This window comes from Nonomuraea sp. NPDC049141, assembly GCF_040648415.1.
Lineage (GTDB): Bacteria > Actinomycetota > Actinomycetes > Streptosporangiales > Streptosporangiaceae > Nonomuraea.
The window spans coordinates 286577-401919 of record NZ_JBEZDR010000007.1; the positions used below are offsets into that span (position 1 = coordinate 286577).

Here is a 115343-nt window from a genome sequence, read left to right on the forward strand (position 1 = left end):
GCTCATCGGCGTCGACCGGTCGTACCTGTGGAACACGACCTCGGACGCAGGCGTGGGACCACCCTTCGGCCGGGGGCTGGGCGCGCCAGGGCAGCAGTCGGCCTGGTTCAGTCCGGGGGGCGGGCTGCTGTTCGCCGCGGCCCGCCAGTCGGGCGAGCGCTGGGCCTGGAACCTGCGGACCGGCCGGGCCGCGTTCGTCGGTCAGTATGTGGTGGTGGGGCCGCGTGACAGGGTGGCGCTGGTGTTCGCGGGGCCGCGTTCGGAGGTCGTACGTCTGTCCACGGGCGCCCGCACTCGGGCGCCGTGGCTGGACAGGATGCCGTGGGAGTACGCGGTTTTCAGCCCCGAGGGTGAGCGGGTGGCGATCGCCGAGGAGACCGGGGTGCAGGTGTACGCGCTGAACGGCGTGCCCGTGCTCCCCGCGCGACTCCGGCCGTCACCCGGTCACCTCCGCTTCAGTACGGACGGTCAACTGCTGGCCAGCACGGACACCGACCGCGTCCGGGTCTGGCGCGTCGCGGACGGCACCCGCCTCACGGACCGCCAGGTGCCGCCCACCGGCACCGACCGACCCGCCCAGGCCGCCCTCGCCCCGGACGGGCGCTGGCTCCGCGTACTGGCCGACCACGGCACGGTCCTCACCATCGATCTCGCCCACGCGACACCACCACCCGACCCGGCCCGCGCGGCGGCGTCGATCTGCGGCCGGTACGGCGGGCTGTCACAGCCGGACTGGAACAGGTACCTGTCCGAGGTGCCGTATCGACCGGTGTGCTGAGCTTGGGGGTCCCGCGAAGCACGGACACGCCCACCACCGCACGAGTTCCACGAAACATGGGTAAGCCCACCACGTCGCAAGTCCCACGAAGCACGCAAACGGTCCCGCAACCTCGTAAGTCCCTCGAAACGCTCGGACAGGCCTGCAACCTAGTAAGTCCCGCGAAAGGCGCAGACAGACTCGCCACCTCGCAGACGCAAAACACGGACAGACCCGCAGGCCCCCTGCCACAGCCGCCCTATGGCACCACCTGCAAACGCCCGACTCCAGCCGCCCTATGGCGCCACCCCAGCCGCCCGACCCCAGCCGCCCTATGGCGCCAACTCAGCCGCCCGACCCCAGCATCCCTCGCAGGAACTCCCGTACGGCCTCCCGCAAATCGTCGAGAGAGGGCGCATCACCTGCCCCCGCGATGGAATCGAACATGATGCCCTCGCCGAACGCCACCAACTGCCGCCCATGCCGCACCGGATCCGGCGACCCGAGCGCGGCCAGGAACCCGACGACAGGATCGCGGAAGCGCCGCCCCGCCGCGTCGTAGATCTTGCGCAGCTCGGGCCGCCTGGTCGCCTCCAGCGCCAGCTCGTACCGGGCCAGAGTGCGCCTACGATCGGCAAGCTGAACGTGAAGCGCCTCAGCCACCAGCCCCGGCAAATCGGACTCCAGAATCGCTTCAGCCGCCGCCCCGTCATACGAACCGGGCTCCGCGAGCGAACCAGCCGCCGCGCCCGACGGACCAGACTCCCGGAACGCATCGGTCGGCCAGGCCGACGGACCAGACTCCGCAAGCGAACCAGCCGCCCCACCCGACGGACCAGACTCCCGGTACGCGTTGGACGGCCGGGCCGGAGCGTTCGAGCCCTGGAACGCGTCGGACGGCCGGGCCGGGGTGGTTGATCCCTGGAACCGATAGACCGAAGCCAATGCCTGTTCTTCCAGGTCCGTGAGGCGGGAAAGCGTCAGTTCCAGAAGGGCCGCGCGGGTGCGGGCCAGGTTGGAGGTCGATCCGGGTGGGAGGTCAGCGGCCTCGTCGACGGCTCGATGGGTGAGCCCGCGCATGCCACGCTCCGCCAGCAGGGTGATAGCCGCGTCCGCGACGGCCTCAGAGCGCTTCACGAACGTCAAGACTACACCGGTAGTGCCATCGAACTACAGGCGTAGTATGGTCAAACTACAGGCGTAGTTAGGGAGGCGGGCATGGCTAGAGCCGTAGTGATCGGTGGCGGCATCGGCGGGCTGACCGCGGGGATCGCGTTACGTCGCAAGGGCTGGGACGTGATCGTGCTCGAATGCGCCCCCAAGCTGGAGCCGGTCGGGTCCGGCGTGGCGGTCGCCGCCAACGCGTTGAAGGCACTCGACGTGATCGGCCTGGGCGACCGCGTGCGCAAGCTGTCCAGGATCCAGGGTCAGGTGGGCGTACGACATCAGAACGGGCGCTGGCTGACGCACACCACCGAGGACAAGGCGCAGAAGCTGTACGGCGACTCGGTCGTCATCCTGCTCCGCGCCGACCTCGTGGATGTGCTCGTGGAGGGTCTGGGCCATGAGCACCTGCGTTTGAACACCGCCGTCACCGGCGTGGACGCCGACAGGGGCATCGTACGTACTGGAGACGGTGACATGGAGGCCGATCTGATCGTGGCCGCCGACGGCATCCACTCGGCGACGCGGGCCGCGCTGTTCCCCGAGCACCCCGGTCCCGTGTACTCGGGGGTCACCGCCTGGCGGGGGCTCGTGCCCGCGCTCGGCCGGGAGTTCCAGAGCACGGAGACGTGGGGCAAGGGCCTGTTGTTCGGGGCTCATCAGATGACGGACGAACTCGTCTACTACTACGCGACCGACCTGTCACCCGCCGGTGCCGTACACGCGGACGAGCGCGAGGAGTTGTTGCGCAGGTTCGGCGGCTGGCACGATCCGATCCCGGCGTTGATCCGCAGGTCGGACAACGCGCGGATCCTGCGCAACGACCTCTACTACTTCGACACCCCGCTGCCCGCCATGCACCGAGGCCGGGTGGCGCTCATCGGGGACGCGGCCCACCCCATGACCCCGAACCTCGGCCAGGGCGCCTGCCAGGCCATCGAGGACGCCATCATCCTCGCCCTCGCCGCCAACGGGGAACTCACGGTCGATGGCGAACTCCGGTCCCGAGGTGATCTCCACGCGGGTACGGCTTCCCTCGGTGGCCGCCTCCTGGGTGAGGATCGCGCAGGCGGGGACCGGTCAGATGGGGACGGCCTCGGCGGCCGCGCCAATACGGCTCCCGGCCTCCCCCACGGAAATCCGTCACGCGCGGACCTCCCAGCCAGGGACATCCCCTACGACCGCATCAACACGGGCCCGAACCTCACAGGCACGAGACCCGCCGGCGCAAACCTGTCAGGTGCCGACCTCCCGGACAGGGACAGCCTCGGCGACTGCATCAATGCGGATCCGGCCCTCCCAGGCGCGGGACTGTCTGGCAGGACTCTGGCTGGTGGGACCCCGGCAGATGGAGGTCCGGCTGCCGGGGGCCCAGCAGGTGCAGGTCCAGCGGCCGGCACTCCGGCAGATGAAGGTCCAGCAGTCGGAGGCCCAGCAGGTGCAGGTCCGGCGGCCGGCACTCCGGCAGATGGAGGTCCAGCAGCCGGAGGCCCAGCAGGTGCGGGTCCAGCGGCCGGGACTTCGGCAGATGGAGGTCCAGCAGCCGGGGGCCTGGCAGTCGGGGGTCCGGCAGGTGTGTGGCTGGCGGGTGGGACCGTCGACGTGAGAGACCGGCTCGCTGCCTATACGGCTGCGCGGCTGGAGCGGACCGCAGGCGTGGTGCGCATGGCGATGACCCTCTGCAAGATGACCAAGCTGCGCAACCCGGTGGCCGTCGCACTCAGGAACGCGGGGGTGGCGGTGGCCTCGCGGCTCACACCAGATCTGATGTTGCGGTCAATGAACGAGATTCTCGGGTGGCGTCCACCGGCACAGGATGGGAGTGATCAGGGGACAACCGGCTGAGTGTGATCGTTCCGCCGATGGTCAGCATGGCCGCCAGCACAGCGGGGATCGCGGTGGAGGGATTGGTGGGGAGAGGTTCGCCGAGGAGGATCGCGCCCGCGAGTACCGAGGTGATCGGGTCCATGACCTGCACGCCCGCGTACGCGACACCGAAGTAACCCACCGCGTACGAGCGTTGCAGCAGCACGACCGCGCAGACCAGCAACACGGGCACGGCGAGTGTGAACCAGTGCAACAGCCGGCCCCAGTCCCCCTGCATGCCACCCCCGACCGCCCGGACGAACGTCGACACGCTCGCGGTCACGGCGCCGGCTCCCACGGACAGGACGAGGGCCTTGCCGGGTCCGCGCAGTCTGTTGGCGATCAGTTCGGCGGCGAGGACGATCACGCCGATCACGCCGATGAACCCGATCGCGGCCCCGTCGCCGAGTTTCGGCGTCACGTTGTGCGTCGGGAGCAGCACCATGAGCCAGAGCAACCCGACGGCCACCGCGATGGAGCCTAGTATTTCCGCTTTGTACGGGCGGCGGCCGTACATCAGCGCGGCCAGCGGCACGGCGAACACCAGAGTGGCCACGCTGATCGGCTGTACGGCGACCAGCGGCGCGAGGCTCAGCGCCACGGCGTGCAGGCACGCGCCGGTGAAGCCGATGACGCCGCCGATCCACCAGCGAGGGCGCCTCACCAGTCTGAGGGAGGCGCCCTCCGCCACGGCTTCGAACTGTTGCAGCGCGGCACCGAACGCGTATCCGAGCGCCCCCGCCAGCGCGATCACGAGGCCGACCCAGGTCATCGTCGCCCACGCAGGGACATGGATCCTTCCAAGAGCATTGCACCAGCTTATGAGGGAAGCTAAGTGCTGCAATCATCCTTTAGGCCAAACATCCCTCTCATCACGGACGTACCTGCCGTACCGGCACGGTCTTCCGCAAGACAGGTCAGGACGGCTCAGGACAGACGCAGAACACGTGCCCCTCCGGATCCTGCAGCACGATCCACCCGACCTTCTCCTCCGTCACGCCGGGCTGGAACGCGGGCTTGGTGGCCCCCAGCGCAATGTACTGCTCCACAGCCCGCTCCACATCCGGCACCCGGAAGTCGAGATGGAACTGCTTGTCCGCGCTGGGCCACTCCACCGGCTTGCGGTCGGGGACGCGGCCGAAGTAGATGTTCGTCGTGCCGTCGCCCACCGCGGCGTACTCGTCCTCCGAGTACTGGATGTCCAGCCCGGTCACCTGGTGCCAGAACTCGGCCATCCTCTTGGGCTCCGCGCAGTCGATGGTGACGGCCAGGAGCTTCGCGTTCGTTGTCATGGTTCGAGGGTGACAGGCATACCTGCCACCCTCTGTCAGGTACGGCTAGCCGCGACGTGTGGCGGATGTCACCCGCTTGAGGATCCTGTCCCACTCCGTGCCGAACGGGTTGTCCTGCACCAGATAGGTCCAGGTCGCGGTGGGGCGCTTGAGGTCGGGCTCCGGCGCCTCGAACGACTCCATCGAGCGGCGTTCGACCTCCGTCAGCAGCGCCTTGTACTCCGCCACGGCCTCCCGGTGGAACTCGTCGATCGGGCTCATCCGGCCGAGCGCCCGCAGGTGGATGCCTTCGCGCAGGTCGGTCAGGAACGCCAGGTGCTCGGTCCAGCAGCGGTCGATCGCGTGCAGCACGATCTGCCTGGCCGTCTCGTCGCGGGTGTCCTCCGGCAGCGCCGCCCAGCGTTCGGGGTCGGCCTCGGCCAGCGCCTTGGCCGCCGAGTCGCTGTGCAGGACCTTGTCGCGCCACTCCAGGATGAGCTCGCGCTGGTGCTCCAGCAGGCGGGTGTAGCGCCAGGTGTTGCGGTGGATCTCCAGGTTCACGCCCTCGGCGACCCGCTGGGCATGGCCCACGAGGTAGGCGCCGCGGCGGTGGCGTACCAGGCCGTCGGCGTCGGCCGCGGGCGGCCGCTCGTCGGGGACGAACTGGGTGATGAGGTCATCCTGCATGCTGACGAAGAACACCGAACCGCCGGGATCGCCCTGACGGCCCGCCCGCCCGCGCAGCTGGTCGTCGAGGCGGCTGCTCGCGTGGCGGCCCGAGCCGATCACGTACAGGCCGCCCAGTTCGGCGACGCCCTCGCCGAGGCGGATGTCGGTGCCGCGTCCCGCCATCTGCGTGGAGACGGTGATGGCGTCGCGCTCGCCGGCCTTGGCGATGATCGCGGCCTCTTCCGCGTCGTTCTTGGCGTTGAGTACGACGGGCTCCATGCCGCGCCGCTGCAGGAGCTTGGCCAGGTTCTCCGACTCGGCCACGTCGAGCGTGCCGATGAGGATGGGCCGGCCGGTGGCGTGCGCCTCCTGGATCTCCTCGACCAGCGCCGCGTCCTTGTCCGGAACGGTCGGATAGATACGGTCCGGCGCGTCCTGCCGGACACACGGCCGGTTGGGCGGGATCACCGCGACCTTGAGCCCGTAGAACTCGCCGAGCTGCTCGCTGACCGCGACCGCCGTGCCGGTCATGCCGGAAATCTGCGGATAACGCTTGATCAGGCCCTGAACGGTGATCGAGTCGAGGATCTCGCCCTTCTCGCTGGGCGGCAGCGTCTCCTTGGCCTCCACGGCCGCCTGCAGGCCGTCGGGCCAGCGCTGGAGTACGGCCACCCGGCCGCGCGACGGGTTGATCAGCTGGACCTTGCCGTCACGCACGATGTAGTCGACGTCGCGGGTGAGCAGGGCGTGGGCGTGCAGGGCCAGGTTCAGCTCGATCAGCGTGCCGGGCTCGTTCTCGTCGTACAGCTCGACGTCCAGCATGCCCTCGACGCTGTCGGCGCCCTTGGTCGTCAGGTAGACGTTGCGCGCCTGGTCGTCGATCTCGTAGTGATAGCCCCGGATCAGCTGCCTGACCAGCGCCGCCATCTCGGGCACCGCGCTGCCCTCGTCGGCCGCCCCCGCCATGACCAGCGGCACCCGTGCCTCGTCCACGAGCACCGAGTCGGCCTCGTCGACCAGCGCCACCTCGGGCGCGGGCACGATGATCTCCGCCGCGTCGGTACGCAGCCGGTCGCGCAGCACGTCGAAGCCCATCTCGCTGACAGGTCCGTACGTGACGTCCTTCGCATAGGCCGCGCGCCGCTCGTCGGGTGTGGAGTTCTGGTCGATCCAGCCCACCGTGACACCCATCGCCTCGTAGAACGGCGCCATCCACTCGGCGTCGCGCCTGGCCAGGTAGTCGTTGACGGACATCACGTGCACCCGCTTGCCCTGCAGCGCGTACCCGGCCGCGGCCATCGCCCCCGACAGCGTCTTGCCCTCACCGGTCGCCATCTCGGCGATCTGCCCGTCGAGGAGGGCGAGCGTGCCCAGAAGCTGCACGTCGTACGGCCTGAGCCCGAGCGTCCTGTCGGCGGCCTCCCGCGCTACAGCACAGAACTCGGCCAGATCATCCATTTTCGGCTCGGGCAGCTCCTCAAGCGCGCCAATGCGTTCGGCCCGTCCGGCCGCCGCCTTGACGATCTTTTTGTACGGGCTGAGGTTCACCCCGCCCGGACGATCCAGGAGGTTTCTCACTATTCCGGAAATCGACGCCACAATCCCTCCAACGCATGCTTTGTCAGCGCCGTTCCCATTTAGTGTCAAGTGCGCTCAATCGGGGAGCGGAGCGACGGTACGGCAAGCATCGCCGTACCGGACCCTAACTCATAGGACGGCCGCAATCGCCACCCCGCTCCGCGACCGCTAATCCTTGCCGGTCATACGCCCTGCTTGTACGGCCAGCACCACCACGGCCGCCAGCAACAACGCGCACCCGCACCATGCCAGGGGCGCGAGACGCTCCCCGAACAACACCACCCCGAGCACCGCCGCGCCGACGGCTTCGCCGAGCGAGATGATCGAGACGGTCGTGGCGTTGAGCGCGGTCAGGGCTCGGAAGAACAGCGCGTAGGCGAGTGCGGTCGGCACCGCGCCGAGATAGATCAGCAGGGCGACAGGAGTCACCCCGGCTTCCGGCAGCACCCCGCCGGCCAAGGCGAACGGAGCGAGGCAGACGGCCGCGACGGCGAACCCGCCCATGGCCGTGCGCTGGGGGTCGTCGTGGTGGCGGCGCGAGTAGAGGGTCACGGCGGCGTACCCGGCCGCGGACACCAGAGCCAGCGCGATCCCGGCCGGCCGGGCGCCACCGACGTCCCCGTCCTCGGCGGAGACGGCGCTCTCGCCGGTGAGGAGGAACAGCCCGCCCAGCGCTGTGGCCAGCGCGGCGAGGGCGGCGCGGCCCAGGTGCTCCCGCAGGAGGAACCGGCTCCCCAGAGCGGTGAACACCGGCGTGGCGCCCATCGTGACCACCGTGGCGATGGCCACACCGGACTGCGCGATCGCGCCGAAGTAGGCGGTCTGATAGACGGCCATCCCGACACCGACGACCAGGACCCGCCGGTTGGCCCGACCCGCCAGAGAACCCCGCCCCCTGCGGACCCGGCCCAGCGGAGAACGCCGCCCCCCGCCGACCCGGCCCGGCAGAGAACGCCGACGCCGTCCCCCGCCGACATCGCTCGGCAGTGAACCCCGACGCTGTCCTGCGGCGACCCGGCCCGGCAGAAACCCCCGACCCCGTCTCACGACGACACCACCAAAGAGAAGGCTCCGACGCCACCACCCCGATCGGACGACATCCGATGTGAGGCCGTCAGGAGTTGCTGTGGGCCGGATGGTGGTGGACGTGAGAGGGACAGCGGCCGACCTCAGACGGGTGGCTGCTGCCGCCCGGCGGGTGGTGGTCGACGTCGTGCGGGTGGCGGCCGACACAGGGCGGACCGTGGCCGACGCAGGGCCGGTCGTGGCAGACCCGGGACGGACGGTGGACGTCGGGTGGGTGAGCACCGACCTCAGGCAGGCGGCGGCGTACAAAAAGACAGCGCCCAGCAGGTAGCGCCAGAACGAGACGTCGACGGGATTGAGCCCGCCCGACTGGAAGAGCAGGGACCCGGCGGCGCCGCCGGTGCCCCAGGCGGTCGCGGCGACGGACACGTAGAAGGTGCCCCGCCGCGCGGAGACGTGCGACATGACTGATCTCTCCGGATGGAGTGGTGGGAAAGGGCCCGGAAGGCGGGCAGCAGCCACTCCCAGACCTGGTCAGATCCGGAAAAATCGGGAAAAGCCGCCCGCTACTCGGCGGGCGGAGGGGAACAGATCAGTCGATGCGGCACGACGACCACCCTAGCGCCGACGAACCACCAAATTCACCCACGTTTCCAGCGCAAGGAACTCAGGCGGCTTTGCGCGCCACGCCGCCCAGCAGCAGCTCTTCCCAGGTGGCCAACGGCCCAGGCAACCGCTCGTCAGGCCGCCACTCCGGAAAGTGCACCACCCCGGGCTCCTCCAGCACCAGCCCGTCGAAGAAGCGCTCGATCTCCGCCCGCGGCCGGAAGTACCCCGTCCCCATCGTCACGTGCAGCATGGCCTCCAGCGCCTGCGCCTGCGGGCTCACCGAGGCCAGCATGTTGGACGCCGCCAGGTAACTCCCGGGCGGCAGCGCGGCCATGTAGCGCTTGACCAGCCCGTGCGGGTCTTCCTTGTCGGAGAACAGGTGCAGCAGCCCGATCGCCATCAGCCCGACGGGCTGCGAGAAGTCGATGAGCCGCGCCACCCTCGGATGCCGCAGCACCGCCTCCGCGTCCCTGGCGTCCTCGGTGATCGCCATCGCGTGCTCGTTCCCGTTCAGGATCGCCCGGGCGTGCGGCTCGACCATGGGATCGCAGTCGACGTACACCACCCGTACGTTCGGGTCGGCGAACTGGGCGACCTCGTGGGTGTTCTCGATCGTCGGCAGCCCGGCGCCCAGGTCGATGATCTGCCGGATCCCGGCCTCGCGGACCAGGAAGTCGACGACCCGGCCGATGAAGGCCCGGTTGCACCAGACGAGGTTCACCACTTCGGGCACGGCCTCTTTCAGGCGGCGGGCGATGGCCCGGTCCACGGCGAAGTTCTCGGTGCCGCCCAGGAGCGCGTCGTGCACGCGGGCGACACTCGCCGTGGTGCTGTCCACGCCGGGAGGCGCCCACTCGGACCCGAGACTCACCTGTCCCCCTTCTTCTGTGACGCGGATGTTATCCGCTACCTGGCCATTCCGAAACCTCAGACCAGCACCGCCGGCTGCCGCCGGGGAGTCATCAGGCGCTTGAGCGCGGGCGCCAGCGGGCGTTCGACGAAACGGTGCACCGCGTACGCCGCCGCGCACATCACCGCGATGAGCCCGAAGAGCAGAACGTACTTGTCGACCGCCCCGCCGATCCGCTCGAACACGATGAAACCGACGTGCGCGTGCAGCAGATACAGCGGGTACGTGAGCGCGCCCGCGGTCGCCAGCCACGGCATGGCCAGCGGCGCCGTCACCCGGAGCGCGACCAGCGTCATGACCCCGAAGAGCGCCATGACCACCAGGGCGATGACCACGGGGTTGTACTCGACCGCATAGCGCTCCCCCACCGCCGTCGCGTAGCCGATGGCGCGGTAGACGGCGTTGCCCAGGCAGAGCGGCACCAGCACCAGCATCTGCTTGCTGGGCCCGAACCTGTAGACCATGAACAGCGCCATCCCCGCGATGAAGTAGTGGGCGAACTCCGACTGCACCACCAGGTCGATCATCGGCGGCAGCACCCCCGCCTCGACCGCGAGCGTCAGCCCCAGCCACGCCCACAGCCCCGCCAGCACCCTCCCCTGGGTCATCCCGATCCAGGCGAACACCAGAATGAGCAGGTAGAACCGCATCTCCGCCCACAGCGTCCAGTAGACGACGTCGACGTTCGCCACGTCCGGCACCGCCTGGAACATCGTGAGGTTGGCCAGCACCTGCCCGAAAGAGACGGAGAAGACCCCGGCCCCCAGCGTCACCGTGACCAGCGTGGTGACGGCGATGCCCACCCAGTACGCCGGATAGAGCCGGATCGCCCTCGACACCGCGAACTCGCGCGGGCTCCTGCCCCACGCGCTCATCAGCACCACGAATCCGCTGATCATGAAGAACAGGTCCACACCCAGGTAGCCGTACTTGGACCAGACGCTCTCGGCCTGGAAGGCGACCGGGCTGTGACCACCGGCCCACCCAGAGAACGTGTAGTGAAAGAACACCACGCAGAGCGCCGCCAGCAACCGGAGCCCGTCGAGTTCATACAGCCTGTTCCGCATGGATCTGTCCTCCTTTGTTATGAGGAGGGTGACCCAGCCGACTTGACGCCCCATTGAAGGCCGCTATACGAGAGCGCGGTGTTTAGCGGAAACAGAGCGGGTAGCGGGATGCCTGCCCGAGAAAGACGAAAGACCGAGAGAGGATGAGCGATGGAGCTCTGGAACTATCAGCCTGACGTCTACGACCGCGGACAGACCCTGGACCTCGTGGGTTACCACGTCCAGGCGACGGACGGGAAGATCGGGTCCGTCGATGAGGCCACGTACGAGGTCGGCGAGAGCTACATCATCGTCGACACCGGACCGTGGATCTTCGGCAAGAAGGTCATGCTCCCCGCGAAGGTCGTCACACGTATCGACCCGCAGGAGCGCAACGTCCACGTCTCGCGTACCAAGGCCGAGATCAAGGACGCGCCCGAGTTCGACGAGGGCAAGTTCAAGGAGCCCGAGTACAGGACGCGGCTGGGTGACTACTACGGCCGCTTCCCGCACTAAGCTCCCCGCACGAATCGAGAGCCGCGCCCCGACCGGGGCGCGGCTCTCGGCGTACGGAGCGGGGATCAGGGCCAGTGCGGGTCACCGTCGGCCCGCACCGGTGCTTCCAGTACGGCCAGACGTTCGAGCAGCGTGAGGAACGTGGTCGCGTACGGCGATCCGGCCACCACGGCGGCCACCCGGGGCCAGTTGACCTGCTCGCGCAGGGCCCGCACCTGGGGCAGCAGCGCTCCGTAGTCGCAGGCGTGCTCCGACAGCGGCAGCAGCCAGGAGATCACCAGGTCGGTCGCCTCCAGCACCGGCACGATGACCGCCGAGGCCGTCATCGGCTCGGCCCGGTCGAGCAGTTCGTCAGTGATCGACTGGTCGGACACCCGGAAGATCAGATCGACCAGCCGGTCCTCGTCGTACGCCTTGACCAGCCAGTCCTCGGGCGGTTTGGCGGTCGTGAAGCCGATCCCCCGCAGGGCCTCCAGCGCGGCCGGCACGTCGTGCTCGGTCAGCACGAAGTCGACGTCGTGCAACGAGGGAGCCGCGCCTCGCGCGTAGGCGGCGCACCCGCCCGCCAGGGCGAACTTCACCCCGGCGTCCTTCATTCCCGAGCTCGCGCGCTTGAGTGTGTCGAGGATGGCATCGGTGACCGCATGACTATGGCTGCCCATGTGCTCCGGCTACCCGCACGATCGCCGAGTAGACCCTGAGGCCGGGAGTAGAGCCGGAGGCGGAGGGCGGCAGGCACGTTAAAGGCCGATCGGTGAGGGCAGAGGCGGCTCATGGCTACTTTGCTCTGGATCATCGCCGTAATACTCGTCATCTCCGGGATCTACGTGATCCTGGCCCGGCGCGACCTCCTCTGGGGAATCGTCCTCATCGTTCTCGGCTTCCTGGTGGGTCCCGGCGGGGTCAGCATCTTCAATGTGTAAGGGGCTCGACGCCCCGATCACCGTCCACTCCACTGGGCCGGTCTCCGAGTTCGGCCCAGTGGACCTTCTAGTTTTTGCTGAAATATCGCAACGTATGCACCTCTTTCCCGTCCTCTGGTAGGGAATGGGAAGGATGTGAGCAATTACCCGCCGTTCGGCGGCCGCTACGACTGTGGCGCGGCGGCCGCCGGGATTCGCGAACTGCTGACGCGGCTGCGTCGCCGAATGCGTAACGAGGCGATCGTCGACGAGGCAACGGCCCGGCTGGCGACGCGGCTGAACATCAGGCCCGCGGAAGCGGCCGACCAGCTCTCCCGCATGGCCCAGGACAGTGGGCTCGCGCTGGTCGAGATCGCCAGGGGGATCGACAAGCCGCCCGATCGGCCGGCCGAGCCGCCGGTGCTGCCCGACTGGATCACCGGGGTCCTGGAAACCGTGCACATCTCGGCCTGTTTCCTCACGCCCGTCCGCGACGCCACGGGCCGCGTCGTGGACTTCCTGATCGCGGCGGCCAACCAGCACGCCGGCGACGTGGCCGGGCGGACGGCCGCGGAGCTGCGCGGGCGCCGGCTCATCGAGACCAGCCCCGGCGCGGCCGGCTCGGGGCTGTTCGACGACTTCCTGAACGTCTTCGAGACCGGTGAGACGCTGTATCGGGGCCCGCTCGAGTTCGTCGAGGTGCGGCACCACCAGCTCTGGCCGGCCACGATGAGCGTCCGCGCGGTGCGCATCGAGGGCGGGCTGCTGGTCACCTGGTGCGCGCTCGACGACGAGGAAGTGCTGGTCGCCGGCTGGGAGCGAGCGCAACGGCTGGCCGAGCTGGGCTGGGGCGAGTGGAACCTGGCCACCCAGCAGACGCTGTGGACGCCGCAGATGTACGAGATGTTCGGCAGGGAGCGCGGCGAAGGGCCGATGCCCCTTGAGGACCTGCCTCTCGTGGTGGTGCCGGACGACCTGCCCGTCGTGGACGACCAGTTGCGCACGCTCCTGGAGCACAGCGAGGCGGTCGAGACCGAGTTCCGCATCCAGCACCGGCACGGGCTGCGGCACCTCAGCGTGGTCAGTGAGCCGGTGCTCGACACCGAGGGGCTGCCCGTCAAGGTGCGCTTCCTCGTCCAGGACGTGACCAAGAACCGCCGCCGGGAGCGGGCCCTGGCCGTGGCCCACGCGCAGGCCTCCCTGCAGCGGGAGCGGGCCGAGGAGGAGCACCGCATCGCCGTGCAGCTCCAGAACACGATCCTGCCGGTACGCCGGGGACTGATGCAGCTGCCCGGCCTGTCCATCGGGGTGCGCTATCTGCCCAGCGAGGAGCTGGCCCGGCTGGGCGGCGACTGGTTCAAGGCCCGTTCCATCCCCAACGGCAGGGTACTGCTGGGCATCGGCGACGCCATGGGCCACGGGCTGGCCGCGGCGAGCCTCATGCTGCAGATGCGCTCGGCACTGGTCGGCCTGGCCTACACGCAGGCGCCCGCCAACCAGCTCACCACCTGGCTGAACGACCTGCTCGTCCACTCCAACAACGGCGTGACCGTGACCGGCACCGCGATCATCGGCCACTTCGACCCCGCGGACCGCACGCTGACCTGGACGAACGCCGGCCATCCGCCGCCGCTCCTGATCAGGCACGGCCAGGCCGAGCTGCTCGAAGGAGTGCCCGGCACCATGCTGGGCGCCTTCGAGAAAGCCGAGTACGGCCTGGCGACGACGCAACTGGAAGCCGACGACGTCCTGGTGCTCTACACCGACGGCGTCATCGAACGGCGTGGCCAGGATCTCGACGCCGGGATCGCCGCCCTGACCCAGGCCGCGGGCCAGTGCGGCTGCGCCGATCCGGAGAAGGTGATCGACTGCGTGCTGGCACACCTGGACGGGCGGGGCACCGACGACGACGTCTGCATCGCCGCCGCCCGGGTCCTGTAGCCGATCAGTCGCAGTCGTCGATGCAGTAGACGCCGTAGGCTCTGCCGAGCACCGGCAGGGCCACGTTGCGCACCCTGATCCCGCCCGGCGTCATGCCCTTCTCGGTGCCCTTGTGCGCGTGCCCGTGCAGGAACAGGTCGGCCCCGGCGGTGTCGACCGCCTCGGCCAGCAGGTAGCTGCCGAGAAACGGGTAGATCTCGGGCGGCTCACCCTCCAGCGTCTCCTTGATCGGCGAGTAGTGCGACAGCACCACGCGGTGGTCGGCCTGGACCTCCTTCAGCGCCACCTTCCACGCCTCGGCGATGTAGCGGGTGTGCGCCACGAAGTTCTTGATCTCCCGCTCGCCGAACTCACTCGCGCTCTTGCCCGCGAACCCGCCGCCGAAGCCCTTGCCGCCGACCACGCCCAGCTTCGTCTCGCCGCACTGGAGCACGGCGCCGTCGTCGTCGAGCACGGTGACCCCGGCGTCGCGCAACTCCCCGGCGATCTCGTACTGCAGGTCGGAGTGGTAGTCATGGTTGCCGAGCACGGCCACGACGGTCACGGGCAGGTCCCGGAACTCGTCGGCCACCACCCGGCCCTCCTCCAGCGTGCCGTGGCGGGTCAGGTCGCCCGCCAGCATCAGCACGTCGGCGCGCTCCTCGATGCCCTCCAGGTGCTTCCGGTACCAGCCCTTCAGGTCCTCGCCCAGGTGGATGTCGCCTACTGCCGCTATGCGGAGGTCAGTCAAGGTGCTCATCCTCTCCGGGCTCGGTGATGTCGACGACCCTGATCTCGTTGTGCAGGTGCAGGGCCGGCGCGGTCTCATGGGCCACCGCCCCGAGCCGCTCACGCTGTTCGGCCCCCTCCACCTGGCCGCGCAGGAACAGCTGATCGCCTCTGATGTCGACGCGGATGCCGAGCTCGTGCGTGCGCGCGTCCTCCGCCAGCGCTCGCTGGACCCGGGCCGCGACGTACTGCGGAGCTTCCATCGCAGATTCCTCCTTCTCCGAGGCCGCTACCCGCGGCGTTAAGTGGCAAACGGCGGGGGCAGGTGAGCGGCATGCCAGAGAACAACAACGACGATTGGGAAGAGAGCCAGGACGAGCGATCCCACGCGATGGTTCCCGCGACACCGCGCGACGTGGCGCACATCAGGGTGGGCTCCTTCCTGCTGATGTTCCTGTTCGCGTTCGCGGTGCTCGGCGTCATCGCCAGGGCCCCGGTGATGACCGGCATCGCCGTCGTGGCGGCGATCGCCGTGGTCATCGACATGGTGCTGGCCGTCCGGCGACAGCATCGCGGTACTTCAGGAGAGGCGGGTTGACCTTCATGGCGCCACAGAGTGCCGAGAATCTCATGACCAAGACGGACATCACCGACGACCTGCGCGGACGCGTGGTCGTGGTGACGGGCGCGAGCGGCGGGGTGGGGCGCGCGGTGGTACGCGAGCTCGGCGCGAAGGGCGCCAAGGTCGCGCTGATCGCCCGCGGGACGACCGGCCTGGGCGCCGCGGCCGTGGACGTCGGCGCCGCCGGCGGGAGCGGGCAGGTCTATGAGGCGGACGTGGCCGACTATGACCAGCTACGGGAGGCGGCCGAACGCGTCGAGGCGGAGATCGGCCCGATCGACGTGTGGATCAACGTGGCGTTCTCCTCGGTGTTCGCCCGGTTCACCGACATCTCCCCTGCGGAGTTCGAACGGACGACCCAGGTCACCTACCTTGGCTACGTCTGGGGGACCAAGGTGGCCCTTGAGCTGATGCGTCCCCGCAACCGGGGCGTCATCGTACAGACCGGCTCGGCCCTGTCGTACCGGGCGATCCCCCTGCAGTCCGCGTACTGCGGGGCCAAGCACGCGATCAAGGGCTTCTCCGAGTCGGTACGCGTCGAGCTGATGGCGGAGCACAGCAACATCAAGATCACCATGGTGCAACTGCCCGCGGTGAACACACCCCAGTTCGACTGGGTGCTCAGCAAGCTGCGCCGCCACCCGCAGCCGGTGCCGCCGATCTACCAGCCCGAGGTGGCGGCCCACGGCATCGTGTACGCCGCCGAGCACCCGGAACGCAAGGAGTACTGGGTCGGCGTCACGACCGCGGCCACCCTGCTCGCGCAGCGGATCGCGCCCGCCCTGGTGGACCGCTATCTGGCGCGGACCGGCGTGGACTCCCAGCAGACGGACGAGAAGCCGCGCAGCGGTGTGGCCAACCTCTGGGAACCCGCGGACGAAGACCTTGACTACGGCGCGCACGGCGGCTTCGACGAGCGCTCGAAGGCCCGCAGCCCACAGCTCTGGATGTCACAGCACCGGCGCATGGTGCTGTTCGGCCTGGCCGCCGCCGCGACGGCGACCGGCCTCGCGGCCTTCCGCCGGGCCAGAACCTGAGGAAGCCCCGGGCCGGGCAGCGTTAAGCACCCCAGAAGGGGTAGGCGGCGGGGCAACTACGAGGAGGACCTGATGTCCGAACGCGATCTGCGTTTCCTGTCCGAACTCGCCGCCCAGCTACGTGTGGACTCCGTACGCAGCTCGGCCGCCGCCGGGTCCGGCCACCCGACCTCGTCGATGTCGGCGGCCGACCTGATGGCCGTCCTGTTCGCCTGCCACCTGCGCTATGACTTCAAGGCTCCGGACAACCCCGGCAACGACCACCTGATCTTCTCCAAGGGTCACGCCTCGCCGCTGCTCTACTCGCTGTACAAGGCCGCGGGCGCGATCAGCGACGAGGAGCTGCTGTCGTTCAGGAAGCGGGGCAGCCGGCTGGAGGGCCATCCGACGCCCGACTTGCCGTGGGTGGACGTGGCCACGGGCTCGCTCGGCCAAGGGCTGCCCGTCGGGGTGGGAGTGGCGACGGCCGGTCGGCTGGAGCGCCTGCCGTACCGGGTGTGGGTGCTCTGCGGTGACAGCGAGCTGGCCGAGGGATCCATCTGGGAAGCCGCCGAGCACGCGGGGACCGAGGGGCTGGCGAACCTGACACTGATCGTGGACGTCAACCGGCTGGGCCAGCGCGGCCCGACCAGGCACGGCTGGGACACCGGCGCGTATGCCCGCAGGTTCGGCGCGTTCGGGTGGCACACGATCGAGATCGACGGCCACGATCCAGGGCAGATCGACTTCGCCCTGAACGACGCCTGCAACACGCGCCGGCGGCCGACCGCGATCCTCGCCAAGACCCGCAAGGGCGAGGGCGTCCTGGAGGTGGAGAACCGCGAGGGCGCCCACGGCAAGCCGCTCAAGGACCCGGACAAGGCCATCAGCGAGCTGGGCGGCGTGCGGGACCTGCGGGTCGAGGTGCTCCCGCCCGAGCCCACCGGCGAGCCGTACCGCTTCCACGACGGCGAACTGACGCTGCCCGCGTACAAGGCCGGCGACAAGGTGGCCACCCGGACCGGGTTCGGCGCGGCGCTCCTCGCCGTGGGCGCGGCCCGCGGCGAGGTGGTCGTGGTCGACGGCGAGGTGGCCGACTCCACCAAGGCCGGGGAGTTCGCCAAGGAGTTCCCTGAGCGCTTCGTCGAGTGCTACATCGCCGAGCAGCAGCTGGTCGCGATGGCGGTCGGCCTGCAGGTGCGGGACTGGATCCCGTACGCCGCCACTTTCGCGGCCTTCCTCACCAGGGCGTACGACTTCATCAGGATGGCCGGGGTGAGCCGGGCGTCGATCAGGCTGGTCGGCTCGCACGCCGGCGTGTCGATCGGCGAGGACGGCCCCTCGCAGATGGGGCTGGAGGACCTCGCCATGATGCGCACGGTGTACGGCAGCACCGTGCTCTACCCCTGTGACGCCAACCAGACCGCCGCGCTGACCGCCGCGATGGCCGACATCTCCGGGGTGTCGTACCTGCGCACCACCCGTGGCGACACACCGGTGATCTACCAGCCGGGCGAGCGCTTCCCCGTGGGCGGCTCGTGTGTGCTGCGGCAGTCGGCGGAGGACCGGGCCACGATCGTGGCGGCCGGGGTGACCGTGCACGAGGCGCTGGCCGCGGCCGACGAGCTGGGCCGGGAGGGCATCCAGGTGGGCGTGCTCGACATGTACTCGATCAAGCCGATCGACACGGCCACGCTGACCGAGGCGGCCACCACCACGGGCACCCTCATCACGGTGGAGGACCACCGGCCGGAGGGCGGGCTGGGCGACGCCGTGCTCGACGCCGTCGGCGAGCTCGGGCCGCGCGTGGTGAAGCTGGCCGTCCGGGACCTGCCCGGATCGGCGACACCGGAGGAACAGCTGGCAGACGCCCGCATAGACCGCCACGCGATAGCCGAGGCGGTCAAGCGGGTGCTGTGAGGGGTCGGGGTCAGCCGCGGGCCTTGGCGGTGGCCCGCCGGTTGGCCTTCTTGATGGCGTCCACGAGCTCCTGCTTGGTCATCCTGGACCGGCCCCGCACGTCGAGCTTGGCGGCCACGCCCATCAGGTGCTCCTTGCTCGCGTTCGCGTTGACGCCCTCGGCCGTCCGGCCGGACCGGTCCGTGGCGCCCTTGTCGGACGGCCCCTTCTTGGACTTCGGCTCCCAGTGGTCGCCGACCTTCTCGAAGGTGTGCTTCAACGCGGAGAAGGCCGTCATATGAGCGCGGCGGCCCTCCCCGTACGTCTGGACGGCGGAGTCATGCGCCTTCATCCACGTGTCCCGCGCCTTCTTCGGTGAGCGGCGGATGGTCGACGGCAGCTCCTCGCCGGCTGGCATGTCGATCACCTCCTACGACTGTGTCGTTATGGGGGTCGGTTACGGGGGTGCGTCTACAGAGGCGGCTCGTCGTAGCGGCGGCCGCGCTCCTCGTACACCGTGGTCCGGCGAGCCTCAGGCTCCTCGTAGACCTCGTGACGGTGAACCGGCTCGTCGATCGGGGCCACGGCCCTGCGGGTCATGCTGATCCGGTAGATCCCGAACAGCAGCCCCGCCACACCCCCGAGCATGAGGATGACGCCGACCACGTTGATGTCGAGTCCGGCGAGATCGAATTCGACGGCCCAGGTCAGGATCGCGCCGAGCATGATGAGGATGATGCTTCCGGCGATGGTCATAATTACCTCCTTGACAAGATGAACCTCTATCCCCAGGTCGGAAAACAAACCAGTCGGCTCGGCCAGGCTGATGGACCCCGCCACGATGGCCATGAGTCGCCTGCTCAGCGTCACGCCGCCGAATTGAGTTTGCCGTGGCTGATCAGGGTTGATAGTCAGGGGGAATGTTCGCTGACAAGCCCACCCTCCAGGGCGACCGAGTGACGCTGCGCCCGGTCGGCCCCGAATACGCAGACGACCTGTTCGAGCTGGTCACCGACCCCGAAGTGCGGCGGCTGACCGGCTCGCACGGTGAGTTCGACCGGGAGGCCAGCCGCCACTGGTACGCGACGAGGAGTCAGCACGCCGACCGCCTCGATCTGGCGATCATCGCGAACGGCGGGTTCGTGGGCGAGATCGTGCTCAACGAGCTCGACGAGGGCAACCGCGCGTGCAGCATGCGCATCGCGCTGATCGGCGCGCGCGCGTTCGGCAAGGGCTACGGCACGGAGGCCATCGACCTGCTGCTCCGCCACGCCTTCACCACGACGCGGCTGCACCGGATCAGCCTGGAGGTCTTCGCCTTCAACGACCGCGCCAGGCACGTCTACAAGAAGGCCGGATTCGTCGAGGAGGGCGTGCAGCGCGACGCGCTGCTCTGGGACGGCGAGTGGCACGACGCCATCACCATGTCGGTGCTGCGACCGGAGTGGCGGCCACGACACGGAAGCCTGACATAATGATCATGACGCACGGGTCCTCCGTGGCGCGCGGGGGACCTGTGACGTCTTGCAACCAAATCACGATTTCGTGCATCTAAGCAGCAGTGACGATGCGCTTGGTGCCCGGTGACCCCGAGAGACTTGGCGGCTACTGGCTGGCCGGGCGGCTCGGCGCGGGCGGCCGCGGCGTGGTCTACGACGCCTACAACGACGAAGGCCGCCGGTTCGCGATCAAGGTGCCGCGCGGTGAGGTCACCAGGCAGCTCGCCGAGGCCGTCGGCCTGGTGAAGCCGCGCTATCTGGCCCGGGTGGTCGGCGTCGGGCTGGACAGCGAGAGTCCGTACATCGTCAGTGAGTTCGCCGACGGGCCCGATCTGCGGCAGGCGGTGGCCGTTCATGGGCCGTACGCGGGCGACGAGCTGCGCGCGCTGGCGACCGCGCTGGCGACCGCGCTCAGCACCTTGCACGAGGCGGGCATCGCGCACCGCGACCTGAAGCCCGAGAACGTCCTGCTGGCCCCGGACGGGCCGCGAGTGATCGACTACGGCATGGCGGCCGGTGGCCCGTTCGGTGGGCGGCGCACCTACCTGGCGCCCGAGGTGCTCACCGGGCAGCGGGCCGGGGCGGCGGCCGACGTGTTCGCCTGGGGCGCGGTCGTGCTCTACGCGGCCACCGGCCGCGACCCGTTCCAGGGCGAGAGCCTCGGCGGGATCATGCACCGGCTGCTGACCGTCGACCCGGACCTGGGCGATCTGCCGCCGCCGCTGCGCGACCTGGCCGGACGCGCCCTGGCCAAGAACCCGGCCGACCGTCCTTCCGCCGCGGAGCTGCTGGTCGGCGGCTCTACTGAGCTGCGCCCGCCCAGCGGGATGACCGGGCCGCGCTCGCTGGGCGAGGTGGCCGAGGAGGCGTACGCCTCACTCACCCCGGCACAGCAGGGCGAGCTGCCCGGCCTGCTGCTGCGCCTGCTCGACGGCGAGGAGGTCAAGGACAACGGCGACGAAGGCGGCGTGCTGACCCGCCTGGTGGCCGCCGGCCTGCTGGTACGGCTCAGCGTCCGGGTCGAGCCCACCACGACCGAGGTGGGCAAGCTGGTGGCGATCAGCGACGACCGGGTCGCCCCGGCCAGCGCCGCGCTCTTCCGCGCCTGGCCACGCCTACGCGCCTGGGCGGCCAAGGACTCGGCGGCCCGGAAGCACGCAGGCGGCTCCCCCACCCGGCGATCAGACGGCTCCCCTGCCCAGCGACCGGACCTCGCGCCGGTCCGCGCCGTACAGAAGAATCCCGCCGTCGCTTCCCGCGAAGACGGCGAGCCCAGCCCCGACCTCACCTCGATGTACATCATCCACCGCGCCATGCTGGCCGACCTGCGGCGGCTCACCGAGCTGCTGGCCCGGCCCGCCGAGCTCAGCGAGGCCAGGAGCAGGGCGGTGCGCCGCTACGCGGCCTCGCTGCTGACCGAGGTCGACCATCATCACACCGACGAGGCCGACCTCCTGTGGCCGGTCATCGAGCGCGCCGCGGGCCAGGCCGTCGATCTGACCCCCTACACCGACGGCCACCAGGCGCTCGGCCCGCTGCTGGACCGCTGCCGCGCCGCGCTGACCGGCGACCTGGACGCGCTAGGCCGGGAGCTGGGCGAGCTGTTGGGATTCCTCGACGAGCACATCGCCGAGGAGGAGTCCGAGCTGTTCCCGATCGTCTTGCGGTTCGTCCCGTTCGACGCTTTTGCGCGGGTGGAGAAGCAGGTCGCCAAGCGGGCCACGCTGCGCGAGCTGACCTTCATCGCGCCATGGCTGCTCCGCCACGCCACGCCGGAGGAGGCCGCGCGGCTGCTCAAGGGGGCGGGCCGGCCGCTGCGCCTGGTGGCGGCCGCCACCAGGCCGGGCTACACCCGGCGCGAACGCCAGATCTTCGGCTAGCCACCCCCTACTCTCGAAGATCGCTGAGCCGACCGATCAGCGCGGTACGCGAGGTGATGCCGAGCTTGGTGTAGATGTGGCTCAGGTGGTACTCGACCGTCTTGACGCTGAGCACCAGCTTCCGCGCGGCCTGCCGGTTCGTCAGCCCACGGCTGATCAGCACCGCCACGGTGTGCTCCTGCGGGGTCAGCCCGAGCCGCGCCGTGTCCCGCGCGCGCGGCGCCGACCGGCCGCTCGCGGCCAGCTCCAGACCGCACTGCTCCAGGTACGGCAGCGCGCCCAGCCTGGAGAGCGTGACCTGGGCCGCCTCCAGTTGCTCGGCCGCGGCGGCCCGGCGCCCCCTGCGCCGCAGGAACGTACCGTAGGCGAGCTGGATCCTGGCCTCCTCGAACGGCATGTCGAGCTTGGCCGAGTGTTCGAGCGCGGTCTGGAACGCGGACTCGGCCTCGGCCGAAGCGTGCCTGGCGGCCTGCAGCGCGGCCCTGGCACGGGCGGTGGCGGCCAGCGCGCTGCGCCGCTCCTGGTCCATCGCCTGCCGCTCCCACCGCCCGAGCACGTTCTCGGCCTCGTCCGGGTCGCCGGCGTTGACCAGCGCGTCGGCCAGGAGCCCCGGCCAGAACGCCATCGCCGGTTCGCAGGGCAGGTGCGTCCTGGTCAGCGGGGTGAGCGCGGCGATCACCGCTTCGTGGTCGCCGCGGGCCGTGGCGGCCAGGCCGTCGGCGCTGGCCGTACTGACCTGGGCGATGAGGTTGTCCGGGTGGCCGGCGGCGCGGGCGGCGCGTACGTGGGCGGTGGCGCGGTCCCACTCGCCGCGGGCGGCGGGCACCAGCGCGGCCACGGCGTGCGCGTAGGCGGCCAGCCAGAGCTGGCCGAAGTCGTCGGCGGCCAGCGCGCCGGACTCGGCGTGCAGGACAGCCTCGTCCCACCGCCCGAGCCGGTAGTCCACCTGGGCCAGCGCGGTCTCCACCAGCAGCTGGAAGGCCGCGGAGCGGCCGTTGCCCACGGCCAGCGCGCCGGCCAGGTCCTCGTGCGCGCCTGAGAGATCATCGCTCCACAGGCGCAGCATGCCCCGGCCGAGCAGCGCGTCGAGCTCGCCGGAGTCGCTCTGCGCGGCGGCGGGCAGATTGCCGGAGCGCGCCAGCCCCTCCTCCACGCGACCGGCCAGTCCCAGCCCGACGAGCTCGGCGAACCGCACCAGGTCCCCGTCGGCCTGCTCGGCCCAGCGCACCGCGTCGGCGCCGCGCCCGCCCGCGAGCGCGGCCATGGCCTGCCGGCCGGCGATCCCGGCCGCCAGGCCGCACTGCCGCTTGGCGTGCGGCCAGGCGGTGTCGAGGTGCCTGCCCGCCTCGTCGAGCCGCCCGTTGACCAGCGCCACGGACCCGAGCGCGTAGTCGCGCACCCCGGGATCGGCCGCGGGCGCCACCTGCGCGGCCAGCTCGGCCGCCTCACCCGGCCGGCCGGCCGCGACCAGCGCCTCCACGGCCTCCGCGATGAGCCGGTCCCGCTCGCTCCCCTCCTGGGTGAGCTGTACGGCCCGCGCCAGGCAGCCGCAGGCGTTCGACCAGAGCCCGGCCGCGGCCTGGCTGCGCCCGATCTCGGCCACCTCGCCCACCAGCGCGTCGTCCACCCGGTCGGCGGCCGAGAGCCGGTGGTGCAGCCGGTGCACCACGTCGGCGACGAGGTCGGCGGCCAGCAGGTGCAGCCGGCGCCGGGTGGCCGGGCCGAGATCGTCGTAGATGGCGGCCCTGACCAGCGGATTGGGGAAGCCGAGCGACACCCCGGCGCCGGTGCGCCACTCGACGAGCAGGCCGACGGCGACCGCCTGTTCGAGGGCGGGGAGCGGCTCGTCCAGCTCGGCCATCCGGGCCACCAGGTGCAGCGGGGCCGAGGTGCCGAGCACGGCGGCCGCGGTGACCAGCCGCTGGGCCGGCTTGCCGCACTCGGCCAGCCGGCCGCGTACCAGGGCGGTGTAGGAACGGGGTGCGGGCAGCGGGGCGTCCACGTCGGCCAGGGTCTCCGGGCGTACCTGCTGGAGCAGCGCGCGGACGTGCAGCGGTACGCCCTTGGTGTGCCGGTGCAGCCGCTCGGCCGCCTGGGGCGTCAGGCGCACCGGGCCGAGCCGCCCGCTCAGCGCCTGCACCTCTCGCACGCTCAGCCCGCCGAGCGGCAGGCGGAGCGCGGAGCCGCCGCGCAGCAGCCGGCGCAGACCGTCGGGCAGCCGGGGATGGTCGCTCTCCCTGACGATGACGATGGCGAGCACCCGGTCGTTACGCAGCCTGCGCAGCGCGAACGTCAGCGCCTGCAGCGACAGCAGGTCCGCCCAGCCACCACCGTCGACCACCATGACGACCGGGGCCACGCGCTGGAGCTGCCGGAGTAGGTCGAGCAGCGCCGTGCCGACCACCAGCGGGTCGGGGTGCTCGGGCTCGCCCATGGACGGCAACTGGGCCAGCGGCTCCGGTACGGGCTGCGCCTGGGCACCGAGCTGGCCCAGCACGCCGTACGGCAGTTCGGCCTCGCTCTCCTCTCCACTCACATCCAGCACCAGCGCTCTTTCGACGTTGGCGAGGAACTCGTGCACCAGCGCGGTCTTGCCTATCCCCGCAGGTCCCTCCACCACCACCAGGCCGGACCGGCTCTCGAAGGCGCGGCCGAGCTGGGCGTGGAGCACCGCCAGCTCTCGGCCTCGGCCGACGAACTGCTCGTCGCGGGAGCGCTCTGGTCCGGTGAGTACGGCGCGGGCTGTCATGGACTCACCCCCAGACCAACTCATGGTGAGCCTTAGGCCGCCAAGCGTCTAGTCACTGTTTGGCCTGAGTCGCCCGATTCGATCCCTAGGGAAGAGCCCCGGGGTTATCCCCAGGGCGTTCCCGGATGTCCGAAGTGACCACCGTTCATAGCGTCCAACGAGGACGAATGCCGCCAAAGACGTCGGGAGATGACATGCCGTCCTACATCGCTGAGGAGCAGCGGGGAACCGAAGCACGGATGCTCAACGTGCTCCTTCCCACCATCCTCCAGAACCTCCAGCTGATCCATCCGGCCGCCAACCAGTTCGGCGCGCCCCCGATGACGGTCTGGCCCGTCGTGGAACAGCGGAACCTCACGCAGCCGCAGCAAGGCCCCTCGTTCCCCATCCCGTCGCAGCTGGCGATGGACCGGTCGTTCATGGATCTCGTCTCCGTGGCCGTACCGACCGTACAGGCGCTCATGCCGCCGCTCGTGGAGCAGCTGCTCTCGTTCGGGCCGCCCAAGCCGGACATCGACCAGAACGAGGAGGACCGCTTCCTCCAGTTCGCGCCGCAGCTCGTCGGCACGCTCGCGCCGATCGTCGTACAGCTCCTGCCGGGCCTGCTGCAGAACATGGCCGGCCACCGCGGCGAGCAGCCGGTGCGCGTCACCGACCGGGAGCTCAACCAGCGCTTCTTCGGGCCGATCACGCAGGCCGTACTGCCCGCTGTCGTGTCCGCGCTGCCCGAACTGCTCGCCATCGTGCACGGCGACCAGCGCTCGCCCGTCCGATACGAGCGGATGCCCGGCCACGGCCTCTTCCAGCTGATCCGCATCAGCAGGAACGAGCTGCTCAACGGCCACCGGATGCACGACGGCGACGTGATCTACCTGACCGAGACGCCGGCGCCGCCCGGCACCACCGAGGTCCGCGTCAGCACCGCCCCCCACGGCCTGTGGTGGAAGGGCGTGCAGGTCACCGACGACAGCGATCGGCAGATCTGCTTCGTCGAGACCGGCGGCGCCGACCATGCCGGCTTCGACTCCAGGTCCGTCCAGCAGGGCGGCTGCGTCGTGCTGTGGAAGGCCAAGATGTTCGGCGTCCACACCCCGATGTACGTCATCCCGATCGGCGATCTGTCGCCCGACGCCAAGTGCTTCACCTTCCACTGGGCAGCCGGCTGATGGCCGAGACCCCGCTGCGGCTCGGCAGCGGAGGAGAAGAGGTCCGGCGGCTCCAGGAGCTGCTGCGCAGCCGCGGCTACCGCATCCAGGCCGACGGCTACTTCGGCGGCTCGACCTACGGCGCGGTGCTCGGCTTCCAGCAGCGCCATCGGATCCCCGCCGACGGCATCGCGGGTGCCGCCACCTGGCGGGCGCTCGGGGAGACCCGGAGCGACCCCGCCGATCGGGAGAGCACGCCACAGGGCCCGGCCCCGTGGACGTTCATGGTCTACCTGGCGGGCAACAACAGCCTGTCCGACGCGGCCGGCCGGGATCTTGAGGAGTTGCGCGCCCTCTCGTCGTACAACGGCGTGCGGGTCACCGCCTTCGTCAAGCGCCACGGCATCCAGGGCCGGGCCCAGCACATGGAGCTCAGCCCTGGAGGCACGCAGGACGTGGTCGAGGAGCTCGCTCCCCCGGTCGACCCCGGCCATCCGCAGACGCTCGTCGACTTCGCCCGCTGGACCGCCAGGCGCGCGCCCGCCGAGCGCTACGCGCTGGTGATCTGGAACCACGGCGGCGGCTGGGGCCCGGACGACCTGAACCAGCTCTACACGCAGGCCAGGGGACGGGCCGTGCGGCACGACGTCGAGCAGGGCTACATCCGGCGGGTGCCCCGCGCCGCCCCGGCCGAAGGCGAGCCGTCGTTCTCCGAGCTGACCCGGCTGACCGAGACGCCCGAGATCAGCAAGTGCGTGTTCTCCACGTCCCTGCGCCGGCTCCTGACCCTGCCCACCGGCCACGCCCGGGCCATCTCCAGTGACGACGGCACCCTGCACTCGATGGACACCATCGAGCTGTACAACGTGCTGCGGCAGCTGCACACCGACCTGGGCCGGCCGATCGACCTGCTGGGCATGGACGCCTGCCTGATGAGCAGTCTGGAGGTGTGCTACCAGATCCGCGAGCACGTCGGCGTCGTGGTGGGCTCGGAGGAGAGGGAGCCCAACGAGGGCTGGCCGTACACGGAGATCCTCACCACGCTCGCGGCCAACCCGCGGATGGACGCCAGGGACCTCGGCCGGACCGTCGTCGAGGAGTACCTGCGGTCCTACCGGGCCAGTCCGACGACCGTCACGCAGTGCGCGGTGGACGCGACGCGGATCGAGGAGTTCATGCGGGAGTTCGAGACCCTCGCCGAGTCCCTGCGCGGGCAGGTGCGGGCCAACCGGTCGGTCGTGGACAGCGTGCAGTCGGTCGCCACCCGGTTCCACACCGACCGGTCGCTGATCGACCTGCGTACGCTCTGCCTGGCACTGATCGCCGACACCCGGACGGACCCCACGCTGGCCTCCGTCGCGGACAAGATGATCGCCCTGCACAACCCGGGCGGTTTCATCATCCACGAGGACCGGCAGGGCGCCAAGGTGGAGGACTGCGGCGGCCTCAGCGCGTACTTCCCGATGGAGCGGACAATCTCCCCGTACTACGCGGACCTGCAGATCGCCCGGGACACCGAATGGGACAGGTTCCTCAAGGAATACGCCGACGCTCGGGGTATCGGCGGGAGGCGACCGCACCGACCATGATCCGGCGACGGTGCCGGTGACATTGGGGCTATCGCGGCCAGGGACCGGCCGCGATGGCCCCTACCTTGTGTCGCATGGACCCCCTTCTCAGCCGCCGGGCCCTCAACCGGGCCACTCTCGACCGTCAGTTGCTGCTCCGCCGTACGGACCTGCCCGTGCTCGACGTCGTCGAGCGCCTCGGCGGGCTCCAGGCGCAGACCCCCCACACCTGGTACACCGGCCTGTGGAACCGTGTCGAGGGCTTCCAGGCCAGGACCGCCTCCGACCTCCTGGCCTCGCGGGCGCTCGTCCGCATCGCGTTGCAGCGCTCGACCATCCACCTGGTGAGCGCGCGTGACTGCCTGGCCATGCGGCCGCTGGTGCAGGTCGTCACCGAGCGGATGACCAGGAGCACCTTCGGTAAACGCCTGCGGGGGGTGGACCTCGACGAGCTCGCCACGGCCGGCCGGGCGCTGCTCGAAGCCCAGCCGATGACCTTCGCTCAGCTCGGGAAGGCCCTGGCCGAGCGGTGGCCGGGCAACGACCCGCACGCGCTGGGGCAGGGAGTGCGGTGGCTGGTGCCGCTGGTGCAGGTGCCGCCCCGCGGGCTGTGGGGCCAGGCCGGGCCGGTCGCGCACACCAGCGCCGAATCGTGGCTCGGACTGTCGGTGCCCCCGATGACAGCGGCCGAGCTGGTGGTGCGCTACCTCACGGCGTTCGGGCCGGCCTCGGTCATGGACGTGCAGACCTGGTCGGGGCTGACCCGGCTGGGCGAGGTGGTGGAGTCCATGGACCTGGTCCGGTTCCGCGACGAGTCGGGCCGGCTGCTGTACGACCTGCCGGACGCGGTCCGGCCCGACGCGGACACGCCGGCACCGGTGCGGCTGATGTACGACTTCGACAACCTCTTCCTGTCGCACGCCGACCGGTCGAGGGTCATCACCGAGGCGGCGACCGCCGCGCTGAGCGGCTTCACAGGCACCAACGTGGTGCCGCGCATCATCCTGGTCGACGGGTTCCCGATGGGCGACTGGACGGTGAGCCGGGCCAAGGGCACCTCGACGCTCGGCATCCACCGGTGGCGGCCGATCTCCGGTCTCGACGCGGTGATCGAGGAGGGAACCCGGCTGCTGGAGTTCCTGGCGCCGGACGACCGGCACGACCTCGCCGTCTTCGACCACCCGTCCAGGACCTGAGAGCAGTGGGATACGCTGCGCCGGTCCGCCCGCACTGTCCGGAAGGCTGAGAAAGTCCCATGAGCGATCTGGTGACCTTCGGTGAGACGATGGCGCTGTTCGCGGCCCGCCGCACCGGTCCGCTGCGTTTCGCCCGCGACTTCGACCTGGGTGTCGGCGGCGCCGAGTCGAACGTCGCCATCGGCGTCACCCGCCTGGGCCACAGCGCCACCTGGATCAGCCGGGTCGGGGCCGACGAGTTCGGCGAGCTGATCCGCTTCACGCTCCAGGGCGAGGGCGTCGACGTCCGGGCCATCACCGACCCGGACGCGCCGACCGGGCTGATGATCAAGGGCCGGCGGACGGCCGACCTCGTCGACGTCCGCTACTACCGGGCGAAGAGCGCCGCCTCCAGGATCACGCCCGGCGACCTCGATCCCGCGCTCATCGAGACCGCCCGGGTGCTGCACGTCTCCGCGATCACGCCGGCTCTGTCGGCGTCCGCCCGCGAGACCGTACGGCACGCGATCGCCGTGGCCCGTGCGGCCGGGGTGTTCGTGTCGCTGGACATCAACTACCGCCGGGCGCTGTGGACGCCCGAGGAGGCCGGCGCCTGGCTGCGCGAGACCGTCGGCGACGTGGACGTGCTGTTCGCGACCGTGCCGGAGGGCCGGCTGATCGCTGACGTCGCAGATGCCGCCGACCTGGCCAAGGCGCTGGCCTCGCTCGGTCCCGGGCACGTGCTGGTCAAGTCGGGTGCCGAGGGGGCGCTGGAGTTCTCCGGCGGCTCGGTGCGGCAGGCTCGGCCGTACCAGGTGACGGAGGTCGACCCGGTGGGCGCCGGGGACGCGTTCGCGGCCGGGTGGCTCGCCGACTGGCTGGCCGGCGCGGACGCCGAGCAGCGGCTGCGCACGGCGTGCGCGGCAGGGGCGTTCGCGGTGACCTCGCAGGGCGACTGGGAGAGCCTGCCCAGCCGCTCCGACCTGAACCTCCTCCAGCGCCCCGCCGACGGCGTCAGCCGCTAGCCGCCCCGGCACGGCCAGGCCCGCGCCGGTCTGGCACCTGACCGGCGCGGACGTCGAGCCCCCGCCGGTCGGTCACTTGATCGGTGTGACGTCGAGTCGGCCCTGGTCGCACACGCGGTCGACGGTGAACGGGATCTCCGTGTGCGCCCGCTCGTCCGGCGGGATGATCATCAGCCGGGCCGCGCCGGGACAGGTGGTCTCGGTGCCGGTCTCGACGACGGTCCAGTGGAGGGTCGCGCGGGCGCTGCCGCCGGGCCTGAGCGTCACCTTCGGCTTCGCTCCCGGCGTCCGGCGGACGCGGGTCCGCAGGGCGTCACCCTGCTTGTCGAACATCACCAGCCCCGGATAGCCCTGCAGCGTGCACGCGGCCCGCGACCGGTTGGTGAACACCAGCGGCGCGTTGCGGTTGCCCGCCCCGGCGTCCACCCTGCCCAGCCGCACCTGGAGCTGCGGCGCGGAGCAGCGCCCCGGGGCAGCGGCCTGCCGCGCGGTCTCCTGCGCCAACGCGGGGGCGGCGCCGCCGGCCAGCAGCAGCCCGCCCACGAGTACGGCAATCCTGAACGTCATCATGTGTGCTTCGACGCGTGAAACACACCAAGAGTTCTCCGCCGAACCTTTTGGCACTCGCGCCGGTATTGCCGCTGCCCGACCAGTCTCCACAGGACCCGGGCGGCCATCGGCATCAGGGCGAGAAACGCCTCCCGCTCCCACGGGGTGGCATCCTCCAGCAGCGCGCCGAGCTGGATCAGCAGCCGATCCTTGGGCAGCTGCGCGCGGGCGTACTCCGACAGCGTGTCCCACTCGGCCTTGGTCAGGTGCTCGGCGACGAGTGGCAGGATGCGCTCCTCCTCCTGGTCAAGGTGGACGAGCAGTTCCTCGTGCAGGTCGAGCAGCGTGTCGGCGAGCCGGTCCCGGCGGTCTTCGTCGGCCTCGGCGCGCCAGGCGGGCAGCAGCTCCTCCAGCTCCGAGATGTGCCCGGCGACGCGCTCGTGCTGCTCCTCCATCGTGCGGATGAGCTCGCTCTCCAGCCGCACCCGGCCGAGCAGCACCGGCCAGAGCAGCTTGTCCTCGGCCTCATGGTGGTGGTGCAGGCCGGTCAGCATCTCGCTCAGGTACGCGGCCAGCGTGCCGGACCGTTCGGTGTCGCCGGGGGCCACCTGCCGGATGAGCTCGGGGGCCAGCCTGAACTCGCGGCGGAACACGCGGTGGACGACCACCATCTCCCAGATGGCAGGACTGTTGTCATTATTCACGATGACAGGATGCGGGGCGCCGATTGCCAAATGATTGACCGCTGATCCAAGCCGTAGCATGTGCTTCATGAACCGCGGCCTGGGAGAGCTCGAGTCCACCATCATGGACAGGATGTGGTCCTACCGCAGGCCCGCCTCCGTCCGGGAGGTGCTCGAAGATCTGCGCGGAGAGCGGGAGATCGCCTACACCACGGTGATGACCGTGATGGACAAGCTCCACACCAAGGGCCTGCTCAAACGCAAGCCCGTCGGCCGTGCGTACGTCTACGAGCCGATCGCCTCCAAGGAGGCCTACACGGCCGACCTGATGCGCCGCGCCCTGGCCGGCAGCGGCAACCAGGCCGCCACGCTCGTGCACTTCCTCGAACGCCTCACCCCGGAGGAGGCCACCGCGCTGGAGGCGGCGCTGCAGGTCTTCCCGCCCAAGGACCGGCGCGCGTAGGGCCTGCCGGAACGTTACAGCAGGCCCGCGGTGGCCAGGTGCTTGCCGATGCGAGCGGTCTCCTCATCGTTCAGCGGGACCTGCGGCAGCGCGGTGGCCGGGTGGTCGATGACGCCGCGCAGGTGCAGCGCGGCCTTGAAGGCGCCGAGTCCCGACGAGCTCCCGCCCATCCGGTCGCCGCCGACCGTGACGATCTCGAACAGCCGTACCAGCCGCTCCTGCTCCAGCCGGGCCGCCTCCCAGTCACCCTGCCGAGCCGCCTGATAGAGCCGGACGTACCCGTGGGGATCCACATTGCCCAGGCCGGGCACCACGCCGTCGGCGCCCATCCACAGGGCGGAGTCCACCGTCACCTCGGACCCGGTCAGCACGCTGAACGGCGCCTCGCGGCCGAGGATCACCTGCCGCAGGCCGCCGTCGTCCCCGCTGGAATCCTTGACCCCGGCCAGCACCCCTTCGGCGGCGAGCCCCAGCAGGAGTTCGGCGGTCAACTTGGTGTGTACGGCAACCGGCAGATCATAGGCATAGACCGGCAATCCACTCTCAGCACTGATGGTCCGGAAATGGGTGCGGATCTCGGTGGGATGGGTGCGCGTGTAGAACGGCGCCGTCGCCACCAGCCCCGACACCCCGGCCTCGACCGCGACCCGCACGTGTTCGAGCACCCGCGGCGTCGTCATGTCGATCACCCCCGCCAGCACCGGCACCCGCCCGCCCACATGGCCGACCACGGTGTCGAGCACCACCCGGCGCTGGGCGTCGGGCAGGTAGGCCACCTCCGACGACGACCCGAGCACGAACAGCCCGTCCACCCCACCCTCGAGCAGGTGGTCGATCAGCCGGATCAGCGACGCGGCGTCCACCTGACGGTCGGGGGTCATCGGGGTGCATACCGGGGGGATCACACCGGTCAGCTTCGTCATACGCGCTCCTGGATCAGTTCGAGGTCGGTGGCTCCCGCCGCCACCGGGTGGTGGCAGTGGTAGAGGTGGTCGGCGTCGCTCCGCGCCGCGGGCCAGGCGGCGCCGCACTCCTCGTCGGCCCGCCAGCACCGGGTGCGGAACGGGCAACCGCTCGGCGGCCTGGTGGCCGAGGGCACGACGCCGACCAGCGGGATCGGGTTGATCGGCGAGATCAGCCCCGGCGTGGCGGAGAACAGCGCCCGCGTGTAGGGGTGCCGGGCGTTCAGGGGTACGGCGTGCGCGGGGGTCTGCTCGACGATCCTGCCCAGGTACATCGTCACCACCCGGTCGCTCATCCGCCGGACGGTCTGGATGTCGTGCGAGACGAACACCAGCGCCAGCCCGAGCCGCTCCTTCAGATCGAGCAGCAGGTTGAGTATCTGCGCCCGCACCGAGACGTCAAGGGCGCTGGTCGGCTCGTCGGCGATGAGCAGGTCGGGTTCGAGGGCGAGCGCCCTGGCGATGGCCACGCGCTGCCGCTGCCCGCCGGAGAGCTGGCCCGGCAGCAGATCCGCCGCGCCGGCGGGCAGGCCGACGAGGTCGAGGAGCTCGCGCACGCGGGCGTCCCGCTCGGCCGGGGTGCCGCGGCCGTGCACGTTGAGCGGGTCGCGGAGCACCTGCCTGATCGGCAGCCGCCGGTTGAGCGCCGTGGACGGGTCCTGAAATATCATCCCGACGCTCGACCCGATCATGCCCCGCCGCTCGGCGTCCTTGAGCGCCCACAGGTCCTTGCCGCGGAAGGTCACGGTGCCCGACGTCGGCCGTTGCAGCGCCACCAGCACCTTGGCGAGTGTGGACTTGCCGCAGCCCGACTCCCCTACGACGCCGACCGTCTCGCCGGCGCTGATCGTGAGGTTCGCCGCGGTCAGCGCGTGGACGCGGTCCCGCGAGAACAGCCCGCCCGAGCGGGCCTTGTGCACGACATGAACGTCCTTGAGCTCAAGCACGCTGATCACTCCCCACGAGGACGACAGCGGGATGGTGACACGCCACGGCGTGCTGCCGGGCGTCCCCCTCCAGCTCCGGTACGTCGGTACGGCACACGTCCGTCACCATCGGGCACCGGTCGGCGAAGCGGCAGCCGGCCGGGAAGTCCGCCGGCGCGGGCACCACACCGGGGATCTGGGTGAGCCGCTCGGCCCCCGACTCCAGCGACAGCACGGAGCCGAGCAGCCCGCGGGCGTAGTGGTGGGCGGGCGCGCCGACCAGCGTCGCCGTGGCGCCGGTCTCCACGATCTGCCCGCCGTACATGACGACCACGCGGTCGGTGACGTCGGCGATCAGCGCGAGGTCGTGGGAGACGAGGATCAGCGCGAACCCGAGCTCCTCGCGCAGCTTCAGCAGCAGCTCGATGACCTGCGCCTGGACGGTCACGTCGAGCGCGGTGGTGGGCTCGTCGGCGACGATCAGCTTGGGCTCGCGCGACAGCGCCATCGCGATCAGCACCCGCTGCCGCTGCCCGCCGGACAGCTCGTGCGGGTAGGAGGACAGGGTACGGCGGGCGTCCAGGCCGACCAGTTCGAGCAGTTCGGCCGGTGACCGGCGGCCACCGCGGCGGGTGACCTGTTTGAGCTGGGACTTGATGGTCATGGCCGGGTTCAGCGACGAGAGCGCGTCCTGGTAGATCATCGCCATCTCGTGGCCGAGCAGGCGGCGGCGGGCGCGGCGCGGCAGCGCGAGGAGTTCCTGCTGGTCGAAGCGGACGTGGCCGCTGACGCGGGCGTCGCGGGGCTGCAGGCCCATGATGGTCAGCGCGGTCAGCGACTTGCCGCAGCCGGACTCGCCGACCAGCCCGAGCACCTCGCCCGGCCGTACCTCGAAGGCGATGCCGTCGACGATGTCCACACCCTCGGTGAAGCCGATCCGCAGCCGCTCCACCGAGAGGATCGGCGGGCCCGAGGGCAGCGGGCGGGCCCGTTCGGCCAGTCTGCGGGCGGCCTCGGCCAGTCCCGGCAGCTCGACGAGCTCGCCGGAGCCCGGCCGGGCCGCCTCGAACGCGTCGTCCTTCTTGATCGCTGCCTTGCGGGCTGTGGGCGCGGCCCAGGCGTCGGAGATGCCTTCGGACAGGATGTTCAGGGCGAGCACGGTGATCAGGATGAGCAGGCCGGGGAAGACCGTGGCCCACCAGCCGCCGAGGAGCACCATGTTCTTGCCGTCGGCGATGACGCTGCCCCACGACGGGTTCGGCGGGCGTACGCCGGCGCCGATGAACGACAGCGACGCCTCGAAGACGATCGCGTCGGCCACCATCACCGTGCAGAACACCAGCACCGGCGCCGCGCAGTTGATGGCGATGTGCCGGAGCAGGATGTGCGGGGTGCGGGCGCCGATGATCCGCTCGGCCGCGACGTAGTCCTCGCCGTACTGGGCGATCACGTTGGCCCGCACGACCCGGGCCACCGACGGCATGTACAGGAAGGCCATCGCCATCACCAGCACCGGGATGCTGCCGCCGAACACCGCCACCAGCACGGCGGCCAGCGCGATGCCGGGGAAGGCCATGATCACGTCGAGCAGGCGCATGATCGTCTCGTCGACGGCCCGGCGGGAGGTGGCCGCGGCGGCGCCGATGACGGCCCCCACGACCAAGGCCAGGCCGGTCGCGCCGAGGCCGATGATCAGCGACCAGCGCGCGCCGTACAGGAGTCTGGAAAGGATGTCGCGGTTGGCGCTGTCCAGTCCCATCCAGTGACTCGCGGACGGGCCGCCGCCGGCGGCCTCCTGGAAGAGCGGCGAGTGCGGCGCGATCAGTGGCGCGAGCAGCGCGGCCAGTACGACCACGGCGACGACGCCCACGGCGACCCACGACATCGGCCGCAGCCGTTTGAAGGCGACGCCCGGCTTGGACAGGCGTTCCGTCAGTCCACGTCTCATCAGGCGGCGCTCCTGAGCCTGGGGTTGACCAGCAGGTACAGGACGTCGACCAGCAGGTTGACGACCATGAAGCCGATCGCGACGGTCAGCACGACGCCCTGCACGACCGCGGGGTCACCGTCGCGCACCGCGTTGATCATGAGCTGACCCATGCCCGGCAGGCCGTAGATCTGCTCGATGACCACCGCGCCGCCGATCAGGTAGCCGATGCGCAGGCCGAGCACGGTCAGCGGGTTGATCAGCGCGTTACGCAGCACGTTGCGGCCCACCACCACGATCGGCGGCAGCCCGCTGCCGATCGCGGTGCGTACGTAGTCGCGGTCGAGCTCCTCGACCATGGACGTACGGATGATCCTGGTGAGCTGGGCCGCGACCGGCAGCGACAGCGACAGGGCGGGCAGCGTCATCGAGCGCAGCCAGCCGCTCGTCGAGTCGGCCGGATTGATGTAGCCGCCGGTCGGGAACAGGCCCTGCCCCACGGCCAGCCACTGGATCATCAGCAGCGCCAGCCAGAACGCCGGAGCCGCCACCCCGACCAGCGAGACGATGCGGATCACCTGGTCGGGCCAGCGGTCACGGAACAGCGCCCCGGTGACACCGAAGATCAGCGCCAGCACGACCGCGATGAGCAGGCCGAGCAGCGTGAGCTGGAGGGTCAGCGGCAGCGCGGTCGTGACCGATTCGAGCACCGGCTTCTTGGTGAGCACGCTGGTGCCCAGGTCGCCCCTGGCCAGGTCGCCGATGAAGCGCAGGTAGCGCAGCGGCAGCGGGTCGAGCAGACCGTTCTCGACCTGGAACTGGTGGATCTGCTCGGGGGTCGGGTTCGCGCCCTGGAAGTAGGCGTACTCCGGCTTGCTGTTGGAGAAGCGCATCACGATGAACACGAACGCGGCGACCCCGAGCACCAGCGGGACCAGGACGAGAATCCGCCGGAGGAGCATTCTGGCGATGACCACCATGTCAGGTGCGCTTGGCCTGGAGCAGGTTGATGCCCGGGTAAGCCTGCGCGCGGATGCCGGACAACTTCTTGGGGTCCCAGGCGGTCATCAGCTCGGTGTGGACGACGGGGTAGAGGACCGCCTGCTCGGCGATGAGATCCAGATATTTCTGGACCTTAGCGGCTTTAGCCGCCTTGTCGGGCTCTTTGGTGGCCTCGTCCATCTGCGTGAACAGGGACTTGGCGTCCTTGCTCTCGCCCCAGTGGCTGTACTTCATCCACAGGCCGCCGGGCACGAAGTTGTAGCGCAGGATCAGGTCGGAGTCCATGCCGAACTGGTTGGGGTTCGAGGCCGCCGCGACCACCTGGTAGTCCTGGAACTGGTCCATCTTGGCGAACAGCGCGGCCGTGTCCTGCGGCTCCAGCGTCGTCTTGACGCCGATCGCCTCCCAGGAGGCGGCGATGGTCGGCAGGCAGTCGGCGATCCAGCTCACGTTGACGGCCATCAGGTTGATCGTCAGGTTGGTCACGCCCGCCTCTTTGAGCAGGGCCTTGGCCTTCTCCTGGTCGAAGTCGTAGACGACCGAGGCCCGCTTGTGGTCGGGGTGGCCCTCGTTGAGGAAGGAGCTGGAGGCGGTGCCGTGCCCCTTGAGGGCCACGTCGATCAGCTTCTTCTTGTCGATCGCGTAGTGCAGCGCCTGCCGTACGCGGACGTCGTCGAACGGCTTGGCGCCGGTGTTGAACATCAGGAACATGTGGTTCATGCCCGCGCCGCCCTCGACGGTCAGCCCCTGCTGCTTGAGCTGCTCGACGTTGGCGTACGGGATGTTGTCGGCGATCTGCGCCTCGGCCGAGCCGCCGGAGATCTTCGCGACGCGGGCCGCCGCGTCCACGATCGTCAGCCAGTTCATCTTCTTGGCGGACGCCGGACGCGGGCCGTTGTAGTCGGCGAACGCCTCGAAGGTGGTGTTGCTCTTGGGGTTGTGCGCCGTCTGCTTGTACGGCCCCGAGCCGACGGCCTTGCCGGTCTTGGCCGCGTCCCAGGCGCCGGCCTGGCTGAAGACGTGCTTGGGCATGATCTTGGCGATGGTCAGCCGGGGCGCCGCGTCGGGGAAGGCGAACTTGAAGACCAGCTCGACGTTCTTGTCGTCGATCTTCTTCACTTCCTGGAGCCAGGACTTGAAGAAGTTGCCGGTCAGCACGTTCGCCTGCGGGTCGAGGATGCGCTCGAAGGTGAAGACCACGTCGTCGGCGGTCACCGGCTGGCCGTCGTGCCACTTCGCGCCGTCGCGGAGGGTGAACTTCCACGAGGTGGCGTTCAGGTCCGCAGGCAGCGCGGTCGCCAGGGCCGGGAACGGCTCGCGGGTGATCGGATCGGTGTCGAGCAGGCCCTCGTACACGTGCTGGATGCCGGCCATCGCGAAGGCCGAGGCCGTCTGCGTCGGATCCCAGCTCTGGTCGTTGCCATAGCCGATGACCGCGGTGATCAGGTCTTTGTTGGATCCGGCGCCGACCGAACCGGTCGAGGCCGGCCCGCCCGAGCAGGCGGTCAGGGTGGACGCGATGAACGCCGCCGCACCCGTTGCCCCGCTGTAGCGCAGGAAGTCACGGCGGCTGAACTCAGAGCTCACGGATGCCTCCTGGAACTGGAACGTAGGACGTCCCATGTCCTATGTTGTGCGTAGGGTGGACGCTATGGGCCGGGCCCGGTTGAGGTCAACAGGAGATTTCCGGAATGTTACCTAAGCGCATACTTAGAAGGGATCATTCATGACCACTGTCCCGCGCTCGCGGCCAAGCCGAGCCGTCGAGGCCCAGGAGGGCGTCAAAGAGCTCATCCTCCAGCGCGGGCTCATGGCGGGTGATCCGCTGCCCACCGAATCCGAGCTCATGGAAGAGCTCCAGGTCAGCCGCAACTCCGTCCGGGAGGCGCTCAAGGCGCTGCAGGCGGTCGGGATCGTCGACATCCGCCACGGCTTCGGCATGTTCGTGGGCCGGATGTCCCTGGCCGGGCTGGTCGACGAGCTGGCCTTCCACAGCCGCATCACCCTCCAGGACGGCAAGAACCACCTCTCCCACCTCACCGAGATCCGCGAGATCCTGGAGGCCGGCTTGGTCCAGCGGCTCATCGACCTGGGCCCGGAGGCCGACCTGACGCCGGTCGCCGACGTGATGGCGCGCATGGAGAGCGAGGCGCTGGTCGGCGACGTGTCACCGGAGACGGACCGGCTCTTCCACGACCTGCTCTACCGGCCGCTCGGCAACCCCCTGGTCAGCCAGCTGCTCGGGGCGTTCTGGGACGTGTACCACCAGTTGCGCGACCGGCTCGGCGCACCGGACGAGCCGCCGGCGGACGTGGCGAAGCGGCACCGGGACATCTACGCGGCCGTTCAGGCCGGGGACAAGAGCGCGGCGGTCGCGGCGGTCTTCGCCCACTTCGACGGCGTCCGCAACCGCCTGGCCCGCCTGCCCACCCGCTTGTCCTGACCGGCCTCTACTCGAACGCCCGATAGTCGTCCCGCCATTCGGCGAACCAGCGGTCGAACCACGGTGACGCCGCCGCCAGCGGCACGACGTGCGCCACCGTCTCCCGGTGGTATCGCCGCTGGAACTCCACCGGCATCCGGTGCAGCTCCTGGACGTTGCTCACCCGGTCGGCCAGCTTGACCAGCACGGCCTGCCGCGGCGCCCCCGCCAGCGCCCGCAGGTAGGCCGCCTTCACCGCCGCTTTGTCCTGCCCGGGGGCCACGCCGGGCTTGGTCACCCACCCGACCAGCTCGGCGACGTGCTCCCCGAACCGCTCGGCGATCTCCGCGCGCGTGCACGGGGTGTCCTCGACCACGTCGTGCAGCACGATCGCCACCAGTACGTCGGGATCGCGCACCTGCGCCCCGATCACCGCGATCTCCAGCGCCTCCAGCAGATGCTCCACGTACGGCACACCGGTCGGCCGCCGCTGATCACCGTGCTGCCGAACGGCGAAGGCCACGGCCCTTTCCAGCACCTCGACCGTCTCCTCCGGCAGCGCCACGGCGAGTGGCCGCGCGGCGTCCTGCCAGGACTTCCAGTTCGTGAAGACCTCAGTCACGCTCCAGATGCTAGTGGACATAGATAGTTTGACGTCTTACTATCCGATGGTGCTTCTTTACGCCCCAAGATAGTTCGACATCGAATCAAATTTGGGAGTGACATGCGTACCCTGATCCATAACGTCCGTGTCTTCGACGGTGAGCGGACCATCCCCCGTGCCGACGTGCTGATCGACGGCGACCGCATCGGCGAGCCGGGCGGCCCCGCCGACATCGAGCTCGACGGCACCGGCAAGACCCTGCTCCCCGGCCTGATCGACGCGCACGCGCACGCCTTCGACGGAGACCTCGCCGAGGCGCTGCGGTTCGGCGTCACCACCGAGCTCGACCTGAACAACCTGCCGCCCCTCCTGGCCGAGCAGCGCCGGCTGGCCGCCGACCGCGACGACGTCGCCGACCTGCGCAGCTCCAGCGTCATCGCCACCGCGCCCGGCGGGCATCCGACCCAGATCATGACCCCCGACGTGCTGAAGATGCTGGGCACGGACGCCACGATCGACACCGTCGCGGACTCCGGCCAGGCCAAGGCGTTCGTCGAGGCCCGGCTGGCGGAGGGCGCCGACTACCTGAAGATCGCGGTCGACGACGGCGCCTCGGGCGGGACGCGACTGCCCGTGCTCAGCCCGGAACTGGCCGCCGTCCTGGTCGAAGCGGCGCACGCCGCCGGGATCAAGGCCATCGCGCACACGGTCACCGCCCGGGAGGCGATGATCGCCCTGGACGTGGGTGCCGACGGGCTGGCGCACCTCTACGCCGACACCGATCCCGCCGGGGCCGAGGAGATGGCCGCCCGGATCGCCGCGTACGACGCGTTCGTCATCAGCACGATCACGTACATGGAGGCCGTCACCGGCGATCCCGGCGGCACGGAGCTCCTGCGTGACCCGCGGGTCGCGGACCGGATGTCGGAGCGGTCGAAGGCCACCCTCAACCGGGAGTTCAGCGACATCCCCCTGCACTCCCAAGGCGTGACGAACGCCTCACACGCGGCCCTGGCCCTCTTCCGCGCCGGAGTGCCGCTGCTGGCGGGCACCGACTGCACCCCCTTCGGGCCGCCGCACGGCGCCGGCCTGCACCACGAGCTGTTGCTGCTGACCGAGGCCGGGCTGACGCCGGCGGAGGCGCTCGCGGCGGCCACCAGCCTCCCGGCCCGCCACTTCGGGCTCTCCGACCGGGGCAGGATCGCCCCGGGCCTCCGCGCCGACCTGCTGCTCGTCGGCGGCGACCCGACCCGGAACATCACCGACACCCGCGCCATCGCCGACATCTGGCGACGCGGCGTACGACAGACCCACACCCCGGCCTGACCCGACCGAACCGAGTCGGCCGACCCGGTCGAGCGGGCCGATCGCCCGGCTACTTCGCGCGTTTGGCGATCAGGAGCTCCAGACCGTCGAAGATGCGATTCAGCCCGAAGTCGAGCGCGTCGTCCTGGGCGGACCCGGCGGCGGCGGACGCGACGGCGGTCGTGAGGGCGGGGAACCGCTCGCCGTGCCGCTCCAGCAGCTCGGCCAGAACCGAGATCAGCTCCCCCTCGGTGCTGCCCGCCCGCACCCCCGCCGGCGTCACCGTGGTCAGCACCTGCTGCGCCAGGTTGCGAACGTGACCCGTCACGAGGACGACCGCGTCCAGCTGCTCGGCCCCGTCGAGCCCGGTCGGGGCGAGCGCCTCGACGGCGCACTCCAGCCAGCCGAGCTCGTTGGGGCCGACCGGCCGCTGACCCACGGTGACCTGGAGCAGCCAAGGGTGCTGCCGGAGGACCTCCCAGAACCGCCGCGCCCACTCCCCCAGCTTGGCCCGCCAGTCCCCCCCGCCCAGGGCGGACGGCTCCCCCAGAGCCGTGTCGATCATGAAGGCGATCAGCTCGGTCTTGCCGGGAAAGTAGCGGTACAGCGACATCTTCGTGAAGTCGAGGTCGGCGGCGACCCGTTGCATGGAGACCATCGCGAGCCCTTCGGCGTCGGCGATGCCGATGGCCGCCCGCGCGATGCGCTCGGGGCTGAGCGCGGGCTTGGGCCCCCGGGTCGGCCGGCCGACCGCCCCCCAGAGCAGCTCCAGGGCGCTCGCCTGATCCTTGGACCCGAACTCGCCGTCCTTCTTCGCCGCCATCTGAGCTCCCCTTCGCATTGCGCCGCCCTGAAACTGCGTCTATCGTACACCGAGTGTCCGTCGGACACAGTTATCGAAAGGCGCTCCCCCATGCCCATCTCCAACGCCCGAAAGTGGGGCACGCTGGTCATCGCCTGCCTTGTCGCGGTGATCCCCAACATCGACATGACCGCCCTCAACCTGGCCATCCCCAACCTCAACCGCGACCTGCACCCCTCGGCCACCCAGATCCTGTGGATCGCCGACGCGTACGGCTTCGCCCTGGCCGCCCTGCTGGTCACGATGGGCGGGATCGGCGACCGCATCGGCCACAAGAGGCTGCTGCTCATCGGCACCGTGGGGTTCGCCGCCGCCTCCGCGCTGACCGCGTTCACCCCGAACGCGGAGCTGCTGATCGCGGCACGGGCGCTGCTCGGCGTCGCGGGGGCCACGCTCATGCCGTCCGCGCTGTCCCTCATCCGCCGCGTGTTCACCGAGCCGAAGGAGCGTACGTCGGCGATCGGGATCTTCAGCGCGGCCGGCGGGCTCGCGGTCGGGCTCGGCCCGGTGCTCGGCGGCGCGCTGCTGACGCACTTTTGGTGGGGCTCGGTGTTCCTGATCAACGTGCCGATCATGGCCGTCGCCTTCGTCGCCGGGCTCGTCGTGCTGCCCGAGGCGCACGGCCCCCGGCCCGGCCGTCTCGACCTGCTCAGCGTGCCGCTGTCCGCCGTCGGCGTGCTGGGCATCGTGTACGGGGTCAAGGAGGCCGCCCTGTACGGCCTCACCGAGGCGCACGTCGTCATCTCCGTCGTCGTCGGCGTCGCCGGGCTGGTCCTGTTCCTGGTGCGGCAGGGCAGGGCGGCGGACCCGCTCATCGACATCAGCCTGTTCAGGCGGGCCGCGTTCACCGGTTCGATCAGCACGAACCTCTTCGCGATGTTCGCCCTGGTCGCCCAGTCGCTGATCTTCTCCCAGTACTTCCAGCTCGTCCTCGGCTGGACGCCGCTGACCTCGGGCCTGGCCGGGCTGCCCGCCGCCCTGGCCTCGATGGTCGGCGGGGGCGTGCTCGCGCCCGTCCTGATCAACGCGCTCGGCCGGGCCCGCGCCGTCGCCACCGGCCTGATCGTCGCCGCGGTGACCTACGCACTGTTCCTGCTGGCCGGCGTGGAGTCGAACTACCTGGTGCTGCTGATCCCGATGATCCTTTCCGGCGGCGCCATGGGCCTGGCCCTGACCATCACCGGTGACACGGTGCTGGCCTCGGTGCCGAAGGAACGTTCCGGAGCCGCCTCGGCGATCTCCGAGACCGCCACCGAGCTCGGCGGCGCGCTGGGCATGGCCGTACTGGGCAGCATCCTCAACGCCGTCTACCGCCACACCCTCGTACCGCCCGCCGGGCTCACCGCCGGCGCGCGGAGCGCGGCCGGCGACTCTCTCGGCGCGGCGATGCAGGTCGCCACCAAGCTGCCCGGAACGCTCGCGGGTCAGCTCACCACGGCCGCCAGGGAGGCCTTCGTGAACGGCATGCACGTCGCCCTGCTCGGCAGCGCCGGCTTCGCCACCTTGGTGGCGGTCGCCGCCCTCATCACTCTGCGCCACGTGCCCAAGGTCATCGACGACCACGAACCGGCCGTCGCCACCCACTGACCTCGTACAGAACAGGAATCTCCCATGGAATTGTCCCGCCGGAACGCGCTCGCGGTCGGAGTGGCCGGTGCCTTGGGGCTGGGCCGCACCTCCCCCGCCCGCACGTCCCCCACCCACACGGACAGTGGCGGCGCGGCCATCGCGCTGACCCGCGTCACGGTGATCGACGCCACCGGCGCCCGCCCACGGCCGGACATGACGGTGATCGTCAGGAACGGCCGGATCGCCGCCCTCGGCCACGACGTCGCGGTCCCCGCGGATCTCCAGCGCGGAGCAGGGACGTCGGGAGGTGCGCAAGGCCAAGCGCGCAGGAGCCGACTTCATCAAGGTCTACAGCAGGCTGGACCGCGAGAGCTTCCTCGCCATCGCCGATGAGGCCCGCAGGCTGCGTCTGCCCGTCTGCGGTCATGCGGCGGACGCCGTCCCCATCGTCGAGGCCGCCCGGGCGGGGCAGCGCAGCTTCGAGCACTTCTTCCCGGCGCTGTTCGGTGTCTCCGGCAAGGAGAGCGAAGTACGCCGGCTGATCGACGCCATCAAGATCCAGGGCAAGGGCACCGGGGTCCACGACTGGTTCGCCGCGATCCACCCGGCGGACTGGCTCGCCTGCACCACGTACGACCCGCACCGCGCCGCCGACGTCTACGCCCAGCTGAAGGAGAGCGGCGCCGCCATGACGCCCACCCTGGTCATGCACCGCGTCACGGACCTGCCCGACGACGTCGTCGCCGACAAGGAGCGGCTTCGCTACCTGCCGCCGGGTACCGAAGAGTCGTGGAAGGCCGACCTGGCGGAGATCTTCACCAAGGGGCGTACCCCCGCGCAGGCCGCCCAGCACCGCGAGATCTACCGGCACCGGCTACGCATACTCAATGACATGCACCGCGCCGGCGTGCCGATCCTGGCGGGCACCGACGCGCCCGTCATGTACCTGAACCCGGGCTTCGCCCTACACGACGAGCTGGCCCAGCTGGTGGCGGCCGGTTTCACCCCGATGGCGGCCCTGCAGGCGGCCACCCGGGATCCGGCCCGCCACCTCGGCCTGCAGGACTCGCTGGGCACCATCCGCAAAGGCCACCTCGCCGACCTGGTGGTGCTGAACGCCAACCCGCTCGACGACATCCGCAACACCCTGCGCATCCATTCGGTGATGACCCGGGGCCGCTACCTCTCGGCAGCCGACCGCGACCGCTTGCTGGCGAGCATCGAGGCCGCCGCCAAGACCTGATGTCCGTCCGGGACGCGCTCGCCGCGTCTTCGTCCCCGGAGTGGCGCTTCGTACCCCGAGTAAATCCACGAGCGCCCGCGCAGGTCGATAATCGCTGGCATGTGGTTCGGGGTCCTGGGCGCGGTGGAGGTGCGGTCCGACGACGGCGGGCTGATCAGCGTCGGCGGCCCGCGCGTACGTTCCCTGCTGGCGATGCTGCTGCTGGACGCGGGCCAGGAGGTGAGCGTGCGGCTGCTCGTCGAGGGCCTGTACGGCCGGAGCGATTCCGCGCACGCGCTGCAGACCCAGGTGTCGCGACTGCGCCGCGGACTCCGGGCGGCGGGTGGCGAGCTGGTCGAGTTCGGTCCCGCCGGTTATCGGCTGGCGGTCGATCCCGAGGACGTCGACGTTCACCGGTTCGAGCGGCTCGCCGCCGAGGGACGGCGGGCGCTCGCGGCCGGGGATCACGTCAAGGCCGCGCCGTTGACGCGGTCGGCCCTGAACCTGTGGCGGGGACCGGCGTTGGACGACGTCATGACCGCGCCCTTCGCCGAGCCGCAGGCCGCCCGCCTGGAGGAGTTGCGGATCGCCGTGCTCGAAGACCACATCGAGGCGCGGCTGGGCCTGGGTGAGCACCATCACCTGGTGGCGGAGCTGCCGGGGATCATGGCCGCGCATCCGTTGCGGGAACGCCTGCGCGGGCAGCTCATGCGCGCGCTGTACGGAAGCGGTCGCCAGGCCGAGGCGCTCGAAGTGTACGAGGACGCCCGGCGGACCCTGGCCGGCGAGCTCGGCGTCGACCCTTCCCCGGAGCTGCAGAACGTCCACCTCGCGGTGCTCCGCGCCGAACGCACGCTCGCCGAGGTTCCACGAGCCGGGGTCCCCGCTCAGCTCACCAGTTTCGTGGGGCGCGGGGAGGATCTCGGACGGGTCGGCGAGCTGCTCAAAAGGGGCCGGCTGGTCACGCTCACGGGGCCGGGCGGAGTCGGGAAGACCCGGCTGGCGATCGAGGCGGCGGCGCGGGAGCCGGGAGAGGTCCGCTTCGTCGACCTGGCCCCGGTCTCCGACGTCCCGCAAGCCCTGATCGGCGCGCTGGGCCTGCGGGAAGCCGGGCTGGTGCCGTCGCTGTCCGGCCCGCTCGACGCCATCGACCGACTGGTCTCGGGGTTGGCCGGGCGGCGGCTGCTGCTCATCCTGGACAACTGCGAGCACGTCCTGGACGCGGTCGCCCGGCTCGCCCGCCACCTGCTGGCCGCCTGCAGTGGCCTGCGGATCCTGGTCACCAGCCGGGAGCGGCTCGATGTCACCGGTGAGACGCTGTGCCCGGTCGCGCCCCTCGCGGTCCCGCCGCCCGAAGCCGCGGCCTCGGACGGGTTCGGGCTTCCGGCGGTGCGGCTGTTCGCCGACCGGGCCGCGGCCGTCCGTCCCGGTTTCGCGGTCGGCGACGCCAACATCTCCCTGGTTCTCCACGTCTGCCGGACGCTCGACGGGCTGCCGCTGGCGATCGAGCTGGCCGCCGCCCGGCTGCGTTCGCTGACACTCGACGACGTCGCGGTACGGCTCGACGACCGGTTCGCGCTGCTGTCCCGCGGCGATCGTACGGCGGCGCCCCGTCATCAGACCCTCCGCTCGGTCGTGGCCTGGAGCTGGGACCTGCTGAGCCGGGACGAGCAGGCGCTGGCGGCGCGGCTGACGGTGTTCAACGACGGCGCCACCCTCCACGCGGCCTCGCGGGTCTGCGGGCTGCCGGATGCCGAGGTCGTCGAACGGCTGGCCGACCTCGTCGACAAATCCCTGGTCGAGACCGCCGACGGGCGCTACCGCATGCTGGAGACGGTCCGCGAGTTCTGCGCCGAACGGCTCGCGGGCACCGGGGAGGGCGAGCGGCTGCGGGCGGCGCACGCGGCGTACTTCCTCGACCTGGCCAGGACCGCCGAACCCCACCTGCGCGGCCCGGACCAGCTGCACTGGCTGGCCAGGCTCGACGCCGAGCGCGGCAATCTCGACGCCGCGCTGCGCTGGGCCGTACGCGCCGACCCACTGCTCGCCGTCCAGCTGATCACCGCCCTGTCGTGGCACGGGCAACTGCGGGGGCTGAGCGGCGGCCGCGGCCCGATGGCCGCCGAACTCCTCAAGATGATCGGCCCCGAGCCGTCCGCCGGCCAGGAGGAGGAGTACGTCCTGTGCCTCGCGCACGCGGCGGCGTCGAGCGACGGCTACGACCGCGAACTACGCCTGTGGCTGGACCGCCTGCCGTCGGCCCCGACCGCGGCCGGGCCGCGATACCCGTTCCTGGCCGTGCTCCGGCTCATGGTGCTCGGACCTCGCCGGGACGAGGTGTTCGGGGCCGATCCGTGGTCCCGGGCCTTCGCCCGGTTGGCCGCGGGCACCAGAGGACTGCTCGACGGAGATCCGGCAGAGGCGGAGCGGGCGTTCCGCGCGGCGCTCGGCGGCTTCCGCGCGGTCGGCGACCGCTGGGGAATCGCGACGGCGCTGGACAACCTGGCCTGGCTCAGCGGCCTGCAAGGGGACGAAGCGGCTTTCGTACCGCTGATGGCAGAGGCCCTCGACCTGGCGGGCCAGTTGGGCGCGGTGGAGGACATGACGCGGATGCTCGTCAGGAACGCCGACGCGCTGGCCACGGCCGGCCGGCCCACCGCCGCGCGGCAGGACTACGAGCGCGCCGCCGAACTCGCCCGCGGCACCGGCCTGCCCGAGGCGCAGGCCGACGCGCAGCGAGGGCTCGCCGACCTCGCGCGCCTGGACGGCGATCTCGCCCGCGCCCGCGAGCTGTACGGGCTGGCCATGGACGGATGCGAACGGGAGTCGATGAGCACCCGATGGACGCGGTGGCAGGTTCTCATCGGCCTGAGCCGGATCGCCCAGAGCGAGAACGACGCCCGCCTGGCGCAGTCCTACTGCCACCAGGCCCTCATCGCCGCACTCGTTCACGGGAACCTGCCGGCCGCGACCATCGCGGCGGAAGGCATGGCCGCGGCCTTTCTCGGTCCGCCGCAAGCGTGACTGCCAGCGGTTGGTAAGCGTTCGGTGAGCGGCCGCCTCGAGGGTTGGGGGCACACACCGATCACTGACTGACTGGAGTTCACCATGCCGAACCTCACCGGAAAGACCGCCCTGGTCACGGGCGCATCGCGGGGCATGGGCCGCGCCATCGCCCAGCGCCTGGCCGCCGACGGCGCGCGGGTGGCCGTCCACTACGCCACCAGCGTCGAAGCGGCCAAGGAGACCGTGTCCGCGATCGAACAGGCCGGCGGCAGCGCCTTCGCGGTCCAGGCCGAGTTCGGCGTGCCGGGCGACGTGGACGCGCTCGTGACGGGCCTGGGCGGGCAGCCGCTGGACATCCTGGTCAACAACGCGGCCTGCGGGAACCTGGACACGCTGTTCGCCGGCTCGATCGACCGGCTGACGCCGCAGCAGTTCGACGAGGTCTTCGCGATCAACGTGAAGGCGCCCTTCTTCCTCGTCCAGGCCGTACTGCCGCTGCTGCGCGACGGCGGGCGCATCATCAACATCTCCTCGCTGTCCGCCCGCATCGCGCTGTCCACCCAGATCGCCTACGCGATGAGCAAGGGCGCCGTGGAGATCATGACCCGGACCCTGGCCAACAGCCTCGGCGCGCGCGGCATCACGGTGAACGCGGTGGCCCCGGGCGCGACCGACACCAACGTGAACGGCGTCCTGCACGCCCCGGAGACCAGGGCCGCCATAACCTCGGGCACCGCACTCGGCCGGATCGGCCGACCGGCCGACATCGCCGACGCCGTCGCCTTCCTCGCCTCGGACGACGCCCGCTGGATCACCGCGAACGTCCTGGACGCCACCGGCGGCATGTTCCTCGGCCCGCTCGGATAATTGAAGAAGCCCCAGCTCACATACATGAGCTGGGGCTTCCTTGTCGGTGCGCCGCCAGGGACTCGAACCCCGGACCCGCTGATTAAGAGTCAGCTGCTCTAACCAACTGAGCTAGCGGCGCCCGCAACAGATGTAACTGTAGCAGCCGCCGCGCACCCCCCAGAACATCATCCGAGCCGCTCTCCCAGCGCCTCGTAGGCCCCCAGAACCAGCTCCCAGAACCGCTTCACGTCCAGCGACTTCGCCACCAAGGCGTTGGGCCGTCCGTCACGGAGTTTGAAGTCGGTGACGGTCATCCCCGACGTGTACCGGCCGGCCGTCTCCACGTTCACCCGTGCCGGTACGCAGGTGAACAGCGAAGGGTCGATCACGTACGCCACGGCGCACGCGTCATGGATGGCCGGGCCGTCGTCCGCCGTGACCTGGCCGTAGAACTGCGCGGCGGGCACCAGGAGCTCGGACAGCCGGCCGAGCGGGCGCATCCGGTCCAGGAGTTCGCTGGTCACCATGGCCGTGAGCGTCACGTCGAGGCCGAGCATCTTCACCGTCCAGCCGGCGTCGAAGGCGATCGCGGCCGCCTCCGGGTCGGCCAGCATGTTGAACTCCGCCGCGGGATTGGTGTTGCCGCGGGTGAAGGAGCCGCCCATGATCACGAAGTCGCGGGCCCACTCCACGACGCGTGGCTCCCGGCGTACGGCCAGCGCGATGTTGGTCAGTGGGCCGATGGCGACCAGCGTGATCTCGCCCGGGGCGGCCCGCAGCGTCTCCACGATGAAGTCCACCGCGTGGCCGTCGGAAACGGGGCGGGTGGCCGGTGGGAGGACGGCGTCACCCAGGCCGGACAGGCCGTGGACGTCGGCGGCGCGGACCGTGTGGCGCACCAGCGCGCCCGCGCTGCCTGGAACGACCGGAACGTTCCCGAGGTCGAGGAACTCCCTGAGCGCCAGCGCGTTGGCCGTGGTCAGCGCGAGGTCGACGTTGCCGCCGACCGTGGTGATGCCGACCAGCTCCAGGGCCGGGGTGCCCGCTACCAGCGCCAGGGCGAGCGCGTCGTCGATGCCGGGATCGCAGTCAATGAGGACCTTTGTCACAGAACCGAACAATACGCATGAATCGGGGCCGGACAGTCCCCCAACTGTCCGGCCCCGACCGAGGGCGGTCCAGGCCAGCGATTTCCCCCAAAAACGCCGGCGGTCCCGCACTGCGAACAGCGGTCCCCCTCCGCGTCCGCTTCGGTAAAAGTCTGCAAGTCAGTCGCAGGACTCTTGACCTGCCTCGACACTACCGAGGCGAATGCAACGAACGTGCCATAGCGGGGTCGAATGTCCGCCTAATCCGGCTAAGGGATCTCCAAACGGACCTCCGTCCCTTCCTGGAGGGAGCGGCTGACCGTGCAGTACTTCGCGTGCACCCGCTCGGCCACCGCCCGGAAGACCTCATCCGCCTGCTCGGACGGGACTTCGACGTCATAGGTCACCGTGACGGGACCCAGCAGGTTCGGCTCGATCTTCTCCGATCCGACGGTCATCGCCAGGCGGATCAGCCTTTGCCCGCGCTTGGCGGTCAGCGGCTCCACCGTCACGATGTTGCACCCGCCCACCGCCGCGAGCAGCAGCTCGACGGGCGTGAAGGCGCCATCCTCGTCGCCGCCGCCGATCCGCACCTCCGCGCCACGGGCGTTCGTGGCCCGGAAGCCGCCGTCTTCGGTCCGCTCAACACGTACGTTAGCCATGTTTCAGACACTACTCAGACGCCTCTCATGTTCGGCGCGCATCGTCTATCCCATGGCTAGCGAGGCAAAGGCGAATCAGCCTCTCATCGTGTTCTGGTGTGGTGTCGCGGTCGCCGAGTTCGGTGCGATCCAGCCGGGGTTCGGGTACCCGTGGCGTCCTTCCGCGTGGGCCGTCGCCGGGTTGTTGGTGGCGCTCGGGCTGCTGTCGGTCAAGGCGCCGGAGCTCCTCCGGTCGGAGCAGGCCAGACGGCGCCTGCGCCTGGCCGGGTACGTGGTGGGCACGGTGCTGGTGACACACCAGCTCAGCTCCACCGCGTACGTGACCACCGCGAGCCGCGCCGGCTCCCTCCTCCTGTACGGCATCGCGGCCGTGATGGCCGTCTGGCACCACGCCGTACGGGCCACGACCAGGGGCTCCCTGCTCATCGTCGCCGATCTCGAACCCGCCGGGCTGCGCGACCTGCTCGCCACCCACACGGGCGACACGGTGACCGTCTACCGGACCGACCGGGTGACGGACGAGCTACGCGAGCTGGAGGCCGAGCACGGCCTGGTGGTCGTCGCCGGTCAGGAACACGACCCCCGGGCCAAGGAACGGCTCAGCGCCTCGGGGCTGAGCCGTCAGGTGCCCGACATCGCCGAACGCACGGTGATCGTCGCCGGCCCGCGACCCTTCAAGCGGTACGTCCGGGGCGCTCTCACGCGCCTGTCCGTACCGAAGGCGCAGGTCAAGACAACCAACTTCAAACGTAAGCCATTGGTTTAACAAGGCATTACGCGCGCCGTGGGACGGTTGCTGCGAACAAGGAGGCAAGGTGACGACTTTCCCCGGAAGCGCCCGTGTCGAGATGGTCATGGGCATACCCGTCAGCGTGGATATCCGTACGGCCCTGCCGCGGCGAGAGCTGGCTCCCGTACTCGACGACGCCTTCGCCTGGCTGCGCTGGGTGGACGAGACGTTCAACCCCGCCAGGGAGGACAGCCAGATCAGCCGGCTGAACCGCGGCGGGACCATCAGACAGATCCCGGAGCTCATCGAGGTGCTGCACCGCTGCGACGAGCTCAGCGAGGCCACCGGCGGCTGGTTCGAATCCCGGATCAACGGCGTCATCGACACCTCGGGCTACATCAAGGGCTGGGCGCTCGAACGGCTCTCCCGCGCGCTGGCCAGTGCGGGTGCCGTCGATCATCGCATCACCGCCGGCGGGGACATCAGGGTGCGCGGCTCGGCCGCCCCCGGCAAGCGCTGGCACATCGGCGTCCGTGACCCGCGCACCGGCCTGGTACGCAAAGTCGTCTTCACCCACGACATGGGCATCGCCACCTCGGGCGGCGCGAACGTCGTCGACCCGCGCACCGGCGTCAAGCAGGACAAGCTCGGCTCGGTCACCGTACTCGGCCCCGACCTGGGCGCCGCCGACGCCTACGCCACCGCGATGTACGCCATGGGCCCGGTGCTGGCCAGGCGCTTCGCCATGGACCTCGCGGAGGCCGAGCACTACCAGACCATGATCATCAGCCGTGACGGGCAGGAGATCAGCACGCCCGGCTTCGCCCACTACGGCAGCACCGAAACCCAGCTGGCGGGCTGAGGCGCGGGTCAGGCGTCGGGATGTTTGCTCAGGTATTCGAGGTAGACCGGTCGCAGCGCCTCGCCGAGCTCACCTTCTCCCGCCGCGAGGGCATCGCTGAGCAGTGCGGACACCCGGCTGAGGTCGTTGGCGGTCTCTGTGTCGTGACCGCTGGCGGCCTCCGCCGCCGGGATCACCCTCAGCAGGTTCCACAGGAAACCCAGATCACCGTGGCGTACGGCATAGCTGACGGCACGGTCATGCAATTCGCTGGCCGACAGCGATTCGAAACCCTCGGACTCCATCTCGCTCCCCTCCCCCGCACGTCTCTGCCCATCGTTGCCCATCGATAACGCGTATCACAGTGCGTGGCCGGAATGCACATATCCGGTCATCACGGTGAGCCCCTATCGGAGCACCGATGGGTAATGGGAGGATCAACCAGCGTGAGATTCATCATCAGAACCCTGGCGGCCGCGGTCGCCCTCTGGGTCGCCATCCAGTTCATCGATGGCATCCAGATCACCGGCCCCCAGAACACCCCCACCTACTGGGGCACTCTGCTCGTCGTCGCCCTGATCTTCGGCCTCATCAACGCCATCGTGAAGCCGATCGTCAAGGGGCTCGGCTGTGCCCTGATCGTGCTGACGCTGGGGCTGTTCCTCCTCGTCATCAACGCGGCCATGCTGCTGCTGACGAGCTGGATCTCCGGCCAGCTCGACATCCCCTTCCATGTCAGCAACTTCTATCCGGCCGCCTTCTGGGGCGCGATCATCATCAGCGTGGTCAGCTGGCTGCTCGGCCTGTTCATCCCCGACAACGATTGAGCTCGATGGAACTCGACGGTGCCGGTCTGACCTGCGCGCAGGTCCACGCGGTGGCGTACGGCGCGGCCCGGGTCACGATCTCCTCACTGGATCGGGCCCGGGCGGCGTGGGGAGCGGCCCAGGAGCTGACCGGGCCCATCTACGGGCAGAGCACCGGAGTCGGGGCCAACAAGGACGTGGGTGTGGAGGGGGGCGGGCTCGACCTGCTGCGCAGCCACGCGGGCGGGGCGGGGCCACTCGTCGCGCCCGAGCGGGCCAGGGCGATGCTGGTGGTACGCCTCAACCAGCTGCTGGCGGGCGGCTCGGGCGTCGATCCGGGCGTGCTGCCGGTGCTGGCGGGGGCGATCAACGACGGCTTCACTCCCCCGATCCGCACCTACGGCGCCATCGGCACCGGCGATCTGGCCGCTCTCGCCACCACCGCGCTGTGCCTGCTGGGAGAGCTGTCCTGGCAGGGGCCGACGGCGAACGCGCCCCGATATCCGCTGGCGTCCGGGGACGCGGCGCCGTTCCTCAGCTCCGGCGCCGCGACGCTGGCCGACGCCGCCATCGCCGTACACCGGCTGCGCGTCCTGCTGGAGGCCGCCGTCGACGTGGCGGCGTTCAGCTTCGTCGCGGTGTCCGCCTCGGCCGAGCCGGTGGCCGCCGTCGTACAGGAGGCCCGGCCGCACCCCGGCCAGGCCGCCGCGGCCGCCCGCCTGCGCGGGCTGCTCGCGCGGGAGTTCGCCGCCCGCATCCAGGACCCGTACGGCTACCGCGCCTTCGCCCAGGTGCACGGTGCCGCGCTGGACGCGCTCGACCGCGCCGAGCGGGTCGTCGAGACCGACCTGAACGCCGCCGCCGAGAACCCGCTCATCGCCGACTCGCTGGCCTGGCACAACGGCAACTTCCACTCGGCCCCGGTCGCGCTGGCGCTCGACGCGCTGCGCGCGGCGCTGGTGCCGACGGCCCAGCTCAGCACGGCCCGGCTGGCCACGCTCATGGAGCCCGCCTACACGGGGCGGCTACCGTTCCTGGCGGCGCGGCCGGGCGGGTCGGGGGCGATGATCCTGGAGTACGTGGCCCAGGACGCGCTGGCCGAGCTACGCCACCTCGCGAACCCGGTCACGGCCGGGACCGCCGTCATCTCCCGGGGGACCGAGGACCACGCGGGCTTCGCGACGCAGGCCGCGCGCTACGCGCTGCGCTGCGTGGAGCCACTGGAGATCGTGCTCGCCTGCGAGCGCCTGGCCGCCACCAGAGCACCCAATGTCCCCGACCGTCCCCTCTCGGATGATCTGGACGCCGCACGTGCGCTGATCTCCAACAATTTCCTTCTTGTACGGCAAGCCGTGGGCACCCGCCACCCGCCGCACAGGGCCGAGGGCCTCCAGGAGGACGGCCGCTGACCCGCACGGGGATCCCACCGTGACGGCCCGCCGAAAAGCCCGGCCCTACTTCGGCGCCTTGCCCACCGAACCGCGTTCGCGGAGCGTCGGCTGTTGCACGACCCGGCGGCGCCGCGTCCCCCCGTCGGCCGCCGCCGACATGAGGCGGACGGCCGCCCGCACGATGCCGTCGATGTCCCAGTCCACCGTCGTCAGTCCGGGCGTGAGCAGCCCCGACATCGGGTGGTTGTCGTAGCCCATGACCGAGACGTCGCCCGGGATCGACAGTCCCAGCTCGGCCGCCGCCGCGTAGACGCCATAGGCGATCGAGTCGGCGAAGCAGAACACCGCGCTCGGCCGGTCGGCCTCCAGGATGCGGTGGGCCGCCTCGGTGGCCGCCGCCAGGCCGTGGGACGCGGTGGTCACCACGACGTCGAGACCGAGGCGGTCGGCTTCGGAGGTGACGAGCACGTCGGCCGGACGGTCGGGGGTGCTGGTCAAGGTGGGCGTCAGCACGGTGATCCGCCGGTGGCCCATGGCGTGGAGATGTTCGAGGGCGAGGCTGACGCCGCGGCGGTTGTCGAAGACCACTTCTCCGGCGGTGCCGGCGAGTGAGTCGCCGATCGCCACCACCGGCAGCGACTCGCACAGATCCGCCCAGAACGACGCCGCCGGATCGACGGGCTGCACGATCATGCCGTCGACCCGCTGGTCGCGCAGTTGCTGGGCGAGGGCCCGCTCGCGGGCCGGGTCACCGACCGCGTCGAGGATCAGCGCGTAACGGTCCTTCTCCCGCAGGCCCCTGCTGATGCCGACGGCCAGCGACTGCTGCCAGAGGTCTTCGAGGGAACCGCAGAGCAGCCCGATCATGTTGGTGCGTCCGCTGGCCAGAGCCCTGGCGATGGGGTCGGCCTCGTAGCCCAGCTCGGCCGCGGCGGCGCGCACCCGCTCCATGGTCTCCTCCGAGACCTGCATGCCACGCAGCGCGTAGGACACAGCGGCCGGCGACAGCCCGGTCGCCTGGGCCACTTCCCGGATTGTCGCTCTCTTCCGTGGCATTAAGCCAGCCTATTGCGTGCCACCGACAGAAGCTCGCATGCCGAAGGGACCGCTGGCGTGGTTCATCCAGATCCGGGGGCTAGCGGCCTGCCGTTGACATTTGTCTTGTGAAGCGGTTCACTGAACCGTATCACTGAATCGCTTCACAAGCTCGAATCGCCAGCGTGATAGGTTTACCTGCAATACTAGTAGGAAATAGAGGGAGGTGTGGCCGTGAGCATCGACATTCATCAGCATCTGTGGACCCGTTCGTTCGTCGAAGCGCTCCGCGGCCGGACCGTCCCTCCGTACCTGGACGGCTGGACGTTGTTCCTCGACGGCGAACCGCCCTACGAGGTCGACCCGGCCGACCACGAGAACCGGGACGTCACCGGGCTGGAGCTGGCCCTGGTCTCGCTGTCCAGCCCGCTGGGCATCGAGTTCCTGCCTCCGGAGGAGGCGTGGCCGCTGCTCGACGCCTATCACGAGGGCGCGCTCGCGCTGCCCGCGCCGTTCGGCGCGTGGGCCTCGACCTGCCACAGCGAGCCCGACCCCGAGCGCCTGGCCAAGGACCTCGACCGCGGGTTCGCCGGGCTGCAGATCCCGGCGACCGCCCTGCCCGACGACCGCCTGCTGGACGTGCTCACGGAGCGGGACCTGCCGCTGTTCATCCATCCGGGCCCGGCCGCGCCCGCGCCGCCCGGCACACCGTCCTGGTGGCCCGCGCTGGTGCCGTACGTCCAGCAGATGCACGCGTCCTGGCACTACTTCCACGCGGTCGTCAGGCCGCGCCACCCCCGGCTGCGCGTGTGCTTCGCGCTGCTGGCCGGGCTGGCCCCGCTCCACTCGGAGCGACTGATCGCGAGGGGCGGCACGGGCCGCGGCCTGGTGGACCCCGGCTGCTTCGTGGAGACCTCCTCGTACGGCCCGCGCGCGATCGACGCGATCGTCCGCGAGCTCGGCGTCGACGTCGTCGTCAACGGCTCCGACGCCCCCTATGCCACCGCACCCGACCCGGGCCTCGGCGAGGCAGCCGCCCACGCCATCCGGGTCACCAATCCCCGTCGTCTACTCAGCCGAAAGGAGACCCGTAAGTGAGCGAGCAAATCCTCGAACACACCGGCACGAATCAAACCCAGGACGGGGGTGCCTGTGCTCGGCTCCCGGAGCGCACACTGGACCGGCGCGAACTGCGCGAGCTGGTGAACGAGCTGGCCGCCAACCCGGCCGAGTGGCGGGAGCAGGTGGAGTTCCCCGCCGACGGCGGCCGGCACTACGCCTCGCTCTACCGTGACGCGTACGTCGACGTCTGGCTCCTGTGCTGGCGGCCCGAGGACGACACGGGCTGGCACGACCACGACATCTCCTCCGGCGCGGTCCACGTGGTGCAGGGCGCGCTGGCCGAATGCAACCCGCGCATCGGCGGCGAACACCTGGAGACCGTGGTGACGGAGGGCCAGTCGTTCTCGTTCGGCCCGGACCACATCCACCGGCTCAACGGCGCCATGGACAACAGCGTCTCGATCCACGCCTACTCGCCGCCGCTGTGGCGGCTGGGCCAGTACTCCATCGACGACACCGGCGTCATGCGCCGCGTCTCGGTCAGCTACGCCGACGAACTGCGTCCCATGGACGACGCCGCAGTGGCCTAGGAACGGTGTAGTGAAGGCCTGAGCACGCAGCAGCTCGCGCAGGGCTCCACATCGGGCAGCGCGATCCACAAGCAGCAGGTCCGGCGGAAGTAGCCGTCGTCGGCGGGCTCGATCAGCCCGTCGACCGGCTTGCCGATCTCGGCCAGCAGCGCCATGTAGTCACCCGCCACGAACTGCGTCAACGGGTGGGCGAACGCCTCCGCGGTCGAACCCCAGAGCGTCCGCTCACCCACCTTGACCATCCGGCTGATCACCCGGACCAGCGGCTCCTGCGACTCGGCCAGCGCCTGCCTGATCGGCGCGACGCCGGACCCCCAGCTCACGCGCGTGGCCGCGATCGTCACGCCCGCCCCCGACACCTTGAAGTACGTGTCGGCCAGCCGCATGGTCGGCACCCGCCCGTCGAGCGCCCAGCCGAGCGCCATCGGCATCGTGTGCCAGTAACCGTAGGTCTTCCAGAACAGCGCCGCGCCGACGTGCCGAGGGGCCTTCCAGCGCGCCGCCGTCTCGTCGACCAGCTCCCCCAGCAGTGTGTACGGCGGGCGCAGCAGCTCCGAGGCGGCCGTCCAGGTCTCGTCGGGCTCGATGACCAGGCCCGGTTCGACCCCGATCACCCCGCCGCGCCCGTCGGCCAGCCGCTGGAGCGCCTCGGTCAGCACGTGAGTCCCTCCACTACAGGTAAGCCTTACCCAACGTAGCAGGGCGCCCGGCGAACCAGCCGGCCAGCAGCTGCGCCCCCAGCACGCCGAGCCCCGCCAGCAGGGGCACCGTCCACCCGCCGGACACCTGCCTGAGCAGCCCGAACAGCACCGGCCCCAACGCGGCAACCGCGTACCCCACCGACTGCGCGACCGACGAGAGCGCGGTCACCGACGCCGGGTCGGGCGCACGCAGCGCGATCAGCAGCAGCGCCAGCGCGAACGAGGCGCCCTGCCCGATACCGAGCACGACCATCCACAGCCACGGCGCGGCGACCGGGGCCAGCAGCATGCCGAGGTATCCGGCCACGGTCATCAGCCCGGCCCCCATGACGAACGGCACCTGTGACGGCCGCCGCCCGGCCAGGATCGGCACGGCGAGCGTGGCGCCCACCTGGACCAGGTTCGTCACGCTGAGCAGGTAGCCGCCCTGGTCGGCGGGGAGCCCGGCGTCGTGGAAGATCGTCGGCAGCCAGGCCAGCATCACGTAGAAGGTGAACGACTGCAGGCCCATCAACGCGGTCACGTACCAGGTCACCCGGCTGCGCAGCACCATCCTGAACGGCCGTGGCCCGTTCTGCGGCCCCGCCTGCCCGCGCAGCGCCTGCGGAAGCCATAGCAGGGCGGCCAGCAGCGCGGGTACGGCCATCAGCGCCGAGACGCCGCGCCAGCCGTAGCCCGTGGCGTGCTCGATGGGGATCACCAGCGCCGAGGCGGTCGCGGCGCCGCCCACGATCGCGGAGCTGTAGACGCCGGTCATCAGGTTGACCCGGTCGGGGAAGTACTGCTTGGTGATGCCGGGCATGGCCACGTTCATCACGGCGATGGCGATGGCCGCGATCGCCGAACCCGCGTACAGGGTGGGGACGCCGTCGAGGCCGCGCAGCACCACGCCGGCGGCCAGCACGAGGAGCCCGGCGAGTAGCGTACGGTCCAGTCCGATCCGGCGCGCGAGCAGCGGCGCGATCGGCCCGAACACGCCCAGGCAGACCACCATGACCGTGGTGATCCCGCCACCGCCGGCGGGCGTGAGGCCGACGTCCTTCATGATCTCGTCGAGGAGCGGGGAGATGCCGGCGATCGCGGGCCGCAGGTTCAGCGCGGCCAGCACGAACCCGGCGACGAGCAGTGCGGATCTCAGGGACATAGAACCCCTACTCTCGCATAACGCTCTGACAACGTTGTCTGGCCGTCCTACTTGGGAAAGGATCCAAGAGTGAGACCGACGATGAAGGACGTCGCCTTGGCCGCCGGCGTGGCGCTCAAGACGGTCTCGCGCGTCGTGAACGGCGAGCCGGGCGTCAATCCGGCGACGGCCGAACGGGTGCGCGAGGCCATCGAGCGGCTGGGCTACAGCCGCAACGAGAGCGCGAGAGTGCTGCGCAGGGGCCGCACCGCGACCGTCGGGCTGGTCATCGAGGACGTCGCCGACCCGTTCTACGCGGGGCTGAGCCGGGCGGTCGAGGACGTGGCCATTGTCGAGGGCTGCCTGCTGCTGAGCGGCTCGTCCGGCGAGAAGCCGGCCAGGGAGCGCGAGCTGGTGCGGACGTTCTGCGCCCGCCGGGTCGACGGGCTGATCGTGGTGCCCGCCGGCGACGACCACTCCTACCTGCGGCCCGAGCTCGACGCCGGGACGCCCGCGGTGTTCGCGGACCGGCCGCCCGGGCCCGGGCTGGACGTCGACACCGTGCTCAGCGACAACGCGGGCGGCGCCACGGAGGCCATCGGCCACCTCCTGGCGCACGGCCACCGCCGGATCGCCATGCTCGGCGACCATCCGTCGATCTTCACCGCAGCCGAGCGGCTGGCGGGCTACCGCTCGGCCCTCGGCCAGCTCTTCGATCCCCGGCTGGTGGCGATGCGTGCCCCCACGCTTGAGACGGTCCGCACGGACCTGGAGCGCATGCTGGCACTCGACTCGCCGCCGACCGCCCTGTTCACCGGCAACGGCCGGCTCACCATCACCGCGTTGCGCGCGCTCGGCGGGCGGCGGATGGGGCTGATCGGGTTCGACGACTTCGAACTGGCCGACCTGCTGACGCCCGGGGTGACGGTGGTGGCACAGGACCCGGCCGGGATGGGACGGGTGGCCGCCGAACTGCTCTTCCGCCGCCTGGCCGGGGACGGCGGGCCGTCGGAGCACGTCCAGCTGCCGGTGCGCCTCATCCCCCGGGGCTCGGGCGAACTGTCTCCGTAACCTCTGGGGCGACATCCGGACGAACGTCTCCCGCGAAAGGGCGGACGTCTCCGGCAGAGACGGGGCCGGTGTCCGGACGTAGTACGCCGGACAGGGCCAGGGCGACGAGGATGCCCGCGAGGCCCGCCGCGGCGATGGCCGGTCCCGGGCCGATCGCCTCGCCCAGGGCGCCGATCGCCGCCGCGCCGATCGCCTGTCCGGTCATCAGCCCGGCCGACAGCAGCCCGAACGCCTGCCCGCGCACCTCCTCCGGCACCGACTCGACGAAACGCCGCTGCAGCCCGAGCTGGTAGGACAGCCCAGCGGCGGCCACGGCGGCGATCACCGCGGCCCACGCCACGCCGGGCGCCGCCAGGAAGGCCAGCCACGGCAGCCCGATCAGCACCGCCAGCGGCAGCGACAACCGCTCCCTGAGCGCCGGAGCCGCGAACCGCCCCACACTGAACTCGCCGACCGCCATCCCACCCGCCGCCAACGCCAGCACCACCCCCGCCTGCCCCCGCCCACTCAGGTAGGGCACGATCATCGCTTCGGCCCCCGCCAGGCACATACTCGGCAACCAACTGGCCAGCAGCAGCCCCCGCACCCGCCGATCGACCAGCAGCAACCGATTCACCCGCAACGTCACCCGCACAGCTCCACCACGCACGACCGCACTCCCGACCGCGTCCGGAACGGCCGTGTCGTACGGGGGCGCGCCGTCCGAGGACGCGCCGTCCGAGGACGTGTCACGAGCCGCCGTAACACGCCCAGCCGCGTCCGGGGCGGCCGTCCCGTGCGTAGCCGCGCCACGGGCGGGCCGGTACGGCAGGCCGTACCGCAGCACCACGGCGGCCACCGCCGAGAGCGCCGCCGTGACCGCCAGTGCCCCGCGCGGCCCCGCCATCGCCAGGAAGGCGCCCCCGACCGCGAGCCCCGCGATCTGGGCGCTCGCCGACGTGACCCCCATCAGCGACCGGGCCAGCACGAACGCGTCCCCAGGCAGCACGTCAGGCAGCAACGCACTCCGCGCCGCCTGGAACACCGGCGCGAACAACCCTGTCACCAGCACCAGCCCGAGCATCACCGGCACCGGCAACCCGGCGAAGGCCAGCAGCAGGCAGACCACCACCCTGACCAGCTCCCCCACGACCATCACCGCCCGAGGCGGCAGCCGGTCGGCCAGGGAGAGCAGGAACATCCCGCCCACGATGTACGGCAGCCAGCCGGCCATGTACGCCGCGGCCGAGAGCCCGGGCGACCCCGTCTCCGTGTACACCAGCACCGACAGCGCCAGCATCTTGATCGAGTCACCGGTGATCAGCAGCGCGAAGCTGCCGAACAGCACCCGGAACTCCCGCACCGCGAACACCTGCCCGAAGGTGGCTCCACGCTCCGTCAACCCGCACCCCCACGTTGAAAGGGCGATCCCGGAGGGAGGTCTCGGGACCGCCGGACACGATGCTGCGGGAGCACTCCCGGCGGAAGCGACACTTTCGGATATAAACGAAAGGTGTTCAGGATCGAGGTCACTCCGCAGGACATAGTGGCCAGCCGGTTCGCCATCTCGCCGCTGATCGAGACCATGCACGCGCAGTGGGTGATAGAAGGCCGCACCGCGGCGGGCGCGCATCGGCGCTGGGCCGACAAGTGGCGCGAACCGTACAAGAAGCTGGTCGGCCGCCATCCGGCACTGCGCGCCCTGGCGGCGATCACCGGCAACAAGGGCAGCGACAACGTCGACTTCATCGCCCCGCCGCCCGCCGGGATGAGCGTGCCGTTCGAGACCGAGCTGGCCGCCATGCGCACCACCCCGGTCGGACAGGCGCACGCGGAGATCGCCACCGCCCTGGCCGGTCGGCCGCCCGTGCCGGAGTGGACCAGGGCACTGCTGCTCGGCCCCGACGTCGTCCAGGTGCTGGCCGACGCCTACGAGGCGCTGTGGACGGAGATCCTGTCCAAGGACTGGCCGCGCTTCCAGGCGATCCTGGAACGCGACGTGGTGCAGCGGGCGGGCCGGCTGGCGGCGTACGGCTGGGCGGCGGCGCTCGACGACCTGAGCGAGCAGGTCCGGTGGCACGGCGACGGGTACATCGAGGTCCGGATGGGCAAGGGCGAGGAGCGGCATCGGCTGGGCGGCAAGGGGCTGCTGTTCCTGCCGTCGGTGTTCGTGCCGGGCGTGGGCGCCTACCTGGAGGACGCCTGGCCGTACGCGCTCACGTACCCGGCCCGTGGCACGGGCGCCGAGCCGCCCGCGACAGCCACGGGCCTGGCGGTGCTGATCGGCCGCACCCGCGCCCGCATCCTCATCGAGCTCGCCGTGCCCGCCACCACCACCCACCTCGCCGCCCTGCTCGGACACAGCCTCGGCACCACCGGTGGCCACCTGGCCGCCCTGCGCGGCACCGGCCTCATCGCGGGCACCCGTACCGGCCGCACCGTCCTGTACGCCCGCACCCCGCTCGGTGACGCACTCGTCGGCGGCACCTTGTGATGCTCTCCGCAAACCCCGCGCTGGTCACCGGCAACCTGTGACTCTCTCCGCAAACCCCTACCATCCTGTACGGCAGGCACGGGAAGACCCATCCGCCGCCGCGCGCGGGCGACATTCCAGGGTTACGCTCACCGGCCGTGCCACCACCCCGCCGTGACGCGCGCACGGTCACCGGCTACGTTCCCACCCCCGGCCGGAGTCCAAGCGCCTCAAGAAGGCGACCCAAGCGACGGCAGAAGGCGGCCCGAGCGACGGCAGGCCGATGAGGGTCTGACGACGCGGCCCGATTGGCCGCACGAACCCCAACCGCGGCGCGGCCCCATCGGTGGGACGGCGAGTCGCTGAGCGGTTGCCCCCAGGCGATTTTTGTTCGGCAGGCTTGATAGCCGTCCAGGCGGAGGGCGCGGAGGTATAGTCACATCCGTCCAGCACAAGTGTTCAGGCCGAGGGAGTGCGCGCATGAAGGCCGCCGAGGACGCGCCGGAGGCGCAGGCCCGTTTCCCGCACGATCTGATGTACGCGGCGGCGTCGCAGTACTACCTCGATGACGCCACCCAAGCCGACATCGCCAAACGGCTGGGCGTCAGCAGGGCGACCGTGAGCCGGCTGCTCACCGAGGCCCGCAGGCAGGGCATCGTCGAGATCAGGGTGCACCGGCCCGCCACCCTCGAGGAGGGCCCCCTGGCCGCTGAGGTGGCCGAGGCGCTCCAGCTGAAGCGCGTGCATCTGGTCCCCAAGGTCAGCGGCCCGGCACTGGGGCCCTGGCTGGCCCCCGGGCTGGCCCGCGCCCTGGCCGGGGTCGGGCTGGAGTCGGGCGACGTGGTGCTGGTCTCGTCCGGCAGCACGGTCTACGAGTGCGCGCGCGAGGGCCTCGGGCAGTTCCCCGGCGTCACGATCGCGCCGGCCGTGGGCGGCCAGGAGGAGCCGCAGCCGTGGTTCCAGACCAACGAGACCACCCGCATCCTGGCCGAACGCGTCGGCGGCGTGCCCAGTTACCTCTACGCGCCCGCCCTGCCGGGGCCCGAACTGTTCTACTCTCTCCAGCACGAGCCGTCGGTGCGCAAGGTCATGGACCTGTGGGCGCACGCCAAGTGCGCCATCGTCGGCGTCGGCTCCGCGCCGCTGATGCGGCAGGTCGTGCCCGCGTTCATGCCGCGCGACGCGGAGAGCCTGCGCGAGGCCGTGGGCGACGTCTGCATGCGGGTGTACAACCGCGCCGGGGAGCCGGTCTCCTACCCGGGCAGCGAGCGCCTGGTGGCCCCCGGCCTGCACCAACTACGCAGCATCCCGACGTCGATCGCGGTCGCGGTGGGCGCCGAGAAGGTGCTGTCCATCATCGCGGGCGCCCGGGGCGGCTACTTCAACCAGCTGGTCACCGACGTCCTGACCGCCGAAGGGCTTCTCGCGGCGGCCCGGCGTTCCTAACCGAACACCAGACGAACGACAGACGTCCAGTTCTTGACCAAAACCAGGCAAACGCCCTGAACATTTTTGCTGGACAATTATTCTGAACTCGCGCTAGCGTGAGCCGCACCACAGGACGTGACCGGTTGTGAGTGACATGTCTCCCGTGGTGTTTCGGGGGAGCGACGCGATCAGCGAGTCCGTGAGGACGTAGCGAGTGAGGAAAGAACCCGTGAAGAGAGTTCAGATGCGGACCTCCGCGTTCGCCGCGGTTGTCGTCATCGCAGGGTCGGCGCTGGCCGCCTGCGGCTCCGGTTCCACCGGCGGAGACAGCGGCTCCAGCACCAGCAACAGCGGAGGCGGCGCGGAGAACGCCAAGGTGGCCTTCCTCATGCCCGACCTCGCCTCCACCAGGTACGAGCTGGCCGACAAGCCGCTCTTCGAGGCCAAGATGAAGCAGCTCTGCCCGAGCTGCACGGTCATCTACCAGAACGCCGACTCCGACGCCGCCAAGCAGCAGCAACAGGCCAACTCGGCGATGGCCCAGGGCGTCAAGGCCATCGTGATCGACCCGGTCGACTCGGCCGCCGCGGCCACGATCGTCAAGACGGCGCAGTCGCAGCAGATCCCGGTCATCGCCTACGACCGGCCGGTCCCGGCCACGCCCGCCGACTACTACATCTCGTTCGACAACGAGAAGATCGGCAACATGATCGCCCAGTCCCTGGTCGACCACCTCAAGAAGGAGAACGCCAAGGGCGGCATCCTGGAGGTCAACGGCTCGCCCACGGACGCGGCGGCCGGCCTGATCAAGAAGGGCATCCACAGCGCGATCGACCCGAGCGGCTTCAAGCTGCTGGCCGAGTACGACACCCCCGACTGGCAGCCGGAGAAGGCGCAGACCTGGGTCAGCGGCCAGATCACGCAGTTCAAGGACCAGATCGCCGGCGTGGTCGCGGCCAACGACGGCACCGGCGGCGGCGCTATCGCCGCGTTCAAGGCGGCCGGTGTGAAGGTGCCGCCGGTCACGGGCAACGACGCCGAGCTGGCCGCCGCCCAGCGGATCATCGCGGGCGACCAGTACAACACGATCTCCAAGCCGATCAAGATCGTGGCGGAGGCGTCGGCCGATGTCGCCTACCAGTTCATGCAGGGCAAGAAGCCCGCGGGCAAGACCACGCTCTACAACACCCCCTCGCAGCTGTTCGTCCCCACGGTCGTGACCAAGGAGAACATCAATGAGGTGCTGTTCCAGAGCGGCATCATGAAGGCCGCCGACGCGTGCACCGGCGAGTACGCCAAGGGCTGCGCCGAGCTCGGCATCAAGTAGAGGCTCATCGAGTAAGGCTCATCGAGTAGGGCGAGGGAGGAGCCGTCTTGTCGCCTACAGAGCAAGCGGACAGCGTTCTGTCCCTGCGGGGGATCAGCAAGACGTTCGGCGCGGTCGCCGCGCTGACCGACATCGAGCTCGATGTCGCGGCAGGCCAGGTCATGGCCATCGTCGGCGACAACGGCGCGGGCAAGTCGACGCTGGTCAAGATCCTGTCGGGGGTGCACCCGCCCGATTCGGGGACGATCACCTTCGAGTCGCGGGAGATCGACATCCCGACGCCGGCGGCGGCGCACAAGCTCGGCATCGCCACCGTCTTCCAGGACCTCGCACTGTGCGAGAACCTCAACGTGATCCAGAACCTGTTCCTGGGTCAGGAGGTCCGCCCGCTCCGGCTGAACGACGTGGCGATGGAGACCCGCTCCTGGGAGCTGCTCCGCCAGCTCTCCGCGAAGATCCCCAGCGTCCGCGTGCCGGTCGCCGCGCTCTCCGGCGGCCAGCGGCAGACGGTGGCCATCGCCAGGTCGCTGCTCGGCGACCCCAAGGTGATCATCCTCGACGAACCGACCGCCGCCCTGGGCGTCGCCCAGACGGCGGAGGTGCTCAACCTGGTCGAGCGGCTCCGCGAGAACGGCCTCGGCGTCATCATGATCAGCCACAACATGGCTGACGTGCAGGCCGTGGCCGACACCGTGGCGGTGCTCCGGCTCGGCCGGAACAACGGGGTGTTCGACGTGGGCGCGGTCTCCACCGAGGAGATCATCGCCGCCATCACCGGCGCCACCGACAATGCGGTCTCCCAGCGCCAGGCGCGCCGCAAGGAAGGGCTCCCCTCATGAACAGCACGCTCACCACGGATCGCCAGGACGAGCGGCTGAGCGGGCACGAAGGGCTGCGCGGCGCGATCGCCGACGTGCTCGAGCGGGCCCGCGGCGGCGACCTCGGCGTGATCCCCGTCGTGGTGGGGCTCATCGTCATCTGGACGGTGCTGCAGATCCTCAACCCGATCTTCCTGTCCAGCGCGAACCTGGTGAACCTCACGCTGGAGTCGGCCGCGGTCGGCATCATCGCGCTGGGCATCGTCTGCGTGCTGCTGGTCGGCCAGATCGACCTGTCGGTCGGCTCGGTCAGCGGCTTGTCGGGAGCCGTGCTCGCCGTCCTGTTCGTCAGCAACGGGCTGCCGGTGTGGCTGGCCATCCTGGCCGCGGTCATCATGGGCGCGGTGATCGGCTGGGTGTACGCGCAGCTGTTCAACCGGTTCGGGGTGCCGAGCTTCGTCATCACGATGGCCGGGCTGCTGGCCTTCCTCGGGCTGCAGCTGTACGTGCTGGGCAGCAAGGGCTCGATCAACCTGCCGTTCGACTCGGGTCTGGTGAACTTCGCGCAGCTCGACTTCGTGCCGCCGTGGCTGTCGTACTGCTTCGCGGTGATCGCGGCCATCTGGCTGTTCGCCAGCGGCTACCTGCACGCCCAGGAGCGGCGGCGCGCCGGGCTGTCGGCCAGGAACCTGTCCACGCTGATCATCAGGAGCGTGGCGCTGCTGGCCGTGCTGGCCTTCGTGGTCTACTACCTCGGGCAGACCCGCGGGGTGGGCTGGATGTTCATCTTCTTCGTGGGCCTCGTGCTGATCATGCACTACATGCTGTCGCGTACCAAGTGGGGCCGGGCCGTCTACGCGGTCGGCGGCAACGTGGAGGCCGCGCGCCGGGCGGGCATCAACGTCAAGGCCATCTACACCTCGGTCTTCGTGCTCTGCTCGACGTTCGCGGCGGTGGGCGGCATCCTCGCCGCGGCCCGGCTGGCGGCGGCGAACCAGAGCAGCGGCGCGGGCGACGTCAACCTCAACGCCATCGCCGCGGCCGTGATCGGCGGGACGAGCCTGTTCGGCGGGCGCGGCACCGCCTTCGGCGCGCTGCTCGGCATCATCGTCATCCAGTCGATCTCCAGCGGGCTGACGCTGCTCAACCTCGACTCCTCCATCCGGTTCATGGTCACCGGCATCGTCCTGCTGCTCGCGGTCGTCGTCGACTCGATCGCCCGCAAGTCGCGGACCTCCCACGGACGCGCCTGATGGCGGTCATCTGCGTCGATGCGGGGACCACGGTCATCAAGGCCGTGGGGTACGACGAAACGGGCGCCGAGGCGGCCGTCGTCCGGCACGGGACCAGCGTCTCCCGGCCCGCCCCCGGCCAGGCCGAGCAGGACATGGACTCCGTCTGGGACGCGGTCGCGCACACGGTCCGCGGCGTCGCGGCCCAGCTCGGCTCCGCGCCCGACTTCGTCGCCGTGACCGCGCAGGGCGACGGCTGCTGGCTGGTCGACGCGTCGGGCCGGCCCACCGGTCCGGCGATCCTGTGGAACGACGGCAGGGCCGCCGCGACGGTCGACGGCTGGAACCGCTCGGGCCTGGCCGCCGACGCCTTCCGCGTCAACGGCTCCTCCGCCGCCTCCGGGCTCCCCCACGCGATCCTGACCTGGCTGAACGAGCACGATCCCGACCGGCTGGCCCGCTCGGCCGCCAACCTGTCGTGCGGCGGCTGGATCTTCTCCCGGTTGACCGGAGAGCTCGCCGCCGACGAGTCCGACGGCTCGGCCCCCTTCATGGACCTGCGCACCCGCGCCTACTCCCCGGCCCTGCTTGCCATGTTCGGCCTGGAATGGGCCGAGCACCTGCTGCCCGAGCTCCGCGACGACGGCCGCCGGGTGGGCGGGCTGACCCGCGAGGCCGCCGAACTGCTCGGGCTGCCCGCCGGGACGCCGGTCGTGATGGCGCCCTACGACATCGCCGCCACCGCGCTCGGCGCCGGCACCGTGGGCGCCGGCCAGGCGTGCAGCATCCTGGGCACCACGCTCTGCACGGAGACCGTCGTCGAACGGCCCGACCTGGACGGCGAGCCCGTCGGCATCACGATCGCGATGCCCGGCGGCTACCTGCGTGCCTTCCCCACCTTCGCCGGGACCGAGGTCCTCCAGTGGGCCTGCCGCCTGCTCGGCCTGGACGGCCCGGCCGAGCTGGGCGAACTCGCGGCCACCGGCCCGCCGGGCGCGGGCGGGCTGTCGTTCCAGCCGTACTTCTCCCCCGCCGGCGAGCGCGCGCCGTTCTCCGATCCACAGGCCAGGGGCGCCTTCCTCGGCCTGTCCTTCGAGCACGGGCGCGAGCACGTCGCCCGCGCCGTGCTCGAAGGGCTCACGCTCGTCATCCAGGACTGCCTGGCCGCCTCCGGCGACCGGCCGCGCGAGCTGCGGGTGTGCGGCGGCGGCTCGGCCAGCGCGCTCTGGCTGCGGATGATCTCCGACGTCACCGGCCTGCCGGTCTTCAGATCGGCCGACGCCGAGGTCGGCGCCAGGGGCGCCTACCTGGTCGGCCTGGTCGCCACGGGTGCGGCCACCAGTGTCAAGGCCGCGGCGGAGCAGTACGTACGGCTGCGCGACGCCGTACGACCTGAGCCCGGCGCGTACGACATGGCCTACCGGGACTTCCTCGCCCTACGCGAGACCAGCGCCCGATCGTGGCCGCTGCTGGCGGAGATGCGCGGCCGCCGAAAGCGGGGTCGTGCGTGAGCGTCTGGATCGGAGTGGACCTGGGCACGCAGAGCGTCCGGGCGATGGCCGTCACGGACTCCGGCGAGCTGCTCGGCTCGGCGAGCAGGCCGCTGACCAGCCACCGTGACGGACCCCGGCACGAGCAGGACCCGGAACAGTGGTGGCGCGAGCTCGCCGCCGCCACCACCGAGGCGCTGCGCGACGTGCCGCCGGAGCGGATCCGCGGGGTCGCCGTGGCCGCGACCTCCGGCACGATCCTGCTCACCGGCCCTGACGGGCAGGCGCTGACCCCCGGGCTGATGTACGACGACCGGCGGGCGACGGCCGAGGTGGAGCGGGTCAACGCGGCCGGGGCGGCCGTCTGGGAGCGGCTGGGTTACCAGCGCATGCAGGCCAACTGGGCGCTCCCCAAGCTGCTGTGGCTGCTGCGTGACGCCCCGCCCGATGCCCGGCCGGCCCACCAGAACGACTTCGTGAACCGGCGCCTGGTCGGGCGGGAGGTGGCCACCGACCTGGGCAACGCGCTCAAGACCGGGGTGGACCTGATCGACGAGCGGTGGCCGTACGAGGTGTTCGACGAGCTGGGCGTGCCCACCGGGACGCTGCCCGGCGTCGTACGGCCGGGCACCACGCTCGGCACGGTCTGCGCCGAGGCGGCCGCGATCACCGGCATCCCGGCCGGCACCCCGGTGATCGCCGGGACCACCGACGGGTGCGCGGCGCAGCTCGGCGCGGGAGCCATGACGCCGGGCAGCTGGAACTCCGTCATGGGCACCACCCTGGTGCTCAAGGGCGTGACCAGAGAGCTGATCCACGACCCGCTGGGCGTGGTCTACTCGCACCGCGCGCCGGACGGCTCGTGGCTGCCGGGTGGCGCGTCGAGCACGGGCGCGGGGGTGCTGACCCGCGAGTTCGCGGGCCGCGACCTCGACGCGCTCAGCACCCAGGCCGCCACCCGCTTCGGCCACGCCGCCGAGTTGCCTGTCACCTATCCGCTCGTGTCGCGCGGGGAGCGGTTCCCGTTCGTCGCGCCCGAGGCCGAGGGGTTCACGCTCGGCGATCCCGCCGACGACGTCGAACGCTACGTGGCGATCCTGCGCGGCGCGGCGTTCGTCGAGCGGCTCTGCTTCGACTACCTCGACCTGCTGGGCGCCCCGGTGGACGGCGAGATCGTGCTGACCGGCGGGGCCACCAAGAGCGCCTACTGGACCCAGCTCCGCGCCGACGTCCTGGGGCGCCCCGTCACGCTGCGGGAGAACGCCGAGCCCGCGCTCGGCATGGCCGTACTCGCGGCGGGAGAGGCGGGCGACCCGGCCCGGATGATCCGCACCCGCGAGGTCGTGGACCCTGTCGGGCCCCGCCTGGACGAGGCCTATCTACGTTTTGTCGCAGAACTGGAGAGACGCGGCTGGCTGCCCGGAAGCGCCGCCGGCCACGCCCGTGAGAGGACCGCACCATGACCCACATCGCACTGGTGCGCCACGGCGAATCCGTCTGGCATGCCGAGAACCGTTACGCCGGGCTCAGCGACATCGAGCTGACGCCGCGCGGCCACGACCAGGCCGGGCAGCTGGCCTCCTGGGCCGCCCGGGCCGGGCTGTCGGCCGTCTGGGCGTCCACGCTGAGCAGGGCGCGGCTCACCGCCGCCGCCAGTGCCGAGGCGGCGGGCGTCGAGCCGCGGGTGGACGGGCGGCTGCGGGAGCTCGACTTCGGCCAGGGCGAGGGGTTGACCGCCGCGGAGATGCGCGGGCGGTTCCCCGAGGCCCGTGCCGCCTTCGAGGCCGACCCCGCCGCGAACCCCCTGCCGGGCGGCGAGGACCCGAAACTGGCGGCCGACCGGTTCACCGAGTGCCTGCGGGACATCGTCGCGACCCATCCGGACGGCCGGGTGATGGTCGTCGCGCACACGACCATCATCAGGATCGCACTGTGCCGGCTCATGGGCGTGCCCCTGGGCGAGTACCGGCGGCTCTTCCCACGCCTGGACAACTGCGCCATCACAGAGATCCGCCCGCGGGACGGCCAGGTGGCGATCCTGCGGTACAACTCCCCGATTGGAGCTCTTCGTTGACCATCCGAGTCCTCGCCGCCGGCGACCACTTCGTCCAGAACCGCCTCTTCATCGACGCCATCAGGCGCGAGGTTCCCGGTGACGTGGAGATCCGCGAGCTCACGCTGCCGTGGCCGGTGGTGCCGTTCGGCCGGGTGGGCGAGGTCGATGAGGCGTCCGACGTGGAGGACGAGCTGATCGAGGCGCTGCGTGGTGTCGAGGTCTGCGTGACCCAGATGGCCCCCCTGACCAAGCGGGTGCTGGACGCGTGCCCGGAGCTCAAGCTGTTCTGCGTGAGCCGGGGCGGCCCGGTCAACGCCAACCTGGACGCGGCCTCCGAGGCCGGGGTCGCGGTCACGTTCGCGCCGGGGCGCAATGCCGTGGCCACCGCCGAGCACACGCTGGCCATGCTCCTCGCCGCCACCCGCCGCATCCCCCAGACGCACGCCGACCTGGCGGGCGGCGTCTGGCGGGGCGACTACTACACCTACGACAACGTCGGGCCCGAACTGGAGGGCTCCACAGCCGGCCTGATCGGCTACGGCGCGATCGGCCGCCGGGTGGCCCGCATGCTGGAGGGCTTCGGCGCGGAGGTCCTGGTCTACGACCCATACGTGGAAATTTCAGGACAGGTGGAGTTGGCTGAGCTGCTCGAACGCTCCCGGTTCCTCTCCCTGCACGCGCGGGCCACCCCCGAGACCATCGGCATGATCGGCGCACCGCAGATCGCCGCGATGCCCGCCGGGTCCGTCATCGTCAACTGCGCGCGCGGCTCCCTGCTCGACTACGACGCCCTGTGCGACGCGCTGGACTCGGGCCACCTGTTCGGCGCCGCGATGGACGTCTTCCCCGAGGAGCCCATCCCGGCGGGGTCGCGGCTCCTCACGACCCCGAACCTGGTCATGACCCCGCACCTGGCCGGCGCCAGCAAGGAGACGGCCATGAACGCCGCCACGATCGTCGCCGGGGACGTGGCCCGCTATGTCCGCAAGGAGCCGCTCAAGCACTGGGCGAACCCGGCCGCGCTCATCCCTTGAGCGCGCCGGCCATCAGCCCGCGCATGAAGAACCGGCCGAGCAGCACGTAGATCAGCATCGTCGGCACCGACGCCAGGATGGCCGCCGCCATCTGCTGGCTGTACGGGGTGGCCTGGGCGCCGGCGATGTTGTTGAGCATGACGGTCGCCGGCCAGCTCGTCGGCCCGGTGAGGAAGACGGCGAACAGGAAGTCGTTCCACATCGAGGTGAACTGCCAGATGATCACCACCGCGATCGCCGGCGTGGACACCGGCAGCACCACCGACCAGTACGTACGCAGCATCCCCGCGCCGTCCACCCGCGACGCCTCGATGAGCTCGTCGGGGATGGTGACGTAGTAGTTGCGGAAGATCAGCGTGCAGATCGGGATGCCGTAGACCACGTGCGCCAGCGTCAGCCCCGGGATGCCGCCGTAGAAGACGCCCTGCAGCCCGGTCAGCTCGTTGAGGTTCACCAGCAGCTGCACCAGGGGGATCATCACGCCCTGGTACGGGATGAACATGCCGAACAGGAACAGCGTGAACAGCAGGTCCGCGCCCGGAAAGCGCCATTTCGACAGCACGTAGCCGTTCAGGGAGCCGAGCACACAGGACAGCAGCGAGCCCGGCACGGCCAGCAGGACGGAGTTCCACAGGCCGGGGGCCAGCTTCTCCCAGGCCACGCGCCATGCCTCGAAGGTCCAGGTCCGCGGCAGGTTCCACGCCTGGCCGGGATCCGCCTCGGTGAGCGGCTTGAAGCTGGTGACCAGGAGGACATAGATCGGGATCAGGAAGATCACCACGAAGGCGATCAGCAGGGCGAGGCGTACCCCGGTGGACGCCCGCCGACGCCCGATGACCGCGGTCATGAACGCCGCTCCTTACGTACGGACCAGATCAGGTACGGGATGACGAAGATGGCCACGCTGAGCACGATGTACGAGGCGATCGTGGCGCCCTTGGCCGGATCGTGGGAGTCGAACACCGCCACCCACATGAACACGGCGGGCACGTCGGTGATGATCTGCTTGCCCGACACGGCCACGATCAGGTCGAACACCTTGAGCGAGATGTGCCCGAGGATGATCAGCGCCGACAGCGTCACGGGCCGGAGCATCGGCAGCACGACGTACCGGTAGACGCCCCACTCGTTGCACCCGTCGACGCGCGCCGCCTCGCGCAGCTCCTCCGGCACGCCGCGGAAGCCCGCCAGGAACAGTGCCATGACATATCCGGACATTTGCCAGACTGCCGGGAGGGCCATCGCGGCCATCCCCCAGTCCGGATCCCGGAACCACTGCCACTGTGGCAGCCCGATCCAGTCGAACAGCCGGTTCAGCCCGACCGCCCGCTGCTCCATCCCCGAGTTCATCAGCCACCGCCACACGATGCCGGTCGCCACGAAGGAGATGGCCATCGGGAACAGGTAGATGGCCCGGAACGTGCCCTCGCCCCTGATCCCCTTCTCCATGAGAAACGCCAGGAACCAGCCGAGCACCAGCGCGCCCAGCACGAACACGAGCGTGAACATGATCGTGTGCTGCACCGAGATGTGCCATCGCGGCAGGTCCCAGATGTCGACGAAGTTCTTCAGCCCGACGAACTTGCCTTCGGACACCTCGTCGTGCTTGTCGGTCATGGCCAGCCGGAAGTTCCAGCCCAGCATGCCGTACACGAACACGCCGATCGCGATGATGGACGGCGTGACGAGGAGTAACCCAGGCAGCCAGGTGCGCGCCCGCCTCACAAGCATTCCCTCCAAGAGGTACGGCAGGCGCGAACGCCTGCCGTACCCGGGTGACTGAACTTACTGCGCGTTGGCCGTCGCGGCGTCCGCGAGCCCCTTCTGCAGGGCCGCGACGTCCTTGCTGCCGATGAACAGGCCGACCGCCTCGGTGATCGAGGCCAGCCACGGCTGGTTCACCGACACTCCGTGCTGGATGGAACCGGCCAGCTTGTTGCTCGACCAGTCCTTCAGCGCGTCGGCCAGGTAGTCGGTGTAGAGCGACTGGTCGGCGTCCTTGCGGGCGGGGATGGAGCCCTTCTTCGGGTTGAAGGCGTCCTGCCCCTCCTTGCTGGCCGCGACCTTGAGCCAGGCGAGGGCCCCGTCACGGTTCTTCGCGCCCTTGGGGAGCGTGAAGCTGTCCGACAGCCACAGGTAGGTGCCCTCGGTGCCGGGAGAGGGCGCCCAGTCGAAGTCCTCCTTCGACTTCTTGCCCAGGCCGCCGTCGGGCGGGTTGTGGAAGTAGCCGTAGGCCCAGTCGCCCATGATGTTGAACGCGGCCTCGCCGTCGGCCACCTGCTTGGCCGCGGGCTGCCAGTCGTCCTGCGGGTCGCCCGCGTACGTCATGATCGTCTTGAAGCTCTCCAGCGCCTTCTTCACCTCGGGGCTGCCCCAGTTGGCGCCGGGCTTGAACAGGGCGTTGTAGGCGTCGGTGCCGAGTGAACCGAGCAGCACGCTCTCCATGAGGTGCACCACGGTCCACTCCGAGCCGATGGACAGCGGGATCTTGCCCTTGGCCTTGACCTTGCCGAGGTCGGCGATGAACTCGTCGACCGACTTGGGCGCGGCCGCGATCCCCGCGTCCTTCAGCACCTTCGGGTTGAACCACAGCACGTTCGACCGGTGGATGTTGACCGGCACCGAGTAGATCTTGCCGTCCACGCTGATCTGGTCGATGAGCTGGGAGGGGAAGACGTCCTTCAGTTTCAGCTCGTCATAGAGGGAGTTGAGGTCTTCCAGGTCACCCGCCTTGATGTAACCCTGCAGCTCGGCACCCGCGTGACCCTGGAAGGTGTCCGGCGGGGTGTCCGCCTGAAGCTTCGACTGCAGCAACGCCTTGGCCTTGTCGCCGGAGCCACCCGCGACCGCCGCGTCGAAGAAGGTGTAGTTCGGGTTCTCCTTCTCGAAGATCGCCCGCATCGCCTTCAGGCCGTCGGCCTCCCCCGGCCCTGTCCACCAGGAGAACACCTCGACCTGCTTCTTCTCGCCGCCACCCGTGGCCTGCGGGCTGGCCGTTCCGCCGCCGCTACCACCGCAGCCGGCCAGGCCGAGCACGCTCGCCATAGTGATCGCGACGGCCGCCAACCACCGTCGTCGCATCGCACACCGTCCCTTCGAAACCCCGAGTGGTGAAGGTTGACAACGTTGTCAGTAGGGCAATCAACCCACTTCGCACTTGGAGCCGTCAAGGCATGTGCTGATAACAGGTCCGCATACGCAGCCGCCGAGCGCGCGGCGATCGGCCGGCGGTGGGCGGGCCCGAGCCCTGCGCGGCTCGAGCCCGCTGTCACGCGCCCGGAACCGGCCCCCACCCCTCCGAGGAGGCCAAGCTCCGCATGGACACGCGACGCCCCGGCGGATCCGGCCACCACACTAAGTGGCCGATCACATGCAGAACGCTAGGCAAACGGACCGGACGCCGCATGCGTCGAGATGGCCATTCGAGGATGTAATCGCGTGAAGGCAGTGATGTGTAGAGAGGTATGTGCAGCCCTCTATGCAGACGTAGAAGAGTGCTCAGGTTCAACCACGATGAAGCGGGAACTGTCGTACCCGGCGGGCACACTCTCTGTATGGCCGACGAGCCCCTCGAACTCGGCGAGGTCTCCGCCTCAGACTGGCACGCCCACACCGACAAGATGGCCGAGGTCGGCTTCCTCGCCATCGCGAAGCGGCTACCGTCCCTCGTGGTCCAGGCGATGCGGATGGCCTGGCGGGCCAGCCCGCGCGACACCGTGGCGACGGTCACGCTCAACCTGCTCGGCGGCGTGTTCACCGCGTTCGGGCTGCTGGCGACGACCGGCGTGCTGGGCGCGCTCTTCCAGGAGGGGCCGACGCCCGACCGGGTGATGGCCGCCGTGCCCAGCCTGATCATGGTGGCTACCGCCGCGGGGCTGAGCACGGCCGTACAGGCGGGCGCCGGCTGGGCACAGGCCCGCCTCGACCCGCAGGTGACGCGGCAGACCGAGGAGCGCCTCTACGACCTGACCAGCCGGGTCGCGCTGGTGGCCTTCGACGATCCGGAGTTCCACGACGCGCTCCAGCGGGCCCGGCTGCGCGGCGTGGCCATGGCCGACTCCGTGGTCTCCTCGGCCATCAACGTCGTGACCGCCGCGGTCGGCATCGCCGCCGTGGCCGGGGTCCTGAGCGTGCTCCACCCTGTGCTGCTGCCGCTGCTCCTGCTGGCCGTGCTGCCCGACGCGTGGGCCGCCGTACGCAGCGCCAAGATGCGCTACACGACGCTCTACTCGCTCATCCCGGCCGTCCGGCGCAAGTGGATCATCGCCGAGTTACTGGCCGACCGCGAGCCCGCCGCCGAGGTGCGCTCCTTCACCATGCGCGGCTTCCTGCTGCGCATGTACGACGCGGTGGCGCGGGCCGAGCAGCAGGTGATGCTCAGCCTGGCCAAGCGGCAGATGTGGGCCCGGCTCGTGGGCGAGGCGCTGGGCGGGCTCGGCAGCGGCCTGGTCTACCTGGCGCTCGGCATCCTGCTCGCGATCGCCGCGATCCCGCTGGCCGTCGCGGGCACCGCCGTGCTGGCGATCAGGTCGGGCCAGGGGTCGCTGTCCAACCTGATGTTCGCCACCAACCACCTCTACGAGGAGGGCCTCTACTTCACCGACTTCCTGGAGTTCTGCGCCGACGCCGAAACCCGTCTGCCCGGCCCCCGGCCGGCCGCCGCCCCGCGGAGCTTCCAGCGGATCTCCGTCTCGGACGCCACGTTCACCTACCCCGGCGCCGACGATCCCGCGCTGCGCGGCGTCTCCATCGAGATCGAACAGGGCGAGGTCATCGCGTTCGTCGGCGAGAACGGCTCGGGCAAGACCACCCTCGCCAAGATCCTGTCCGGCCTGTACGAACCCGACAGCGGCGCGGTCTTCTGGGACGACCTCGACCTGCGCGACGTCGACCCCGAGGAGCTCCGGCTGCGCACCGCGGTCATCGCGCAGGACCACACCCGCTGGCCGCTCACCGCCCGCTACAACATCACCATGGGCACCGGCAAGGGCGAGCCCGCCCTGCACGCGGCGGCCTCGGTGGCCGGCGCCGACGAGGTCATCGCCGAGCTGCCCCACGGTTACCGCACCCTGCTCGACCGGCGCTTCAAGGACGGCCACGAGCTGTCGGGCGGCCAGTGGCAGCGCATCGCGGTGGCCCGCGGCTTCCACCGCGACGCGCCCCTGCTCATCTGCGACGAGCCCACGGCCGCCCTCGACGCCCGCGCCGAACACGCCCTGTTCGAACGCATCCGCGGCCACTCCGACGGACGCACGGTCCTGCTGATCACCCACCGGCTGGCCAGCGTCCGCTACGCCGACCGCATCTACGTGCTCGACCACGGCAAGGTCATCGAGCACGGCGACCACGCCGCCCTGATGTCACTCAACGGCCTGTACGCCGACCTCTACACCCTCCAAGCCAGCGCGTACCGATAGCGGCCCGCTAGGAAAGAGCGGCCTCCAGGACGGCGCGGGCGATGGGGCCGGCGGCTGACGGAGCGGCGCGTTCCACGACCACACCCACGGCCACCTCCGGCCGGTCCGCCGGGGCGAACCCCGTGAAGAGCGCGTGATCCTCCACCGCCCCCGACTTGGCCGCCACCGCCACCCCCCGGGACGAGGCCGCCGTCCCGGAGCCGCCGGCGCCGGGCGCCGTGAGCATCATCGAGGTGAGCTGCCTGGCCAGGGTGGCGGGCATGGTCACCCGGTACGGCTTCGGGTTGGCCCGGTCGATGAGCGAGCCGTCCGGCAGCCGTACGTCCTCCACCAGGTACGGGCGCATGAGGACGCCGTGGTTGGCTACGGCGGCCGACAGCATGGCGATCATCAGCGGAGTGGCCCGGTCGTGGTAGCGGCCGATGGCCGACAGGGCGGTCTGGGCCCGGTCCATGTTCAGCGGATAGGTGCTGGCGGTGACCCGCAACGGGATGGTGAGGTCGCCGGCGTTGAAGCCGAACGCCTCCGCCTGGTCGCGCAGGATGTCCTGCCCCAGTTGGAGGCCGATGCCGGCGAAGGCGGCGTCACAGGAGGACCGGAAGGCGTCCGGCAGCGTCGGATGAGCCTGTCCGCAGAGCCCGGAGCCGGCCAGGCCGGCCACCGTGCCGCCGGGGAACCGCAGCCGGGCAGGGGTGTCGACCCGCGAGGTGGGTGTGTACTCGCCCGACGACAGCGCGGCGGCCGCGGTGACCAGCTTGAACGCCGAGCCCGGCGGGTAGCTCTGGTTCACCGCCCGGTTGAGCAGCGGCCTGCCGGGGTCGCCGCGCAGCCGCCGGTCCGTCTCGGCCAGTTCGGCGAGGTCGGTCGTGGTGTAGGCGTTCGGGTCGTACGACGGGTAGCTGGCCAGGGCGAGGATCGCGCCGGTCGCCGGGTTGATGGCGACCGCGGCGCCCGGCCGGCCCGCCGCCCTGAGTCCCTCGTACGCGGCCCACTGCGCGCGCTCGCTGATCGTGAGCCGGACCGCAGCCCCCTGGGCGCCGCCGTGCCCGACCAGCGAGCGGACCTGGATCCTCGGGTCGTCGCCGGACAGCACGCCGTCCGCGGCCTGCTCGATGCCTGTGGTCCGGTCGAGCGACGCCTCACCGGTCACCGGCGCGTACAGTTCGCCGTCGGTGTAGACGCGGCGGTACGCGTACGCCTCACCGTCCGTCTTCCGGTTCGTGGCGATGATCGCGCCCTCGTACGTGAGGATGTCGCCGCGTGGATGATCGAACCTGGCGATGACCGAGCGCTGGTTGCGCGGATCGGCGTTGAGCCCCCGTGTCCCGAACCCCTGGACGAGCGTGAGGTCGGCCAGCAGCACGAACAGCAGCGCCGCGCACATCCTGGCGACGCGGCGCAGCGGGATGTTGATCCGTTTCGCCCTGGGTCCGGCCATAGTGCCGGTCTAACAACCGGACCCCCAAGGCAGGGCTAGACGACTCTGCGGTAGTAGGAAATCTTGTTCTGGATGTAGTGCTGCCGCTCGGTGAGGTTGGCGATCTGCTCCCGGACGCGGCCGTCATGCTCCTCCAGGAGCTTGATCCGGTCCGGGATCGTGTGATCGCCCGCGCGGACCAGATCGGCGAAGCGGAGCATCTCGGCGATCGGCATGCCGGTGTCGCGCAGGCACCGGATCGTGCCGAGCCAGCCCACGTCCTGCTCGCTGAACCTGCGCTGCCCGGCCGCGTTACGGCCGACGGGTTCGAGCAGGCCGATCTTCTCGTAATAGCGCAACGTATCCAGGGTGAAGCCGGTCTCCTCGACCACTTCGGCGGGTGTGTAGACGCTCACGGCAGAAGCATCGCACCTGGAGCCCACTCCAGGTCAACCGAGCCCGCGACTTGACATGGACCGCACTCCAGCTTTCACAGTCGGGGCCATGAACATCGCACTCGGCACGATCGCGTTCGGCACCGCCGTCGACGAGAAGGACACCTTCGCCATCCTGGACCGGTTCGCCGAGGCCGGAGGCACCATGCTCGACACGGCGGAGGGGCTGTCCGCCGCCGCCATCGCCAAGGCCGCCGAGGGCAGCCTGCAGAGATTAAGGACGGACTACATCGATGTGTATTGGTCGCACATCGAGGACCGCTCCGTCCCCGTGGAGGAGACCCTGGGAGCGTTCGACGAGCTCGCCCGGCAGGGCAGGATCCGCAGCTCGGGCGCCAGTAACCTGGCCACCTGGCGGGTCGAGCGAGCCAGGAACCTGTCGGCGGCGCGGGGCTGGCTGCCGTACACATATCTGCAGCTCCGCCACACCTACCTGCGTCCGCGACCGCTCACGCGGCTCGCCGAGGCGGGGCACACGCTGGCGACGGACGAGACGCTGGAGTATGTACGCGCCGAGCCCGATGTGACGCTGTGGGTCTACAACACGCTGATGGCGGGCGCCTACACACGGGCAGACCGCCCGATCCCGGAGATCTACCACCACCCGGGCACCACCCGGCGGCTGGCCGTGCTGCGCGAGGTGGCGGCGGAGGTGGGCGCGGCGTGCTGAGCCCGCGCTTGTCGCTGAGACGGTCAACACTGAGACGATCAACACTGTGGCGGCCTCGGGAGCGCTCCCGTGGAGAGCCGCAGGGACGACTGATGCTGGCCACCGGCGGTCTGTGGCTGGTCGAGGACATCCCCCAGACCACCCACCGCAGTCAGGGCAGGTGGTTGGCCAGGTAGCGGTGGACCAGCTGCTTGCACTCGACGATCATGTCGGGATCGCCGTCGGGGCTCATCCGGAACGCCAGCTTGAGCACCGCGTCCGCCGCCTCGACCGCCACCAGCAGCGCCCGGTCGAGCCCCGGCCCGACCGGCGCGTCGAGCAGGTCGAGCGTGAGCGCCCGCAGCCGGTCGGCGACGATGACGTTGTTCTCCAGCGCCGCGTCGAGCATCCGGTTGGTGCCCTCGATCGCCGGCCCGCCCGGCGCCACCAGCACCTCTCCGAAGTCGACCACCGCGAACCCCGGAACCGTCCGCTTCATCTCGACGAACTCGTCGATGGACAGGTCGACCAGGTCGGTCCAGTGGTCGAGATCGGCCTCGGCGATCCGTTCGGTGAGGCGTTCGGTGATGCGGTGGAGGAAGGCGTCGAGGTTGCGCAGGGCCAGCGCTCGCACCAGGCCCTGCTTGTCGGAGAAGAACTGGTAGAACGTGCCTATCGGCACCTCGGCCCGGCGCGCGACCTCTTTGGTGGTCAGTGCCTCGTAACCGACCTCGTCGAGCAGGTGTGCGCACTCGTCGAGCATCCGTTCGACTCGCTCCACGCTGCGGCGTTGGGCCGGACGCCGGCGCAGGGTACTCGTCATGCCCCCCATCTTGGCGTATTACCGCCAGGTAGGGTTCCGGAGTCCTCGGCCAGTTAACATGAGTGGCACTCGGATAATCGCTAAGGAGCGGATATGTTCCTGTGGGGTACGGCCACTGCCGCCTACCAGATCGAGGGCGCCGCCAAGGATGACGACAGGGGCGCCTCCATCTGGGACACCTTCGCCCATGAGCCGGGCCGTACCCGCGACGGGCACACCGGTGACGTCGCGTGCGACCACTTCCACCGCTGGCCCGAGGACATCGCGCTCATGGCGGACCTCGGCGTCAACGCCTACCGCTTCTCGATCGCCTGGCCACGGGTGCTGCCGCTCGGCACGGGCCGGGTGGAGCCGAAGGGCCTGGACTTCTACGACCGGCTGGTCGACGGGCTGCTGGCGGCGGGGATCGCGCCGGTGCCGACCCTGTTCCACTGGGACCTGCCGCAGGCGCTGCAGGACGTCGGCGGGTGGATGAACCGCGATATTTCCCATCACTTCGCCGAATACGCGGCAATCGTGGCCGAGCGCCTCGCCGACCGCGTCCCCATGTGGATCACGCTGAACGAGCCGTTCGTGCACATGGCCTTCGGGTACGGCATGGGCGTCCACGCCCCCGGCCAGGCCCTGCTGTTCGACGCCCTGCCCGTCGCCCATCACCAGCTGCTCGGCCACGGCCTGGCCGTACAGGCGTTGCGCGCGGCCGGGGCACGACAGGTGCTGATCACGAACAACTGCACCCCGGTCTGGCCCGCCTCCGGGTCGGCCGAGGACCTGGCCGCGGCCGACGCGTACGACACCCTGCACAACCGCCTGTTCAACGACCCGATCCTGCTGGGTGAGTATCCGGACCTGAAGGCCATCGGCGCCCTGGACGACGTGGTCCGCGACGGCGACCTGGCCGTCATCTCCACACCCCTGGACGGCCTGGGCATCAACTACTACAACCCCACCCGCATCGGCGCGCCCGCGGACGACGGACTGCCCTTCACCGATCTCGGCGTCACCGGCTACCCCACGACCGCCTTCGGCTGGCCGGTCGTGCCCGACGGCCTGCGCGAGCTCCTGACGGGCCTGCGCACCAGGTACGGCGCCGCGCTCCCGCCGGTGTACGTCACCGAGAACGGCTGCTCCCAGGAGGACGTCCCCGGCCCGGACGGCACGATCGACGACCAGGGCCGCATCGCCTTCCTCGACGGCCACATCAGGGCGGTCGAGCAGGCGGCGGCGGAGGGCGTCGACGTGCGGGGCTACTTCGTCTGGTCGCTGCTGGACAACTTCGAGTGGGCCGAGGGCTACCACCAGCGCTTCGGCCTGGTGCACGTGGACTTCGACACCCTGCGCCGCACCCCGAAGGCGTCGTACGCCTGGCTGCGCGACCGCATCGCCGCCGCGGAGCCGCAGAGCCCCTAGAAGACCGAAACGTGCACGTGGTCGTAGTGGTTGGCGGTGACGCCGCCCCGATCCGACATGGGATCCCAGCCGCCGCCTGACCGGATGTCGTAGTAGCGCTGCTTCCAGATGATGTACATCACGCCGATCCGGGGCCCGTTCTTGATCAGCCACTCGGCCAGCGCGTCGCCCCGGTCGGCGTCGGCCCCGGTGGCCGCCCTGCCGCCGCTCGACATCATGAAGTCGCAGGCCCGGCCCTTGCCGTGCTCGCCGGGGTCACCGGGACGCAGGCAGCCCACGCCGTAAGGCATGGGGAAGTTCTGCATGATCTGTGCGCGTACCGCGATCAGGCGCGGCGTGAGCCCCGAGGAGCCACCCGGCTGCTGGAAGCCGAACTTGGCGAGCAGCCGCTCGATCTCGCGGCGCTTGCCCTGCATCTCCTTGATCTCTTTTCGCAGCTTGTCGATCTTGCCGGCGGCGGTCCGCTTGGCTTCCTTCGCCTTGTCGATCAGCACCTGGATGCTCTGCATCTTGCTGATGCGCTCGTTGGCCAGGTAGGTCATGTTCGCCGCCTGGCCGAGCGCGACGTACGGGTCGACCGTCGGGATGAGGAGCTGGGTGCCGTCGATCGGACCCGCGATGTAGGTGTTCTGGGCGATCGACGCCACGGCGGCCTTGGCGTCGGCGAGCCGGGCTTCCAGGTCGCCGGAGTTGTCGGTGGCCTTCTTCGCCTGGATCCGGACCTCTTCCAGGCTCTGGATCTGGCCTCGATAGAGCTCGTTGAGCTGGGACGCCTGCTTGGTCAGCTTGCGCAACTCGGCCGGATTGGGATCGCCGTAGGCCGGGAGTGGGAACGCGAACAGCCCCGCCAAGACGATGGCGAATAGGGCGAAGCGACTGATTTTCACGTCCGTCCTCCCCTCATAGACGGAGCGAAACTATAGAAGATGATCTTGATTTCTGTCACCTGAACGCCACAAGTCACGCCCCCTTGGCGAACTATCGAGTCGTTTGTCCGATCTAAGCCTGAGATAAAGATTGGGTCTTGCCGGACGCGACAGATCGGTCTGAGATGGCGACGAAACTCGTCTCTGCGAAGGGGCAGATCCGTGTCTCGATTACTGGCCCTGTCCACGGCCGTCATCCTCGGCCTCGGTACCTCCCTCGTCGCCCTGGAAGCCCAGGCCACGATAGACCCGTTACCAGCCCGCGACAGGATCGAGCTCTACCAGCTTGAGAGCACTCCCGGCACCGGCCAGGCGCTCAGGGAGAAGGGCTTCGACGTCGTTCAACAGGACACGCGGGGCGGCAGGGAACATATCGAGGTGACCGCCGCCCAGACCGGCCTCGACGGCCTGCGCAAGCTCGGCTACCAGCCGGAGCCGGTACGCAACCCGCAGGGCCAGAGCCAGTTGGAGGCGGCCAAGGCGCAGGCCGCCGGCGGCTACACCGTCTGGAGGTCCTACTCCGAGCCCGGCGGGATCGCCGACCAGCTCAGGGCCATCGCCAACGCGAACAAGGACCTCGTGAAGATCGAGTCCCTCGGCAGGACCCTGAAGGGCCAGGACATCCTCGCCGTCAAGGTCAGCACGCTGGCCAGGGTGCTGCCCGACGGCGTCAAGCCGGCGACCCTGTACTCGGCGACGCAGCACGCCCGCGAGTGGATCTCCACCGAGGTCGACCTGCGACTGCTGAAGTACGTGATCGCCAACAGATCCTCGCTCAGAGACCTGCTGAACAGGACCGAGCTCTGGTTCGTGCCGGTCGCCAACCCCGACGGCTACGACTTCACCTTCACCGAGGGCAACCGCCTGTGGCGCAAGAACCTGCGCGACAACAACGGCGACGGGCAGATCACCACCGGCGACGGCGTCGACCCGAACCGGAACTACGCCACCAACTTCCACTACGACGAGGAGGGCTCCTCGTCGATCCCGAGCAGCGAGACCTACCGCGGCACGGGGCCCGCCAGCGAGCCCGAGACCAGGGCGCTCGACGGGCTGCTCCGGCGGATCAGGTTCAAGGGCCAGGTGAACTACCACTCCTTCGGCCCGCTGCTGCTCTATCCGATGGGCTGGCAGATCGCCACCAAGACCGCGGACAACCCGATCTACGAGGCCATCTCTGGTAACGACGCCAACCCGGCCATCCCGGGCTTCGACCCCGACCTGGGCGCCGAGCTGTACACGACCAACGGCGAGACGACCGACCACGCGCACAGCACGTACGGCACCCTGGCCTGGACGCCCGAGCTCGACGAGGGCTGCGACGGCTGCGGATTCGTCTTCCCCGACGACGAGGCGCTGGTGCAGGCGGAGTTCGCGAAGAACATCCCGTTCGCCATGGACGTGGCCAAGTCGGCCACCAACTGGTCCGAGCCGGTCAACCACCTCGGCAACGCGACGGCCGACTTCGTGCTCGACCCGTTCGAGGTCAGCTACGGCAGGGACCAGGTGGTCCAGGTGGACGCCAAGCGCAAGCTCGGCCCGGTCCTCCTGAACTACCAGGTCAACGGCGGCAGGACCAAGACCGTGCCGACCGGCGAATGGCGGGGCGGCGAGCGCTACGGCAAGGGCTACAACACCTACTACCACTGGCTGCGCGGCAAGATCACCGGAACCCGGCCGGGAGACAAGGTCAAGGTCTGGTTCAGCTCGATCGGCAGGAAGAGCGGGGACTTCACCTACCAGGTCGCCGGCGACATCGGCGGCAAGGTGCTGGTGCTGGCCACCGAGGACGTCACGGGCCTCAGCCCTGTCCAGGGCGTGACCGAGGCCAAGTACGCCGACGACTACGTCAAGGCGCTCGACGAGGCCGGTTACAGCTCCGACGTCTACGACATGGACACGATGGGTCGCAAGGCTCCCCACCCGCTCGGCGTCCTCAGCCACTACAAGGCGGTGGTCTGGGAGACGGGCGACGACATCATCCCCCGATCGGCCGGCCAGGTGCCCGGCACCACCTCCAAGGGCGGCGTCGACACCGAACTGGCCGTGCGCGACTATCTGAACGAGGGCGGCAAGCTCCTGCACGCGGGCAAGTACCCGTCGTACGCGGCCAACAACAACGGCGCGTACTACTACCAGCCCGACCAACCGGCCCAGCCCGAGTGCCCGGATCCCGACGACCCGCCGTGCATCCAGGTGTTCAACGACTTCCAGCAGTACTGGCTGGGCGCGTACGTCTTCTTCGACGACTCGGGCACCGACCCGGCCACGGGCGTCCCGTACGCGCTCGACGGCGCGGGCGGCCGCTTCCAGGGCTTCCACGGCACGCTGGAGCCGAGCCACACCAACTCGTTCGTGGCGACGTCGGCGATCCTGCCGGCCGCCCAGTTCCCGCGGTTCGCCAGCTCCGCCCCCGTCAAGTGGGCCCGGCCCGGCGGGCCGTTCGACCCGCACACCGGTTCCTGGGACGTCTACAGCGGCATCGCCGACGTCTCCTGGAAGCGGCTGACCAAGACCGTCGACCTGACCGGCAGGACCAGCGGCGACCTGTCGTTCTGGACCTCCTACGACACCGAGGCCGGCTGGGACTTCTTCACGGTCGAGGCGCGCACCGTGGGCGGGGACGACTGGACCACGCTGCCGGACGTCAACGGTCACACCACGCAGAGCACGGGCAGCAGCTGCGACCCGCCCGGCGGCGGCGAGGGCTGGCGCGCGATCCATCCGTTCACCCAGCGCTACCAGGGACCGGGCTGCGAGCCGACCGGCACCTCCGGCTCGTGGAACGCGGCCACGGGCAACTCGGCCGGCTGGCAGCAGTGGAAGGTCGATCTGACCCCGTACGCGGGCAAGCAGGTGGAGCTGTCGCTCTCGTACGTCAGCGACTGGGGCACCCAGGGCGCGGGCGTCTTCCTCGACGACTTCACCGTCACGCTGAACGGCGCGACGGCGGAGCAGACCTCGTTCGAGTCCGACCTGGGCGACTGGACCGTGGCGCCGCCGCCGGCCGGCAGCCCACCCTCGATCAACAACTGGGCCCGTACGGACCAGGTGTTCGAGGAGGGCGGCGGCATCACCACCGAGGACACCGTCTACCTCGGGTTCGGCGTCGAGAGCCTGACGACCCAGGCCATGCGCACGGACCTGGTCAAGCGGTCCATGCGGCACCTGCTCGGCTGATCCGCCGGAGGGGCCCGGCATGCGAGTACGCGTGCCGGGCCCCTCTTGCGCGCGTGGACAGAACATGGTTCGGTCAGCTTGAGGCGTCCGTAGGCAAGCAAGCATTCGGTCAAGCAGGAGGCTCACGACATGCGCCAGCACGACACGCTGTTCATCGGGGGCGAATGGGTGGCCCCGGCGGGGACCGGCACCATCGAGGTCATCTCCCCCCACACCGAAGAGGTCGTCGGCCGCGTGCCCGACGGCACCGCCGAGGACATGGAACGCGCGGTGGCCGCGGCGCGGCAGGCGTTCGACCACGGCCCGTGGCCGCGCATGACGTTCGCCGAGCGGGCCGAGGTGATCGGCAGGCTGGCCGAGATCTACGCCGCCCGGCAGGGCGAGATGGCCGCGCTCATCACGGAGGAGATGGGCTCGCCGATCACCTTCTCCAACCTGGCGCAGGCGCCGCAGCCCCTCGGCATGCTGCAGTACTACGCCGACTACGGCAAGACGTTCGCCCAGGAGGAGCAGCGGCCCGGCCTGTTCGGGCCGACGACCGTGCGGCGGGAGCCGGTGGGCGTGGTCGCGGCCATAGTGCCGTGGAACGTGCCGCAGTTCGTCGCGATGACCAAGATCGCGCCCGCGCTGCTGGCCGGGTGCGCGATCGTGCTCAAGCCCGCGCCCGAGACGCCGCTCGACGCGTACCTGCTGGCCGAGATGGTCATCGAGACCGGGATCCCGGCCGGAGTCCTCAACATCGTGCCCGCGGGCCGCGAGGCCGGCGAGCACCTGGTCTCCCACCCGGGCGTGGACAAGGTGGCCTTCACCGGCTCGACCGCCGCGGGCCGCCGCATCGCCGCCATCTGCGGCGAGCAGCTCAAGCGGGTCAGCCTGGAGCTCGGCGGCAAGTCCGCGGCGATCATCCTCGACGACGCGGACCTGCCGGGCAGCATGGGCATGCTGGCGATCGCCTCGCTGATGAACAACGGCCAGGCGTGCGTCGCCCAGACCCGCATCCTGGCCTCCCGCAGCCGCTACGACGAGGTCGTGGACGCGGTCGCGAACATGGTCACCTCCCAGCCCGTCGGCGACCCCGCCGACCCCGGCACCGGCATCGGCCCGCTGGTCGCCAAGCGGCAGCAGGACCGCGTCGAGGGCTACATCAAGGCCGGCATGGACGAGGGCGCCAAGGTCGTCGTCGGCGGAATGGACCGGCCGATGGACCACGGCTGGTACGTCGCCCCGACCGTCTTCGCGGGCGTCACCAACGACATGCGCATCGCCCGTGAGGAGATCTTCGGCCCGGTGCTCGCGGTGATCCCGTACGAGGACGAGGCGGACGCGATCCGCATCGCCAATGACAGCGACTACGGCCTGGCCGGCACCGTCTGGACCGCCGACACCGACCACGGCATGGAGGTGGCCCGCCAGGTCCGCGCCGGCACCTACGGCGTCAACTGCTTCATGCTGGAGTCGAACGCGCCCTTCGGCGGCTACAAGGCCAGCGGCGTGGGCCGCGAACTCGGCCCCGAGGGCCTCAGCAGCTACCTGGAGTACAAGTCGATCGCCCGCCTGGGCTGAAGAGCGAGGGCTCCGGTACGACGTACCGGAGCCCCGCTCCGCAGGATGTACACCCAGCGCGCCCCCGCAACGCTAGGTGCGAAACCCGCTACTCCACGAAGTATGTCCCATGGCCACCGCCTCGACGGTTTCCTTCCCCAAGGACTTTCTCCCGGCGGATTTCTTCCATCCGCCCTAGATAGACGTCCATTACTCAGAAAAGGTTCGAGCCGATCCACTTTCCGATGCGACGGATGAGTTCCGGCCCGGCGGCGGACTCCGCGTGGCCGTACCCCTGCTCGATCCAGAGCCTCTTGGGCTCGCGCGCTCCCTCGTAGAGCTGGTACGCGTGATCCAGCGGAAAGAACGTGTCGGCGTCGCCGTGGACGATCAGCAGCGGCGTCGGGGAGATCAGCGCGGCGGCCTCGTGGGGCGGCACCGGGATCGGCTCCCACCGGCCGCGGGCGATCCTGGTGCGCTTGGCCATCCTGGCAGCCCATCTGCCGATCGGCTGCTCGATGGCCCAGTGCACCTGGCGCATCGGCTTGGTGCCTCGGTAGTACCAGCGGGCCGGGCCGCTCACCGACACCACCGCGTCGACGCCGCCGATCAGTCCGGCATGCCGTACGGCCACGGCGGCGCCCATGGAGAAGCCGACCACGGCGATCTTGGGGTAGCCGATCACCCGCGCGTGCCGTACGGCGGCCTCGACGTCGAGGATCTCCTTGTCGCCCACGGTGGACTCGCCACCGGACCGCCCGTGCCCGCGGAAGTCGAACGCGATCACGCCGCCATAGTTGCTCAGCACGTGCACGATGCGCCTCGTGGCACGGTCGCGCCACCCGCCGGTGAATCCGTGCGCCACCACGATGCCGAGGCCGGAGCGGGTGGAGGGCGTGTGCGCGGCGTCTATGCGGACGCCGTCCTCGGTGCGGAGCATGACCGGGAAGTTCGGGGCGAGCGGCATGCTTCCGAGCTTATGGTCACCGGTTGTCGAGGCCGTGTTCGGCTGCCCAGACCGCGATCTGGGCGCGCGAGCTGAAGCCGAGCTTCTCCATGATGTTGGCGACGTGCCTGGCGACCGTCGCGGGGCTGATCACCAGCTGCGCCGCGACGGCCCGGTTGCTCAGGCCCTCGGTGAGCAGCCCGGCGATCTCCCGCTCGCGCACTGTCAGCGTCGCGTTGCGCAGCTCGCGGATGGCCGGGCCCGACAAGGACACGAACAGCGAGGCGGGCAGGGAAGGGGTTGGGAACGCGGGCTCGTGGACGTCGGCGGCGTCGGACGCCCGCCCATCGCACGCCCGCCCATCGCACGCCCGGCCATCGGACGTCCGGTCGAGGATCCGCCGGGCCACCGCGCCCGGTTCCTGTTCGGTGCCGCTCGCCCAGAGCAGCGCCACGCGCCCCTCACCGAGCTTGTCGCGGGCCAGCGAGAGCAGCTCCTGGGTGCGGGCCGGGCCGTCGTGCTGGCCGATCAACTCGCGCAGCGCGCTCGCCGCCGCGGCGGCGAGGACCGCCCCGTCGAGATCGCCCTCGGCCTGCGCCAGGACGGACAGGGCGACCAGCGCCCGGACGACGCCGCTGCGCCGGCCGGTCTGCCTGCTCAGCACCAGGCTGGCGGCCAGACTGCGCCGGGCGGCGGGGAAGTCGTGCAGCCGGGCCGCCACCCTGCCGACCTTGGCCTGGCAGCGGGCCAGCTCGACCCGGTTGTCGAGCTCCTCCAGGATGGGCAGCGCCGCCGCGTGGTGCCGCATGGCGGCCTCCAGGTCGCCCCGCGCCTCGGCCACCGCGCCCAGATGGGTCAGGGCCCTGGCGAGGGTCCAGTGGTGGCCGGCCTCCATGGCCAGGGCCAGCGCCTCCTCACCGAACCGCTGAGCCTGGCGCGGCTGCCCCTGGAACAGCGCCAGGTTGAGCCGGGCGATGCGGGCGGTCGTCAGGTTGAACAGGTCGTCGTGCCCGGCCGCCGCCGCTTCGAGCTCGCACAGGTAGCGCAGCGCCCTGTCGCTCTGGCCGGTGCGGAAGAAGACGGCCAGGGCCACGCCATAGGTGACGCCGAGCCAGTGCGTGTAGGGGTGCCGCTTCTGCTCCTCGATGCTCTCCTCGATGAGCCCGGCGGCCCGGTCCAGCTCGTCGCGGGTTTCCAGCCCGAAGGCGAGGCCGCCCTTGGCCACGCCGATCAGGTCGGCGGGCACGTCGGACAGGTCGAGACCGAGCAGCCGCTCGTACCAGCCGACGCTCTCCCTCAGGTCGCCGCGTACCGCGAGGATGGCCAGCGCCGCGCGGGCCAGTCGCAGCCCCAGCTCGGCGCTGCCGGACTCGACGGCCCAGTCGATCGCCGCCCGGCAGTCGTCGAGGAGCGTGCGGCCCCTGGCGAAGTGCACGGCGCGGGCCGGCCACGACAGCCGGCGGTGGAGCGAACCGGCCTCGTAACAGCGCTCCATCTCGGCGCAGATCACCCGGAGGTGGCCGCCGCGCAGCCGCGCCTCCTCACCGGCCTCGCGCAGCCGCTCGGCGGCGTAGTGCCTGATGGTGTCCAGCAGGTGGTAGCGGCCGCCGTCGCCGTGGTGGAGCACCAGCGACTTGTCGACCAGGCCGCTGAGCACGTCGAGCACCTCGCCGCCGCGCAGGAGGCCGCCGTCGGCGCACACCTGCTCGGCCAGGTCGAGGTCGAAGCGCCCGGCGAACACCGACAGCCTGCGCAACAGCACGCGTTGCTTGTGGTCGAGCAGGTCATGGCTCCACTCGACCGTGGCCAGCAGCGTGCGCTGACGGGCATGGGCGGTGCGGTCGCCGGTGGTCAGGAGCCGGAAGCGGTCGCCGATCCGGTCGGCGATCCGGCCGGGGCTGAGCAGGCTGCTGCGGGCCGCGGCCAGCTCCAGCGCGAGCGGCAGCCCGTCGAGCGCCCGGCACAGCCGGATGACGTCGGGCATGCTGTCGGTCACCGCGCGGGCTCCGGCCGCGGCCGCCCGCTCGACGAAGAACAGCACGGACTCGGCGTCGGGATGACACTCGTCGGGCAGGTCGAGCGGCGGCACCCGCCAGATCAGCTCGCCGGGGATGCGCAGCGGCTCGCGGCTGGTGAGCAGGAATCTCAGCTCGGGGCAGTCGGCGATCAGGCCGGCGACCAGCTCGGCGCACGGTTCGACGAGGTGCTCGCAGTTGTCGAGGAGGAGCAGCGTCCTGGTGCCGCGCAGCCGGACCCGGAGGCCGTCGAGCAGCCGCTCGGAGCCTTCCTCCCGGACGCCGAGCACGTCGGCCATCTCCTTCACGATCAGCTCGGGGTCGCTGACGCGGGCGAGCTGGACCAGCCACACGCCGTCGGTGAAGCCGGGCAGCGCCGTGGCCGCGACCCGCAGCGACAGGCGGGTCTTGCCGATGCCGCCCACTCCGCTGAGCGTGACCACGCGCTCACCGCGGACCAGCGCGCTCAGCTCGGCCACGTCGCGTGCCCGTCCGACGAAACGGTTCGGTTCGGCGGGGAGGTTGTGCTGGACTTGCGCAGTCATGAGGTAGGTCCAAGTGTTGGCGGGGGGATCACACTCCCTCACAGTCTCCCTTGGTTCGCCACCTGGCGCGATCACTTTCCGTACACAGTTCGCGACTGACCGGATATGAGTGAAGATCCGCGACGCTCACCACCATGCGGACCCAGGACTCTTTCGCCGCGTCCATCGCCTGAGGCAGGTCGGAGATCATCAGCCGGGCCCGGCTGGCGACGATCCGATCTCGCAGCCGGCCCGCATCGAGCTCCGGCGGGATCGGCCAGACGATCGCGCCGGCGGCTATCACCGCGTCGGTCGCCACGAGCAGATCGGGACCGACGGTCAGGCAGATGAGCACCGTGTCGCCCGCGCGCACGCCCCGGCGGCGCAGCTGGACGGTCGCGGCGGCCGACCTCTCGTCCAGCTGCCCCTCAGTGAGACACAGACCGGTGCCAGAGTCCACCATCACGATGCGCTCCTCCATGCCGCCCACGCTATGGAGGGCATCTCGTGCACACATGGGGCGGAATATGCAGATCGCTATGCAGAACCGCGGGGCTGTTCGGCGGCCCACACCGCGATCTGAGCGCGCGAGGTGTAGCCGAGCTTCTCCATGATGTTGGCGATGTGCCTGGCCACGGTGGCGGGGCTGATGACCAGTTCCTCGGCGATGGCCCGGTTGGACAGGCCCCTGGTCAGCAGGGCCGCGATCTCCTGCTCGCGGGCGGTCAGCAGCGAGTGCCTGACGGGCTCGGCCACCACGGGACCCGCCTGGACCGGCCGTTCGCCCGCGAGGACCTGGCGGGCGGCGTCGTCGGGACTCATCGTCCTGCCCCGCGACCAGAGCGCCGCGGTACGGCTTTCGCCGAGCTTGCCGCGGGCACGGGTGAGCAGCTCCTCGATGCGGCTCGTCGCGGAGAGCTGGCCCATCGACTCGCGGAGCGCGGTGGCCGAGGCGGCGGCCAGCACCGAGCTCTCCAGGTCGCCTTCGGCCTCCGCCAGCACCGACAGGCCCACGAGGCAGCGGGCCACGCCCTGGCGCTGCCCGGTCAGTCTGCTCAGTGACAGGCTCGCGGCCAGCCGTTCCCTGGCCACCCCGAACTCGTGCAGCAGCGCCGCGACCCGGCCGATCCTGGCCAGGCAGCGGGCCAGCTCGATGGTGCCGTTGAGCTCCTCCAGCCACGGGACCGCCAGTTCGTACTGGGCCAGCGCCTTCACCAGGTCACCGCGTGCCTCGGCGACCGCGCCGAGCTGCGTCGCGGTCCTTGCCAGCAGCCAGCGGTGCCCGTGCTGGCGCGCCTTGGCCAGGGCCTCCTCACCGTGGCACTGGGCCTCGCGCAACCGGCCGCGGGTGAGCGCCACCGCCGACAGCCCGGCCAGCCCGGCCGCCTGGTTCCACTGGTCGCCGGAGGCGGTGGCCACGGCCAGGCCGGTCTCGGCGTGGTGCAGGGCCTCGTCGGACAGGCCCATGCGCAGCAGCACCACGACGATCAGGCTGTGCATGACGCAGGTGGGAAAGACGTTGTCGTCGCCCAGGCCCGCCAGGCTGGCCCTGGCGCACTCCAGCGAGCGGGCCAGCTCGTCGCGGCCCTCCAGCCCATAGGCGAGGTACGCCTGGGCGTGCGCGATCTGCTCGTCGGACACCTGAGTCAGGTCGAGTGCCAGCAGGCGCTCGACCCAGCCGACGATCTCGGCCGGGTTGGCGCTGCTGACCGGGAGCAGGCTGGTGCTGTACGCGCACAGGCGCAGGCCCAGCGGCGCGTTACCGGACGCGATCGCCCAGTCGAGCGCGGCCCGCTGGTCGTCGACCAGGCTCCGGCTGGCGGTCAGCGCGGCCAGCCGCACCGGCCACGGCAGGTCGGGCTCGACCATCTCCGTGCCGAAGTGGCGCAGCTGCAGCTCGCACAGCACCTCCAGGTGCCGGTCGCGCAGCACCTCGCGCTCGGCCGCCTCCGCCAGCCGTTCGGCCGCGTAGTGCTTGATGGTCTCCAGCAGCCGGTAGCGCCGGCGTTCCTCGTCGCACAGCACGAGGGACTTGTCGACCAGAGCGCCGAGCAGGTCGACGATCTCGGCCTCGGAGATGGGCCGGTCGGCGCAGATCTGCTCGGCGAGTTCGAGGTCGAAGGACCCGGCGAACACCGACAATCTGCGCAGGAGCACCTGCTCCTTGGCCGACAGCAGGTCGTAGCTCCATTCGACCGCGGCCAGCAGCGTGCGCTGCCGGGGCGGAGCGGTGCGGCCGCCGGTGGTGAGCAGGGAGAAGCGGCCGTCGATCCGGTCGACGATCTGCCCGGGGCTGAGCAGGCTGGTGCGGGCCGCGGCCAGCTCCAGCGCGAGCGGCAGCCCGTCGAGCGCCCGGCACAGCCGTACGACGTCTCCCCGGCTCGCCTGGCTCAGCTTGGTGCCCGCGGCGGCGGCGCGGTCGACGAAGAGCAGCACGGACTCGGCGTCGGGATGCCGCTCGTCGGGCAGGTCGAGCGGCGGCACCCGCCAGACCAGCTCGCTGGCGATGCGCAGCGGCTCGCGGCTGGTGGCCAGGATGCCGAGACCCCGGCACGCCGCGACGAGCTCGGCGGCCACTTCCGCGCACTGGTCGATCAGGTGCTCGCAGTTGTCGAGCAGCAGCAGGGCGTGCGTGTCGCGCAGCCGGGCCGTCACCGTGTCGAGCAGCGGGCGGGTGCCCTCTTCGTGGATGCCGAGGGCGTGGCCGATCTCCTGAAGGATCAGCTCGCCCCGGGTGAGCCTGGCCAGCTCGACCAGCCACACGCCGCCCGGATAGGAGGGCACCAGCCGGGTGGCGACCCGCAGGGCCAGCCGGGTCTTGCCGATGCCGCCGACCCCGCACAGGGTGACCACGCGGGTCTCGCCCAGCAGCCCGCACAGGTCGTCGACGTCGCGTTCGCGACCCACGAACCTGTTGGGCTCGGCTGGAAGATTGTGCCTGGGGGGCTCGGACATTGTGGTCACCCTGCGTCGCGGAAGGATCACACTCTCCCACAGTGTCGCAGATTTCACCGGGTGAGCGAGCTGACGACGGCCCTTTCGTCCACAACCCGCAACGTTGGATCACCGAGCAGGCGCCTGACCACCTCGTTCGGCGCGACCACAAGGGTGGCCTCGTGCTCGTGGGCGAGCACGCGGCAGCCGATCAGGCTCGGCTCGTGCGCGATGATCACGTGGGCACCCGACATCAGCGCCAGGTCGAGCACCCGCAGTCCTTTGAGCGGATCGCTGACCGCCGCGAGCACGACGTCGTCCTGCCTGACCAGCACCCGCGACGACAGCTTGCGCAGGTCCGACGCCAGCTCGTCGTGGTCGTAGACGTGTTCGCCGTCGACGCTCAGCGCGGGGCCGGCCAGCGGGCCGAACTCGACCGTACGCTCGCCCAGCAGGTCGCCGAACGACAGCTCCCCCGGCGTCGGCTCGAAGGTGAAGACCTTCTGCACGTCCACCGCGAGCGGGTCGTAGTCGCGCTGGGCGATCATCATGCGGGCCGTGCCGGTGGCTCCGAGCACCGCCACCCCGCCGGACCAGGCGACCGAGTGGACGGCGACGGCGAACCCCGCACCGAGCGGCATGTCGACGATCACGCGGTCGCCGTAGCGGAGACCGTGGCGGCGCAGCCCCGCCGCCGCGTGCGTGACCTTCCGCGCGAACGCGGAGTACGACAGCACCTCTCCGGTTCTGACGTCGCTCACCGCAGGCTGCTCGCCCTGTACGGGAGAGGCGCCCAGCACCAGCTCTGTCCAGGTCATGCCGCCAATGTAGGCATCCGGGCGCACAGGGACATGCGCAGAATTGTGCAACCCGCTATGTACGTACGGCGCCCGGGAGAACCGCCCATAGTCTTGATCCATGCGGGACGACTCCACCGAGGCGACCTCCACGGAGCGCATCCTCGACGCGGCCTACGCGCGGATGCTGGAGCACGGCCTGCGCCGCCTGACCGTCGACGACGTGGCCAGGCAGGCGGGCCTGTCGCGGATCACCGTCTACCGCCGCTTCTCCCGCAAGAGCGACCTCATCCAGGGCGTGATCCTGCGCGAGCTCGCCCGGTTCCTGCGCGCGTTCGAGCAGGCGGTCGGGCCGCTGCCGACCATGGCCGACCGGGTGACGGAGGGGTTCGCGGTCACCCTGCGCCTGGTGCGCGGGCATCCGCTGCTGAGCAGGCTGCTGGCGACCGAGCCGGAGCTGATCCTGCCGCACCTCACGCTGGAGGCGGGCGCCTATCTCGCGGTCGCCAGGGAGTATCTCGCCGCCCACCTCGACACCCCGGACGCGGAGGCGGTGGCCGAGATGTTCATCCGTATCGCGCTGTCGTTCGTGCTCACTCCGGACAGCGCGATACCGCTGGACAGCGACGACGAAACCCGTGCATATGCCAGGCGTCACCTCGTCCCGCTCCTGCCATCAGAGGGGATCAACTAGACTTATAACGCCGCGACTTCGCGCGGTCGCCCCCACGATCACAGAGCGAGACGTCATCATGCCTTTGAACAGCCGCGACGACCTGCGGAACATCGCGATCATCGCGCACGTCGACCATGGCAAGACCACGCTGGTCGACGCCATGCTCTGGCAGTCCGGGGCGTTCCGCGCCAACCAGGACGTCGACGACCGCGTCATGGACTCCAACGACCTAGAGCGCGAGAAGGGCATCACCATTCTCGCCAAGAACACCGCCGTAAGTCACGGCGGCATGACCATCAACATCATCGACACTCCGGGCCACGCCGACTTCGGCGGCGAGGTGGAGCGCGGTCTGTCGATGGTCGACGGTGTCGTGCTGCTGGTCGACGCGTCGGAGGGGCCGCTGCCGCAGACCCGCTTCGTGCTGCGCAAGGCGTTCGGCGCCAAGATGCCGGTCATCCTCTGCATCAACAAGGTCGACCGCCCCGACTCGCGCATCAAGGAGGTCGTGGACGAGGTCTACGAGCTCTTCATGGACCTCGACGCGACCGAGGAGCAGATCGACTTCCCGATCATCTACGCCTCGGCCAAGGCGGGGCGCGCCTCCATGAACCGTCCCGAGGACGGCGGCCTGCCCGATGCCGAGGACCTGGAGCCGCTCTTCGACATCATCAAGTCGACGATCCCGGCGCCCACCTACGACCCCAACGCCCCGCTGCAGGCCCACGTCACCAACCTCGACGCCTCCTCCTACCTGGGTCGCATCGCGCTCTGCCGGATCCACCAGGGCGTGCTGCGCAAGGGCCAGCAGGTGGCCTGGTGCCGTACCGACGGCACGATCCAGCGGGTCAAGATCACCGAGCTGCTCATGACCGAGGCCCTGGAGCGCAAGCCGGCCGAGGAGGCGGGTCCCGGCGACATCATCGCGATCGCCGGCATCCCCGAGATCATGATCGGCGAGACGCTGGCCGACCCCGAGGACCCGCGCCCGCTGCCCCTCATCACGGTCGACGAGCCGGCCATCTCGATGACCATCGGCACCAACACCTCGCCGCTGGTCGGCAAGTCCAAGGGCTCCAAGGTCACCGCCCGTATGGTCAAGGACCGGCTGGAGAAGGAGCTCGTCGGCAACGTGTCGCTGCGCGTGCTCCCCACCGACCGGCCCGACTCCTGGGAGGTGCAGGGCCGCGGCGAGCTGGCGCTGGCCATCCTGGTCGAGCAGATGCGCCGCGAGGGCTACGAGCTGACCGTCGGCAAGCCGCAGGTGGTCACCAAGACCATCGACGGCAAGGTGCACGAGCCGGTCGAGCGCCTCACGGTCGACTGCCCGGAAGAATACCTGGGCGCGATCACGCAGCTCCTCGCCGTCCGCAAGGGCCGCATGGAGCACATGACCAACCACGGCACCGGCTGGATCCGGATGGAGTTCGTGGTGCCGGCGCGCGGCCTGATCGGCTTCCGCACCGAGTTCCTCACCGAGACGCGCGGCACCGGCCTGGTGCACCACGTCTTCGACTCCTACGAGCCGTGGTTCGGCGAGCTGCGCACCCGCAACAACGGCTCCCTGGTGGCCGACCGCTCCGGTCCCGTGACCGCCTTCGCCATGCTCAACCTCCAGGAGCGGGGCACGCTGTTCGTGTCCCCGACCACCGAGGTCTACGAGGGCATGATCATCGGCGAGAACTCCCGGTCCGACGACATGGACGTCAACATCACCAAGGAGAAGAAGCTCACCAACATGCGCTCCTCCACGAGCGAGGAGACCGAGAAGGTGATCCCGCCGCGCAACCTGTCCCTGGAGCAGGCCCTCGAGTTCATCCGCGAGGACGAGTGCGTGGAGATCACCCCGGACCACGTACGCATCCGCAAGGTGGTTCTCGACGCCTCCGCGCGTGGGCGGACCGCCGCTCGCGCCAAGCGCGCCTGATGGGTTAAAAGTCAGGTGTGACCACACCGTGACCGGACTGGATGGAACAACTCCCGCCGCGAGTGAATCATCCACTCTGTGGGGAAGCTCCGGATGTTCATCGCGTTCGGGCTGGCGATGGTCTCGGCAGGAGCGATCGTCTGGTGCACGGTGGCGGCCAGGCCTGTGCCGCAGACCGCGCGGGCCGTGGAGCCCGCTGTGCCCGATCCGTGGGAGTTGGTGCAGAACGAGCCGCGCGTAGATCACGACCGGCAGGCCACGACCGAGGTCCAGGTGACCGGGGCCGGGCCTGGTGATCTACGCGCCGTGCCCGAGGGCCGGCTAGACGAGCGGCAGCGCCAGGTGAAAGTGACCATCAAGCACCGGCTGCGCATGAACGAGGCCGACAAGCTGGTCGAAACGCTGCGGCAGGGCGGTGGCTTCCCCGACGGGATCCGGCGGTTCACCGACGAAGGGTTCGGGGCGATCAAGGTGGGCGGCACCGCGCTGGCCCCGACCACCCGGCCGGCGCCGACCCTCACCACGAAGGACGGGGTGACGACGGCCGAGTTCCGGGTGACGTTGCTGCGCCAGTTCGCGCCCGGCGCGCTGATGACGCTCGACTTCAACGCGCCCAGCGCCAAGCCGCTCCTCGTGCAGCAGCGCACGATCAGCCTGCTGCCGGGCGAGTGGACCGTACTCCAGTCCGAAAGCATCAAGCCCGACCGGGAGGAGCCGGACCTCCTGCAGTTCACCGTCGGGTCGTATCTGGTGCGCGTGACGTTGGCCCAGGACTCCTACGGGTTCCCGGACGCGATGGAGGAGAGCGACTTCTCGTGGACGGCCGGGCTCGGCGTGCTCACCGCGATCGCGCTGGTCGCCTTCCTGGCGCGCTCGCTCGGCATGGCCTGGTGGAACCGGCAGCCCAACCGTGAGCTCGTCCTCGGGCTCGCCCTGATCGCCCCCCTGGTGCTGCTCCCGCTCCTGGCCCCGAGCTGGCGGCCCCTGGCGTACGTGGCCCTGTTCCTCGCGGTGCCGGCGCTCACGGCGCGGCACGCGAGCCGGGCCCTGCCGACCAGCCCGCCGTGGACCACCCGCGACATGCTCGTCGTGACCGGGCTCGGCTGCCTCGTCGGCCTCGGCATGCTGTCCTGGTCGTGGCTGCATCAGCAGTTGCCCGGCCAGACGTTGCTGATCGGCTCCGTGGTCGCGGCCGTGGCGGCCGCGGCGGCGGCGGTGGTGTTCAGCGTGGACCTGGGGGTCCGCGTGGTGATCGTCCGGCTGGCCGTGCTGGCGGCCGAGGCGGCGATCGGCCTGCTGGCGCTGGCGCTGTGGGGCCGGGCGCTGCTGACCGGGGTGTACCCGCCGGACAGCATCCGGCTGGTGCTGGCCCTCGGCTGGGCGATGATCCCGATCGCCGCCATCGCGGTGGCCACCAAGACGTGGACCCGCACGGCGGTCGTGGGCGCCCTGCTCGTGAGCCTGCTGGTGCAGCGGTGGCCGACGGAGTGGCTGGACGCCGGGTCGTGGGACATGCCCTCGACGAACGCGGCGAACCTGCCGATGATCGGCATCCTGCCACTCGACCCGCTCGTACGCGGCGTGCTCGGGCTGTTGCTGCTGGCGTTCGCGCTGCTGGTGCTCCGGCTCAGGCGGCTCGGCGGCTCACTGGCCGCGCTCGACCACCCGGCGACGCACGCCACGGTGATCGTCTGCCTGATGGTGCTCTACCTCACCCCACGGGGCAGCACCACGCTCACCGCCGTCAACGTGGCGCTGCCCCAGCTGTCGATCACCTCGATCATCGCCTGGGTGACGGCCCGCTGGCTGCTCGCACGCCCCCACCCGGCCGTCGTCGAGCCCACCTCCGCCGAGGAGCACCGGCAACTGGTCAGGGCCGCCCTGCACAAGCGGCTGCTGCTCATCTCCGAGCAGGAGCTCTATCGCATCGGCCGGGGCAAGCTGGGCGCCGGCGAGCTGTCGATGGCCGAGTTCGACACGCGGCGGCTCGAACTGGAAGCCGCGCTGCACGAGCACGGGCGGCACCCCGAGACGGCCCTCGCCACCGCCGCCGGCTGCACCCCCTGGCACAACGGCGTGCACGCGTTCGTGATCAGCCTGCTGCTGAGCACGCCTTTCGTGCTCGTGTACGGCTGGCCGTCGGGGGCCGACCTGAGCAGCTTCGTGTTCGACTCTCGTTATCTGCTCACCCTGCCCGCCTTCGGCTTCCTGTTCGGGTACTTCTATCCGCGCATCCGGGGCACCCAGCCGATGACCAAGGCGCTCCACCTGATGGCGGCGGCGCTGGTCACGGAGCTGTCGGCGTACCTGCCGACGCTGTTCGAGCCGGACGTCGGGGCGGCGGACAAGGTGCAGGTCATGGCCATCGTGGTGGGCGAGGTGGCGCTGGTCTGCATCGGGCTCGGGCTCTACTGGGAATGGCGCATCATGCATCTGGCCGGGGAGCCGTGGGCGCGGGTGCGCAACATCCGCAGCGTACGCAGCCTGGCCACGCCGCTGCTGGCCGTCGTCATCGCGGCAGGCACCACGGCGGCGACGTCGGCGGCGGGCCAGACCGTGGACCGCATCCTCAAGGGAGACCAGGTGTCGTCGTCGTCCTCCCCGTAGCCGCCAGGACCACGTAGCCGTCCTGGGAGAACCGCACCTGGTAGCCGCTGCCGACCAGGAACCGGACGCGGTCCCGCTGTTCGGTCACGTTCGCGAACGGGAAGATCCGCCGCCCCACGTCGGCCACGACCCAGGGGGCCCCACGGTGCGTACGGTCCCACAGCAGCACCGTGCTCCGCCCGGACAGGGCCGGCGCCAGGTTGTTGGCCGCCTCCACGAGCGCCCCGTCGGGCACCACGGCGACGGCGGCGGCCGCGGCCCGCTCGCGGGCGTCGTGCTGGTAGGAGCCGGGGTCGGCGAGGTCGGCCAGGGCGAAGAACGGCACGGAGGCCAGGGCGACGCCGGCCACCCCCAGGGCCCAGACCCGCGGCACCCGGTCCCCGCCGAGCACGCCGCGGGAACGCAGCCGCTGGACGCCGTCGACGCCGGCCGCGAAGACCACCACCACGATGAAGGCGTTGTAGTGGTAGCCGGGCACCCACCAGTTGGGGAACGAACTGGCCAGCATCCGCTCGGCGAGCAGCGGAACCGCCATGATCAGCAGCGGCGAGAACGGCGCCGCCATCAGCGTGACGCCGAGCAGCAGGGCCAGCGTGACGAGCTTGACCGGCGGGCTGCCGAGCTGGGCCAGCACCGCCAGCGGATCGGTCAAGGCGGTGTGCGCGACGCCCCCCATGTCCGGCCCGAGCGCGCCGTACGCCCAGTAGTAGTCCGACCGTCCCCCGAACAGCGGGATGAGCACCTGCGAGGCCAGCCACGTGTAGGCCGCCCCGCCCACCACGAACGCGCCGCCCAGGACGCGCCAGCCGCGCTGGACGAGCAGGACCGTCCCGAACCCCGCGACCAGCAGCCCCATGTCCTCCTTGACGCACAGCAGGGCCAGGGCGGCCAGTACCACGGCGACGCGCTTGCCCGCCTGGCGGCGTTCGAGCAGCACGGCGGTGAGCAGGGGCGCGAACGCCGCCTCGTGGAAGTCGAACGCCACGGTCTCCACCACGGGCCACGAGAGCGTGTAGGCCACGGCGACGAGGTGCGCGGCGCCCGGCCCGAGGGCCCGCCGCGTGAACACCCACAGTGGGATCGCCGCCGCGGCCAGCAGCACCGCCTGGGCGACCAGCAGCGTCTTCGGGCCGTCGAACAGCCAGTACAGAGGGGCCAGCAGGGCCAGGATGGGCGACCAGTGATCGCCGAGGGTGGAGAAGCCGGGACCGAAGCCGTTGTGGACGCCCTTGACGATGGCTATGGGCAGACGGAACTGCGCATAGGAGCGGACGGCCTGGTCGAAGATCACCAGGTCGTAGGCGCCGGCCTTGAAGTTCGCGAGCTTGGTCAGGGAGAGAGTGGTGTAGAGGGCGCCCGCCGTGGCGGTGATCGCCGCCAGCGTGACGCGGTCGCGGCGCGTCCGGCCGACGCGCTCGGGGGTGTCCGGCGGCGTGACGGTCGTCACGGCCTGTTCGCTTCCCATGGTCGGGCGGTCAGCGGCGGGGCTGCTCGCTGGCCCGTACGTGGGCGCTGAGCCAGTCCACCAGGGGCCCGAAGGCGCGCCAGGTGTCGCGGACGCGGTCGAGGACCTCCGCGGTGTGCACCCACGGCTCGGGCTCCCACTGGCGGCCCGCGTAGAGGGACCTGTGACGCAGCAGGTCGAGGCGCGGATGGTCCTCCGGGATGCCACGGGGCCGGGTCTTGAGCCGGTCGCCGCCGATGACGTAGCCCTCGGCCACCAGAGCCGTCACCAGGTCCGCCAGCGGCTTGCCCGTGAGGTCCTCGTCGACCGCGGCGCGGTAGCGGGCCACCTGGTCGGACGCCTGGGTGTAGATGCCGCCGGCCGCGTAGAGGCCGTCGGCGCCGAGCTGGAGGTATAGGCCGATGCCGGGCGTGAGATCCACGAAGGCGCCCTGGTGGGTCTTGTAGGGCGACTTGTCCTTGGCGAAGCGGACGTCGCGGTAGGGGCGGAACAGCTGGGCCTCCCCGAACTCGGCGGCCAGCTCGCCGGTGAGGGCGAGCATCGGCGCCCGCACCGCCTCCTCGTAGAGGTGCTTGTGCCGGGTGAAGTACGTCTTGCTGTTGTCCGCCTCAAGGCCCTCGTAGAACAGGAAAGCCTCGTCGGGAAAACCGGTGAACCCCATGCCCTCAAGAGTGCCACGGCCGGACGACGCTTGACGCGGGACCGTTCATCGGCCCAGGTACGTCCGGCCCGGTACGGGCGTCCTGCCGTACAGCTCCGAGATGGTCACCGGCGTGCAGCCCTTCTTCGCCAGCGCGTCGAGCAGGGTCGGGACGGCCTGGACGGTGGTCCGGTGAACGTCGTGCATCAGCACGATCGCTCCCGCCCGCGCCTTGCTCGCCCGCCTGGCCACGATGGCGGGCACCGGGTCGTGCCAGTCCAGGGTGTCGATGCTCCACAGGATCTGCGCCAGCCCCTCGTGCCCCGCTTCGGCGGCCACCCGGCGGTTCGTCGCCCCGTACGGCGGGCGCATCATCCGCATCCGGACCCCGGTCACCCGCTCCACCAGCTCGTTGGTCTGCTTCAGCTGGAAACGCAGCCGCCGGTCCGCCAATCCGGTGAGCGGGGGATGGTTCCACGAGTGGTTGCCGAGCTCGTGCCCCTCGGCCACGATGCGGCGCACCAGGTGGCCGCCCCGGTCGGCGGCGACCATCTGCCCCAGGACGAAGAACGTGGCCCTGACCTTCCGGGCGCGCAGCAGGTCAAGCAGCTTGCCGGTGTAGGGGCCGGGCCCGTCATCGAAGGTGAGCGCGACGCACTTCTGGTGCTCGCAGTCGATCCCGCGGGCGACCGGCCAGCCGGGCTGCATGGCCGCGAGCCGCTTGGCCAGCACCTTGGGGTCGATGGGCGCCTGGGGGCGGGCCGACTGGGGGTGGATCACCGGCTGGGTGCCGCATCCCGCCATGATCAGTAGTGCCAGCGACAGAGCCCAGGCCCGCATGGCGCCCTCCGAGAGCGTCCGGCGGGGTTACGGATATTCCTGCGCCGGATGCCCCCGCAACTCCTTGGCCAGGTCGTCCCACCACAGTGGGATATCCGCCTGGAGTTCGGTGTAGTGACGCGCCACGCGTATAGCGCAACCAACCGGATCCGTACCCAAATGCCGACGTCGCACCGCCCCTTCCTGCCAGCGGTAAAACCCGTCCCTGTAGTGCACGACCAGGCCGATCCACACCGAGACGGTGGCGTCGTCGCCTATCTCGTAGGCGCTGGCGACGCCGAGACCGTGCAGCTCCGCGTGGAGCTTCTCCGTCGCCGTGCGCCCCTCGGTCACGCGCCACCCCCAGCTGACGTTTCGTCGCACACACCGGGATGTACCCACCATCCGGCCTCAGCCGTCAAGGACATGGAGTAATCATGAAACTCCAGAAGGTGATCCGGAGGGCGTTCGGCGTTATTGGTCGGGCGCCTCTCTGGGCTCGGCCACGACCATGACCAGCCGAAGCTCCTCGGACCCCTGGTTGGCGTAGCGATGGGGTCTGTCCGCGGTGAAGAGCACGGCGGCGTCGGTCTTGACCACATAGCTCCTGCCGTACACCGTCAGCGTCAGCTCGCCCGCCAGGACGGTCAGCATCTCGCGGGTGCCCGGCGGGTGGGCGTCGCCGTCGTGGTGCTGGCCGGGCCCCAGCCGCCAGTCCCACAGTTCGAGGATCATCGGCGCGTCGGCCCCGACGAGCAGCTTCGCCTGCACCTCACCCTGGTCGAAGGTGACCACGTCCGCCTTCTCGACGATCCGCACCACCGGCACGTCGGAGACCTCCACGAGCCTGGCCACGGTCACGCCGAGCGCGGAGGCGATCCGGGTGAGCGTGGACACACTGGGGTTGGTCCGGCCCTGCTCGACCTGGACCAGCATGCCTCTGCTCACTCCCGACCTGGCGGCCAGCGCGTCGAGCGTGAGCCCGCGGTGCGCGCGCTGGGCGCGCACGTTGTTCGCGATGGCCTGCGTGATCGTCTCCGGATCCTCCATGCGGTGCAGTCTAGTGAATTTGATTTGCAGTGTATTGCACCTAATGTGTTGTACTAGGAGTTCATTCTGATGCACTGGATGGTGTGAACGTGACTGCGGTGATCCTCGCGACGGCCTGCGCGATGGTGTACGGCACGGCTGACTTCTTCGGCGGCCTGGCCACCCGGCGATCGCGCGTGTTCTCGGTCGTGGCGCTGTCGCAGCTCGCCGGCCTGGCCGTGATCCTCGCCCTGCTCCCCCTGCTTCCCGGCCGGCTCAGCGCCGGGGCGATGCTCTGGGGGCTGGGCGCGGGCGTGGCGGGCGCCACCGGGCTGGTGCTCTTCTACCGGGCACTCGCCACCGGCGTCATGTCGGTGGTGGCGCCCACGACCGCGGTCACCTCGGCGGCGCTCCCCGTCATGTACGGCCTGGCGACCGGCGAGCGCCCCCAGCCCATGGCGCTGGTCGGGGTGGCGCTCGCCCTCGGTGCCGTGTTCCTGGTCAGCCAGGGCGGCTCCGCCGGGAAGAGCGGCTCGGCGGGCTCTGTGCTCACCGCCCTGGCCGCGGGGGCCGGGTTCGGCGGCTTCTTCATCCTGCTCGCCCTGGCTCCGGTCGAGGGCGGGCTGTGGCCCCTGGTGGGGGCCAGACTGTCCTCGGTGGCGCTGGTGGTGCTCCTCGCGGTGGCGACGCGGCGCACGCTGAAGCCGGGCGGGGGATCGCTGCACATCATCGTCGCGGCGGGCGTGCTCGACATGCTGGCCAACGTGCTGTACCTGCTGGCCAAGCAGGAGGGCCTGCTGAGCCTGGTGGCGGTGCTGGTGTCCCTCTACCCGGCGAGCACGCTGCTGCTGGCCAGGCAGGTGCTCGGGGAGCGGCTGCACACGATCCAGGTAGCGGGCGTCGCGTGCGCGCTCGGCGCGGTGGCGCTCATCGCCGTCGCCTGACGCGGTCGCTTGGCGCGCCGACGTTCACCCGCCGCGTTCAACTGCGGTCGCTTGTTGGCGCGTCGGCGTTCACCCGCGGTCGCTTGGCGCGCCGATTCCGCCGCCGGGCGCGGCGGCGCTCGCAGCCGTTGCGTAGATTGCAAGCGCTTGTTACGTTTCGGCCGTGCGCCCCGATCGGGCACCTCCAGCCCCCGAGCCGTTCAAGCACGTCGCGGTGCCGTACGACTCGGATGACGCCTTTCTCGCACTGATCGTGCCCCGCGTGCGCGCGGCGCTCGCCGACGACAGGCGGGTACTCGTGGTGACCTCGGCCGGGAGGCTCCGGCTGCTCGAAGAGGCGCTCGGCGACGAGGCCGGGCAGATCGACCGCCGGGACTCCCGCACCTGGTACCACCACCCGCACCGCACGCTGGCCGCCTACCACGAGTACACCCGGGGGCGGCGCACGCTCGTCGTCGGCGAGGCCACCTGGCGCGACCGCGGCGATCGCGAGATACGCGAGTGGATCCGCTACGAATCAGTGCTGAACGCCGCCCTGGAGGATGCCAGGGCCGTCGTCCTGTGCCTCTACGACCCGCGGACGATCCCGGCGGCGGTGCTGGATCATCAGCCGATGATCCATCCCCTGCTGCTCAAGGCCGGCGGTGAGACGGTCAGCACGGACTTCGTCCAGCCGCACGAGCTGGTGCTGAACGGCGACCTGGCACCGCTGCCCGCGCCGAGCGGCCAGGTGGCGACGGTGACCTTCACCGCGCAGCAGATCAAGGGACTGAGGCACACGGTCCGCGACTACGCCAGCGCCGCGGGGATGGACGTCAACCTCATCGGCTCCCTGGTGCTCAGCGTCTCCGAGATCGCCGCGAACAGCGTCGAGCACGGCGCGGGCCACGGCCTGATCAGGATGTGGGTGAGCGGAGGGGAGATGGTCTGCGAGATCGCCGACCCGGGCGGCGCGCTCGATGACCCCTTACCGGGCTACATACCACCAGAGCCCGAATCCTCTCGAGGATACGGGCTCTGGATCAGCCGACAGCTCTGCGACTTCGTCGACCTACGGGCTGAGAACGGAACACTCCGCGTGCGGCTCCATATGGGGTTGGACGGCTAGGCAGCGCTCTGGGCCGGGACGCGTACCGCGCCCTCTTCGCGGGCGTAGCCCTCAAGCATGCCGCGCAGCTGACGGCGGCCCCGGTGCAACCGGGACATGACCGTGCCGATCGGCGTGCCCATGCGCTCGGCGATCTCCTTGTAGGCGAACCCCTCGACGTCGGCCAGGTAGACGGCGACGCGGAAGTCCTCCGGCAGGGAGCGGAGCGCGTTCATCACGACGTTGTCGGGCAGCCGTTCGATCGCCTCGGTCTCGGCCGACTTCAGGCCGGTCGAGCTGTGGGACTCGGCGGCGTGCAGCTGCCAGTCCTCGATCTCCTCGGCGGCCGCCAGCTTCGGCGAGCGCTGCTTCTTGCGGTAGTCGTTGATGAAGTTGTTGGTGAGGATCCGGTGGAGCCAAGCCTTGAGGTTGGTGCCCTCGCGGAACTGGTGGTACGAGGTATACGCCTTGGCCACGGTCTCCTGGACCAAGTCCTCTGCGTCGGCGGAGTTACGGGTCAGACGCATGGCGGAGGCGAACAGCTGCGACGTCACGGGCACGACATCGCGCTCGAACCAGTCTTGTCGCTGCTCATCGGTCATAGTGATCAAAACATTCCCCCTTGCGATCTATCCCCCATCTCGGCCAAGCCGCTGACCTTCGTACCAGTGTCGCAATCCCCACGTAAGGACTGCGTTAGCGGTTCCGCCAGGTCAGGGAGGTGAAAGGCCCACAGGCTCGCGGCATGCGTCATCACGTCCACGGCCGGACCAGTCTCATTAGCATAACACTATACCCCCAATATCACGATTAATGTGGTCAGAGTCACATGGGATAGCGTATAGAGATGATTTTTGTGGACCGTCATGACATGGAGGAACGACTCTGGGTGACGGACGCCATCCGTAGGGTCGAAGCCGACGCCAACCGGAGTTGCGATACGCACCTCCATGTCTTTCCGCTTCCCTCGCGCTGGGGAGTAAACCTCTACTTGAAAGACGAGTCAGTACACCCCACCGGTTCACTCAAACACCGGCTCGCCCGATCTCTTTTCCTGTACGGCCTGGCCAACGGCTGGATCGGCCCGGCCACCACGGTCGTCGAGGCGTCCAGCGGCTCCACGGCGGTCAGCGAGGCATACTTCGCCCGGCTCCTCGGCCTGGCCTTCATCGCGGTGATGCCCGCCTCCACCTCACCGGAGAAGATCGCGCTGATCGAGTTCTACGGCGGCAAGTGCCATCTGGTCGACGACCCGGGCACCATCTATGACGAGTCCCGGCGCCTGGCGGCCGAGACGAACGGCCACTTCATGGACCAGTTCACCTACGCCGAGCGGGCCACGGACTGGCGGGGCAACAACAACATCGCCGAGTCCATCTACGCCCAGATGGCCCTGGAACCCCACCCGGAGCCCACCTGGATCGTGGTGGGCGCGGGCACGGGCGGCACCTCCTCGACGATCGGCCGCTACATCCGCTACCGCCGCCACCCCACACGCCTCGCGGTGGCCGACCCGGAGGGCTCCGCCTTCTACCCGAGCTGGGTGTCGGGCGACTCCTCCGTCACCGCCCGAGGCTCCCGCATCGAGGGCATCGGGCGGCCGAGGGTGGAGCCCTCGTTCCAGCCGATGGTCATCGACCGCATGATCGCCGTACCGGACGCCCGGTCGATCGCCGCCATGCACTGGGTCCGTGAGGTGACGGGCCGGGACGTGGGCGGCTCCACCGGTACGAACGTGGCCGCCTGCGTGGACCTGATCCGCGAAATGCGCGCGGCCGGCGCCCAGGGCAGCATCGTCACCCTGATCTGCGACGGGGGCGAGCGCTACCGGGGCACCTACTGCGACCAGGACTGGCTCTCCGCCCAGGGCCTGGACCTCGCCCCGCACCTGGAAGACCTGCGGACCTTCCTTTCAGCGGGCTGATCCCTCAGGAGACGGTCTTGGCGGCATCGACGGCGAAGAACCTCGCCACGTCGTCGAGGATCGCATGGGCGCCCTGGATGCCGACCGCGGTCATCCAGGTCACGTCGCTGACCTCGCGCTTGTCTCCCTTGAGCTTCCCCCACAGAGGGTTGCCGACGAACTTCTCCTTGGGCGCCGCAGCCGACGGGTCCGCGAACGTCGCCACAAAGATCTGGTCCGCGTCCAGGTCGCCGATGCGCTCCTGGCTCACGTCCACCGCGATCGCGTCCTGCTTGGTGGGCTGGCCCTCCGGGCGCGGGAAGCCGATGTCCTTCATCACGATGCCGGAGTAGGACTTCTCGACGTACAACCGGACCGTCGGCTCACCGGCGAACCTGACGATGGAGATGGTCGGCAGCTTCCCGTCCTTCTCCTTGATCTCGGCGCCGATCTTCGCGGCCCGCTCCTCGTACGACTTGATCGTGGTGTCGGCGAGCTGCTCCTTGCCCAAGGCCTGTCCCATGAGCCGGACGTTGTCCTTCCAGATGGCGCCGGTGGTCTCGCTGAAGACGGTCGGGGCGATCTTGGACAGCTTGTCGTAGAGGGCCGCGTGGCGGACCTTGGCCGAGACGATGAGATCGGGCTTGAGCGCCATGATCTTCTCCAGGCTGGGCTGCTCCAGGGTGCCGACCGGGGTGGCCTCCTTGCCGTACTCGGCGGCGACGGAGCCCAGGTAATCTGGCAGCTTCGAGTCGATGGACCGGTAGGTGGTATAGCCGACCACCGGCGTGCGCAGCGTCAGCACCGCGTCGACGAAACTCTGGTCCAAGGCCACCACCCGCTTGGGCTGGGCCGGGATCGTGGTCTCGCCCATCGCGTGCTTGATGATCCGAAACGGTTCCGTCAGCTTCTGCGCGGCGGGCGTCGAACCACATGCGGAGAGCGTCGCCACAAGGACAGCTCCCACCAGGGCGCGCAACGGTCTCATCCGATCCCTTTCCAAGAACCTTAGGTAACCCTAAATTAGGTTAGGTCTGCCTAACCTGGCATACTTCACCGAGGTCGGGCAAATGCTGAGGAGGACGCGTGACCGCTACGGCTGTGACGCCGCGCCCACACGGCGTTCAGCATCGGCGGCTCTCCGTACTTCTGGTCCTGCTCGGGGCCGTTCTGATCGGTGTGGTGCTGAGCATCACGATCGGCGCCAAGTCCGTGCCGCCGGCCGACGCCTGGCACGCGCTCACCGCCCCGACCGGCACCGAGAACGACATCGTCATCCGCTCGCTGCGGATCCCCAGGACCGTGCTCGGCGTGCTCGCCGGACTGGCGTTAGGCGTCGCGGGCGCGCTCATGCAGGGCCACACCCGCAACCCGCTCGCCGACCCCGGGCTGCTCGGCGTCACGCAGGGCGCGGCGTTCGCGATGGTGGCCTCGATCATCCTGCTGGGCGCCTCCAGCCTGCTCGCCTACATCTGGTTCGGCCTGGCCGGCGCCCTGATCGCCAGCGTCGGCGTGTTCGCGCTCGGCATGGTCGGCGGGCGCGGCGGTCCGACGCCGGTCACGCTCGCCCTGGCGGGCACCGCCGTGAGCGCCTTCCTGTACGCGCTGACCTCGGCCATCGTGCTGCTGGACGAGCAGGCGATGGACGTGTTCAGGTTCTGGCAGGCCGGCTCCATCGCCGCCCGCGGCTCCGACGTGGTCTGGCAGGTGCTGCCGTTCATCCTGGCCGGGCTGCTGCTGGCGATGGTCAACGCCCCGGGGCTGAACGCGCTGTCCCTCGGCGAGGACGTCGCCCGCAGCCTGGGCCAGAACATCGCGCTCACCCGGACCGTCGGCGTCACCGCCGTCACCCTGCTCTCCGGCGCCTCGGTCGCCGCCTGCGGGTCGCTCGCGTTCGTCGGGTTGATCGTGCCGCATCTGGCCCGCCCGCTGTCCGGCACCGACCACCGGTGGCTGCTGCCCTACTCCGGGCTGATCGGCGCGGCGCTGTTGCTGCTCGCCGACGTGATCGGCCGCGTCAGCGGCGGAGCGGGCGAGCTGGAGGTCGGTGTGGTGCTCGCGCTGCTCGGCGCCCCCTTCTTCGTCGTCCTGGTCCGCCGCAGGAAGCCGGTGCGACTGTGATGACGACGTTCCCGCTGCGGGTGGCGGGCCTGTCCTGGCAGGTACGACTGCGCGGCGTCGCCGTGACCCTCGGCGGCCTGGTGCTCCTCGGCCTGCTCATGGCCCTGAACATGCGCATCGGCGACATCCGGATGACCGTGGCCGAAGTGCTGGGCGGCACGTTCGACGTCAACAGCGCCAACCACTTCGTGATCATGGAGCTCCGCCTGCCGCGCGCGCTGACCGGCGCCCTGGTGGGCGCGGCGCTGGCGCTGTCCGGCGCGATCATCCAGTCCATCGCGCGCAACCCGCTGGCCAGCCCCGAGATCCTCGGCGTCACCACCGGCGCCTCCGTCATCGTGGTGGCCGGCGTGGTGGCCAGCGGCAGCGCCGTCGGCGGGGCCAGCGGGCTGCTCTCGACCCTCGGCATCCCCGTCCTGGCCCTGCTCGGCGGCCTGGGGGGCGCCGCGATCGTGTACGCGCTGGCCTGGCGGCGCGGGCTCGACGGCTACCGGCTGGTCCTGGTCGGCATCGGCGTGGCCGCCGTGTTCACCAACGTCAAGTACTGGCTGCTGACCGTCGGCGACGTGAACGACACCGGCAGGGCCATGGTCTGGATCAGCGGCTCGCTCAACGGCCGGGGCTGGGAGCACGTGGTGCCCGTGGCGCTCGCGCTGGCCGTGCTCGTGCCGCTGACTCTGCTCGGCACCCGCTCGCTCGACGCGCTGCGCTTCGGCGACGACACGGTCACCGCGCTCGGCGTGCGCATGAACCCGGCGCGGGCGCTGATGATCCTCGCCGCGGTGCTCCTCGCCGCCGTCGCGACGGCCTCGGCGGGCCCGATCGCGTTCGTCGCGCTGGCCGCGCCCCAGATCGCGCTCCGGCTCACCCGCTCCGGACAGCCGCCGCTGCTGTCGTCGGCGATGGTCGGCGCCGTGCTGACCGCCATCGCCGACCTGATCGCACGTACCGTCTTCTCCCCCATCGAACTCCCCGTCGGCGTCGTGACCGCGGTCCTCGGCGCCCCGTACCTCATCCACCTGATCTGGAAGGCGCGCAAATGAGGCTCCAGGCCGTCGACGTCAAGCTCGGGTACGGGGACCGCACCATCGTGGACGGCCTCGACCTCGGTATCGAGGCCGGCACGGTGACCACGATCATCGGCCCGAACGGCTGCGGCAAGTCCACCCTGCTGCGCGCCCTCGGCCGCCTGCTCCGGCCGCAGGGCGGCGAGGTGCTGCTGGATGGCAAGCGCATCGACCGGATCCCCACCCGCGAGGTGGCCAAGATCCTCGGCGTGCTGCCGCAGGCGCCCACCGCGCCGGAGGGCCTGACGGTCGCCGACCTGGTCGCCAGGGGCAGGCACCCGCACCAGACGTGGTACCGGCAGTGGTCGTCGGACGACGAGTCGGCCGTGGGCGAGGCACTGGCCATGACCGGCCTGGCGGACCTGTCGGAACGCCCCCTGGACGAGCTCTCGGGCGGACAGCGGCAGCGGGCCTGGATCTCCATGGCGCTGGCCCAGGGCACCGACCTGCTGCTGCTCGACGAGCCGACCACGTTCCTGGACCTCGCGCACCAGGTGGAGGTCCTGGAGCTGGTACGACAGCTGCACCGGGAGGCGAGCCGGACCATCGTCATGGTGCTGCACGACCTCAACCTGGCGGCCCGCTACGCCGACCGGCTGGTGGCCATGCGAGACGGCCGCGTGGTGGCCGCCGGCGACCCGCACGAGGTGCTGACGGAGGAGCTGATGCGGGAGGTGTTCGAGCTGGACGCCAAGATCATCACTGACCCGGTGGCAGGCACCCCGCTCGTCATCCCCATCGGTACCCACCGCTGATGGTTTCTCCCGAGTTCAGCCGAGTTCGGCCAGCGCCCGTCGTACATCCTCATCGTCCGGCGCCAGCTCGCGCGCCCGCCGCAGGTCCGCCCGCGCCCGCTCCGAACGCCCGGCCATGCGCAGGGCGAGCGACCGGTTGAACAGGACCTCCGCGCTCTCCTCCAGCTCGATCGCCCGGGTGAGGTCCGCGATGGACGTCTCGTGGTCGCCCTCCTCGAACGCCAGCGCCCCCCGCCCCGCCCAGACCGCCGCCAGCCGGGGGTCGCGGCGCAGCGCCGAGTCATACGCCTTGCGGGCCTTCACCCGGCTCCCCTGCGCGGCCTCGACCTGGCCGAGCACGCACAGCAGGTACGGATTGTCCAGGTCGCGCTCGGCGTCGGCCCGGGCCCTGTCCAGCTCGTCCAGCGCCACCAGCAGCCCGGCCCTGTTGACGTAGGCGTCGGTGAAGCCGGGATCGAGCTCGATGGCGTGGTCGAGGTCGGCCAGCGCGCCCGCGAGGTCTCCCCGGGCGTAGCGGATCTCCGAACGGTTGTAGTACGGCTCGGGGAAGGGCGGTCCCACCCGCATGGCCGTCTCGTAGTCGGCCAGCGCTTCCTCCAGGCGACCGAGCCGGTGCAGCAGATTGCCCCGGTCGAGGTAGGGATCGGCATATCCGGGGTCGGCCGCGATGACCGCGTCGAGGTCGGCCAGCGCCCCTTCGGCATCGCCCATCAGGGCGGTCAGCTGGGCACGGTTGGCGCGCAGGACGGCCTTGTGCACCGGATGCCTGCCCGGCTCCAGGTCGCGTTCGGCCAGCTCGATGGCCTGCTGGACGAGCCGTAGCGCGACCTCGGTGTTGCCCCTGCGTACCTCGATGAGCGCCTTGCCATTGAGGTCGAAGCCCAGGTGGAAGGCGCGCTCGCGGCGGTCGGGCAGCAGCGAGGTCAGGGCGACCGCCTCGTTGATCCAGGCCATCGCCTCCTCCGGGTCGCGTTCGCCCGGATCGTGGTGCCTGACCAGCAGCATCGCGGTCGCGTAGGCGGCCGTGGCACGGTGTTTCGGGTGCGCGCTCACCCGCCTGGCATGGTCGAGCAGGGCGCGGGCCGCCTCCTCCCGATCGAGGGCGGCCAGCGCGGTGGTCGTGCGGTGCAGCAACCGCCACCACTCCTCGCCGTCCTCCGCCAGCGTGGGCAGCAGTGCCGCACCGGCCTCGGCCATGGCGTGATGGAACCCCTCGTCGCGGTAACGGTCGAGATCCACATCCCGTACGGGCACTCCGCGCGGGCCCGGCACCTCGAACGCGGGGTCCTCGAGGGCGATCGTGAGCAGTTCGGCGGGCACCCGGCGACGTAGTACGGCCACCAACTCGATGTCCGTCGGGTCCGCCTCATGCGCGTTCGTCACCCGCACGGCCAGCGGACCACGGACGCTCAGGTGGTCACGGACGAACTCGGCGAGCCCGTTGGCCAGCCGGAGCGTACGCAGCCGGCCCGGCACCAGGATGCGCTCGTCCTGCGGCAGCCGGTCAACCAGCGAGACGCGACCGGCCGGGACGGAGACACGCAGGCCGGGAGCCGCCGCGAGGATCTCGATGTCGTGTGCCGCGACCAGCCCCGGCGCCGCCTCCGGGACCAGGAGGCCGAGGAGATTGGCCGCGAGCGTGTAGGGACCGTTGCGCCGACGATCGGCGTCAAGTGTGATCTCTGTCAAAGGCGTCCCCCGGATCACCCGCCGAGGCCGGGGTCTCCACCCAGACACCGGCCCAGCCCGATGACAGATCAGGCGGCGTGCTTCGGCGTCGCGGCGCCGGTCAGTTTGACGGTCCCGGGTCTGTGGACGACTACCTTCTTCATGGGTGCTCTTTTCGATCTATAGCTGAGGACCGCTCAATATCAACACGGCCTCGGCCAAACGACAACCCATTCCCCGGTAAGCCGTATTTCCATTTCATTTTGCGTTTTCGTCGCCGAGAATCGCGTCGACGAACACCTCCGGATCGAACGGCGCCAGGTCGTCGGGGCCCTCTCCGAGCCCGGCCAGCTTGACCGGAACCCCCAGCTCACGCTGGACCGAGATGACGATGCCGCCCTTGGCCGTGCCGTCGAGCTTGGTCAGTGCGATGCCGGTGATGTTGACCACCTCGGCGAACACCTGGGCCTGCCGCATCCCGTTCTGGCCGGTGGTGGCGTCGAGGACGAGGAGCACCTCGTCGACCGTGGCCTTCTTCTCGATGACCCGCTTGACCTTGCCCAGCTCGTCCATGAGGCCGGTCTTGGTGTGCAGGCGGCCGGCGGTGTCGATGATGACGACGTCGACCTTCTCCTCGATGCCCCTGGCCGTCGCGTCGAAGGCGACCGAGGCAGGATCGCCGCCCTCGGGCCCGCGTACGACGTCGGCGCCGACCCGGTCGCCCCAGGTCTGGAGCTGTTCGGTGGCCGCGGCCCGGAAGGTGTCCGCCGCGCCGAGCACGACCTTCTTGCCGTCACCTACCAGCGAGCGGGCCAGCTTGCCCGTGGTGGTGGTCTTGCCGGTGCCGTTGACGCCCACGACGAGCACGACGGCGGGCCGCTCGCCGTGCTTCTGGATGTGCAGCGTACGGTCCAGGTCGGGGTTGATCTGGGCGAGCAGTTGCTCCCTGAGCAGCTTGCGCACCTCCGCGGGGGTGCGGCTGCCGAGGACCTTGACCTTCGTGCGCAGCTCCTCGACCATGGCGCGCGTCGGCGCCACACCGACGTCGGCGGTGATCAGGCTCTCCTCGATCTCGTCCCAGACGTCGTCGTCGAGACGGTCGCGGGACAGCAGCTCCAGCAGGCCGCGCCCGAGCGCGCTCTGTGAGCGGGCCAGCCGGGAACGCAGCCGCACCATCCGGCCGGCGGACGGCGGCGGCACCTCGATTTCGGGCACGACGACAGCGGGTGGCGCCGGAGGCGGGAGCGTGGTGGTCGCCCCCTCACCTTCCTCCGCGCTGGGCGCCGGACGCTGCTCGGGGAGCGTGGGCGTCTGGGGCGGCTTGGGCGGCTCGACCGGCGGCGCGGCCTTGCCACCCGGCCTGAACAGCAGGAAAAGGCCGCCGGCCGCCAACAGGGCGACGACGACCACGATCACTATGACGCCGAGATAACCATCCACAACAGGTCAGTTTTCCAGATCGACCGGCATGCTGATGACCCGCGCCGCGCGGTCGGGGCCCATCGGGCCGGGACGAGGTCAGGCGGACTCGCGCTCCCGGAGCCGCTGGCTGACCACCTGAGTGACGCCGTCGCCGCGCATCGACACGCCGTAGAGGGCGTCGGCGATCTCCATCGTGCGCTTGTTGTGGGTGATGACGATCAGCTGCGAACTCTCCCGCAGCTCTTCGAAGAGCCTCAGCAGGCGCTGCGTGTTGGTGTCGTCGAGAGCCGCTTCGACCTCGTCCATCACGTAGAACGGGGACGGCCGCGCCTTGAAGATGGAGATCAGGAACGCCACCGCGGTCAGCGACCGCTCACCGCCCGACAGCAGCGACAGCCGCTTGACCTTCTTGCCGGGCGGCCTGGCCTCGACCTCGATGCCGGTGGTCAGCATGTCGGTGGGCTCGGTCAGCACCAGACGGCCGTCACCACCGGGGAACACCCGGGTGAAGATCTGCTCGAACTCCCGCGCCACGTCCTCGTAAGCCGAGGTGAACATCTGCTCCACCCGTTCGTCGACCTCCTTGACCACCAGCATGAGGTCGCGCCGGGTCTTCTTGAGGTCTTCGAGCTGCGAGTTGAGGAAGGCGTGCCGCTCCTCCAGCGCCGCGAACTCCTCCAGGGCCAGCGGGTTGACCTTGCCGAGCTGGTTCATCTGCTTCTCGGCGATCTTGGCCCGCTTCTCCTGCTCCTCGCGTACGTAGGGGATGGGCGGGTCGCCGGGGACCGGGGCCTCCGGGCCGTACTCGGAGATCAGTGACTCCTGCTCGACGCCGAACTCCTCCAGGGCGCGCTGCTGGAGCTGTTCGAGGCGGAGGCGCTGCTCGGTGCGGGCGACCTCGCTGCCGTGGACCCGGTTGACCAGCCGGTCGAGCTCCTGGCCGAGCTCGCGTACGTGCAGACGGACCTGCTTGAGCTCGGCGTCGATCGCGACGCGGGCCAGGTCGGCCTCGTCGCGTTCGCGGGCGGCGAGCTGGATGGACGCCCCCAGGGCCCTGAGCACCTGCTTGGCGCCCCTGCTCACAGCCTCGGCCACCGTCGCCTGCTGGCGGCGCCTGGCCCGCTGGGCGGCGGCCTGGGCACGCTCCTGGCGCTCGCGCTGGGCGGCCCTGATCAGGCCGTCGGCCCGGCCCTCGATGCCCTTGACCCGCTCCTCGGCGGTACGGACCTGCAGGCGGGTCTCCATCTCGCGCTGCCTGGCGACCTGGCAGGTGCCGGCCAGGTCGTCGCGGAGCTCGGTGGTCGGCTCGGTCTCCAGCTCCTGCGCGTATTCGGCCTCGGCCAGCCGGA

General features: G+C 70.5%; 103 protein-coding genes and 1 tRNA gene (2 of these 104 running past the window's edge). 52 read left to right on the forward strand and 52 right to left on the reverse strand.

The features are described from left to right. Positions 1-778, forward strand: partial view of a hypothetical protein gene (locus tag AB0B91_RS22880; RefSeq protein ID WP_358322857.1) — the final stretch only. Its footprint begins 1901 nt before the window's first position; the window shows 778 of its 2679 coding nt (coding positions 1902-2679); its start codon lies beyond the left edge, outside the window; it ends in the stop codon at positions 776-778. 324 nt (positions 779-1102) lie between these two features. Here AB0B91_RS22880 and AB0B91_RS22885 read toward each other — a convergent pair whose 3' ends face one another. Further along, entirely contained in the window at positions 1103-1894 is a 792-nt protein-coding gene (locus AB0B91_RS22885) for a TetR family transcriptional regulator C-terminal domain-containing protein (protein WP_358323569.1), read from the reverse strand. A gap of 81 nt (positions 1895-1975) precedes the next feature. Here AB0B91_RS22885 and AB0B91_RS22890 point away from each other — a divergent pair, with 81 nt between their 5' ends. Beyond that, the gene (locus tag AB0B91_RS22890) at positions 1976-3766 is read left to right on the forward strand and encodes an FAD-dependent monooxygenase (protein WP_358322860.1); all 1791 of its coding nucleotides are present in this window, start codon (positions 1976-1978) and stop codon (positions 3764-3766) included. Here the strand turns inward: AB0B91_RS22890 and AB0B91_RS22895 are convergent. From AB0B91_RS22895 to AB0B91_RS22910, 4 genes are all read right to left on the reverse strand, one after another. Continuing rightward, a complete protein-coding gene (locus AB0B91_RS22895) occupies positions 3675-4559 on the reverse strand; it encodes a hypothetical protein (RefSeq protein WP_358322863.1) in 885 nt (294 codons plus the stop codon). The genes AB0B91_RS22890 and AB0B91_RS22895 overlap by 92 nt on opposite strands. A gap of 145 nt (positions 4560-4704) precedes the next feature. Continuing rightward, a complete protein-coding gene (locus AB0B91_RS22900) occupies positions 4705-5079 on the reverse strand; it encodes a VOC family protein (protein WP_358322866.1) in 375 nt (124 codons plus the stop codon). 45 nt (positions 5080-5124) lie between these two features. Beyond that, complete coding sequence (secA2, locus tag AB0B91_RS22905; protein WP_358322869.1) at positions 5125-7305, reverse strand: accessory Sec system translocase SecA2; 2181 nt, start codon at positions 7303-7305, stop codon at positions 5125-5127. A 168-nt stretch (positions 7306-7473) separates the two neighbouring features. After that, the gene (locus AB0B91_RS22910) at positions 7474-8538 is read right to left on the reverse strand and encodes an EamA family transporter (protein ID WP_358323572.1); all 1065 of its coding nucleotides are present in this window, start codon (positions 8536-8538) and stop codon (positions 7474-7476) included. Between AB0B91_RS22910 and AB0B91_RS22915 the strand changes: the two genes are divergently transcribed. After that, entirely contained in the window at positions 8453-8662 is a 210-nt protein-coding gene (locus tag AB0B91_RS22915; RefSeq protein ID WP_358323612.1) for a hypothetical protein, read from the forward strand. The two genes, AB0B91_RS22910 and AB0B91_RS22915, sit on opposite strands and share 86 nt — an antisense overlap. Positions 8663-8998: 336 nt before the next feature. Here the strand turns inward: AB0B91_RS22915 and AB0B91_RS22920 are convergent, their stop codons facing one another. After that, complete coding sequence (locus AB0B91_RS22920; protein ID WP_358322872.1) at positions 8999-9811, reverse strand: SAM-dependent methyltransferase; 813 nt, start codon at positions 9809-9811, stop codon at positions 8999-9001. A gap of 56 nt (positions 9812-9867) precedes the next feature. Beyond that, positions 9868-10917, reverse strand: a complete 1050-nt coding sequence (locus tag AB0B91_RS22925; protein ID WP_358322875.1) for an acyltransferase — start codon at positions 10915-10917, stop codon at positions 9868-9870. A 150-nt stretch (positions 10918-11067) separates the two neighbouring features. On the opposite strand from AB0B91_RS22925, the gene AB0B91_RS22930 reads away from it, so the two are divergent. Continuing rightward, entirely contained in the window at positions 11068-11412 is a 345-nt protein-coding gene (locus AB0B91_RS22930) for a PRC-barrel domain containing protein (RefSeq protein WP_358322878.1), read from the forward strand. Positions 11413-11477: 65 nt separating this feature from the next. Here AB0B91_RS22930 and AB0B91_RS22935 read toward each other — a convergent pair whose 3' ends face one another. Then, on the reverse strand, positions 11478-12074 hold the full coding sequence (locus AB0B91_RS22935; RefSeq protein ID WP_358322881.1) for a nucleotidyltransferase: 597 nt from the start codon (positions 12072-12074) through the stop codon (positions 11478-11480). A gap of 111 nt (positions 12075-12185) precedes the next feature. Between AB0B91_RS22935 and AB0B91_RS22940 the strand changes: the two genes are divergently transcribed. Together AB0B91_RS22940 and AB0B91_RS22945 are read left to right on the forward strand one after the other, a co-directional pair. Next, entirely contained in the window at positions 12186-12335 is a 150-nt protein-coding gene (locus tag AB0B91_RS22940) for a GPGG-motif small membrane protein (RefSeq protein WP_165959640.1), read from the forward strand. Between the two features lie 135 nt (positions 12336-12470). Next, positions 12471-14255 (forward strand): SpoIIE family protein phosphatase, encoded by a 1785-nt coding sequence (locus tag AB0B91_RS22945; protein WP_358322884.1) that lies wholly within the window; start codon positions 12471-12473, stop codon positions 14253-14255. A gap of 4 nt (positions 14256-14259) precedes the next feature. On the opposite strand, the gene AB0B91_RS22950 is transcribed toward AB0B91_RS22945, so the two are convergent. Continuing rightward, positions 14260-14985 carry a metallophosphoesterase gene (locus AB0B91_RS22950; RefSeq protein WP_358322887.1) on the reverse strand — a complete coding sequence of 242 codons (726 nt, stop codon included), beginning with the start codon at positions 14983-14985 and terminating at the stop codon, positions 14260-14262. Next, the gene (locus AB0B91_RS22955) at positions 14978-15226 is read right to left on the reverse strand and encodes a BON domain-containing protein (protein WP_219530226.1); all 249 of its coding nucleotides are present in this window, start codon (positions 15224-15226) and stop codon (positions 14978-14980) included. Before AB0B91_RS22955 ends, AB0B91_RS22950 begins: the two co-directional genes overlap by 8 nt. Before the next feature lie 71 nt (positions 15227-15297). On the opposite strand from AB0B91_RS22955, the gene AB0B91_RS22960 reads away from it, so the two are divergent. The 3 genes from AB0B91_RS22960 (at position 15298) to AB0B91_RS22970 (ending at position 18521) form a co-directional block, all read left to right on the forward strand. After that, positions 15298-15561 carry a hypothetical protein gene (locus tag AB0B91_RS22960; protein ID WP_358322890.1) on the forward strand — a complete coding sequence of 88 codons (264 nt, stop codon included), beginning with the start codon at positions 15298-15300 and terminating at the stop codon, positions 15559-15561. Positions 15562-15593: 32 nt separating this feature from the next. Next, the gene (locus AB0B91_RS22965) at positions 15594-16622 is read left to right on the forward strand and encodes an SDR family oxidoreductase (RefSeq protein WP_358322893.1); all 1029 of its coding nucleotides are present in this window, start codon (positions 15594-15596) and stop codon (positions 16620-16622) included. 72 nt (positions 16623-16694) lie between these two features. Then, positions 16695-18521, forward strand: coding sequence for a transketolase (locus tag AB0B91_RS22970; protein WP_358322896.1), 1827 nt, complete (start codon positions 16695-16697; stop codon positions 18519-18521). Positions 18522-18531: 10 nt separating this feature from the next. Here the strand turns inward: AB0B91_RS22970 and AB0B91_RS22975 are convergent, their stop codons facing one another. Beyond that, positions 18532-18918, reverse strand: a complete 387-nt coding sequence (locus tag AB0B91_RS22975) for a ChaB family protein (protein ID WP_358323574.1) — start codon at positions 18916-18918, stop codon at positions 18532-18534. Between the two features lie 53 nt (positions 18919-18971). Further along, positions 18972-19256, reverse strand: coding sequence for a hypothetical protein (locus AB0B91_RS22980; protein ID WP_358322899.1), 285 nt, complete (start codon positions 19254-19256; stop codon positions 18972-18974). Positions 19257-19420: 164 nt separating this feature from the next. Between AB0B91_RS22980 and AB0B91_RS22985 the strand changes: the two genes are divergently transcribed. Further along, complete coding sequence (locus AB0B91_RS22985; protein WP_358322902.1) at positions 19421-19975, forward strand: GNAT family protein; 555 nt, start codon at positions 19421-19423, stop codon at positions 19973-19975. A gap of 92 nt (positions 19976-20067) precedes the next feature. Then, positions 20068-21879, forward strand: coding sequence for a hemerythrin domain-containing protein (locus tag AB0B91_RS22990; RefSeq protein ID WP_358323577.1), 1812 nt, complete (start codon positions 20068-20070; stop codon positions 21877-21879). A gap of 7 nt (positions 21880-21886) precedes the next feature. Here AB0B91_RS22990 and AB0B91_RS22995 read toward each other — a convergent pair whose 3' ends face one another. Further along, positions 21887-24628 carry an AAA family ATPase gene (locus tag AB0B91_RS22995; protein ID WP_358322905.1) on the reverse strand — a complete coding sequence of 914 codons (2742 nt, stop codon included), beginning with the start codon at positions 24626-24628 and terminating at the stop codon, positions 21887-21889. Positions 24629-24822: 194 nt separating this feature from the next. Between AB0B91_RS22995 and AB0B91_RS23000 the strand changes: the two genes are divergently transcribed. The 4 genes from AB0B91_RS23000 (at position 24823) to AB0B91_RS23015 (ending at position 29541) form a co-directional block, all read left to right on the forward strand. Beyond that, positions 24823-25794, forward strand: coding sequence for a hypothetical protein (locus AB0B91_RS23000; RefSeq protein WP_358322908.1), 972 nt, complete (start codon positions 24823-24825; stop codon positions 25792-25794). Beyond that, positions 25794-27362 carry a clostripain-related cysteine peptidase gene (locus AB0B91_RS23005; RefSeq protein WP_358322910.1) on the forward strand — a complete coding sequence of 523 codons (1569 nt, stop codon included), beginning with the start codon at positions 25794-25796 and terminating at the stop codon, positions 27360-27362. Before AB0B91_RS23000 ends, AB0B91_RS23005 begins: the two co-directional genes overlap by 1 nt. A gap of 74 nt (positions 27363-27436) precedes the next feature. Continuing rightward, on the forward strand, positions 27437-28537 hold the full coding sequence (locus AB0B91_RS23010) for a winged helix DNA-binding domain-containing protein (protein WP_358322913.1): 1101 nt from the start codon (positions 27437-27439) through the stop codon (positions 28535-28537). A gap of 59 nt (positions 28538-28596) precedes the next feature. Next, entirely contained in the window at positions 28597-29541 is a 945-nt protein-coding gene (locus tag AB0B91_RS23015; protein WP_358322915.1) for a sugar kinase, read from the forward strand. Between the two features lie 72 nt (positions 29542-29613). On the opposite strand, the gene AB0B91_RS23020 is transcribed toward AB0B91_RS23015, so the two are convergent. Both AB0B91_RS23020 and AB0B91_RS23025 read right to left on the reverse strand, forming a co-directional pair. After that, complete coding sequence (locus tag AB0B91_RS23020; RefSeq protein WP_358322917.1) at positions 29614-30108, reverse strand: DUF4232 domain-containing protein; 495 nt, start codon at positions 30106-30108, stop codon at positions 29614-29616. Then, complete coding sequence (locus AB0B91_RS23025) at positions 30108-30794, reverse strand: hemerythrin domain-containing protein (protein ID WP_358322920.1); 687 nt, start codon at positions 30792-30794, stop codon at positions 30108-30110. The genes AB0B91_RS23020 and AB0B91_RS23025 overlap by 1 nt, the downstream gene beginning before the upstream one ends. Before the next feature lie 67 nt (positions 30795-30861). Between AB0B91_RS23025 and AB0B91_RS23030 the strand changes: the two genes are divergently transcribed. After that, positions 30862-31236: a BlaI/MecI/CopY family transcriptional regulator gene (locus AB0B91_RS23030; RefSeq protein ID WP_219530211.1), complete on the forward strand. Its 375-nt coding sequence runs from the start codon at positions 30862-30864 to the stop codon at positions 31234-31236. A 14-nt stretch (positions 31237-31250) separates the two neighbouring features. On the opposite strand, the gene AB0B91_RS23035 is transcribed toward AB0B91_RS23030, so the two are convergent. From AB0B91_RS23035 to AB0B91_RS23055, 5 genes are read right to left on the reverse strand one after another with little or no spacing between them, the layout of a single operon-like run. Continuing rightward, positions 31251-32159, reverse strand: a complete 909-nt coding sequence (locus tag AB0B91_RS23035) for a dihydrodipicolinate synthase family protein (RefSeq protein ID WP_358322923.1) — start codon at positions 32157-32159, stop codon at positions 31251-31253. Beyond that, a complete protein-coding gene (locus tag AB0B91_RS23040; RefSeq protein WP_358322926.1) occupies positions 32156-33145 on the reverse strand; it encodes an ABC transporter ATP-binding protein in 990 nt (329 codons plus the stop codon). The genes AB0B91_RS23035 and AB0B91_RS23040 overlap by 4 nt, the downstream gene beginning before the upstream one ends. After that, positions 33138-35072, reverse strand: coding sequence for a dipeptide/oligopeptide/nickel ABC transporter permease/ATP-binding protein (locus AB0B91_RS23045; RefSeq protein ID WP_358322928.1), 1935 nt, complete (start codon positions 35070-35072; stop codon positions 33138-33140). Before AB0B91_RS23045 ends, AB0B91_RS23040 begins: the two co-directional genes overlap by 8 nt. Further along, positions 35072-36013 carry an ABC transporter permease gene (locus AB0B91_RS23050; RefSeq protein ID WP_358322931.1) on the reverse strand — a complete coding sequence of 314 codons (942 nt, stop codon included), beginning with the start codon at positions 36011-36013 and terminating at the stop codon, positions 35072-35074. Before AB0B91_RS23050 ends, AB0B91_RS23045 begins: the two co-directional genes overlap by 1 nt. 19 nt (positions 36014-36032) lie before the next feature. Continuing rightward, positions 36033-37640 (reverse strand): ABC transporter substrate-binding protein, encoded by a 1608-nt coding sequence (locus AB0B91_RS23055; protein WP_358322934.1) that lies wholly within the window; start codon positions 37638-37640, stop codon positions 36033-36035. Positions 37641-37779: 139 nt separating this feature from the next. On the opposite strand from AB0B91_RS23055, the gene AB0B91_RS23060 reads away from it, so the two are divergent. Continuing rightward, positions 37780-38496 (forward strand): FCD domain-containing protein, encoded by a 717-nt coding sequence (locus AB0B91_RS23060; protein WP_358322937.1) that lies wholly within the window; start codon positions 37780-37782, stop codon positions 38494-38496. 7 nt (positions 38497-38503) lie between these two features. Here the strand turns inward: AB0B91_RS23060 and AB0B91_RS23065 are convergent, their stop codons facing one another. Further along, positions 38504-39097, reverse strand: a complete 594-nt coding sequence (locus AB0B91_RS23065; protein ID WP_358322940.1) for an HD domain-containing protein — start codon at positions 39095-39097, stop codon at positions 38504-38506. Between the two features lie 102 nt (positions 39098-39199). Here AB0B91_RS23065 and AB0B91_RS23070 point away from each other — a divergent pair, with 102 nt between their 5' ends. Next, positions 39200-40405, forward strand: coding sequence for an amidohydrolase family protein (locus AB0B91_RS23070; protein ID WP_358322943.1), 1206 nt, complete (start codon positions 39200-39202; stop codon positions 40403-40405). A 49-nt stretch (positions 40406-40454) separates the two neighbouring features. On the opposite strand, the gene AB0B91_RS23075 is transcribed toward AB0B91_RS23070, so the two are convergent. Continuing rightward, positions 40455-41207 (reverse strand): TetR/AcrR family transcriptional regulator C-terminal domain-containing protein, encoded by a 753-nt coding sequence (locus AB0B91_RS23075; protein WP_358322946.1) that lies wholly within the window; start codon positions 41205-41207, stop codon positions 40455-40457. Between the two features lie 90 nt (positions 41208-41297). Between AB0B91_RS23075 and AB0B91_RS23080 the strand changes: the two genes are divergently transcribed. The 4 genes from AB0B91_RS23080 to AB0B91_RS23095 all read left to right on the forward strand — a co-directional run bounded on the left by AB0B91_RS23080 (position 41298) and on the right by AB0B91_RS23095 (position 47910). Further along, a complete protein-coding gene (locus AB0B91_RS23080) occupies positions 41298-42833 on the forward strand; it encodes an MFS transporter (RefSeq protein ID WP_358322949.1) in 1536 nt (511 codons plus the stop codon). 289 nt (positions 42834-43122) lie between these two features. Continuing rightward, complete coding sequence (locus AB0B91_RS23085) at positions 43123-44058, forward strand: amidohydrolase family protein (RefSeq protein ID WP_358322952.1); 936 nt, start codon at positions 43123-43125, stop codon at positions 44056-44058. Between the two features lie 99 nt (positions 44059-44157). Continuing rightward, positions 44158-47061 (forward strand): BTAD domain-containing putative transcriptional regulator, encoded by a 2904-nt coding sequence (locus AB0B91_RS23090; RefSeq protein ID WP_358322955.1) that lies wholly within the window; start codon positions 44158-44160, stop codon positions 47059-47061. 84 nt (positions 47062-47145) lie between these two features. Continuing rightward, positions 47146-47910 (forward strand): SDR family oxidoreductase, encoded by a 765-nt coding sequence (locus AB0B91_RS23095; RefSeq protein ID WP_358322958.1) that lies wholly within the window; start codon positions 47146-47148, stop codon positions 47908-47910. A gap of 47 nt (positions 47911-47957) precedes the next feature. Here AB0B91_RS23095 and AB0B91_RS23100 read toward each other — a convergent pair. The 3 genes from AB0B91_RS23100 to AB0B91_RS23110 all read right to left on the reverse strand — a co-directional run bounded on the left by AB0B91_RS23100 (position 47958) and on the right by AB0B91_RS23110 (position 49642). Continuing rightward, positions 47958-48031, reverse strand: a tRNA-Lys gene (locus AB0B91_RS23100). A 46-nt stretch (positions 48032-48077) separates the two neighbouring features. Further along, positions 48078-49001 carry a nucleoside hydrolase gene (locus tag AB0B91_RS23105; RefSeq protein ID WP_358322961.1) on the reverse strand — a complete coding sequence of 308 codons (924 nt, stop codon included), beginning with the start codon at positions 48999-49001 and terminating at the stop codon, positions 48078-48080. Positions 49002-49249: 248 nt separating this feature from the next. Beyond that, positions 49250-49642 carry an OsmC family protein gene (locus AB0B91_RS23110; RefSeq protein ID WP_358322963.1) on the reverse strand — a complete coding sequence of 131 codons (393 nt, stop codon included), beginning with the start codon at positions 49640-49642 and terminating at the stop codon, positions 49250-49252. Positions 49643-49694: 52 nt separating this feature from the next. Between AB0B91_RS23110 and AB0B91_RS23115 the strand changes: the two genes are divergently transcribed. Together AB0B91_RS23115 and AB0B91_RS23120 are read left to right on the forward strand one after the other, a co-directional pair. Continuing rightward, the gene (locus AB0B91_RS23115) at positions 49695-50408 is read left to right on the forward strand and encodes a hypothetical protein (protein ID WP_358322966.1); all 714 of its coding nucleotides are present in this window, start codon (positions 49695-49697) and stop codon (positions 50406-50408) included. Between the two features lie 49 nt (positions 50409-50457). Then, the gene (locus AB0B91_RS23120; protein ID WP_358322969.1) at positions 50458-51234 is read left to right on the forward strand and encodes an FAD:protein FMN transferase; all 777 of its coding nucleotides are present in this window, start codon (positions 50458-50460) and stop codon (positions 51232-51234) included. 8 nt (positions 51235-51242) lie between these two features. On the opposite strand, the gene AB0B91_RS23125 is transcribed toward AB0B91_RS23120, so the two are convergent. After that, positions 51243-51518: a hypothetical protein gene (locus AB0B91_RS23125; RefSeq protein WP_214637009.1), complete on the reverse strand. Its 276-nt coding sequence runs from the start codon at positions 51516-51518 to the stop codon at positions 51243-51245. Positions 51519-51659: 141 nt separating this feature from the next. Here AB0B91_RS23125 and AB0B91_RS23130 point away from each other — a divergent pair, with 141 nt between their 5' ends. Then, positions 51660-52040, forward strand: coding sequence for a phage holin family protein (locus AB0B91_RS23130; RefSeq protein WP_358322972.1), 381 nt, complete (start codon positions 51660-51662; stop codon positions 52038-52040). A 5-nt stretch (positions 52041-52045) separates the two neighbouring features. After that, positions 52046-53428: an aromatic amino acid ammonia-lyase gene (locus AB0B91_RS23135; protein WP_358322975.1), complete on the forward strand. Its 1383-nt coding sequence runs from the start codon at positions 52046-52048 to the stop codon at positions 53426-53428. Positions 53429-53473: 45 nt separating this feature from the next. Here the strand turns inward: AB0B91_RS23135 and AB0B91_RS23140 are convergent, their stop codons facing one another. Then, positions 53474-54436 (reverse strand): LacI family DNA-binding transcriptional regulator, encoded by a 963-nt coding sequence (locus AB0B91_RS23140; protein ID WP_358322978.1) that lies wholly within the window; start codon positions 54434-54436, stop codon positions 53474-53476. Positions 54437-54679: 243 nt separating this feature from the next. Here AB0B91_RS23140 and AB0B91_RS23145 point away from each other — a divergent pair, with 243 nt between their 5' ends. Next, complete coding sequence (locus tag AB0B91_RS23145; RefSeq protein WP_358322980.1) at positions 54680-55543, forward strand: amidohydrolase; 864 nt, start codon at positions 54680-54682, stop codon at positions 55541-55543. Beyond that, positions 55540-56097 (forward strand): cysteine dioxygenase family protein, encoded by a 558-nt coding sequence (locus AB0B91_RS23150; RefSeq protein WP_358322983.1) that lies wholly within the window; start codon positions 55540-55542, stop codon positions 56095-56097. Before AB0B91_RS23145 ends, AB0B91_RS23150 begins: the two co-directional genes overlap by 4 nt. Here the strand turns inward: AB0B91_RS23150 and AB0B91_RS23155 are convergent. Next, positions 56094-56756 carry a hypothetical protein gene (locus AB0B91_RS23155; protein WP_358322986.1) on the reverse strand — a complete coding sequence of 221 codons (663 nt, stop codon included), beginning with the start codon at positions 56754-56756 and terminating at the stop codon, positions 56094-56096. The genes AB0B91_RS23150 and AB0B91_RS23155 overlap by 4 nt on opposite strands. Positions 56757-56769: 13 nt before the next feature. Further along, positions 56770-57942, reverse strand: a complete 1173-nt coding sequence (locus AB0B91_RS23160; RefSeq protein ID WP_358322988.1) for an MFS transporter — start codon at positions 57940-57942, stop codon at positions 56770-56772. 81 nt (positions 57943-58023) lie between these two features. Here AB0B91_RS23160 and AB0B91_RS23165 point away from each other — a divergent pair, with 81 nt between their 5' ends. After that, positions 58024-58992, forward strand: a complete 969-nt coding sequence (locus AB0B91_RS23165; protein ID WP_358323580.1) for a LacI family DNA-binding transcriptional regulator — start codon at positions 58024-58026, stop codon at positions 58990-58992. On the opposite strand, the gene AB0B91_RS23170 is transcribed toward AB0B91_RS23165, so the two are convergent. Continuing rightward, a complete protein-coding gene (locus tag AB0B91_RS23170) occupies positions 58958-60373 on the reverse strand; it encodes an MFS transporter (RefSeq protein ID WP_358322990.1) in 1416 nt (471 codons plus the stop codon). The genes AB0B91_RS23165 and AB0B91_RS23170 overlap by 35 nt on opposite strands. Before the next feature lie 111 nt (positions 60374-60484). On the opposite strand from AB0B91_RS23170, the gene AB0B91_RS23175 reads away from it, so the two are divergent. The 9 genes from AB0B91_RS23175 to AB0B91_RS23215 all read left to right on the forward strand — a co-directional run bounded on the left by AB0B91_RS23175 (position 60485) and on the right by AB0B91_RS23215 (position 70829). Beyond that, entirely contained in the window at positions 60485-61465 is a 981-nt protein-coding gene (locus AB0B91_RS23175; RefSeq protein ID WP_358322993.1) for a winged helix-turn-helix domain-containing protein, read from the forward strand. A 459-nt stretch (positions 61466-61924) separates the two neighbouring features. Next, positions 61925-62890 carry a sugar-binding domain-containing protein gene (locus AB0B91_RS23180; protein WP_358322995.1) on the forward strand — a complete coding sequence of 322 codons (966 nt, stop codon included), beginning with the start codon at positions 61925-61927 and terminating at the stop codon, positions 62888-62890. A 211-nt stretch (positions 62891-63101) separates the two neighbouring features. Then, positions 63102-64199, forward strand: a complete 1098-nt coding sequence (locus AB0B91_RS23185; RefSeq protein ID WP_358322998.1) for a sugar ABC transporter substrate-binding protein — start codon at positions 63102-63104, stop codon at positions 64197-64199. A 47-nt stretch (positions 64200-64246) separates the two neighbouring features. Then, positions 64247-65038, forward strand: a complete 792-nt coding sequence (locus AB0B91_RS23190) for an ATP-binding cassette domain-containing protein (RefSeq protein WP_358323001.1) — start codon at positions 64247-64249, stop codon at positions 65036-65038. Continuing rightward, positions 65035-66270 (forward strand): sugar ABC transporter permease, encoded by a 1236-nt coding sequence (locus tag AB0B91_RS23195; RefSeq protein WP_358323005.1) that lies wholly within the window; start codon positions 65035-65037, stop codon positions 66268-66270. The genes AB0B91_RS23190 and AB0B91_RS23195 overlap by 4 nt, the downstream gene beginning before the upstream one ends. After that, positions 66270-67760 (forward strand): FGGY-family carbohydrate kinase, encoded by a 1491-nt coding sequence (locus tag AB0B91_RS23200; RefSeq protein WP_358323008.1) that lies wholly within the window; start codon positions 66270-66272, stop codon positions 67758-67760. The genes AB0B91_RS23195 and AB0B91_RS23200 overlap by 1 nt, the downstream gene beginning before the upstream one ends. Beyond that, on the forward strand, positions 67757-69202 hold the full coding sequence (locus AB0B91_RS23205) for an FGGY family carbohydrate kinase (RefSeq protein ID WP_358323010.1): 1446 nt from the start codon (positions 67757-67759) through the stop codon (positions 69200-69202). Before AB0B91_RS23200 ends, AB0B91_RS23205 begins: the two co-directional genes overlap by 4 nt. After that, positions 69199-69813 carry a histidine phosphatase family protein gene (locus AB0B91_RS23210; protein ID WP_358323013.1) on the forward strand — a complete coding sequence of 205 codons (615 nt, stop codon included), beginning with the start codon at positions 69199-69201 and terminating at the stop codon, positions 69811-69813. Before AB0B91_RS23205 ends, AB0B91_RS23210 begins: the two co-directional genes overlap by 4 nt. After that, entirely contained in the window at positions 69810-70829 is a 1020-nt protein-coding gene (locus AB0B91_RS23215) for a 2-hydroxyacid dehydrogenase (RefSeq protein ID WP_358323016.1), read from the forward strand. Before AB0B91_RS23210 ends, AB0B91_RS23215 begins: the two co-directional genes overlap by 4 nt. Here the strand turns inward: AB0B91_RS23215 and AB0B91_RS23220 are convergent. From AB0B91_RS23220 to AB0B91_RS23230, 3 genes are read right to left on the reverse strand one after another with little or no spacing between them, the layout of a single operon-like run. Next, the gene (locus tag AB0B91_RS23220) at positions 70819-71676 is read right to left on the reverse strand and encodes a carbohydrate ABC transporter permease (RefSeq protein WP_358323019.1); all 858 of its coding nucleotides are present in this window, start codon (positions 71674-71676) and stop codon (positions 70819-70821) included. The genes AB0B91_RS23215 and AB0B91_RS23220 overlap by 11 nt on opposite strands. Then, a complete protein-coding gene (locus AB0B91_RS23225) occupies positions 71673-72554 on the reverse strand; it encodes a sugar ABC transporter permease (RefSeq protein WP_358323022.1) in 882 nt (293 codons plus the stop codon). The genes AB0B91_RS23220 and AB0B91_RS23225 overlap by 4 nt, the downstream gene beginning before the upstream one ends. A gap of 60 nt (positions 72555-72614) precedes the next feature. After that, positions 72615-73910 (reverse strand): extracellular solute-binding protein, encoded by a 1296-nt coding sequence (locus AB0B91_RS23230; RefSeq protein WP_358323024.1) that lies wholly within the window; start codon positions 73908-73910, stop codon positions 72615-72617. 473 nt (positions 73911-74383) lie between these two features. Here AB0B91_RS23230 and AB0B91_RS23235 point away from each other — a divergent pair, with 473 nt between their 5' ends. After that, a complete protein-coding gene (locus AB0B91_RS23235; protein WP_358323027.1) occupies positions 74384-76246 on the forward strand; it encodes an ABC transporter ATP-binding protein in 1863 nt (620 codons plus the stop codon). 7 nt (positions 76247-76253) lie between these two features. Here AB0B91_RS23235 and AB0B91_RS23240 read toward each other — a convergent pair whose 3' ends face one another. Both AB0B91_RS23240 and AB0B91_RS23245 read right to left on the reverse strand, forming a co-directional pair. Continuing rightward, positions 76254-77684: a penicillin-binding transpeptidase domain-containing protein gene (locus AB0B91_RS23240; RefSeq protein ID WP_358323030.1), complete on the reverse strand. Its 1431-nt coding sequence runs from the start codon at positions 77682-77684 to the stop codon at positions 76254-76256. Between the two features lie 35 nt (positions 77685-77719). Next, positions 77720-78079 (reverse strand): MerR family transcriptional regulator, encoded by a 360-nt coding sequence (locus AB0B91_RS23245; RefSeq protein WP_358323032.1) that lies wholly within the window; start codon positions 78077-78079, stop codon positions 77720-77722. Between the two features lie 88 nt (positions 78080-78167). Here AB0B91_RS23245 and AB0B91_RS23250 point away from each other — a divergent pair, with 88 nt between their 5' ends. Beyond that, entirely contained in the window at positions 78168-78788 is a 621-nt protein-coding gene (locus AB0B91_RS23250) for an aldo/keto reductase (RefSeq protein WP_358323035.1), read from the forward strand. Between the two features lie 151 nt (positions 78789-78939). On the opposite strand, the gene AB0B91_RS23255 is transcribed toward AB0B91_RS23250, so the two are convergent. Further along, positions 78940-79590, reverse strand: coding sequence for a TetR/AcrR family transcriptional regulator (locus AB0B91_RS23255; protein WP_358323038.1), 651 nt, complete (start codon positions 79588-79590; stop codon positions 78940-78942). Positions 79591-79683: 93 nt separating this feature from the next. Here AB0B91_RS23255 and AB0B91_RS23260 point away from each other — a divergent pair, with 93 nt between their 5' ends. Further along, complete coding sequence (locus AB0B91_RS23260; protein ID WP_358323041.1) at positions 79684-81000, forward strand: GH1 family beta-glucosidase; 1317 nt, start codon at positions 79684-79686, stop codon at positions 80998-81000. Here the strand turns inward: AB0B91_RS23260 and AB0B91_RS23265 are convergent. Next, complete coding sequence (locus AB0B91_RS23265; protein ID WP_358323043.1) at positions 80997-81887, reverse strand: hypothetical protein; 891 nt, start codon at positions 81885-81887, stop codon at positions 80997-80999. The two genes, AB0B91_RS23260 and AB0B91_RS23265, sit on opposite strands and share 4 nt — an antisense overlap. Before the next feature lie 201 nt (positions 81888-82088). Here AB0B91_RS23265 and AB0B91_RS23270 point away from each other — a divergent pair, with 201 nt between their 5' ends. Beyond that, on the forward strand, positions 82089-85106 hold the full coding sequence (locus AB0B91_RS23270) for a M14 family zinc carboxypeptidase (RefSeq protein ID WP_358323046.1): 3018 nt from the start codon (positions 82089-82091) through the stop codon (positions 85104-85106). 129 nt (positions 85107-85235) lie between these two features. After that, the gene (locus AB0B91_RS23275; protein WP_358323048.1) at positions 85236-86669 is read left to right on the forward strand and encodes an aldehyde dehydrogenase; all 1434 of its coding nucleotides are present in this window, start codon (positions 85236-85238) and stop codon (positions 86667-86669) included. 193 nt (positions 86670-86862) lie between these two features. Here AB0B91_RS23275 and AB0B91_RS23280 read toward each other — a convergent pair whose 3' ends face one another. Genes AB0B91_RS23280 through AB0B91_RS23300 form a run of 5 tightly spaced genes read right to left on the reverse strand, consistent with a single transcriptional unit; the run spans position 86863 to position 93885 of the window. Continuing rightward, entirely contained in the window at positions 86863-87615 is a 753-nt protein-coding gene (locus tag AB0B91_RS23280; protein ID WP_358323051.1) for an alpha/beta fold hydrolase, read from the reverse strand. 16 nt (positions 87616-87631) lie between these two features. Then, on the reverse strand, positions 87632-90154 hold the full coding sequence (locus tag AB0B91_RS23285; protein ID WP_358323054.1) for a LuxR C-terminal-related transcriptional regulator: 2523 nt from the start codon (positions 90152-90154) through the stop codon (positions 87632-87634). 28 nt (positions 90155-90182) lie between these two features. Beyond that, positions 90183-90614: an AMP-binding protein gene (locus tag AB0B91_RS23290; RefSeq protein ID WP_358323057.1), complete on the reverse strand. Its 432-nt coding sequence runs from the start codon at positions 90612-90614 to the stop codon at positions 90183-90185. Positions 90615-90670: 56 nt separating this feature from the next. Continuing rightward, positions 90671-93088, reverse strand: coding sequence for a LuxR C-terminal-related transcriptional regulator (locus AB0B91_RS23295; RefSeq protein WP_358323060.1), 2418 nt, complete (start codon positions 93086-93088; stop codon positions 90671-90673). Positions 93089-93141: 53 nt separating this feature from the next. After that, the gene (locus AB0B91_RS23300) at positions 93142-93885 is read right to left on the reverse strand and encodes an AMP-binding protein (RefSeq protein ID WP_358323063.1); all 744 of its coding nucleotides are present in this window, start codon (positions 93883-93885) and stop codon (positions 93142-93144) included. A gap of 100 nt (positions 93886-93985) precedes the next feature. Between AB0B91_RS23300 and AB0B91_RS23305 the strand changes: the two genes are divergently transcribed. The 3 genes from AB0B91_RS23305 (at position 93986) to AB0B91_RS23315 (ending at position 99074) form a co-directional block, all read left to right on the forward strand. Continuing rightward, positions 93986-94558 carry a TetR/AcrR family transcriptional regulator gene (locus AB0B91_RS23305; RefSeq protein ID WP_358323065.1) on the forward strand — a complete coding sequence of 191 codons (573 nt, stop codon included), beginning with the start codon at positions 93986-93988 and terminating at the stop codon, positions 94556-94558. Between the two features lie 58 nt (positions 94559-94616). After that, entirely contained in the window at positions 94617-96467 is a 1851-nt protein-coding gene (gene typA, locus AB0B91_RS23310; protein ID WP_358323068.1) for a translational GTPase TypA, read from the forward strand. A 78-nt stretch (positions 96468-96545) separates the two neighbouring features. Beyond that, positions 96546-99074: a hypothetical protein gene (locus tag AB0B91_RS23315; RefSeq protein WP_358323071.1), complete on the forward strand. Its 2529-nt coding sequence runs from the start codon at positions 96546-96548 to the stop codon at positions 99072-99074. Here the strand turns inward: AB0B91_RS23315 and AB0B91_RS23320 are convergent. The 5 genes from AB0B91_RS23320 to AB0B91_RS23340 form a co-directional block, all read right to left on the reverse strand. Continuing rightward, positions 99037-100539, reverse strand: coding sequence for a DUF2079 domain-containing protein (locus AB0B91_RS23320; RefSeq protein ID WP_358323075.1), 1503 nt, complete (start codon positions 100537-100539; stop codon positions 99037-99039). The two genes, AB0B91_RS23315 and AB0B91_RS23320, sit on opposite strands and share 38 nt — an antisense overlap. A 10-nt stretch (positions 100540-100549) precedes the next feature. Beyond that, positions 100550-101200 carry a DUF2461 domain-containing protein gene (locus AB0B91_RS23325; protein ID WP_358323077.1) on the reverse strand — a complete coding sequence of 217 codons (651 nt, stop codon included), beginning with the start codon at positions 101198-101200 and terminating at the stop codon, positions 100550-100552. 45 nt (positions 101201-101245) lie between these two features. Then, positions 101246-102019, reverse strand: coding sequence for a polysaccharide deacetylase family protein (locus AB0B91_RS23330; protein WP_358323080.1), 774 nt, complete (start codon positions 102017-102019; stop codon positions 101246-101248). A gap of 27 nt (positions 102020-102046) precedes the next feature. Next, positions 102047-102382 carry a hypothetical protein gene (locus AB0B91_RS23335; protein ID WP_358323083.1) on the reverse strand — a complete coding sequence of 112 codons (336 nt, stop codon included), beginning with the start codon at positions 102380-102382 and terminating at the stop codon, positions 102047-102049. 90 nt (positions 102383-102472) lie between these two features. Further along, entirely contained in the window at positions 102473-103048 is a 576-nt protein-coding gene (locus AB0B91_RS23340) for an XRE family transcriptional regulator (RefSeq protein WP_358323086.1), read from the reverse strand. A gap of 89 nt (positions 103049-103137) precedes the next feature. Between AB0B91_RS23340 and AB0B91_RS23345 the strand changes: the two genes are divergently transcribed. Both AB0B91_RS23345 and AB0B91_RS23350 read left to right on the forward strand, forming a co-directional pair. Continuing rightward, positions 103138-103971 (forward strand): DMT family transporter, encoded by an 834-nt coding sequence (locus AB0B91_RS23345; protein WP_358323089.1) that lies wholly within the window; start codon positions 103138-103140, stop codon positions 103969-103971. 163 nt (positions 103972-104134) lie between these two features. After that, entirely contained in the window at positions 104135-105079 is a 945-nt protein-coding gene (locus AB0B91_RS23350) for a sensor histidine kinase (protein WP_358323092.1), read from the forward strand. Here the strand turns inward: AB0B91_RS23350 and AB0B91_RS23355 are convergent. Beyond that, positions 105076-105660 (reverse strand): sigma-70 family RNA polymerase sigma factor, encoded by a 585-nt coding sequence (locus AB0B91_RS23355; protein WP_214636970.1) that lies wholly within the window; start codon positions 105658-105660, stop codon positions 105076-105078. The two genes, AB0B91_RS23350 and AB0B91_RS23355, sit on opposite strands and share 4 nt — an antisense overlap. Before the next feature lie 245 nt (positions 105661-105905). Between AB0B91_RS23355 and AB0B91_RS23360 the strand changes: the two genes are divergently transcribed. Next, entirely contained in the window at positions 105906-106982 is a 1077-nt protein-coding gene (locus tag AB0B91_RS23360; RefSeq protein ID WP_358323095.1) for a PLP-dependent cysteine synthase family protein, read from the forward strand. Between the two features lie 4 nt (positions 106983-106986). Here AB0B91_RS23360 and AB0B91_RS23365 read toward each other — a convergent pair whose 3' ends face one another. Next, positions 106987-107949: an iron-siderophore ABC transporter substrate-binding protein gene (locus AB0B91_RS23365; RefSeq protein ID WP_358323097.1), complete on the reverse strand. Its 963-nt coding sequence runs from the start codon at positions 107947-107949 to the stop codon at positions 106987-106989. A 98-nt stretch (positions 107950-108047) separates the two neighbouring features. Here AB0B91_RS23365 and AB0B91_RS23370 point away from each other — a divergent pair, with 98 nt between their 5' ends. From AB0B91_RS23370 to AB0B91_RS23380, 3 genes are read left to right on the forward strand one after another with little or no spacing between them, the layout of a single operon-like run. Beyond that, positions 108048-109082 carry an iron ABC transporter permease gene (locus AB0B91_RS23370; protein WP_358323101.1) on the forward strand — a complete coding sequence of 345 codons (1035 nt, stop codon included), beginning with the start codon at positions 108048-108050 and terminating at the stop codon, positions 109080-109082. Beyond that, positions 109082-110125 carry an iron chelate uptake ABC transporter family permease subunit gene (locus AB0B91_RS23375; protein ID WP_358323103.1) on the forward strand — a complete coding sequence of 348 codons (1044 nt, stop codon included), beginning with the start codon at positions 109082-109084 and terminating at the stop codon, positions 110123-110125. Before AB0B91_RS23370 ends, AB0B91_RS23375 begins: the two co-directional genes overlap by 1 nt. After that, positions 110122-110904, forward strand: coding sequence for an ABC transporter ATP-binding protein (locus AB0B91_RS23380; protein WP_358323106.1), 783 nt, complete (start codon positions 110122-110124; stop codon positions 110902-110904). Before AB0B91_RS23375 ends, AB0B91_RS23380 begins: the two co-directional genes overlap by 4 nt. A 15-nt stretch (positions 110905-110919) precedes the next feature. Here the strand turns inward: AB0B91_RS23380 and AB0B91_RS23385 are convergent, their stop codons facing one another. The 3 genes from AB0B91_RS23385 to smc form a co-directional block, all read right to left on the reverse strand. Beyond that, a complete protein-coding gene (locus AB0B91_RS23385) occupies positions 110920-112593 on the reverse strand; it encodes a tetratricopeptide repeat protein (protein ID WP_358323109.1) in 1674 nt (557 codons plus the stop codon). Between the two features lie 237 nt (positions 112594-112830). Further along, positions 112831-114012 carry a signal recognition particle-docking protein FtsY gene (gene ftsY / locus AB0B91_RS23390; protein ID WP_358323112.1) on the reverse strand — a complete coding sequence of 394 codons (1182 nt, stop codon included), beginning with the start codon at positions 114010-114012 and terminating at the stop codon, positions 112831-112833. 78 nt (positions 114013-114090) lie between these two features. Further along, positions 114091-115343 carry the 3' end of a chromosome segregation protein SMC gene (smc, locus tag AB0B91_RS23395; protein WP_358323582.1) on the reverse strand. The gene runs 2458 nt beyond the window's last position, so 1253 of the gene's 3711 nt are visible here — the last part of the coding sequence; its start codon lies off the right edge, out of view; its stop codon occupies positions 114091-114093.

Bases quoted from the DNA above. Each gene is read 5' to 3' on its own strand.
- AB0B91_RS23135 (WP_358322975.1), top strand. From the start codon at position 52,046: ATGGAACTCGACGGTGCCGGTCTGACCTGCGCGCAGGTCCACGCGGTG.
- AB0B91_RS22900 (WP_358322866.1), bottom strand. From the start codon at position 5,079: ATGACAACGAACGCGAAGCTCCTGGCCGTCACCATCGACTGCGCGGAG.
- AB0B91_RS23290 (WP_358323057.1), bottom strand. From the start codon at position 90,614: ATGGAGGAGCGCATCGTGATGGTGGACTCTGGCACCGGTCTGTGTCTC.
- AB0B91_RS22890 (WP_358322860.1), top strand. From the start codon at position 1,976: ATGGCTAGAGCCGTAGTGATCGGTGGCGGCATCGGCGGGCTGACCGCG.
- AB0B91_RS23235 (WP_358323027.1), top strand. From the start codon at position 74,384: ATGGCCGACGAGCCCCTCGAACTCGGCGAGGTCTCCGCCTCAGACTGG.
- AB0B91_RS22970 (WP_358322896.1), top strand. From the start codon at position 16,695: ATGTCCGAACGCGATCTGCGTTTCCTGTCCGAACTCGCCGCCCAGCTA.
- AB0B91_RS23035 (WP_358322923.1), bottom strand. From the start codon at position 32,159: ATGACGAAGCTGACCGGTGTGATCCCCCCGGTATGCACCCCGATGACC.
- AB0B91_RS23020 (WP_358322917.1), bottom strand. From the start codon at position 30,108: ATGACGTTCAGGATTGCCGTACTCGTGGGCGGGCTGCTGCTGGCCGGC.
- AB0B91_RS23015 (WP_358322915.1), top strand. From the start codon at position 28,597: ATGAGCGATCTGGTGACCTTCGGTGAGACGATGGCGCTGTTCGCGGCC.
- AB0B91_RS23320 (WP_358323075.1), bottom strand. From the start codon at position 100,539: ATGGGAAGCGAACAGGCCGTGACGACCGTCACGCCGCCGGACACCCCC.
- AB0B91_RS23070 (WP_358322943.1), top strand. From the start codon at position 39,200: ATGCGTACCCTGATCCATAACGTCCGTGTCTTCGACGGTGAGCGGACC.
- AB0B91_RS23165 (WP_358323580.1), top strand. From the start codon at position 58,024: ATGAAGGACGTCGCCTTGGCCGCCGGCGTGGCGCTCAAGACGGTCTCG.
- AB0B91_RS23180 (WP_358322995.1), top strand. From the start codon at position 61,925: ATGAAGGCCGCCGAGGACGCGCCGGAGGCGCAGGCCCGTTTCCCGCAC.
- AB0B91_RS23060 (WP_358322937.1), top strand. From the start codon at position 37,780: ATGACCACTGTCCCGCGCTCGCGGCCAAGCCGAGCCGTCGAGGCCCAG.
- AB0B91_RS22995 (WP_358322905.1), bottom strand. From the start codon at position 24,628: ATGACAGCCCGCGCCGTACTCACCGGACCAGAGCGCTCCCGCGACGAG.
- AB0B91_RS23285 (WP_358323054.1), bottom strand. From the start codon at position 90,154: ATGACTGCGCAAGTCCAGCACAACCTCCCCGCCGAACCGAACCGTTTC.
- AB0B91_RS23080 (WP_358322949.1), top strand. From the start codon at position 41,298: ATGCCCATCTCCAACGCCCGAAAGTGGGGCACGCTGGTCATCGCCTGC.
- AB0B91_RS23325 (WP_358323077.1), bottom strand. From the start codon at position 101,200: ATGGGGTTCACCGGTTTTCCCGACGAGGCTTTCCTGTTCTACGAGGGC.
- AB0B91_RS22940 (WP_165959640.1), top strand. From the start codon at position 12,186: ATGGCTACTTTGCTCTGGATCATCGCCGTAATACTCGTCATCTCCGGG.
- AB0B91_RS23010 (WP_358322913.1), top strand. From the start codon at position 27,437: ATGGACCCCCTTCTCAGCCGCCGGGCCCTCAACCGGGCCACTCTCGAC.
- AB0B91_RS23240 (WP_358323030.1), bottom strand. From the start codon at position 77,684: ATGGCCGGACCCAGGGCGAAACGGATCAACATCCCGCTGCGCCGCGTC.
- typA (WP_358323068.1), top strand. From the start codon at position 94,617: ATGCCTTTGAACAGCCGCGACGACCTGCGGAACATCGCGATCATCGCG.
- AB0B91_RS23375 (WP_358323103.1), top strand. From the start codon at position 109,082: ATGACGACGTTCCCGCTGCGGGTGGCGGGCCTGTCCTGGCAGGTACGA.
- AB0B91_RS22960 (WP_358322890.1), top strand. From the start codon at position 15,298: ATGCCAGAGAACAACAACGACGATTGGGAAGAGAGCCAGGACGAGCGA.
- AB0B91_RS23295 (WP_358323060.1), bottom strand. From the start codon at position 93,088: ATGTCCGAGCCCCCCAGGCACAATCTTCCAGCCGAGCCCAACAGGTTC.
- AB0B91_RS22935 (WP_358322881.1), bottom strand. From the start codon at position 12,074: ATGGGCAGCCATAGTCATGCGGTCACCGATGCCATCCTCGACACACTC.
- AB0B91_RS22955 (WP_219530226.1), bottom strand. From the start codon at position 15,226: ATGGAAGCTCCGCAGTACGTCGCGGCCCGGGTCCAGCGAGCGCTGGCG.
- AB0B91_RS23275 (WP_358323048.1), top strand. From the start codon at position 85,236: ATGCGCCAGCACGACACGCTGTTCATCGGGGGCGAATGGGTGGCCCCG.
- AB0B91_RS22965 (WP_358322893.1), top strand. From the start codon at position 15,594: ATGACCAAGACGGACATCACCGACGACCTGCGCGGACGCGTGGTCGTG.
- AB0B91_RS23360 (WP_358323095.1), top strand. From the start codon at position 105,906: ATGATTTTTGTGGACCGTCATGACATGGAGGAACGACTCTGGGTGACG.
- AB0B91_RS23365 (WP_358323097.1), bottom strand. From the start codon at position 107,949: ATGAGACCGTTGCGCGCCCTGGTGGGAGCTGTCCTTGTGGCGACGCTC.
- AB0B91_RS23210 (WP_358323013.1), top strand. From the start codon at position 69,199: ATGACCCACATCGCACTGGTGCGCCACGGCGAATCCGTCTGGCATGCC.
- AB0B91_RS23000 (WP_358322908.1), top strand. From the start codon at position 24,823: ATGCCGTCCTACATCGCTGAGGAGCAGCGGGGAACCGAAGCACGGATG.
- AB0B91_RS23110 (WP_358322963.1), bottom strand. From the start codon at position 49,642: ATGGCTAACGTACGTGTTGAGCGGACCGAAGACGGCGGCTTCCGGGCC.
- AB0B91_RS22990 (WP_358323577.1), top strand. From the start codon at position 20,068: ATGCGCTTGGTGCCCGGTGACCCCGAGAGACTTGGCGGCTACTGGCTG.
- AB0B91_RS23115 (WP_358322966.1), top strand. From the start codon at position 49,695: ATGGCTAGCGAGGCAAAGGCGAATCAGCCTCTCATCGTGTTCTGGTGT.
- AB0B91_RS23030 (WP_219530211.1), top strand. From the start codon at position 30,862: ATGAACCGCGGCCTGGGAGAGCTCGAGTCCACCATCATGGACAGGATG.
- AB0B91_RS23005 (WP_358322910.1), top strand. From the start codon at position 25,794: ATGGCCGAGACCCCGCTGCGGCTCGGCAGCGGAGGAGAAGAGGTCCGG.
- AB0B91_RS23220 (WP_358323019.1), bottom strand. From the start codon at position 71,676: ATGACCGCGGTCATCGGGCGTCGGCGGGCGTCCACCGGGGTACGCCTC.
- AB0B91_RS22895 (WP_358322863.1), bottom strand. From the start codon at position 4,559: ATGACCTGGGTCGGCCTCGTGATCGCGCTGGCGGGGGCGCTCGGATAC.
- AB0B91_RS23095 (WP_358322958.1), top strand. From the start codon at position 47,146: ATGCCGAACCTCACCGGAAAGACCGCCCTGGTCACGGGCGCATCGCGG.
- AB0B91_RS23380 (WP_358323106.1), top strand. From the start codon at position 110,122: ATGAGGCTCCAGGCCGTCGACGTCAAGCTCGGGTACGGGGACCGCACC.
- AB0B91_RS23045 (WP_358322928.1), bottom strand. From the start codon at position 35,072: ATGAGACGTGGACTGACGGAACGCCTGTCCAAGCCGGGCGTCGCCTTC.
- AB0B91_RS22930 (WP_358322878.1), top strand. From the start codon at position 11,068: ATGGAGCTCTGGAACTATCAGCCTGACGTCTACGACCGCGGACAGACC.
- AB0B91_RS23200 (WP_358323008.1), top strand. From the start codon at position 66,270: ATGGCGGTCATCTGCGTCGATGCGGGGACCACGGTCATCAAGGCCGTG.
- AB0B91_RS23280 (WP_358323051.1), bottom strand. From the start codon at position 87,615: ATGCCGCTCGCCCCGAACTTCCCGGTCATGCTCCGCACCGAGGACGGC.
- AB0B91_RS23330 (WP_358323080.1), bottom strand. From the start codon at position 102,019: ATGCGGGCCTGGGCTCTGTCGCTGGCACTACTGATCATGGCGGGATGC.
- AB0B91_RS23125 (WP_214637009.1), bottom strand. From the start codon at position 51,518: ATGGAGTCCGAGGGTTTCGAATCGCTGTCGGCCAGCGAATTGCATGAC.
- AB0B91_RS22975 (WP_358323574.1), bottom strand. From the start codon at position 18,918: ATGCCAGCCGGCGAGGAGCTGCCGTCGACCATCCGCCGCTCACCGAAG.
- AB0B91_RS23305 (WP_358323065.1), top strand. From the start codon at position 93,986: ATGCGGGACGACTCCACCGAGGCGACCTCCACGGAGCGCATCCTCGAC.
- AB0B91_RS22925 (WP_358322875.1), bottom strand. From the start codon at position 10,917: ATGCGGAACAGGCTGTATGAACTCGACGGGCTCCGGTTGCTGGCGGCG.
- AB0B91_RS23250 (WP_358323035.1), top strand. From the start codon at position 78,168: ATGAACATCGCACTCGGCACGATCGCGTTCGGCACCGCCGTCGACGAG.
- AB0B91_RS23260 (WP_358323041.1), top strand. From the start codon at position 79,684: ATGTTCCTGTGGGGTACGGCCACTGCCGCCTACCAGATCGAGGGCGCC.
- AB0B91_RS23230 (WP_358323024.1), bottom strand. From the start codon at position 73,910: ATGCGACGACGGTGGTTGGCGGCCGTCGCGATCACTATGGCGAGCGTG.
- AB0B91_RS22980 (WP_358322899.1), bottom strand. From the start codon at position 19,256: ATGACCATCGCCGGAAGCATCATCCTCATCATGCTCGGCGCGATCCTG.
- AB0B91_RS23090 (WP_358322955.1), top strand. From the start codon at position 44,158: ATGTGGTTCGGGGTCCTGGGCGCGGTGGAGGTGCGGTCCGACGACGGC.
- AB0B91_RS23355 (WP_214636970.1), bottom strand. From the start codon at position 105,660: ATGACCGATGAGCAGCGACAAGACTGGTTCGAGCGCGATGTCGTGCCC.
- AB0B91_RS23255 (WP_358323038.1), bottom strand. From the start codon at position 79,590: ATGACGAGTACCCTGCGCCGGCGTCCGGCCCAACGCCGCAGCGTGGAG.
- AB0B91_RS22985 (WP_358322902.1), top strand. From the start codon at position 19,421: ATGTTCGCTGACAAGCCCACCCTCCAGGGCGACCGAGTGACGCTGCGC.
- AB0B91_RS23195 (WP_358323005.1), top strand. From the start codon at position 65,035: ATGAACAGCACGCTCACCACGGATCGCCAGGACGAGCGGCTGAGCGGG.
- AB0B91_RS23050 (WP_358322931.1), bottom strand. From the start codon at position 36,013: ATGCTCCTCCGGCGGATTCTCGTCCTGGTCCCGCTGGTGCTCGGGGTC.
- AB0B91_RS23300 (WP_358323063.1), bottom strand. From the start codon at position 93,885: ATGACCTGGACAGAGCTGGTGCTGGGCGCCTCTCCCGTACAGGGCGAG.
- AB0B91_RS23160 (WP_358322988.1), bottom strand. From the start codon at position 57,942: ATGTCCCTGAGATCCGCACTGCTCGTCGCCGGGTTCGTGCTGGCCGCG.
- AB0B91_RS23075 (WP_358322946.1), bottom strand. From the start codon at position 41,207: ATGGCGGCGAAGAAGGACGGCGAGTTCGGGTCCAAGGATCAGGCGAGC.
- AB0B91_RS23340 (WP_358323086.1), bottom strand. From the start codon at position 103,048: ATGGAGGATCCGGAGACGATCACGCAGGCCATCGCGAACAACGTGCGC.